Below are 112558 nucleotides of genomic sequence, written 5' to 3' on the forward strand. Positions count from 1 at the left end.
TCTTTAAAAACAGAAGTAATATAAAGATTGATATTGCTCCACCAATTAAGATATTATCTACAACCGAATCGATCGACATTTGAATAAACTCAGATGTATCAATAACAACTTCCAAATTAACATCTTCCGGCAGATCCCTTTTAATTTCATCCATTCCCTCGATTACATTGGAAGCAACCTCAACCGTATTGCTATCAGTCTTTTTCAAAATAGATAAAACAAGTGACGGTTTTCCATTTACCAATGTCATCGAGGATGATTCTTTGAAAGTATCTTTTACTTCAGCAACATCTTCAACTTGAATAGTTGCACCTGTTTGCGTTTGAACAAGCGTTTGTTTGATATCTTCAACAGATTCAAATTCCCCTGTTACACGTAATTGGAGATCTTTATTTCCTTTTTCAACATTACCGACAGATGCGGACTGATTTGCACTTCGCAGTGACTGCATGATCGTTTGTGCATCCGCTCCGTATTGCTGTAATTTCGCCTGATCCAGAATGAGCTGGATTTCCCGCTCTTTTCCACCTTCAACTGTTACAGAACCTACGCCGCCCTGACGTTCGAAAAATGGAACCACCTGTTCATCTGCAATTTCAGTTAATGCAGGTGCATCTTTTCCAGTTAAGCCAACCCAGATAACCGGCAGCTGATCGGGATTAAATCGCATAATATTCGGATCACCGGCGCGGTCCGGCAAAAATCCTTTTACTTGATCGACACTTTCCCTTACGTCGAGCAATGCCTGATCCAAGTCTGTCCCATTGGCAAACATCATCAGTACAAGTGATGAACCTGATTGGGACTGAGACTGAACGGTTTCTATTCCTTCAACTGTACTTACTGCAGATTCAATTGGTCTGCTGATTAAATTCTCAACTTCCTGTGGTGCTGCGTCCTGATACGATGTTGCAACAACTGCAACCGGCAGCTCAATTTTCGGAAAAAGATCGATTGTTAAGTTGCGGAGTGATACGACCCCAAGTGCAATAATTGCGAGCACAATCATAATGACGCCAACAGGACGTTTTACGGATGTATTTACAAGCTTCAAAATTTATTCCCCTTTCTGAACGTCAACCTCGATACCATCTGTAAGTGTCAGCTGTCCTGTTACTACTACCTGATCACCTGATTGCACATCACCTTCAATTGCGGTTTTATCTGATTGTGTTTCCTGAATTGTAATAGCTAGTTTTACTGCTTTGTTATCTTTCACAATATATACAAAGGATTCATCATTTTCCTGAACGATTGCTTCTGTTGGAACAATGATTGCTTTTTCAATTCTTTTTTCCGGAACAAACATATGTACAACCATTCCTGGTAATATATCTCCATCTTCATTTTCAACAGTTGCCTCAATTGCATACAATCCTGTATCATTCGGCATTTTGCCAATGGATGTGATTTCCGCTTCATACTCCTGATCATTTATTCTGGTTTCCATTACTGTTTCTTCTTCAAAAAGCTCACGAACATTAGCTGTAACAGAAAAATCAAGTTTTACTGTATCCATGTCTGCGATTAAAGCAAATGGTTCTTCGTTTGAAACTAAATCCCCTTCTGCTCCATTTAAATTAACTACCTCACCATCTCTTGATGCACGGATGTTTTGTTTTCCTGCTGGTGTTGAAATTGTTGCAATGAGATCGTCTTCTTCAACCTGGTCTCCATTTTCAACTTCCAATGTATCGATTTCACCAGGATTTTGCAGCATAATTGGTGCTGTTGATGAAGGTGCTGTACGTCCATAAACTGACTTTTCAATAACGAGATCCCCTTCTGCCGCTTCTGCAGTTTCCACTGGTACAACTCTTGCTTCCTCTTCCTCATTTGTATCTTCATCCTCATTGCATGCAGCAAGCAGTGTGATCAATAATAGTGCTGTCATACTGAATAAAAATTTCTTCATTTATACGTTCTCCTCCCGCATGTTTGCATATTAGTTTAAAAGTTCAATTCCCAGCAGCTCGGAAATTTGTTCGCATTCTATTTTTAATTCGGGAATCTGCTTGAAGTGTGCGAGCAATCCCTGAATCATTATTGGACGATGCTCTGTTTTGCTAATTTCTTTTTCCAGCTCCTTTACCACTTCCTGAAGCTGGGATATTTTTGTATAATCCATGTTCAGTTTTGTGATTTTCGTTTGCAATTTAAGCAGTGTTTCCGAGAGCTCATCTGAATCCTTGCCCATCATTGCTTCATAGCTATCGGGAATATTTTTAATTGTTATCAATGCTTCCTCATTTCGCGTAAGCATTCCATTTACCACATCATCAAGCCGTCTGACAATAAATGCTCCTACTTTCTCCTTTTCCATATGTATATCGTCAATTACAATCCATTTAAAATAACCATTGATCAGGCCTTCCAGCTGGATGATTGTATCTACAAGCAAATCATTTATCTTATTTCCATAAATAGCCTCGATATTTTCTCTCATCCAATGGTAGTTTTCCATTTTCATTTGGTGAACCAGCTTATCAATATTTTGCCCAATAGAAATATTTTCACGTAAGGACATAATAAGAAATTCCTTGTATGTGTATAGGTAATTGATAAAAGCAGTAATCTGTCTTGCGAGACTCTCTCTTGGTGGGAGTTTCTCCTGCTTTGCCTTGTCAATTCTTTCGGAAATTTGTGTGTAAAAGTATTGAAGGGCTGTTGCAATAAAATCTTCTTTGGAATCGAAATAAAGATAAAAAGCACCTTTGGATATCCCTGCTTCTGTTGCAATCTCCTGAATCGAGGTTGAATGATATCCTTTTACAGCAAATAATTTCATCCCTGCCTCTATAAGCTTCATCTTTTTCTCATTCATTCTTATCACCTGCTTCTTTATACGGTCCAGCTTACTGGATAGTTTCATTTTTCTCCATGACTAACCGGTCAGTCATTTACAAATATAATTCTGCACTTCTCTATGATACATTGCTTAATGCTCTGTCACAAGTGAGTAAAATGGCGAATTTCCTTTGAAAGGCTTTTTTAATAGATATTATTTTAGCAAGGGGAATACGGTTAACAGTTGATGTAAACTGTGAACTACTTGAAATGGCGGTTGGGCGACCGCTGCGGAAATACACTACGCTTTCCGTGGGCGGCTGATGAGCCTCCTCGAGCTGTCGCTCTGCGGGGTCTCATCTAGGCCTCTGGGTCTGCGCATAAATGCTCGCCCCATCGAAAACATTTGCTCCCACAGGAGTCTCCGTATATTTCCTTCGCTGATGGTCCGGTTACTGCTGACGAATTGCATTAGTAATAATATACAAAGCATCTAACCACCTCACCAGTTCGGGTGAGCGGAGGGCGGTGACTCCTGCGGGAATAGCACGAGTCCGAAGACCCCGCAGAGTGGTTTTCTCGAGGAGGCTGAGGCCGTGCCCGCGGAAAGCATCCGCCCGCAGCGATCCCGAACGGCGATTTTAGCAGATGCTAAGTAGTTCGCAGTCTATAGAAATTGCGACACAAAAGCAGCGCCAAAATCAGCCTCTACATAGATATAACTAGTCAAACTCACCAAAATGGATGCCAGTGTTTTCCAAATAAAGTACTTCCGTTCATATGGACAATTACCTGGCTTGTCCGTTTAAATTGCTGGTCAAAAGCATTTTCTGACGTATTTATATAGATTCCTGTACCATCATGAAAGGTTATGTATGTCTTATCATCGCGCTGTTCATATGTATGTATATGCTGATAGGACAGCCAGACACAATCCTTGTTTTTCGTTGATGCTGTCGGCATCATGTAAATTCCTTCATTCACATTTACTGGAATTGGAAGTTTACTTGCAGAATTTAAAATCTGCTTAACAGAAGTTTTCCTTCCTTCCAATGAAGCACCATAAACCAGACAGCTGTTATCAATTATTTGCAGTGGTTTATGGATTGAAAACTTTTCTGTATCCCCTTCCAGAATCTTTGCCCGATAATAACCGGACTCTTCCTCGGCCATAATTGCCTTCGTCTTTTGTGAAATGATAAAAACCGGTCTCATATTCCCCATCTAAAGATTACCCCCAGTAACTTTATAAGCCTATTTTACTATTTGATCCAGAATAAAGATAATTTTTTAATATTAATGTTAACTTTGTCATATTTTTTGTTGAAATTGCTGATTCCCGCCAACTAGGGAATCATTTTTTGTAACACTTCAGGGGTTTTTTTCCAAACAGGACAAATTCCCCTGTTTTCAATTAAAGAAAGTGGGTAACTAAATGATAAGGGTCCAAAACTGCCGGCATAAATAAAGGAGGACACGAATGGACGCACCTGAAAAAGTGAAAGAAAGTCCAAAAGCAGCAGCAATAGCCAGTGGCATTACGCTCCTGGCAACAACATTGCTTTTCCCTAAAGTCCGAAAAGGAATCAAGCATAGTGCGCCCGCTGCCTTAAATATTGTCAAACGAGCTGATGACCCCAGTGAGTTAAAAGACGCAGCGAAAAATGAAGTGAAGGAACAAGCCGCTGAGGAAATGAAAGAAAAATTTAAGGAAAGCATCCAAAGTAAGGTAAAGGATGCGTCAGCGAAATTGAAGAAAAAGAAAGATGAAAATGCTGAAAAAGTACATTCCAATGCAGAAAAGGTCGAGAGAAAGGCTCAGAATGTTTTATTAAATGTTCGTGATAAAGTATCAAATGCCAAAGATGCCGGTGAAGAATTTCAAGACAAGATGAAGCAAAAAACAAGGTCAGATTCAAAAATTCCTGGAGCAAATGATATTAAAGGAGTCAATCAGATAAAAAGCTCCTCTAATATAAAAAGTTCTACCAATATCAAGGGCCCTCAGGATATAAAGCACCATTCTGATCTGAACAGCTTATAGCAAATGTATAAAAGCTTTAGACAGCTTTTTATATAGACATTTCAACGAGAGGAGCATGATTCAAATGGCAATACAAAAGTCAACAGACAGTTCAAGCTTAGCAGAGGTAATCGACCGCATACTGGACAAAGGTATTGTAATTGATGCATTTGCCCGTGTATCTGTAGTTGGAATTGAATTGATTACAGTCGAGGCAAGGGTCGTCGTAGCAAGTGTGGATACATGGCTGAGATATGCAGAGGCTGTCGGCTTATTGCGTGACGAAATTGAAGAGGATGGTCTGTCAGACCGTTTATCCTCACGCTCTGACAGTGTGGAATATGATGAAGAAGTCAGCTAACTCTGGCTAGCTGAAATGAAATGGTTGTCCCATTCTGGGTGGCTAATCTCCTCCCTCGGGGCAACCTGCTCATTTCCATCCCGTTAAAAAGGAAGTGAAGGCAATGATGGTAATGGATGAGATTACAGATTTTTTTAATGAACATATTGCACCGCCACATAAAATTATTTCTGTGAAAAAGCAGACGGAAAATGAAGAGGAAGTCTGGCGTGGTCTAGTTGAAGTTATTGAGGAAAAGGAATATATGAAAAAATATGCGAATGACCAGATGGTCGGATTATATGAGGTTTTCCTTGATGAAGAAGGTGATGTCACTGGTTTTGCCCGGATAAGTCTCAGGTATCGAAGTGACCTTGAAGAACAAGCGTAGATTTTACAGGAGGATCAAACATGGCACAATCCAGTGCAAAAATGCAAATAGACAATACATTATATGAAAAATCCCCTTATTATAAAGGATTAATCAGTCGTTCATTAAAATACCTTGAAACAGGCTTTCCCATTCACTTTACCGGCCCCTCCGGCATCGGGAAAACAACACTTGCATTGCATATTGCGAAGCAGCGAAAAAAGCCAGTTATTCTTATCCACGGAAATAAAGAACTTTCCAATCAAGAATTAATCGGTGCTTTTTCAGGCTATAAGCGCAGCAAATTAAAGGACAATTATGTTCGTACGGTTTATAAGCTGGAAGAAAATGTAACAGAATCATGGTCAGATGGCCGTTTGCTTGAGGCTGTTAAAACCGGATGCACCCTGGTCTATGATGAATTTACCCGTTCCAGGCCAGAAACCAACAACATATTCTTATCAATTTTAGAGGAACGGATTTTGCCGCTTTATGGAACAAAGCAAAAGAAACCCTTTGAAAAAGTTCATCCGGATTTCGCAGTAATTTTCACTAGTAATCCACTGGAATATGCCGGTGTCTATGAGTCTCAGGATGCGCTGATGGACAGGATGGTAACCCTCCCGCTTGAGCATATGGATAAAAATTCGGAAGTTGCTGCAGTAATTAGTAAAACCGGTATCCAAAAGGAACAAGCTGAAGCCATCGTTGATTTGATTACTAACTTACGTAGTCTCTGTACAGGGAAACAGACAGTAAATGGTTTAGGGCTCCGCTCCTCCATCATGATTGCCGAAATGGCAAAACGCTATGAGATTCCAATTGATGGGACGAATGAAGTCTTTGTTCAGCTTTGTTTCGATATAGCCTGGTTTCCACTTAAGGCATGCATGGATAAAAGTGATGACCGATTAAAGAAGCAATTAAAAATGGAATGCAAAAAAGTGAAAGCAGGGTGAATTCGATGGAAAATGAAAATGGAATATATGTATTTTGTGGAATTCAGACGGAAACACCAAGCACCTTTAACAGCATTTTAATGGATGGTGAAGAAAGGGAAATCTATACGATTCATTATAAGGATGCAGCAATGGTCGTTGCAGAAATGCCAATGAAAATTTATCATCCTGACAAAGACAATCTGATGATGCATCAGCAGGTCATCTCCACCGTAATGAATAAGAAGGATACAGTTATCCCCATCAGTTTCGGCAATATCTTTCATACCGAAGAAGATGTCATCGCGTTACTGAAAAGTCTTTACCCGCAGCTCGAGACTCTTTTTCCAAAAATTAAAGGAAAAATTGAAGTTGGCTTGAAAGCAGTTGGAAAAAAGGAATGGCTGCAGAAGAATATTAATCAGAATGATAAAGTGATGAAAAAAAAGGATGTCGTCAAATCAAAGTCAGAGGCTGCTGGATATTTTGATCGGATTCAGCTTGGAGAAATGGCAAAAAACTTTGTTAAGTCAATGAGGGACGATATACAGACAAACATACATGATGAATTAACACCAATTGCAGAAGCGGATAAACTGAATGAACCAATCGGTGAAAAAATGCTGTTGAATGCTGCATATCTCGTCGACCGCGAGAAAGAAGCTGCTTTTGATAAAAAAGTCAATAAACTCCATGACATATGGAAGGACAGGGTTGATTTCAAATATACCGGTCCATGGCCGGCGTATAATTTTATCAATATTAAATTAAAGGTGGAGGAAACCTCATGATTCATAAACTATTCACTTCCCCAATCAATTTAGTCGTAAAAGTTGGCGAAAAGGTTAAGGAAGAAGTGGATAAAGAATTTTATGATCTGGAGCATATTCAGCAAAAGCTGATACACCTGCAAATGATGTATGAGCTTGATGAAATTGAAGAGGAAGCCTATAAGCAGTCAGAAAAAGAGTTGCTGACCCGCTATGAAATCGCCAAAAAGAGGGAAATGGAACAATGGAATGAATTAACCAAGGGAGAAAAGTGAGGAAGCAGATATGGCTAAATTAGTTTATTTATATGGAATTATTCCTAAAAACGATTCTTACAAAGAAAAACTCTCCACAATGAAAGGACTCGATGATTTTCATGAAATCCATACCATCCCCTTTCAGGAAACAGAAGCTGTCATCTGTCATCTCGATGAGGTGCAATATGGAGAAAAAGAGCTTGAAAAAAAAACAAATGACGTAAAATGGGTTCATGAAAAGGCCTTTCACCACCACGAAATACTCATGAAGCTTTATGAGGAATTCCCAATAATTCCGATGAAGTTCTGCACCATTTATTCTGGAGAGGAAAGTCTTGCAAAGAAGCTGGACGCTCATCAGGAGAACATGATCGAACTTCTTGAGTTTATTAAAGATAAAGAAGAATGGATTATGAAAATATATTGCGATCCAAGTAAAGTCAGAGAAAATGTATCTGAACAAAATACAACGATTGATCAAAAAAGAAAAGAAATTGGCGAGATGTCCCCAGGCCGTCAATATTTGGAAAAGAGAAAGCTTGATCAATTAATCGACCAAGAGGCAGACAGGGAAAAGGATTCTTTCGCCTCAAACATACATGAAGCACTCGCATCAATCAGTTTACAAAATGAAGTTAAGAAAAATTGGAATAAGGATGTCACCGGAAGAACAGAGGAAATGTGCTGGAACAGTGTATATATGCTGAAAAATACCGCAGTCGATGATTTTCTAAACCATGTGAAAGAACTTCAGGACAAGTGGGAACCATCTGGGTGGCAAATTGAGGTCACCGGGCCATGGCCATCCTATCACTACGCAAAAATTGGCTAAAATTGGAGGTTACACATGTCACATCGAAGGGAATTTGAAAATAAAGAGGTTGGCCTGATCGATATTTTGGATGTAGTTTTGGATAAAGGTGTTGCAATCAAGGGCGATCTTATTCTCTCCATTGCCGGAATTGATCTGGTATATCTCGATTTAAGGGTACTGATATCATCTGTGGAGACACTGATTGAATCAAATCAGGAAGCGGCTGAACAGCTCTCCTCGAAACGATTTGACCAAGAGAAGGAGGAACTGAATCATGTCATTAACGGAGCTTGATCATCGTCCTGAAAAAAGTGGCAGAATCGAACTGGACCCAGAAGGTGCTGAAAAAGGACTTGCACAGCTCGTCTTAACCGTTATAGAGCTACTAAGGGAGTTAGTAGAGCGACAGGCATTGCGGCGGGTTGATGGTGGAAATTTAACCGAAGAAGAAATTGAAAAGCTTGGAGTCGCCTTAATGAATTTAGATGTAAAAATGGATGAATTAAAAGACGTTTTTGACCTGGTTGATGAAGATTTGAATATTGACCTTGGCCCATTAGGCAACTTACTTTAGAGGAGGGTGACAATTGGCTATTGAACAATCAACCGGTTCCAGCAATCTCGTGGATGTGCTTGAAACCGTCTTAGATAAAGGTGTTGTTATTGCCGGTGACATCCGGGTTGGAATCGCTGATGTGGAATTGCTTTCAATCAAAATCAGATTAATCGTAGCATCTGTAGATAAAGCCAAAGAAATCGGTATGGACTGGTGGGAAACAGACCCATATCTCAATTCCCAGGCAGCCTTACAGGAACAGGATAAACTCAAGGAAGAGAATGAACAATTACAGAAACGGCTTGAAAAACTGGAAGGAAAACTATCTGAGGACAGTCGTTTACCATAATATTTTAAGCTTATAGGAGGAGAAAATAATGGCAGAACAAAATGAAAAGAAAAAAAGACAGATAACTAGAAGAGATGTAGTTACAGGTACCGTTATAGGTGCAGTCACGGGTGCAGCAACAACACTTCTGCTTGCGCCAAAATCCGGAAAAGAGCTTCGTGGTGATATTACTGAACAGGTAGGTACTGCAAAAGATAAAGCAGTGGACAAAACAAGAGAATTTGGTGATTCAACAAAAACAAAATTCACAGAGATTAAAACAGGAGCTTCCAATAAATCGAAGCAATTAACAAGCAAGTTAAAACGAAAGGAAAAAGATTCTGACGAAGAGGTAAACGAAGAAGAAGGCAGCGAACAGGGTGCACAGCTGCAATCTAATCATATGGAAGAAGCACAGGGAAATGAAACAGAGGACGAAGCGGATGAAAATGATAAGGAGCAGGAGAGAAAACAATCCAGTAGAAAGAGTGAGAAAATAGCTCCTAAAAAGGACAGTGGCACGCAAAAAAGTAATAGCAGCAAAATAGCCTCAACTGCTAAGAAATCAACCGATACTGCCAAGAAGAAGCCACAGTCGAAAAGCGCTGGCAGTACTGCTAAAAAATCAACAGCTTCATCTAAGAAAGGTACTGCAAAATCCGGCAGTAAGAAAAGTACAACTGAAAAACAGGCTGCAAAAACTGAATAAATACTAAACCAATTCCTTCCAGCATATGTTATACTGGTTTTAAAGAACTTATGACATCGGAGGATTAGAATGGATATTGCAGCATTATCAGTCGTAATGGCTAATCATCAGGTACGTTCCAATGCTGGGCTTGCCGTTATGAAAAATGCAAAGGACATGATGGAGCAGCAAGGAGCACAGACAATCGAAATGCTGAAGCAGCCCCAGCAGCCTGTTCCACACCCAACAATAGGGAATCAAATTGATGTAAAAGCGTAAGCAAATGAAAAGCAGAACAGCCTAGAGGAGTGTTCTGCTTTTTGATTGCATAGTAAATTATATAAAATTTTCGGCCTGTGGATAAGTAAACAACCGAATCAGCCACGTCCGGCTCCAGCGCCCAGCGACTAGCGGACTTCCCTCACCTCCGTACGATAAAGAAGACTTGCCGATTGGTGGAACCAGAGGCTTAGTCGCACTTATACCCTTGTGGTGAAAGTCAACATCGGCTCCCTACAGTCGCCGTGTTTCCTTTATCTCCTGCGGCTCAGTCCAGTCCGTACGTCGCTAAACGGGCGCTTACGCCTTTGTTCTGTACCATCATATAGACTTACCTATTATTCGTCTTCATTCAGATTATCATCCGGCATGTCATTATTATTACCATTGTTGCCGTTGTTGTCATTGTTGCCGTTGGTGCCATCATCATTCGTGCCGCCATTTTCCTCAGCAGGATTCATGTTGTTGTTGTCATCCTCCTGATTCAGTGGTGCCTCTTCTTCCACGGGATCCTGATTATCATCAGTTCCGCATGCTGCGATCAGTGATAACGCTAAAACCGGCGCACCGAATTTGAATAATAATTTTCTTTTCATAAAAAGTTCCCTCCTTTGTGTTCGCTATCGCAATTAGCTTAACCATATTTAGGGAAGTGATACTTATTTTTTTGTTTTTTTTAGGAAAAAAGCAAGGTTTTATTTGTCGCGTATGATTCACCACCGTTTGTGATAAATTATATGTATATCTCCTGCGGCGAAGAGAAAAATAAAATCCGCGGGAAAAATCGTCCCGCGGATTGAAGTTTTACTTTATTGCAAATGTAATTTCTGCTTCGCAAGCAACTTCGCCATCAACTGTCGCTATTCCTTTTCCTTTTCCAATTGGTCCTTTAACTCGAGTAATTTCCACTTCCAGCTTGAGCTGATCTCCTGGTCTGACCTGACGTTTAAAACGGCACTTATCGATACCTGCCAAAAAGCCAAGCTTTCCTTTATTTGCTTCCATGCCAAGGACAGCGATTGCTCCAACCTGTGCCAATGCTTCAACAATTAATACTCCAGGCATTACTGCATATTCCGGAAAATGTCCTTGAAAAAAAGGTTCATTAGCAGATACATTTTTTAATCCAGCAACACGCTTTCCTTCTTCCATCTCTGTTACTTTGTCTACTAAAAGAAATGGGTAACGATGTGGTATGATTTCTTTAATTTGTTCAATATCCATATAGAGTCTCCTTTTCAAATGGTTATGTATAGTATAAATCCTCACTTCATTATAGCAAAGAAATGTTTGGTTTCTATCTGGAAGTGGTAATGTTTGATAGCAACAGGTACTGGTTTATCAATTCCAATTGGAGATATGCTTCATGGAAAGGAGGCTACTTTCATGCTTTGGACCATTTTGCTTATATTATTAATTCTTTGGGCTATAGGTTTTGCCTTTGATGTTGCGGGCGGCCTTGTCCATGTATTGCTAGTAATCGCATTAATTGTTTTGATTTACCGGTTAGTCACTGGACGAAAAGTTCCTTAAGCGGGAATCGAGATTTTTTCAGCAAAACCACAATAAATCGGTTATTCAGCTGGTGATCTGACCGGGTATCAGCGGTGCTACCCAATTTATCAGCGGGTATCGATCGGGTTTCAGCGCTGTTGATACTTTTTTCACCGGGAGTCGAACAATTATCAGTGATCCCACAATACTTCGATTATTTTAGCTGGTGATCTGACCGTTTATCAGCGGTGCTACCCAATTTATCAGCGGGTATCGATCGGGTTTCAGCGCTGTTGATGCTTTTTTCAGCGGGAGTCGAACTCTTATCAGTGATCCCACAATACTTCGATTATTTAGCTGGTGATCTGACCGGGTATCAGCGGTGCTACCTTTTTTATCAGCGGTAATCAATCCGGATTCAGCGCAGTTGACGCTTTTTTCAGCGAGAATCGAACAATTATCAGCGAACCCGCAATAATGCGGTTATTTAGCTGGTGATCTGACCGGGTATCAGCGGTGCTACCCAATTTATCAGCGGGTATCGATCGGGTTTCAGCGCAGTTGACGCTTTTTTCAGCGGAGCTAGTTATCACTAGAGCCCAACCCATTTATGCATCGCAAAAAAAGCATATCCTGCCTGCACCCGGTAGGACATGCCTTTTATTAGTCTGTTTTGATCACGATATCAATTATATGCTGCCATGTTTCTTTTTTAAGTGCATCAGAAGGAACTCCATCACCGATGACACCATACCCAATCATTAAACCAGCTACAAGTGCACCCGCGCAAATAAGAAGAACAACTATGATTCGAAGCCATATTGGAAAAATTCTCCGTCTTGGCTTTTTGTTTTTCCGTTTTTCTTCTTTCTGCTTTTTCTTCTGCTCTTTTCGTGTTAGTTTTTCTGATGCTGCTTGTCCGTTTCCAACAGGCTTTTGTTTTTTTTCCTGTCGGCGAGCCTTTCTTGACTCTTTTTCGGCAGCTGTTTTTTCTGATTGTTTTGTTGGCATGTTATACTTTCTCCTTTTATCCTGCAAAATGCATGGAAGAGGATATTAAAAGGGCCGGAAAAATCATATCGAACTTTACCAGGCTGTGACCTTTTTCTCCATTGATAAATTCATAAACTAATTTGTATTATATCAGATGTATAAAATCCTAGTAAACTATCTTAACTGATTAATTAGACCCATCATCTGATCGCCCATCGAAATTGTCCTTGCATTATATTGGTACGAGCGCTGTGTCATAAGCATGTCCGTCATTTGTTTAGCAATATCCACATTGGAATTCTCCAGCGCACTGCTTTGCACAATTGTCTGATCTGGTGCTATTCCCTGGATAATTTCCTCCATTTGAAAGCCGAGCTCTGCTAAATCAGGCAGCCGGAAGGAATTCGCACCAGCAGCTTCCAGAAGACGTGGTCGTACTGCTTCTACTACGGATATTCTTCCTGCAAGTTCTGTCTGATTTCCGCGCTGAACCATAATTTCACCATTTTCACGAATGGAAATGGCATCAAAACCTTCTGGGATTACGATTGGACCGTTTTCCCCAAGAATAGGGTTTCCTTTATCATCCGTTAGCATCAAGTTCTGATTAATATTTACAGGGCTTAAATAAAATGCACCATTGCGGGTAAAACGAGTTTCCTCAACACCATTTTCGGTTACCTGTATTTGAAATAAATGATTTTCTTCTAAAAGTGCTGTATCCAAAACACGGTCAGTCTCCTGAATTGTCCCAGGTGTCAGGTCAATATTAATGGAACCAATTCTCGCACCTGATCCAATCCGCACGCCATCCGGTGTTACGCGCCCTTCAGCATTGGCAGGATCTGTCAGATTGTTTATTTGCTGAAATAATAAAGAAGAAAAATCAGCCTGGCGATTTTTGTAGCCAGTTGTTTGGCTGTTGGCCATGTTATTTCCAATTAAATCAAGCTTATTTTGCAGCTGATTCATGGTAACTGCTGCCTGTATCGTCATTCGTGACATAAGATCCCTCCTAACCTAACCGGGCAATTTCACTAACTGCTTTACCCATACTTTCATCATACGCCTTTAATACTTTTTGATTGGTTTCAAACATTCGATATGCTTCCATCATCTGTGTCATGGATTGCAATGAATCAACATTTGACTGTTCAAGAAAACCCTGCTGTATCTGATAAGTCGTTCCTGCAGGTACTGCATCAGCTTCCCCGCTGAAAAGTCCATTTCCCTCTTTCACCAATTCATTAGCATTTTCTGTATAGACAATTCCGAGCTGGATATTCTGCGTTTCTGTTTGAAGGAAACCGTCACGAGTCACCGTAAATTCCATTCCATTCGTTTGAATGGGATTTCCAGCCTGATCCAGCACATAATAGCCATGATTTGTTACTAGAAACCCTTGTCCATCAACCGTTAAGTTTCCGTTTCTGGTGTAGCGGACTTCTCCTGCTTCATTCTGCACGGAGAAAAATAAATTTCCAGTTTCATCAGGCAATGCACCATTTACCAAAGCCAAATCTGTGGTTACAGCTGTTTCACGAATATCACCCTGGCCAAAGTTTGGAATAGCTTCCTGAACATATACACCAGTATTCAACGTTCCGATTGGCTGCTGGACAGGTAAATTTAAACCACGCGTTGTTGGTATTTTATGATTTCCCATTTGCTGGAGCAGCATTTCCGGAAATGCACGTAATGCTGTCTGGTCCGCTTTATAACCTGGTGTATTCGCATTGGCAATATTATTTGATAATGCTTCCTGATGACGCTGCTGTGCAACCATTCCACTGGCGGCAGTATAAAAACCTCTTAACAAGACGATCCCTCCTTGCCTTTTGAAAAAATGCGGTTTTAGATATTAGTAATTCGGGTACATATAAATTAAATCCAAACTCCCTTCCACTTCAGCTCCAAAATAAGCTGAGGTGGTTCCCTTTTACTTTAGCTGACCTGACAGAATAAGGTCGGGTCAGTTAATTTTACATAAAAATCACAGGACTAATTACACAACTTTACGGCGTTCAATTTTATCGATATTTTCAAGCATAATGCCGGTTCCCTTTGCCACACAGTTCATTGGCTCTTCTGCAATGAAAACTGGAACCTTCAGTTCTTCTGCCAGCAACTGATCAATTCCATGAATTAATGCTCCACCACCAGTTAAGATAACACCCCGGTCAATAATATCCGCAGATAATTCAGGTGGTGTCCTCTCAAGTACCGATTTTGCTGCCTGCACGATTAAGGATACGGATTCTCTAAGCGCTTCTTCAATCTCATCAGAGTAAACTTTAATGGTCCGCGGAAGCCCGCTTACCATATCACGGCCCCGGATTTCCATTTCCTCTTTTCGTGAGTCTTTAAATACGGTAGCCACATTTATTTTGATATCTTCAGCCGTCCGTTCTCCAATTAAAAGTTTATATCTCTTTTTTATGTATTGAAGAATATCTATATCAAATTTATCTCCGGCCATTTTGATGGATTCGGATGTTACAATATCACCCATGGAAAGCACTGCAACATCTGTTGTACCTCCACCAATATCTACAACCATATTCCCGCTTGGCTGGAAAATTTCCATTCCGGCACCGATTGCCGCAACTTTTGGTTCTTCTTCAAGGTAAACCTTTTTACCGCCTGATTTCTCAGCCGCTTCTTTTATTGCTTTTTGCTCCACCTTTGTAATATTGGTCGGACAGCATATAAGCATCCGTGGCTTCGAAAGAAAACCACGTACATTAATTTTATTTATAAAATGCTTTAGCATTGCTTCTGTTACATCAAAGTCTGCAATTACGCCATCTTTCAATGGGCGGGTTGCTTCAATATTTCCTGGTGTCCTGCCGACCATGCGGCGAGCTGCTTCACCAACTTCAAGTACTCTGCCTGTTGTACGATCCATTGCTACAACTGATGGTTCATTTAAAACTATTCCTTTTCCTTTTACATGAATTAAAACATTGGCGGTTCCAAGGTCAATTCCAATATCCCTAGAAAACATGAATCTTTATCCTCCTACTTAAAAAAGCTATCTCGCATTTGTCAGAGAACATAATGCTACTAATATTATATTTTACCACAAAACTCAATATTTAACTGCAAAATTCGGGAAAAATTGACAAGAAAATTTGCTTATGCATTAGTTAAAATGGACTAGGCTGACTTAACTGAAAAACCCAGCCATTTCGGCTGGGCTGCTGCTTGTGTATTTTCGAATAACCAGTTTATCCTACAGGCTTAACTTCACCCTCCTTTTTAGGTTCTATTTTATATTTTTTTCTGGTTGCTTCACCTCCTCGGAGATGACGGATTGCTTTGTGGTATTCCAGAATTTCTTTTACTTGATTTGCTAATTCAGGATTTATTTCTGGCAAGCGTTCTGTTAAATCTTTGTGGACTGTGCTTTTGGAAACACCAAATTCTTTCGCTATCATTCGGACAGTCTTTCTTGTCTCCACGACATATTTACCTATCCTGATAGTCCTTTCTTTGATGTAATCGTGCACACCATTCGCCTCCCTAAGTTGGATATTTCCGAGGTGTGGTATGAGACAAGGTGTTTATTTTGCTGTGGCCATCCTCTATTCTTATTCCAAGGAGCAGTTATCCTGGTTATGTATCTACCCGAGACATTATAAGCATTCAGCTAATGATCCATTATTTACAAAATTTTCCGATTTTTATCTTTATACAACAATTCCTAATTTGTGCAGATTTCTCAGCCACACAAGCTCTCACCTCAGACAATTCTGATTGCTTGGTTTGTAACATTTTATTACCATAACGGTCTGTTTATGATTAAAATTGCATCTTTCGGAAAAATGGACAAGAAGTATTTTTTTGGAGCTGGACGTGGTTGTTTATTTCCGGGGGTTACCTGCCTGCATGATAAACGTAATAAATAAAAAAATAACGGCATTAATACCGTTATTTTCATCGAAGGAAGTCTTCTTACTTATTTTTATTTATATTATGAAAAAGGCTCTGCTATGCTGGGTGCAGGGTATTATTTATTGTTTTAGGCATTCGTACCAGCTGAAAGGATTAATCAATTTCTCCCAGTTCAGGGTCCATAAATAGAAAGTTCATATCTGCTGTTTCCGGATGTAAAAAAAATGTAAACAATACAAAAGAAATACATAAGAATTTTTTCATAAGTTTCATTTTGTTTGCTCCTCTCCATTTTTACATTTTAGAAAACTTGGCTTACCGCCAAGCCTTAATGGCGATAGCCGTACTTCTGATGTTCTTTTAAAATTAAATTTACCTTTCAGTGGAACAACAAGCAGAGCCTTGGTTCATCAATCTGGATTTAACAGATACTATGGTGACATTTTTTGTAATTCAGTGAGTGGCAGACGGCTGAAAAAGTAATCGCTCCGTTTTTCGATAAATTCATTATAAGATCTTAGAAGTAAGTATTTATCCTGTTTTGCTTTTCCCATGTAATAAAGTTTAAATGGACTATCCAGTTTAATCGATTCCAATATTTCAATTGCCTTCAAATTATTCCCTTTTGAAATTTCGATATGAGCCTGTTCACTCTTATCTGTTGTTAAAATTTTCTCTGCGTTATTAAAGTGAGCAGCCAGAAAAGGAATATTATGCTGTTCAATTATCCGAACGGAATTTGGAAGATTATGACTCCTTGCAAGCTGCAATGCTTTATTAAGATGGTAGATTCCTTGAGGAAACGTATCGAATGTGTAAGATAGCCCAAGACTAATATGTGTACTTATCTGTGATCTAACATTATTTGTCTGATTTAAAACACGGTAAGCATATTTTCTTGCAATAATTAACTCATTTCTGGTCAAATGGTATGACATCAAAATCTGATTTAGTCTGATGGTAAAATAGATTTTTAATAAGTTATCCCCAATCAATTCAAAAAGATGTTGCTGAATCTCCAGGAAGTTGCCAATTCTGTTGTATTGTTTTAAGTCATAATGTGCGGTTACTTTTACAAACTCAATCAGGCATTTAAGCTCAGGCTCCTCAGTTATTAAATTATTCAAATTCTCAATTAGCTGTGGTGGTTTAATCCGGTGCAGCCTGCGATCGATAATTGTTTGATAAACAACAGCCCATTTTCTGTTAGAAGGATATTTTGATTCATTGTTTTTCTGAATCAATTGATTTAAATCATCATAAAATCCATACATGTATAAAAATTCCATGCCTTTTTTCTGGATATCACTGGAAGAAGACTGCATACAATATTTCCGCATCAAATCTATTACTGTCTCTTCATCATACTTTTGAGATAATAATTCCATTAATTGCTCCAGTGTAAGATTATCCGTACCAGACAAAAAGATGGTTGGTTGCTGCATTTCTACGGCTCTCCTTCCCTGCACGATAAGAAATAACTCAGTCTATATTCTCTGTATCGTGCTATTCGGCATGAAGCTACAAAAATCTTATTAATTTCTATATTATCATATTTTTCGATAAATAATAGTAAAAATTTTCGACATTTTTCGTGAAAAGTTATATGTAATTAGGTATATTTCATCAGTTAGAGTTTAGCTTTTTCTCATTTATAAAATTTTATGAGCGTATATGGTTTTTTACGGCGCTGGAGCCGGACGTGGCTAAACCTTAATAAGTTATCCACAGCCCAAATTTTTTATAATTTCCTGGCACAAAAAAATTCCCCGGCACTGCAGCCAGGGAAGCTATTGATTATTTTACCTGTTAAATTCAGGCACTTTCCGATGCATCGGATGAATTGGTTGTTTCTTCGTTGGTATTTTCATCTTCTTCATCTGTGTTTTCATCTGAATTTTCTTCTGGGCTTTCTTCTGAATTTTCTTCTGAACTTTCTTCTGAACTTTCATCTTCGGTTACTGACTCATCCGTTTCCTCCGTTGCTTCGGGGTCTTCGACTGACTCAGTCTCCTCACTTGATTCAGAACCTTCTTCCATCACACCTTCTGCAGCACTATCTAACTTGCTTACAGGCTGATTGAAGTATTCCTCAGGATTTACTTCTTTACCGCTTTTATCCAGTTGGAAATAAACATGGGTTCCACTTTCTTTGCCAAAAATGTTATTTCCTGCAGTACCAATCTGTTCACCCTGCTTCACCTCTGCACCAGCTTCAACAACAACTTCGCCAAGGCTTGCGTAATATGTCTCCACTTCATTTTCATGTGACATTACTACCACGTTACCTAAAAGCGGGTCTTCTTTTACCTCTAGAACTGTGCCGCTTAATGCTGCAACTACATCAAATGTTTCTCCATTAGCTGCTGCAATATCAACACCGGTACTTTGGTAAAAACGGTTGTTGTGATGAACCAATGCATTTTCTTTATCCTGCTGCTCTGCGTCGTAATCATAAAATTTAGTTACGATTTCTGCTTGTTCCTGATCTGTCACAGGCATCAGAATTACCTCTTGCTGTTCCATTACTGTTTCTGCATCGTCATCATTTGGTGTCGGGATGTAGTCCCCTGTAATATCCTGCTGATCAATCTGATCATTTTCCACCTCTGGAATTTGATTATCCAGATTCTGATACCACACCACTACCGCTAATAGGAGTGCTGCAATTGTCAGATAAACCGCAGGGAAAAACCACTTCTTCCGGAAAATGCGACTCCACTTGTTTTTTGAACCGCCTTTGTTTTCCTCATTCATATCTCATCACCTCAACAACCATTCTGAGCAGAAATCTGAGAATCTATACATTATTAACGGAAAAATTTATTATTTTATACATTTTTTCCGAATAATGGGGTAAATTAAGAGATTTTGAGAAGATTTTCTGGAATGTTACTAAGGATCTTATATTTTCAGTGGGATTATTGGATAGTCCTGCCCTCGAACGGATAAGCGCTGGTTGTACGGATATTCACAGTCTCAGACGGATGTTACCCTCGTTGGACGGATGTTCCATCACATAAACGGATACGCCCTCCTCCAAGTTAACCACACCAAAAACCCCCGTCTATTTCGCGACGAGGGTTGGTGCTGTGTCGGTCACTGTACTGACCTCAACATCTTTATAGTAGTATTTCACAATATCCTTATATGTTTTTCCTTCTTTCGCCATTCCATTTGCACCATATTGGCTCATGCCGATACCATGCCCGAATCCTTTTGTAGTAAAAATTAAATGATCATTTTTTTGCTTAATGGTGAAATCACTTGATCGTAATTCGAGCTTTTCCCTGACATCTCTTCCAGAAAATATCTTTCCAGCGATTGATAACTCATCTACTCTTTTGCTTTCTGTTCGTGTGACCTCAATATCCAGTGCTGAATTCTCAGGAAGATCAATATTTAATACTTTTTCCACTTCATTAACCGCAAATATTTTCTGGTCAAGGAATTTCGGGGAAGCTTCATCCCATTTGCTTTCCACACTTCGCAAATATGGAACCTCATTTTCCCAGTAATCCTCGGAGTTTTCTGTGAAGCCATTGCTTGTGGAAAAAAATGCCGGTGTGATCAGCGCATTTTCATATGTCAGGATTTCCCCTTTGGTTGACTCCACTGCCTGCTTAATTTTATTCATTTTTTCCGTATAATTGTCTTCGAATATTTTTTTAAGTTCCAGTTCATCTTTATATACTTGATGCTGAACTGTGTCTGTTACATCATATTCTGTTTTATCGTCCTGATAAAGAATATGATTTACAACATACGTCCTTGCAGCAAGCGCTTGTGCTTTTAATGCTTCCATTTCAAACTCTGCGGGCATTTCGGAGGCGACCACCCTGGATACATAGGTTTCGAGTGGAACATCTTCTGTTTTCTCAGATTTAGACCGCATGACTGTAACTGCAAATGGAGAAGTATCCTGCTCTATTTCTGGATCGGCTGCTTTTTCAATGGTACCCGCTTCATTTTCCGCATCCTTTACAAATGGAATGACAATCAACGTCGGGATGACTAAAATAATTGCAACCAAACTTGCTACAAGCAATACTGCAGGGAGTCTCCATGATGGCGACTGTCCGGTTAAAAATTGCCTCTTTCTTTTTAATGGAAGCCGTTTCTTCCGATAGTCTGGTTGATGACCCGTATTATTAGTTTTTTGGCTGATCACTTGCTGCTGCTTTGCTTTGATCTGCTTCGCCAATCTGGACTTTTTCTTTTTCCATGCTTTTGGAAGCTTATTGCTGTTATAGTTACTTTTTTTCATGGCCTTCCCCCTTTTACAAAACGGAATTGTACTCTAGCATCCCTACTATTAAACTTATACAGAAATCAGAAATAATAGAACCAGATTATGAAAAAGCTTATGGAGGAAGGTGCCAATACAAAACATCCAATAACTCAAAACGAAAAAACCTATGGAGCGCTTTATCTGAGGCGCTTCATAGGTTCTTTTTTAAATTCTTCTCGTTTCATTTTCGCCCAGTGTTTCATCATATAAATGACATGCTACATAATGATTCTGTTCCACTTCCTGCCAATCTGGCTGTTTCACTGAACAAACCTCCATTGCCATTGGACACCGAGTTCGGAATACACATCCGCTTGGTGGGTTTATCGGGCTTGGAAGCTCACCTTCAAGGATAATCCTTTCCCTTGTTTCCTCAATATCAGGATCAGGAATTGGAATGGCTGACAGCAAAGCTCTCGTATATGGATGCAATGGATTATCGTATAAACTGCTGCTCTCAGTTAGTTCAACCATATGGCCTAAATACATAACACCAATCCGGTCAGAGATCTGCTTCACCATCGACAAATCATGTGCAATGAACAGAAAGGTCAGTCCTTTTTCCGTCTGCAATTCCTTTAACAGATTAACGACCTGTGCCTGGACAGAAACATCCAGTGCCGAAATTGGCTCATCCGCTATAATAAAATCAGGATTTAACGCCAAAGCACGAGCAATGCCAATTCGCTGACGCTGGCCGCCACTGAATTCATGCGGGTAACGGTTGGCATGGTCACGATTCAGACCAACTTCCTCCAGCAGCTGGTAAACCCGGTCCATTTGTTCCTTTTTATTTTTATATAAGCTATGGACTTCCATAGGTTCAGAAATAACTTCACTGACAGTGGAACGCGGATTTAATGAGGCATAAGGATCCTGGAAAATCATTTGCATTTTACGGTAAAATTTAAATTTTTCTTTATCAGTCAGGCTGTGTACATTGTCCCCATCATAGACCACATCGCCATCCGTTTTATTATAAAGGCCCATAATTGTACGTCCAATGGTTGATTTTCCACAGCCTGATTCACCAACAAGCCCAAAGGTTTCCCCTTTATTCACATAAAAACTGACATCGTCAACCGCCTGAAGCATCTTTCCTTTTCCCATAACAAAATGCTTTTTCAAGTTAGTAACCTGCAAAATTTTATCATCCATAGTTATTTCTCCTTTACCAGTAACGTCTCGCAGCACAGAGTTCTTTTTCATATTTAGTCCCTGATAATTCAATTATTTCAATTCCTTTTCCGGTTTGCGGGGAGTGAAGCATTTTTCCTTCCCCATAGTAAATTCCCACATGATGGAGGGTACCCTTTCCTTCCTCATACGCGAAAAATAGTAAGTCACCTGGCAGGAGTTTATCATAGTCCACAGATTCTCCAGAAGCTGCCTGATCACCAGCATCGCGGGCTATTTTATAGCCATTTGCTTTATGCATTGCATAAGCAAGCCCTGAGCAATCATAACCAAAAGCACTCATTCCACCCCAGAAATAATCCAGGCCAGCATACGGTTCACCAGATTTAACGATGCTTTCACCACTTCCTGGATCCCTCCCGCAAGTATTGGAAAAAATCTGTACTTCTTCCTTTTGAAAATATCTATTTCCATGAGGTGTTTTCACCTCTACACGTTCTTCATGCAATTTATACAATGGCAAAACTGTCATATAGCTAATTTCTATTAATCTTTCTCCCTCTTTAGATTCCAGCCAGGCCTTATCTTTAATGACAGCTGCAGATTTTTCACTTTCCCAGTCGCTGTTTTTTAGCTTAGTTAATTGGTTTAAAGGTACCCATCCCGGATAACCTCGTTCATCCTTTTTTGATGGCTGTGAAGGAATGACCACATGTGCCCAGCCATTAGCTGTATCTGTTACAAGCACAGGCTCTCCATACAACAGCTGTGTTTGCACCCTGTTTTCATTACACAGTGCAAGATTATCTTCATAACTCAAACCAGTAATCCACTTGTTCATATCGGTAGGGTTCTCTGTGCCAGATCTATCAATCTCCCTGGCTGAATCAGGATTTGTCCAGACAGTAGCTACCTGTACTGCGGTTACCCACATTTCTTCAGGAAATTGATCAAACGTTTGTTTAAACATCTTAGTTTCCCCTTTCTGATTGAATTTTTATTGATCAAACGTTTGTTTAAAGTTTAGTGGGTGGGTGGAGTTGAGAGATAACTGCTGGAAGTTGAGAGAAAATTGCTGATAGTTGAGAGGTAGACCCACAAAGTAGAGAGAAAACCCTACATATTTATCTTTTCTCTCAACTTTCTATTGCTGTCTCTCAAGTTTGTCAGCAAATCTCTCGACTTTTTAACGTTGTCTCTCATGTTCGGTAGTATATCTCTCAACTTCGCGAACTCCCCAGCCAAACCTCTACTCCACTAAAAACTCCCCATTCACTCCAACGATCCCAAGTCCTGACCTGTTCCCTAATTCAATAACATTTCTCTGATAAGAAATTCCGCCATCAATTAAATCTCCCGCCAGCATTAAAGGGGCGTCGAAATCGAACCTTGTAACATTCGGCTGGCTTGCTGCAAAGTGGGCAGCTGCGGTTATGCCGATCCTCGTTTCTATCATACTGCCAACCATGCAATCTACTCCATAGACTCCAGCTAGTGCAGCAATTTTTAATGCTTCATGAATGCCTCCCGCTTTCATTAATTTAATATTAATCAAATCAGCTGCGCCTTCTTCAAGCACTCTTCTCGCATCATCGGATGAAAACACACTTTCATCCGCCATAATAGGTGTTTCCGTATTTTCAGTAATAAATTTTAGGCCCTTTATATCGTGGGCTTTCACTGGCTGTTCAATTAATTCAATATTCAGTCCAATGTCTTCCATTTTTCGGATTGCTTTCACAGCTTCCTTTGCTTCCCAGCCCTGATTTGCATCAAGTCGTATGACAATAGATTCTCCAACCTGCTTTCGTATTGCCTGAATTCTTTTAATATCTGCAGCTATCTGGTCTTTACCCACCTTTACCTTTAAGACAGAAAAACTATTATCTACATACACCTGGGCATCCTGCGCCATTTCTGACGAGCTGTTCACACTAACCGTGTAGTCTGTTTCTATTCTTACACGATATCCTCCGAGAAAAGCTGCTAGCGGCATATTCGCATACTGGCTGATACAATCATAGATTGCCATATCGATAGCAGCTTTAGCACTTGGATTCCCTACTATTCCCTGCTGGATTATTTCAAAAATGCGCTCTCGATAGAGCAGGGATTCTCCTTCAAGCAAAGGTTTAAAAATTCCTGTAATCACATAATTGATGCCAGCTAAACTATCCCCTGTAATTACATGGGTTGGCGGTGCCTCACCCCACCCTGTTATCCCATTGTCACAGGTTATTTTAACGACGGCGGTTTCAGCTACGGTAACCGTTCGCAGTGCTGTTTTGAATGGTTTTTTCAATGGTATAGCTGCGCGGAAGGTTTCGATATTTTGTATTTTCATAGACTTGTCTCCTTGACACCTGGTTCGATCTGCAATGTTTTCGTATAGGTTGAAAGGTTTGCTCTTACACCCAGCGGTACTGCAAAATGTGGAAAGCAATGCCCAATTTTGAATCCTGCAAGCACTGGACAATTCAACCCTGAAAAATAATCAAAAAATACCTGCTCCATTGTTAATGTTGGATCAAGTTCAGATTCTGCCTCTGCAAAATCACCTACCATAATCCCTGCCACTTCATCTAGCATCCCGGCAAGCTTTAGCTGATTCAGCATCCCATCCACCTGGTAAGGCTCTTCTCCAATATCCTCCAGCAAAAGAAGTTTCCCCTTTGTTTCAATTTCATACGGTGTTCCCAGTGTGCTTGCCAGCAAACTCAGATTTCCACCCACAAGTTCTCCCTTCGCAGCTCCTGGCACCATTGTCTGAAGTGAAGAGACTTTTTCGTTATACACTAGAGTCATTGGTTTAAAAAGCTGATTAAACATAATTGCAGAAAGCTCGTCAAAGTCATCCTTTCCAATGTCAGATACTGGCATGGGGCCATGAAAGGTTACAAGACCGGTTTTCTGGTGAATTGCCGTATGTAAATAAGTAATATCACTATACCCCCAATATATCTTCGGATTTCTCTTTATCAGATCATAATCAATATCATCCGCAATTCGTCCAGTACCATAGCCTCCCCTGGCAAAGATAATTGCTTTAACGGCCGGATCCGCTATCATCTCATGAAGATCCTCAAGCCGCTGTTCGTCCGTACCAGCCAAATAGCCATGAACCTTTTCAATATGTTTTCCCAGTTTAACGTGCAGTCCCATTTTCTCAAAAAAAGGAATTGCTTTTTTGAGGTTTTCTATTTTAATTGGCCCTGCTGGTGCAACAATACCGATAAAGTCCCCTCTGATTAACCGTTCAGGTGCTATCATTTGGAAGTCTCCTCTCCGGATGTTACCTTTTAAGATTATAGGATGTAAATTTCACAGCATTTATTTTCTGGACATAAACAGCCACGTCCAGCTCCAGCTCCCAGTGACTAGCAGATCTTTTGGTGGGACGAGCCCTTGGCACAGTCCCAAACTTCACACTCTTCCACTACGATAAGTCAACATCGATTCACTTACGTTCATCGTGTTTCCTTTATCTCATTGCAAGTCTTTTTGGTGGGGCGAACGGAGTGCAGTCCCAGAGTGCTCCAGTTTGTACGTCACTAAACGGTCGCTTCCGGTTTTGTGCATATATGTATGGAAAAAGGAGCAGCCCACAGACTTGTGGGCCGTCCTCTTTTTCCATTAAAAATTCAATTATTATTCTACATCTGCATATTTCAAATCAAAGTAACCAACAGGGTGGCGGAGGATTCCTGATACGCCATCTGCTTCCAGTACTACTGTATTATAGTAGCGAATCGGAATTGCAATCATTTCTTCTGCAAGCAGTTTTTCTGCTTCGAGCAGATATTCCCAGCGCTTTTCTTCATCTGTTTCCGATTTACCCTTTGCAATCAGCTCATCATATTCGGCATTTGACCAGCCAGTTCGGTTCATATAGGAATCAGTGATAAAGCTTTCCAGGAAGTTTACCGGGTCATTGTAATCATTAATGAATGAACTCCGTGAGAATTGAAGTTCCAGGTTTTGCTGTGCTTCAGCAAACACACCCCACTCCTGATTTTCAAGTGAAACCTCTACACCAAGATTCTCAATGAACATATTTTGGATCGCCTCAGCTACCGCCTTATTTGAATCACTAGTGTTATAGGATAAAACAATTGGAGGCAGCTCATCATATCCTTCCTCTTCCATTCCTTCCTCCAGCAATTGTTTTGCCTTTTCTGCATCAAATGTAGTGAGATCACCATTTACATCACGGAAATCTTCTCCAGAAGGAGTGATAAATCCAGGTGAAACAAAGCCATATGCCGGTTCCACACCATTTTTCACAACAAATTCTGCAATATCTGCCCTGTTAATCGCATGGGAGAAAGCCTGCCTGATCTTTTTATTTTGAAAAGGCTCTTCAGTCAAATTAAAACGGTAAAATTCAAGACCGCCATAGTTTCCAATGAAAACATTGTCCCCATCAATCAGCTGATCGGATAATTCTGGTGGAATGCTTGCAGTATCAAGCTCGCCACTCTCAAACATCTGATATTGTGTGTTGGTGTCATTTACCATTTCAAAATGTACTTTATCTAATTTAACGGCATCTGCATCCCAATACTCTTCATTTTTTGCAAACATCATTTCACTATCATGTTCCCATGATTCCAGCTTAAATGGACCATTGGCAACAAAAGATTCTGCTTCAGCATGCCAGTCCGGATTTTCTTCTGCTACCTTATGGTTAACCGGGAAGAATGCCGGGTTTGTTAAAAGATCCAGGAAAAATCCAGTTGGCGCTTCCAATACTACTTCAAGTGTCTTTTCATCAACTGCTGTGACCGCAACATCGTCTGCTGAGCCTTCACCACTGTTAAATGCTTCTGCCCCTTTAATAAAATATGCGAGAAATGCTGCCTGAGAGCCTGTTTCAGGATCCAGCATCAACTTCCAGGCATAGACAAAGTCTTCAGCTGTTACAGGGTCGCCATTTGACCAGTTAGCATCTTCACGAAGGTTGAAAGTATATGTCAGTCCATCCTCCGAGATTTCCCAATCTGCCGCAGCGCCAGGCCCTGCTTTGGATTCCTTATCCAATCTTGTCAACCCTTCCATCAGGTTGTTTAATGGGTCCCAGGAAACCTGGTCAAAACCAATGGATGGATTGAACGATGTTGGCTCCACACCGTTATTCAGCCTAAGGATTTTTTCTCCGCTGGCTTCATCTGATTCACCTGTTTCACCATTTTCTTCAGCAGCTTCTGCATCATCTGCAGGTTCCTCTTCCCCTGCATTCTCATTCGCAGTGCAAGCCGCGAGTACTGCAACCAGAAATACCGTAAATAACAATACAAGAAACTTTTTCATGCTTTTTGCCCCCTTGGTTTAGTTTACTGGTAAAGAAAATAAAGCCTGGCCGCTAGTAAGTTCATCTACAGGAACGGACGCTTACGCCTTTGATCCCGCTGTTTCAGCCAAAAGCTTTTTAGCCCGCGAATCCTGCAGCCAGCAATTCACTTTATGTGATTCACTGAGAATTGAATTTGCGGGATAAACTTTATCACACACCTCCATCGCAAATGGACATCTGGCAGTAAATGGACATCCCTTTGGAGGTGAGAATAAATCTGGTGGAGTTCCGTCGATCGGGGTTAGTTTCTCCCCTTGCAGGTCCAGTCGCGGAACAGATTTCAGCAGCCCCTGAGTATATGGATGCTCCGGGTTATAAAAGATATCCCGTTTTGTTCCAGTTTCGATAATTTTGCCTGCATACATCACTGCGATTCGATCTGCTATTTTGGCAACAACCCCTAAATCATGTGTAATTAGAATGATCGAAACACCCGTGGCCCTCTGAATTCTTTCAAAAAGCTCAAGAATTTGTGCCTGTATAGTCACATCCAAAGCAGTTGTTGGTTCATCTGCAATGAGGAGTTCAGGTTCACAGATTAATGCAATGGCAATAACGATTCGCTGCCGCATTCCACCACTGAATTGATGCGGGTATTGCTTCATTCTTTCCTTAGGGTTTGGAATACCGACAAGGTCCATCATTTCCAGTGCTTTTTTTCGTGCAGCTTCACCTGTTACTTTATGGTGCTGCCTTAATCCTTCCATCAGCTGGGTGCCAATCGTCAATGTAGGGTTTAATGCCGTCATAGGATCTTGAAAAATCATTGAAATATCCACACCACGGATTGAACGCATTCTTTTTTCGCTGGCTTTTGTCAGGTCACTTCCCTTAAACTTGATGGTGCCCGCTGAAATTTTCCCAGGCGGATCAGGTATCAAGCGCATAATCGCATTTGATGTCACACTTTTCCCACAGCCTGATTCCCCAACAATTGCCAATGTTTCTCCCTTATTTAAATGGAAATCAACTCCCCTCACTGCTTTTACAGTACCTCCATACGTTGTAAAGGTTACATGAAGATTATTTACCTCGAGTATTTTTTCCATTGGTTCACCTACTTCCTGAGTTTCGGATCAAGTGCATCCTGCAGCCCGTCACCTAATACGTTAAATGCAAACATCGTAAATGAAATAAAGAATGCCGGGAAAAATAATGTCCACCAGTGCCCGGAAAGAATTGCACCTAATGAGTCATTTGCCATGACTCCCCAACTCGCAACAGGGGCCTGAATCCCGAGTCCAATAAAGCTTAAAAAGGCTTCCGCAAAAATAGCTGATGGAACAGTCAGTGTCATTTGTACAATAATTGGCCCCATTGTATTTGGCAGCAGATTCTTCCGGATAATACGGGATGATTTCGTTCCAAACGACTTGGATGCGAGGACAAATTCATAGTTCTTAATCTGCAGGACCTGTCCCCGCACGATCCTGGCCATCCCGACCCATCCCGTAACGGTCAGTGCAATAATAATTGTCGTTAGACTTGGCCCCAGTACAACAAGCAATAAGATAACTACCAATAAATACGGCAGACCATATAAAATTTCCACAATACGCATCATAATGTTATCTGTACGGCCGCCTTTATAGCCGGAGATGCCACCATAGATGATCCCTACGCTTACATCGATTATTGCAGCCATCAGCCCAACAAATAAGGAGATCCGTGCACCATACCATGTACGTGTAAATACATCACGTCCGGCACTGTCAGTTCCAAACCAATGGGCAGCGGATGGCGGCTGATACTGATCCTGCAGTACTTGTGTATTCACTTGGTATGGTGAAAGAATTGGACCTATAATCGCCATTATCGTTAATAAAATCAGGAATACCATTCCTGACATAGCCAGTTTATTTTTGACGAGCCGTTTCCATGCATCCTTCCAGTAGGATAGGGAAGGCCTTGCGACTGCTTCTGCTGCATCCTTATCTTTTTCCTTCAATTTAAACCATTCATCCGGAACCTCTGAAGGAGAATAGCCTGCATGAATTTCTTGCCTGGATTTCATATTATTCTCCTCCTTGCTTATTTACTTTTATACGAGGGTCAAGTATTCCATATGCGATATCCACTAGGAAGAGCATGATAATCAGGAACGCACTGTAAAATACCGTTGTACCCATAATAACCGGGTAGTCCCTCTGGTTAATGCTTTCAACGAAATATTTCCCCATGCCTGGTATCGCAAAAATCTGCTCGATTACAAAGGTTCCTGTTAAAATACCTGCAAGCAATGTCCCCATAATCGTCACCACAGGCATCAACGCATTCCTAAGAGCATGTTTTATAATGATTTTCCATGGAGAGAGTCCCTTTGCCCGGGCCATTTTGATATAATCCTGTGTTAATACCTCAAGCATTGTTGATCTTGTAAGCCTTGCTATAATGGCCATTGGTCCTGTAGCAAGAGCAAGTGTGGGAAGGACCATATGTGCCGGGCTTTTCCATGTAGCAACAGGAAATATATCGAAATTTACCGCTAGCTGCTGAATCAGCAATGTTGCTAAAATAAAGTTAGGAATGGATATACCAAGCACCGCAATTCCCATTGCCATATAATCGATGAAGCCATTATGACGCAGTGCAGCAATAATCCCTAAAATAATTCCTGAAATTACAGCAACAATAATTGTTACAATTCCCAGTTCAAACGAAATCGGAAAACCCCGTCCAAGTAATTCATTTACAGATTGATCCGGTTTCTTTATAGATGGGCCAAAATCAAAGGTAACAATTGATTTCAAATAGAGCAGATATTGGATGTGGTATGGCTCATCCAGATTATAGTGAGACTCCAAATTTGCTTGAATCGTCTCATTGGATGACCTTTCACTATTAAATGGAGAGCCTGGAATGCTGACCATCAATATAAAGGTTAACGTGATGATAATCCATAAGGTAATAACCATAATAAGCAAGCGTTTTAATATGTAGCGAAGCATGAACTTTCACCCCCGGATGAAACTTGACAGTCTATTGATCTTGTATTTTCTAGTTTTGTCATTATCTGAGGCTGTTTTTCGTATAATTACAGACTAGTATTATGAAAAAGCTGTCCGCATTGCGAGCTCTGTCATGACAAGCATTGCCTGGAAGCCTTCGATCATATTTCTTGCCTGATATTTTACTATAGTTGTCCCTGGTACAATTTCTGTTCCTGGCATAAGATTTGCCCATTCTGCCTGGCCATAATTATTAAATTCAATTTTTAATACCGGATTTTCTGGTGGCACCAAGGGTTTTACAAGATGTCGGTTCTCCAGTGCCAATCCCACTTTTTCCTTCAATAGCTCTCCTGCTTTTTTAGGTGTTAAACTCTTCACAGCAGATCTGGAAATTGTCTCCTTGACTGCAACAGCTGTTACATTGGGAATTAATTCTTCAGCTTCGTTTGCTGCCTGGTCATCACCGGCAACCAATAAAACTGGTACACCAAAATGACCAGCCACCAGCGCATTTAATCCCATTTCTCCCACCGGTTTGTCATTTACAAAGAAATTTCTTACCGCATGAATCATCGCATGTGACATAACCCCAAACTGTCCTGCCCTGGCATGGTAGCCAATAAACATTGCACCACCGTATGTATTGTCGATGCCCTGCATCATAGATAGCGCTTTCACATCACCGGTAATTAATTTTGCTTCTGGATGAAGCTGATCGATTAGTATGTTATTCATTTTCGAATGGCTGTCATTTACGAGCACTTCATTACAGCCGTATTTAAATGCAGACTCAATTACATAATTGGTTTCATCTGTCATAATTTTTCGCGCGCGTTCATAATTATGTTTACTTGAATCAACAAACGTATAATCAGGAAGACCGGTAATCCCTTCCATATCAACAGAGATATAAAGTTTCATAGATGCAAGCTCCTTTTTATGATTTTACTATTTTTCAAACACAAATTATTATCAATTTTCATTCAATTCTATCACATCATTATTGAAATGAAAAGATAATATTTTCCTCAAAATTTGTATTATTATTTTATTAAAAGTAAAATTATGTGATTAAAGTGTGAATTGTTTCGAGAATATAAAAAGACAGATGAAATGTGTACATTCCATCTGCCTTTTCTGACATACAATATTTATTATTACGATTTTAGGATAATTCTGCCATAACATCTTCTGATTTAAGATCGATTTGTATGAACGGCTCCACTATATTACCATTTTCATCAACCCGTTCAATATCAGCACCAAGGGCTGCCAGTTTGCCGGTTATATTAACATAACCGCGGTCCAGGTGATTTAATTTAGTAACACGTGTATGACCTTCTGCACGAAGTCCTGCTAAAATAAGTGCTGCGGCTGCACGAAGATCTGTTGCAGCAACTTCCGCTCCCTGCATATCAGAAGGCCCTTCAATGATGACACTGCGTCCTTCGATTTTCATTTTCGCATTCATCCTGCGAAATTCCTCGACATGCATAAAACGATTTTCAAATACTGTTTCGGTAATAACACTTGTACCTGTTGCACATAGCATTAATGACATCATCTGTGATTGCATATCTGTTGGAAAACCGGGATGCGGCAATGTTTTAATATCTGTTGCCTTTAGGTTTTCAGGTCCTATAACACGAAGTCCTTCATCTCCATCAATTACTGTTACATTCATTTCTTCCAGTTTGGAAATAACAGAACGCAAATGCTCGCTAACCGCATTTTCTATCAGAATATTTCCTCCAGTAATTGCAGCTGCCACCATGAACGTGCCTGCTTCCACACGGTCAGGAATTATCATATGTTCTGTTCCATGCAGTTTATCTACGCCTTCGATACGAATTGTTTCTGTTCCAGCACCAACAATTTTTGCACCCATTTTATTTAAATAATTTGCCAGATCAACGATTTCAGGTTCTTTTGCACAGTTTTCAATGATTGTCTTTCCGTCCGCCAAAGCTGCTGCCATCATAATATTTTCAGTAGCTCCAACGCTTGGCATATCTAAATAAATCTTTGCACCTTTTAAACGCCCATTCACATGTGCTTCAACAAATCCATTTCCAACGTGTACTTCAGCACCCATTGCTTCAAAGCCTTTCAAATGTAAATCAATTGGACGTGAACCGATCGCACAGCCACCAGGCATTGCCACTTTGGCATGGCCATAACGTGCTAATAATGGCCCTAAAACCAAAACAGATGCACGCATTTTACGAACATACTCAAATGGTGCTTCAGTCTTCAGTTCCTTAGAAGCATCTACAACTATTGTATTGTTTAATGCATCGAAATCAACATCTGCATTCATATTTCGTATTACTTCATTGATTGTATATACATCTGCCAGGACTGGAACCTCAGTAATTGTACTTTTCCCTTCACTCGCGATGATACTCGCAGCAATTACAGGAAGTACTGCATTTTTGGCACCTTCGACTTTAACAGTGCCGTTTAACTGGTTTCCACCTCTTACGATGATTTTTTCCATGTTTTCAAATCTCCTTCAAATCCATTTCATAATATTAATATTCATTTATTAGGATAGGTGTTCCTATGGTATAAATCGGATCTCCTGTTTCGCTCTCTATCACCGCAATTTGCAAATTCACTGGTTTATCCACTATAGTGATTTTATTATTCCATAGTGGTATGTACCCGTAAATTAACTTTTTATGCATCGAATTTTTTACTGTGTCGAATTGTGTATCAATTTGTTGTACATTGAAGCTTTTCACGAAATCTCTAATAAAATAATCACTTCCCATTATACCATCTTCTCCAGTTGTCAGACAAGCAAATTTGTTCGCAGATTTTGTGAACAATTTCTCTATCATTTTTTCAAGTCTTAATTGGTATGAATCTTTTACTGAGCTATCCCAGCTTCCACCTTTTAAAACACCAACTAGTTCGCTATTCTGCCTTTCATTTTTAGGAATAATGACGTTATAATATTCGACAATACTCTCACGTTTATGAGTGTTGTGAAATGAATATTTTAAACTATTTTCATCTTCACTGACCGTGAGTGAATATTCTTGTTCAAGATCTTTTATTACACGTTCCAGTTTTTTTCTGTCCACCTGTTCTTTGACAGTAACCTGCCAGCTGTCAACCGTCATTTTCTTACTCGTTATGTAACCAGCTATATCTGACAATTCACTTACTTCCATATCCATTGATGGTGTATCTGTATTAATTGCTAGCAGCATCAGACTTATAAGCAGAAACTTTTTCATAATAAAATCCCCCTGAACGTACTGTAATTACTTACAGTATGAACTGGGAGATCTATGAACATACTAAACAAATTCCGACATATTGCTAGATTGCCAGTTTAGAAGAGATACAATAGATCCCGAGACCATTGGAGTATCTCCAGGAAAAAGCGGCTCACTCCCGAACCAATTACAATCGTAATAAACAACAATAAAATCTTAGCTTCTGTTGTTCGTCCTTTTCTGATTAAAGGGTCAAAATTTATAGTCAGTACGACTCTCCATGTGATGTAAATAAATATTAAATGGGAAAGCATACTTATTATTGCCAGCTCGCCTATTCCAATCATAAAAACCACCCTTATTAAATTTCACTAATAGTAACTGTGCCATTTCTTGCTGTAAATGTCAACGGTAAGAACTGTCTTTTATTAAGCTGTGCAGAATATGTAGAAAGTATTCTCATTTCCCGGGAAATATCGACATAAATTGTAAGGGTTAATTTCATAAATAATATGGAGTTTTTTTATGTGGTTAAATTATGATATTTTTAATAACTACTTGAAGTCAGTTGCGAAGTAAAATTAGCGATGATAATTCCATCGCCATCTCAGGAAATATAACCACACTTTCATCACCATATCAGCCACCTACCGAAATATCCTCTATGTGACTGGTAGCTAATTATTTCTGGCTATTTGGGATTAGAGAGGCGCTCTATGTGACTCGGTTAGCTACCTGTTTCTGGTTGTTGGGCTCTGAGAGGCGCCCTATGTGACCGATAGCTACTTGTTTCTGACTATTTAGGCTCAGAGAGGTGCCCTCTGTGACCGGTAGCTACTTATTTCTGGTTGTTTGGGCTTAGAGAGAAGTTCTATGTGACCGGTGGACAATTATTTCTGGCTATTTGGGCTTAGAGAGGTGCTCTATTTGACCGGTAGCTACTTGTTTCTGACTATTCGGGCTCAGAGAGGCGCCCTATGTGTCCGATAGCTACTTGTTTCTGACTATTTAGGCTCAGAGAGGTGCCCTCTGTGACCGGTAGCTACTTATTTCTGGTTGTTTGGGCTTAGAGGCACGCTCTATGTGTGACCGGTAGCTAATTATTTCTGCTATTTGGGCTTAGAGAAGCGCTCAATGTAACCGGTGGCAAATTATTTCTCGTTGTTTGAGCTCAGAGAAGTACCCCAAATCCTGATAATTCATTCAACCCGCGAAACATCCGTCCCAAGTTGAAATCAACTGAGCAGTTACGTCGCAATCTATAGAATTACCGTTGTTATAAGCGCAATACTCTTACACAAAAAAACCTCTTACAACATTTGTCATAAGAGATTCTTTATTATTGACCAACATTTATTCGGTTCATTGCTCGTTTGAGTGCTAATTCTGCCCGTTGGAAGTCGATGCTGTCTTGTTTGGACTGCAGCCGGCGTTCAGCGCGTTCTTTTGCTTCTTTCGCACGCTGGACATTGATATCAGAAGGCTTTTCTGCAGATTGAGCAAGAATAGTTACTTTATCTGGTCTTACCTCCATAAATCCACCGTTTACAGCTAGTTTCTCCGTACCATTTTCGCGCTTTAGCCGAACAACGCTGATTGACAGTGGAGCAACTAGTGGGATATGGCCTGGCAGAATACCAAGTTCGCCACTTTCTGCTTTACAGCTAACCATTTCAAAGCTATCTTCCAGTACCGGACCATCAGGAGTAACAACACTCACAGTTAGTGTTTTCAATGTAACCCCTCCTAAAACTGGCACGAAGCCGGTCAATACGGATGTACTGACCTCTTGTTAGAAAAGCATTTCTGCTCTGCTATGTACTTCTAGCCAATTGTCTATTATTCCATACCTTTTGCTTTTTCAACTACGTCTTCAATACGTCCAACCAGACGGAATGCATCTTCCGGAAGGTCATCGTATTTTCCATCTAAAATTTCCTTGAAGCCCTGCACTGTTTCTTTTACGGGAACGTAAGAACCTTTTTGACCTGTAAATTGTTCAGCAACGTGGAAATTTTGTGATAGGAAGAACTGAATGCGACGTGCTCGTCCAACGACAAGTTTGTCATCGTCACCTAATTCATCCATACCAAGGATTGCAATAATATCCTGAAGCTCTTTGTAGCGCTGAAGTGTTTGTTGAACTCCAAGTGCTACTTCATAGTGTTCATCCCCAACGATTTCCGGGTCCAATGCACGAGATGTGGACGCTAATGGATCAACCGCTGGATAAATACCTTGCTCGGATAATTTACGATCCAGGTTTGTTGTTGCATCAAGATGCGCAAACGTTGTTGCTGGTGCCGGGTCAGTATAGTCATCGGCAGGTACATAAATAGCCTGAATGGATGTAACTGAACCTTTATTTGTTGAAGTAATTCGCTCTTGTAATTGTCCCATTTCAGTAGCAAGTGTCGGCTGATAACCAACCGCGGATGGCATACGTCCAAGAAGTGCGGAAACTTCAGAACCTGCTTGTGTGAAACGGTAAATATTATCGATGAAGAGCAACACATCCTGCCCTTGTTCATCACGGAAATATTCAGCCATTGTCAAACCTGTTAATGCTACACGCATACGCGCTCCAGGTGGTTCGTTCATCTGACCGAATACCATGGCTGTTTTCGTGATAACACCAGAGTCTTTCATTTCATAGTAAAGGTCATTACCTTCACGTGTACGTTCACCAACACCTGCGAACACAGAAAGACCACCGTGCTCTAATGCGATGTTGTTAATTAATTCCTGAATCAATACTGTTTTACCAACACCCGCACCACCAAATAAACCGATTTTACCACCTTTAATGTATGGTGCTAATAGGTCTACTACTTTGATACCTGTTTCCAAAATTTCAGTTTCGGTTGAAAGGTCTTCAAATTTAGGTGATGGACGATGAATTGGGTCTAAACGGGTTTCTGCCAGTGGTTCATCAAGGTCAATTTTTTCGCCTAATACGTTAAAAACCCGACCAAGTGTAACATCACCAACAGGTACAGAAATAGGTCTATTTTTATTTTCCACTTCCATACCACGCTTAACACCCTCTGTAGATGACATAGCAATTGTGCGTACACTATGGTCACCTAAGTGAAGTGCAACTTCTACTGTCAGGTCAATACCTACCTGACCTTCATCTGTTGCTTCAGCATTGATGGTCAAAGCGGTATAAATATCCGGAAGCTGTCCGTCTTCGAACTTTACGTCTACGACAGGTCCCGTAACTTGAGTAACATATCCTTTGCTCATCGATTTCCCTCCTAACTATCTTATCCATGGTGAGGAGCTATTCCAGTGCAGCTACTCCACCAATAATTTCTGTGATTTCCTGTGTAATAGCTGCTTGGCGTTGTCGGTTATATGACAATTCCAATTCGCCGATAAGATCTTCAGCATTATCTGTTGCACTTCTCATCGCCGTCATTGACGCCGCATGCTCACTCGCTTTACCATCTAGTAATGCGCCAAAGATTAAACTTTCAGCATACTGTGGTAAAAGTACTTCTAATATTTGCTGCTGATCAGGCTCATATTCGTACTGGCTGCCTGATCCGTTTGTTTCGATATCTGTAATTGGTAATAAATTCTTAGTTGTTACCTGCTGTGAAATGGCACTCACATAATGGTTGTAGAAAATGATCAATTCGTCAATTTCTTCATCAATAAACATTTGAACCGTTTCTGATGCAAGTTCTTTAATATCTGCAAATTTCGGTTGATCTGCAAGTCCAATCATACTTTTAGATACTGGTATATCACGTTTTTGACAGAAATCATAGCCTTTACGGCCAACTGCAATAACTGTATATTCATCAGAAGATTGATGTTTCTCTTGAATCGTCCGCTGCAAATGTCTCAGGATGCTGCTATTATACGCACCTACAAGACCTTTATCTGCAGTGACGATAAGATAACCAGTCTTTTTCACTTCACGCTTACTAAGCATTGGATGTGAAACATCTGTATTATTGGCAGCAATACTTGCCACAACTTCCTGTATCTTTTCACTGTATGGCACATATGACTTTGCATTTTGTTCTGCTTTACTCATCTTGGAGGCAGATACCATTTCCATTGCTGCAGTAATTTGTTTTGTTTTTTTAGTCGAATCCATACGACCTTTAATATCTCTTAGTGATGCCAAGCTTTTCACCACACTTTCCAACTAGGTCAGAAAAAGGAATCTGAATGGCCAGGCTGCAGGAATGCCCGCCCTTGTTTCATCCTCCAATCTCTGTAAACACTATTTTAAAATTATCTATTCATTACTCTGTTGGTAAGAATGTTTTCTTAAATGACTCAACCGCATCATTCATGTCTTCAGTTTCAGGAAGTTTACCTGTTTCGCGGATTGACGCAAGCAATTCTGCACGGTTACTGTCTAACCATACATGGAATTCTGCTTCAAAACGTGTAACATCTCCAACTGGAATATCATCTATGAATCCTTTAGTCAATGCATAAAGAATCATAACCTGTTTTTCAACAACTAATGGTTTATGCAATCCTTGTTTTAGAACCTCAACCGTACGTTCCCCACGATCAAGTTTTGCTTTCGTTGCTTTATCCAAGTCTGAACCGAACTGTGAGAATGCTTCCAGTTCACGGAAAGATGCTAAATCCAGACGTAGTGTACCGGCAACCTTTTTCATTGCTTTTATTTGCGCAGAACCACCAACACGTGATACCGAAAGTCCTGGGTTTATTGCTGGACGTACACCAGAGAAGAATAGATCTGATTGCAAGAAGATCTGTCCATCGGTAATCGAGATTACGTTTGTTGGAATATATGCAGAAATATCACCTGCTTGTGTTTCAACAAATGGAAGTGCAGTTAATGAACCGCCACCTAATGCGTCACTTAATTTTGCAGCACGTTCCAATAAACGTGAGTGAATGTAGAATACATCCCCTGGGAATGCTTCACGACCTGGAGGACGACGTAGTAACAGGGAAAGTTCACGGTATGCTGACGCCTGTTTTGATAAATCATCATAAACAACAAGTACGTGTTTTCCGTTATACATAAATTCCTCACCCATTGCTACACCTGCATAAGGAGCTAGGTATAATAATGGAGCTGGATCTGATGCACCTGCAGTTACAACAATGGTATAATCCAATGCACCATAACGGCGGAATGTTTCTACTGTATTTCTTACTGTTGATTCTTTTTGTCCAATTGCCACATAGATACAAATCATATCCTGATCTGCCTGGTTTAGAATCGTATCAACCGCAACAGTTGTTTTACCTGTTTGACGGTCCCCGATAATAAGCTCACGCTGACCACGACCGATCGGTACAAGTGCGTCAATTGCTTTAATCCCTGTTTGCAATGGTTCATCAACTGATTTACGATCCATTACACCAGGAGCAGGCGTTTCGATAGGACGCGTTTTTGTAGTGTTTGCCGGGCCTTTGCCATCAATCGGCTGTCCAAGCGGGTTAACTACACGACCTATCAATTCCTCACCTACAGGTACTTGCATGATACGTCCTGTCCGACGAACTTCATCGCCTTCTTTAATATCTGTATATGGGCCCAAAATAACGATACCTACGTTACTTTCTTCCAGGTTTTGCGCTAATCCCATGACACCATTCGGGAACTCTACAAGCTCCTGTGCCATAACATTGTCAAGACCGTGAGCACGTGCGATACCGTCACCAACTTCAATAATTGTCCCGACATCATTTACTTCAATTTCAGCATCGAAATTTTCGATTTGCGTTTTTATCAGTGTACTGATTTCCTCAGCTTTAATGCTCATACCATTTCACCCCTATCATCATTTGTTTGCAGTTACAATATCCCGTTCGATCCGTTGTAGTTTTCTGCTGATAGAACCATCAATAATCGTGTTACCTACACGGATTTTCACACCGCCGATCAATGTTGGATCAATAACATTATTAATCTCAAACGTGCTTTTATTAAAGCGTTTGACAAACGATGCTACAAGCTGCGATCTTTCAGGATTTGATAACTTTCGAACAGAGTATACTGTTACTTCTGCAATTCCTTTTGCATCATTAACGAATTGATTGAAATGGTCAACCATGGATGGAACGATGTCCGTACGATGACGATCTACTAGTAATTTTAATGTAGTTATAACATCTGGATCTAGACCTTGAAACACTTCATCAAGAAACTGTTTCTTTTTCGTATTATTAATACGTGGATGCTTCAGGAATGTATTTAATTTGTTATTTGCTTGAAAAACTTCTTTCACTACTTGAAAATCATCAACCATTTGATCCAATGTAGCTTTTTCATTTCCGAGTTGGAAAAGAGCTTCTGCATAACGTTTAGCAACTACCGCTTCACTCATAGCTCTTCTCCTACCTCTTTAATATAGTCATTGATCAATTTCTCTTGATCCTGTGCACTAATTTCTTTCTCAATTACTTTACTTGCAATAAGTACAGATAATGATGCAACTTTATCCTGCAATGCCTGTAATGCTTTTTCTTTTTCGTTTTGAATATCTGCCTGAGCAGCTTCTTGAATGCGTGCAGCTTCGGAACGGGCAGCTTCAATAATATCCTGTTCTTGTCTGACACCTGCATTTTTTGCATCTTCAATAATTTTTTGTGCTTCCTGTTTTGTTTGCTTCAATTGTTCAAGTGCTTCTTTTGAAGCTTTCTCTGCTTCAGCGCGGCTGTTTTCTGCGGCTTCGATTTCGCCGGCAACATATTCCTCACGCTTTTGCATCATGTTCATGACAGGGCCCCATGCGAACTTTTTCACTAGGAGAAGCAGTACAATAAAGAAGAACAGTTGTACAGCCATATCTATAACATGAAGACCGCCAAGCGCCGCATAAACCATTGAATAATTAGCGAATATATGCACAGAATTCACTCCTTTCACCTTCTGTAGTGAATATTACATGTATAGTAGTTTGTCACTTATTAAGCATAGAAAAATCGAGTAATTAACTTACAAACAACGGCGAAGGTTCTTCTGGAAGATTATCTTCGCCATTATTGTTTGACATATTTAATTACATTACCATTAATGCGATTACCACACCGATAATCGGAACAGCCTCTACCAGACCAACACCAATGAACATTGTAGTTTGCAATTGACCTTTTAATTCCGGCTGACGAGCGATTCCCTCAACTGTTTTACTTACGATAAGACCGTTACCAACACCAGCGCCTAATGCGCCTAATCCTACTGCGATTGCAGCTGCTAAAGCTCCCATAATATAAATCCTCCTCAAGATTATTGTATAAGTTTTTAATAATTCCGGTTCTAGCAGGTTTCTGCTGCTAAAACTGGTTCATTAACAATTTTAATGTTCTTCACTGACTTTATGTGACATGTAAACCATCGCAAGCATTGTGAAGATAAATGCCTGGATTCCCCCAATAAACACACTGAACCCTTGCCATGCAAGGAATGGAATTGCTCCACCTATAAATCCTAGTACACCTGAGGCTGTCAGTCCCACTAATAATGCAAGCAGAACCTCACCTGCAAACAAGTTACCAAACAAACGTAAGCCGAGTGTCAAGGTGTTTGCAAATTCCTCAATCAGTTTGATTGGCGCTAAAAATGGTACTGGTCGGAAATAGTCTTTGACATATTCTTTTCCGCCACGCAATTTAATTCCATAGAAATGTGTCAATATAATTACCATTGCAGATAATGTAAGTGTGACACTTGCATCTGCAGTTGGTGATTTCCACCATATTTCACCGTGAAATACACCATTTGTAATGACCCCTAACAAATTACCAACTAAAATATATGTAAATAATGTTAGTGCCAATGGCAGAAAAATTTTCCCTGTTTTCCAGTCCATCGTGTCATTAATAATTCCTTTGATAAAATCAAGGATCCATTCCATTACATTTTGTACACCGGTTGGCTTCATTTGCAAATGCCTTGCACCTAATACACAAAGTACAAATACGATGATGGAAGTTACAGCAATCATAAGGACATTTGATAAATTAACACTCAACCAGGATATTCCAAATACATTTTCTATTATCGGTGCGCCGTGATCCACTTTATTCACCCCTCTTTCAAGCACTAATCCTTATTTTTGAACATAGCAAAATCTATCATAATGACTGGATATGATGTCATTAATCCGATGATCACAGCAATAATGTTTACGTCCTCTTCAAATCTGAGGGCAATCACTATTGCCAACGCAGCCGCTGCAAATCTCGAAAAGGTTCCCAGTCCCCTGGCCTTTTCTTCCTTTGCTACAGCTTCTGTAAAATCAACTATCTTCTTTTGTAATAGATATAAATTATAAAAACTGACAACACTACCCAAAAGAAGCCCGAGAAAGATACTGGTATATGGCGTAAATCCTGCTCCCAGAACCAGTATTGCGAGAAGGTAAAACATCCACTTACGCTGACGTTTTATCATATTTTCATATTGCGACATAGTTACCTCTTCTCCCGACTTTTCTGAACAAACATTGATGCAAATCATGCTATTCCATGTAAACCTTCATTTATAGTATTTAATTACAATGGCTTCTTTGATTAGGAAACTCTGTTTATCACCATGCTTTACCGGTGAAAATATTGGTTATCCTTATACTGTTCCCCTGAAAAAGTTATACTTTCCCATCATTGTAAATAAGGATTTCGCCTAGGTAATTGAAGGCTCTAATCGTGGAATTCGACAAATTATGCACTGGATGCCGTTCTCTCCAAGCAAATTGCAAAAATGGAGAAAATGTGAGATAAATCACTTCACTTGCAGAACGATTTGCTATAATTATGTATAAATTGAAAGTTGCACATAATTATTGCAGTTTATTGTAAACCTTATCATTCCACACTAAGTTAGTGTACAATAGCCCTACCTTGTTGTCAATTGGTTAAGCAGATGTTTTACTATTATTTATACTTCCATTTTCTTCATTGATTTCTTGTCGATTTTCAGCGATTAAAAGGGATTTAGAAACCCTGTTTTCTATTATATCGGAAAGTAATTCGAGTGAACGTGACATTTTTGTGAACGAATGCTTTTTTTAACCCGATAATCTGCAGCTTCAATGTGAGTTCAAAAAGGCGCCGCTTATAATTTGGTGACTTTTTGAACATCCCACTTATTCAATATAAAAACCCGTTTCATAATGTTCATAGCTGCCATCTTCCAGATAAATGGTGATTAGTGCATTATAATGTCCCGGAGGACCAAGCTCAGCTTTCTTTATTTCACCCTCGTTCATGCCAATCTTCACATCATTCATTGTTAGTAAAGTTCTTTTGTACATTAGTGTGTCAGGATCGTATAGATCAACTTCTACACGTTCTGCGGGATCTGTTACATATAATTGGTATAAATAGGTTTCCTTGGAGAATGGCTTCAGGGAAAATTCAAAGCCCATCGCTTTTGGATTATCTGCAGTCTTATTCACAAATAAATATGGCAGGTGATATTCATTGTTATCCTGGTGTAAGGTAAGCCAGCCTTGATGTATTCCTTCCTTTAATTGTGCTGCAGTTATATTTAATTCAATTGGCAAGGTGATTTTTTCCTGTTTTTCAACTTTAAACATTTTTGGAAGCTTCCATGTGATTCCTGTTTCTTTATCCGGTATGTCAAAGCTATAGAATTGCGTTTTATTTGTTTTATTTTCTACTATTACTTCAATTGTCTTTGTCTCCATATAAGAATCTATCTTCCCAAAAGAGAGCAGCGGATCATGAATAATTGTTTTGGCTTCAATAGCCTTTTCAGGACGGATCTTGCCCATGCCCTGAATGATCGGTTCCAATGGATCCCCATTCTCTGCCTCCATACGAAGTGAAGTTGTTTTTAATGCACCAAATATCTGCTGAGTATCCCAATCCGGATGTGCTTCTTTTACTAGGGCAATGGCTCCCGCCACATGTGGTGCAGCCATACTGGTCCCTTGTAATTTTTGATACCCGTCTGGAACCGTGCTCAATATATTTGTACCTGGAGCCAATACATCCGGCTTGATATCCCAATTTACGGTGACAGGTCCGCGTGAACTGAATTCAGCAATTGTACTTGGCTTTTCTTTATAAATTGTTTTCATTTGAAATGAATTATTTTTTTGCTGTTTCCTTAGCCACTCCCCATCCAGCTTTGAAATAGAGGCTACAGGTATTGTAACTGGTCTTTCATTTTCAATCATCCCCTGAAACTTTCCATCTTCATTATTAGAAATTAATACAGCTATTGCTCCCCTCTCCTCAGCAAGTTTTGCTTTTTCATAAAAAGGGACAGTATCCCGTCTGAAAAGAGCTATTTTTCCATGCAGATTTCTGTTCTCTTCGGCAGAGAGAATCGGATAAGTTTTATCCAATTTCCATGGAACCGAGCCAACCATTGGATGGATGGCAATTTCCCTATCCATCAATGACTCATATAAATATGGAATTAATTCTGGTGGACTGGATGCTCCAATTGAAAGTGCCTTGGAAGCTGTCGCTGGCGATCCAACTGTCCAATGGCCAGGTCCATTATTTCCATTGGCAATTACTACTGCTATTCCGAGATCAATTGCTTTATTTACAGCCATACTTGTTGGGTAATCCGGTCCATTGACGGCATTTCCAAGTGACAGATTCATAATATCCACACCATCCTCCACAGCCTTTTCCATTGCAGCAATTACTTGAACGGAAGTGCCTGAGCCCCCCGGACCAAGTGCACGATATGCATAAATGTCAGCATCCGGGGCTACACCGTTAAGCTCTCCATTCCCAGCAATAATCCCGGCAACATGAGTACCGTGAAGTGTTGGCATCCCCTGGGCCGGGAGTGTTTCCATAGGATCCTCATCAAGGTCCACGAGGTCATATCCGGCAACGTAGCTTGATGTTAAATCAGGATGATTGTAATCAATCCCAGTATCTATCACCGCAACTTTAACTCCCTTTCCAGTGTATTCCGTTGTATTCAGCTCACTGGGAATAACTGCATCCGCCTGTTTAGGAAAGTCGGATATTGCAGTTTCAAGAGCTGTTGTTTCATAGGTTTGAACAGAATGTATCGATTTAATAAATTCCAGTGCTTCCATTTTCGCCAGTTTTTCCGGAGTGCCCTGCAGTGCCAATCCATTGAGCAACGTCTCATAGGTCCCTATTACATTTATAAAGGGATGATATGCCTCGATATATTCCTTATGTTCTTTCGGATCGCCTTCAACTTCGATGATAATGGATTGCAGGTCTTTTTCCTTTTCAGCTGAATGGGTGGCTGATGGCAGAACGATAAGAATTATGATGATCGCAGTTATGTATTTGAGGCAATGCATGGGCAAGCTCCTTTTTTTAGTATTAGTTTTTGGGTAAGCAGGTAAAAATATACATCACCTGATTGCAGTTGGCTGATGGAATAAGCTGTATTAAAAAACTGCTATCCCGAAAAGATAACAGTTTTTTGTATTAGACTATTTACTATTTTTGAAAATACTTCACAATTGCATCAGCAATTCTGCGGGATACTTCACCGTCCCCATATCCGCGTTTACTCATTATTTATCGTCACTCTAATAATTATAATGCCTCCAGTAAAGCGGGGAAAATTATTTTGTACCAAACAGGCGGTCACCGGCATCACCAAGTCCTGGAACTATGTAGCCTTTTTCATCCAGTTTTTCATCAAGTGCTGCCAGGTAAATATCAACGTCTGGATGTGCTTCTTTAATTACTTCGACACCCTCAGGTGCAGCAACTAGACACATCAGACGAATATCTTTTGCGCCACGGTTTTTCAGTGATTGGATGGCATCATTTGCTGAGCCACCTGTTGCAAGCATTGGATCAATGACAATCAATTTGCGTTCAGAGATATCGGATGGCAATTTTATATAATATTCAACTGGCTTCAATGTTTCCGGGTCACGGTATAAACCAACATGTCCAACCTTTGCTGCAGGTATCAGCTTCAACATACCATCAACCATCCCAAGTCCTGCTCGTAAAATAGGTATCAGTCCAATTTTTTTACCTGCAAGTACTTTCGTTTCTGATTCTTTTATTGGTGTTTCAATCGTTTCATCCTGCAGTGGAAGATTTCTCGTAATTTCAAAAGCCATTAGCATTGCGACTTCATCAACAAGTTCACGAAATTCCTTTGTTCCTGTATTCTTATCCCGTATGTACGTTAACTTATGTTGAATTAACGGATGATCCAGAACGAAAACATTTCCCATATTACCGATCACTCCTCAGAATTTGTTATCTCTAAAATTGTACTGAAAAAACGGCAAGCTTTCAAGCAATGACTGGAATAATTCTATGAAGACAGTGTTATACAGGCAGATAATCTCGGTGTCTGGAAATTAATTTGAAAATATATACTGTCCTTCAGAATGAATGGAATTGAAGTGGATATGAGATGTTTTGCAAGTGCACGATAGCTTTTTGGCTCATAGAATGAGTCTATGCGACGTCTCGCTGGTGCTAGATTGTCTATTGGGCTCATAGAACTTGTTTATGTGACATTTCGCTCGGGCTCGTTTACTATTTTGGCTCATAGAACCTGTCTATGGGACGTTTCGCTCGAGCTCGATTAAATTTTGGCTCATAGAACCTGTCTATACGACGTTTATGCAGTAGTCAAATAGAGTTTCGTCCAGTAGAATCCAATTATTTACAATTTGTCTTCCAACAGTTCATTTTTAATTATAGTAAAGTTGCGTGCTTCAATTCTTATAAATAATAAAAACGCTTGGGTTAATGCGTTAAAGCATTACACCCAAGCGTATCACTTAAATATTTTTTCTAGTTAAAGCAAAGTATGCTCTATTCTCTTATGCATATAATGGAAATTTATCTGTTAATGCTTTGACGCGCTCTGCAGCTTCCTGCAATTTTGCCTGATCTTCGTGATTCTTTAATGTAAGCGAAATAATTGCTGCTATTTCCTTCATCTCTGCTTCACCAAAACCGCGCGTTGTCACAGCAGCTGTTCCAATACGAATACCACTAGTTACAAATGGACTTTCTGTGTCAAAAGGAATGGTATTTTTATTTGTTGTTATTCCAATGTCATCCAGTACCTTTTCCGCAACCTTTCCAGTCAGCTCTAGTGGAGTCACATCCAATAGCAGCAAGTGATTATCTGTTCCGCCCGATACGATACGTACTCCTTCACTTGTAAGTGCTTCGGCCAGCAGATGTGCATTTTCGATAATTTGTTTAGCATATGCTTTAAAATCATCGGACAATGCTTCTTTAAATGACATTGCCTTACCTGCAATCACGTGCATTAAAGGTCCACCCTGCATGCCTGGGAAAACTGATTTATCAATCTTCTTCGCATATTCTTCTTTACATAAAATCATGCCGCCACGAGGTCCGCGCAATGTTTTATGTGTTGTTGTAGTTACAAAATCTGAGTACGGCACAGGATTCTCATGCAGGCCTGCAGCTACCAGTCCTGCAATATGTGCCATATCAACCATTAAGTATGCACCAACTGCATCTGCTATTTCACGGAACTTAGCAAAATCAAGCTGGCGGGAATATGCACTCGCACCTGCAACGATCAATTTGGGTTTCACTTCTTTTGCCTTTTCCAAAACAGCATCATAATCCAGCTGCTCTGATCCTTTCTCTACACCATAATCCACAAAGTTATAAAGCTTACCGCTGAAATTCACCGGACTTCCATGTGTCAAGTGGCCACCATGGTTCAGGTTCATCCCAAGTACCGTATCACCAGGTTCCAGAACCGTAAAGTAGACTGCCATATTTGCCTGTGCACCTGAGTGGGTTTGCACATTAGCATGATCTGCACCGAAGAGTTCTTTTGCACGGTCACGCGCTAAATTTTCCACGACATCCACATGCTCACAGCCACCATAATATCTTTTCCCTGGATATCCCTCTGCATATTTATTTGTTAACACGGAGCCCATTGCTTCCATGACCGCTTCTGAAACAAAGTTTTCGGACGCAATTAATTCAATTTTCTCCTGCTGCCGTTTTTTCTCTGCCTGTATTGCATCGAATAATTCTTGATCTCCTTGCTTTACATGTTCCAAAAAAATACCTCCCCAAATTTTTAGCCCATAAGCTTGATTATCATGCTATGGCATTTTATCTACAGCTAATATTAGCTTGTATACTTCAGTAGTTTGCGCGGTGTCCGCCAATTAGTTTCGGGCGGGTTCTGGCAGCCGTAACCCTGGCACTTCCTATAGAGCACTGTTTGAAACGTAATGGTACTGCAACATGCTTTAAATGCATTCCTATCATTGTTTCACCAATATCCATTCCTGCCTGCACCTGGATTTTTTCAACAACAACAGGATTCTTCAAATGTTTATAAGCAAAGGATGCCATAGAACCACCTGCCGATGGCACTGGGACAACTGAAACTTCCTCAAGATTATATGCCTGCATAATTTCTTTTTCAGTAACCAATGCCCGGTTCAGGTGTTCGCAGCATTGAAAAGCAAGATGAATGCCTGTCCTTTGTACAAGCTTGTTTAATTCTTCAAAAATAACCGCAGCAATTTCCTCACTGCCAGAAGTTCCAATATGTTCTCCAGCGACCTCACTCGTGGAGCACCCAACAACAAACAGATCACCATTTTGCAAATGACTGCTTTCGACCCATTCATTGATAATCATTTCGGCATCTTGCTGTATCTTTTTCATTTCATCTGTCATAAAATCTCACCTGCCACTATCCATTTACTTATAAAATTTATTTTTATCCCTCGTACTCGGAAACTTTTCCAATTCGGTTTGCATGCCGGCCGCCGTCAAATTCTGTTTCAAGCCAGATTTTTGCTACTTCTCTAGCTAGCCCAGGGCCAACAACACGCTCACCCATTGCAAGCACGTTTGAATCATTATGCTGGCGAGTTAATTTCGCACTATATACGTCATGGGTTAATGCACAACGTATCCCTTTTACCTTGTTCGCAGCAATGGACATTCCTATACCAGTACCACAGATGAATATTCCTCGGTCAAATTCGCCTTTTGTAATACGTTCAGCTGCAGGTAAGGCATAATCTGGATAATCTACAGATGTTTCACAGCTGCAGCCTGTATCTTCATATTCAATACCCATTTCTTCCAATAAATTTTTCACTTCATTGCGGATAGTCATTCCTGCATGATCTCCTGTAATGATAACCTTCATCTACTGTGCACTCCTTTTTCTTGATGTATTAATCTATCAAACTTTAAATTGATTGATTTGCTTATTCAGACTCTGGGCTTGTTTTTCCAGTTCGTATGCAAGAGAATCCACTTTTTCAATCGTAGCAGCCTGCTCTTGTATAGAAGCATTCATTTCTTCTGCGCCTGCTGAAGTTTCTTCAGCAATTGCAGCAACTTCCTGTGACTGTCTTACTGTATCCTGTATAGACTCCAGCTGCCTGTTTACAAGGCTTGAAATTGTCTCAACCTCAGCAGCCACCTCATTTACTGAATCTGACATCTCTTCAATCGCAGCATTCGTTTTTTCACCATTCTGCGCCTCTTCCTTTGCATATAAAACATTCTCATTTATTTTATTTACTACTATATTCACGTCATCCTGAATGGCTGTTATCAAGTTTGAAATCTGCTGGACAGCCCCGGCACTTTCATCTGCCAGCTTTCGAATTTCCTCTGCCACTACCGCAAAGCCTCTGCCATGCTCCCCTGCACGTGCTGCTTCAATCGATGCATTCAGTGCAAGCAAATTCGTCTGCTGCGCAATTTCTCCTACCATTGTAATGACCGATTCCACTTGAAGTGCATTTTGTTTTAAATGATCAACATCCTTTAATGAAAGCTCCTGATCATCTGCCAGCTTCTGAATACCTCTTACTAATTGATTTACCACATCTTTGCCGATATTTATCGTATCAAGCATTGCAATGGATTTCTCTTTTGACCGTACTGCCTTATGCTGTACCTCTTCAGCAAGTAATGTTGCAGCTTCAACAGCTTCTGAAGTATATTGAATTGCCTCGGATGAGCTTTCTGCACCTCTGGAAATATCATCAATCGATGCACTGATCAGGGAGGAGTGCTGTGAAACCTGTTTCGATACCGCTTTCATGTCAATTATCGATGTATTTGTGTTTTCAAAGTGCCTGTCTATATTATGCACCATATTGGTTAAATTTTTAAGCATTGTATCAAAGGCAATTGCAAGAGCTCTTATCTCGTCATCTGATTTAGAAATTTCAACCGTCTGATTCAGATTGCCTTGTGCAGCCTCTGATGCCGCAATTTCCAGTTTTTCCAGCGGTTTTGTAATCATTCGCGCAGCAAAAAATGCCAGTACACCCGACCAGATGATCCCAAGAATTAATGTAATAATGGTAAACAGCTGCATAGAAATTTGCCAGAATTCCTGAATATAATCAAAAACAAAATACAAAAACAAAGCACTGGCTGTGTATGTAATAAGGGCCAAAATTGTTGCAAAAAGCACGAGTTTCAGCCTTAGACTAAACCGGTATTTTTTCTCCATTTCCGTTTCCCCCGACTGCTTATTTAATTTTTTTCTGCAGCAAATCGATATATTTATCCAGTTCTGCCAGCGTTTCCTGATAGATTCTTAGCTCTCCGCCAAATGGATCTGAAATATCATAATTGATGAGATTGGCTTCTAGACGCTTTATATGCTCTATATCATCTTTCATATGCTCTGCAAGCTTCTGATCGAGCAGAACATTATCCAGATTGTGCTGGTTTTCCTGAATAAACAATGATCTTTTTTCTTCATAATCTGCATAGGCTTTTTTAAGTTCATTCCATACTTCTTTATCGGCTTCGGAAACGAATTCTTTAAGGGTGAAATATTTATTCTGGAAATTAGGGTATTCCAAGATAAGTGACTGTTTGTGCTGCGTTGTCATTGTTAAAACTTTATCTGCCCAGTGGAGCAATTTATCTGTTACTGGTTGGGATAGATGGTCCATTGTTATATTATATTCTTTTAGTGCCTCTAGTGCATTTTGATTGGCCCGCTGATTTTTCCCAGCAAAAATTCCTGCTGACTGAACTTCTGCATCTGGCATTCTTTCCTTCAGCAAAGCTTCAGCCATTGGACTGCGGCATGTATTTCCTGTACAGACAAACAATATTTTCATAAATGAACCTCCAACTTATAACTATATATATAATATATCATATATTGCGTTAAACGTGTTAGGAGAACTGGTAATGATATTGCAGAAGAATAATCGGTTTTGTGGAGGATTTCAGAAGCCTTGATTGATTAAAAAACACAGCAAAAAAGCTGAAATTTTAAAATGCAAAATACCAGCTTTATTTAGCCAAATAGTATATTCAAGCCAAATCCACATAGGATGCTCCCACCCAGAATCTCGCTATAAGCACCTATTAAACCATGAACCTTTCTCCCTATCAGCATACCGCCCCAGGCTAGAATCATACTTGCGAGACCAAACATGAAAAGGGCGAGTGCCGTTTTCACACCAGATATCCCAAGGCTTAATCCGACGGAAAAGCTGTCAATGCTGACACTGAATGCGAGAATAAACAACCCAATTCCTATAGGTTGAATCAGTCTTTTCTTTTGATTGTTAAATACAGAGAAGAACATTTGTGCACCAATACCAAATAACAAAAGTCCGCCGACCAGGGTTGCGTAGTTGCCAATCTGTCCGGAAATCACATGTCCCAGGACAATTCCAATAAATGGCATAAGTATATGAAATAATCCAATTACAATACCAATTAATGCGATATGCTTCAGTCTAAACCGCTGCATCCCCATGCCAAGACTAATGGAAAATGCGTCTAACCCCAATGCGAATGCTAAAAATAATAATGAGATAAATTCGCCAATATACACAGACATCCATCAACCTCCTCAGGGGACATGCCTTATACACTATATGTAAGTCCAAAAGGAAATATGATGTGTCTGAGTCTGGAATTTTGCTGCTGCCTGCTGGAAAATTACGATTACTTTTGCAGGCACATTAACCACACAAAAAAATGCCCCATCATCTGATGAGACAAATTCCTTATTAACAAGACTTTTTCACTTGATTTCACTTGCTGCTTTTCTCAGACGGTTCATAACGGCCTGACCTATTCCTTCTTCCGGAAAAGACTCACATAAAATAATATCTACATCCCCCTGTTTAAATCGCCGCAATGCATCGTAAAGGTTGGCGGTAACCTCATTCATATTTTCCCCCAGGGAGATAATTTCGTCAGCATTTAGAAGAGCAGATGTGTCTGCAGCTGCAATCACACCAACCTTATGATTTTTTATATGTTCCTGATCAATGTGCGACTGAATTCTAACAGCATCTCCTTCTATTAACCAGAGTGGAACTTCAGGTGAATAATGTGTATACTTCATTCCCGGAGATTTCGGTTTTTCATCCTTATTTGCCAGGGCGGGATCCACCATTGTCGTTCCAATGACTTCTTCCAATTGCTCTTTCGTTATTCCACCAGGTCTGAGGATAATCGGGATATCCTGTGTACAATCAATCACTGTTGATTCCACTCCAACCCCAGTAGGCCCTGCATCAAGCAATCCGGCAATTTTACCATTTAAATCTGTCCACACATGTTCTCCTGTGGTCGGACTCGGTTTTCCGGAAATATTGGCACTTGGTGCTGCTAATGGAATATTACAGTATTTCAGTAATGCTTGAGCTACTGGATGATCCGGTATTCGTATTCCAATTGTGGACAAACCTGCTGTAACATTTTCTGCACAGGCTCCATTACTTGGCAGAACAAAGGTTAAAGGGCCAGGTGTGAAAATATCGATTAGTTTGTCCACATAAACAGGCAAATTATCCACAAGCTGAAGCAATTGCTGTTTTGTGGCTACATGGGCTATCAATGGGTTATCCTGGGGCCTGCCCTTTGCTTTGAAAATTTTCGCGACAGCTTCCTTATTGGTTGCATCCGCTCCCAAACCATATACCGTTTCTGTTGGAAATGCAACGGTTGATCCGTTTAACAGCAACTCTGCAGCCTCTTCCAGTGCCAGTTTATTGTAAGATGTATCATTCGTTAACTTCCATCGTTTCGTAGTCATGATTGCCGTTACCTCTTTTCTATCTTACATTTTAGAGGATATTTTTCTTTTACGCAAAGACTCTTGCCGTAAATTTAGTTAGCTGCGTGCCAACGTAGTTTGACATATTGGGAGATAACTTGGCGTGATCGTTGATTCGCTGCTCCATGAATCTATGAAGATCTTGCTACTATGTTTCCTTTTTAGGATATTTCATCCTGTTTCGTCACATAGAACATCTCTGTGGTTTAGCCCTCTACATGTACGATTATGTGGCTTTTCCCAAAATCCCCAACTTTTCTACTGTAGATTTTTACTGTTAATGTGGTCGTTATTTACGTCAACTGCGACTTAATATTTTATCATGTTAATAACATTTTTATAAAATGACCTTTTAAAAAGTAAACAAGGAACTCCCCTGCGTCGTACTGCCATTTTAAACGGCAATTAGACAGAAGAAGTTCCCCCATAATAAATTTACCAACAATATTATTCACAGATATGCTTGTTTATTAACAGTTTTCCAACAAGTTATGCACAGGGCGTTGTGGATAATGTGCATATCTTTTATGAAACGTGGTATGCCCACCAGCTTCCTTTATCAACATTATACTTATCCACGAATACATTCTCTTTTTGTGGATGAAATTGCAATGCTTCCAATAATATATTCACAACGGGCTGATGGCTGTGCACATATACCCGTTTTGCCTGCTGTTGTTTCGCCAATGTCAATATAGATTCGAGAAGTACCGGGAGTTTGCCTGCTTCAGACTGTGTGATGTACAGCTGTTTTAACCAATAAATCCCTTCCTCCATTGCTTCTAAAATAAAGCATCCCTCAATTTGTTCATTGATTTCCACAACATAACCAGTCTGCAAGAGGCTGTCTTTAACAACACTCGAATTCTTTTCCAAGAATAGATTGATTTTAACTTCGGAAACACCAGATGCCGGAATCAGTTTCATATTTTTCCACCTCTATTATTGTTTTGATAGTTTCGCTTTTCTATCATCCTATGCAGAAACTACTGGAACTATAACCAATCAAACCATTCAAATAGAAAGAATTTCACTTCAGCTTCCTCAGCCTCTTCTTCTTCCACTTCAACCTGCTCATCTGTTTCTGCAGCAGCAACTGTCGTTCCATTTGAAAAGTCCAAAAAGCATAATGGAGGAAATAATACACACCACCAATTGGCACCTTTTCCTTCCCCAATCGTTATTAATACAGCTTCATACTCACCCGCTGGATACAAATACGAACCATAGAGCTTAGTTGGAAACGTTACATTTTTCCCATACTCCACTTCAAAGTCATTATCTTTATTTTCTTCCTGCAATGTGGCTGCTACAATCATTTCAATTTCTGGAATCCTTGTCTCTATCAGCTTTCTTGCTTCATTAATGTCTGTAATGTCAGCGACCCATTCTGTTATTTCTTCATTAACCTGGTCACGCACCAGACGTTTAAGCTGCTGATCAGCTTCATTGTCACTGTTTGCCAGAATCCGAAGTCTGATCGCATCATCTGGAATAACCTGATATTCTTCTCCAGCATCAAGATTTTGACTTACACCCTGTTTAGGCAAAATAATAAAAAATAATAGAAATATAAATGCAAAAAATACTAGTTTCTTCATCATCACGTTCCCCTTCCCTCTGATTTATGATCAGTATGGACAGGGCATGATAAATTTAAACTAGTATTCTATAATAATATTATTTTGCTGTGGATAAGTGATGATTTATTTTAATTTGGCAAAAACAATTCGATCTTTTTGATTAATATCCTGAATGATCTGTACTGCAGTTTCAGGATAGGCTCTTTTTATAAGTTCACTAACAGACTCTCCCTGCAGGTACCCTATTTCAAATGCAAGAGCTGACTCTGGTTTTGTAATTTTCGTTGACTGTGTGATTATCTTTTTATACGCAGCCAATCCCTCTTCTTCCGCAAACAATGCCAGCTCAGGATCAAAATTTATTACTGTATCAGACATGGCTGCTTTTTCTGAACTTGCAATATAGGGAGGATTTGAAACAATTATATCTGTCTCTATATGTTTATTTATTAATGGTCCCAGAAAATCACCCCGTAAAAAAGTTACATCTGCCTGCAGCTGCTCAGCATTTTTTTTTGCTGTTTTCAATGCATCCTCAGAGATATCCGTGGCATATACCTTCGCATTTGGCAGTTCCTGCGCAAGTGTTATCGCAATTATCCCGCTGCCTGCTCCTATATCGGCAATAACTGGCTGTTTTACCTTTGAATTCTTAGCCACTTTTATCACTTGCTGGACGAGCTCTTCTGTTTCGGGTCTTGGAATCAGGACATGTTTGTTTACAGAAAATGCTCGCCCGTAAAACACTTCATATCCCATCAAATGCTGTACAGGAATCCCTGTTATTGCATGGTTTTCGATATCTGCCTGATATTTCTTCGTAATGGCCTCAGGGATAGCCTCCTGCATATTCATATAAAACTCGGAGCGTGTTGCCTGTAAATGATGCTGAAGCAGAATTTCAGCAACACGGGATTCACGATTATATTTTTCTAAAAAAAGAGAAGCCCACTTCAGGACTTCATATTGTTTTTTCATATTATTCACCGATCTGTTCGAGTTTCTTTGTTTGTTCTTCTACAAGTAATGCATCAATAAATTCATCCAATTTACCCTGCAAAATCTGATCAAGCTTTTGAATAGTCAAACCGATACGATGATCTGTCACACGGTTTTGCGGGAAATTATAAGTACGAATCCGCTCTGAGCGATCTCCGGTCCCTACCGCGGATTTTCTGGTTTCATCATATTCTGCCTGTGCTTCCTGCTGGTATTTATCATAAATACGCGCGCGAAGCACCTTCATTGCTTTCTCTTTATTTTTTATTTGTGATTTTTCATCCTGAATGGAAACAACAATCCCAGTTGGTTCATGAGTCAGGCGAACAGCTGACATCGTAGTATTAACACTTTGGCCACCAGGACCACTTGAAGCAAATGTGTCCACACGGATATCCTTTTCATGGATATCAATCTCAACTTCTTCGGCTTCCGGAAGTACAGCAACTGTTGCCGTTGATGTATGAATACGGCCGCCAGATTCTGTTTCAGGAACACGCTGCACGCGGTGTGCGCCATTTTCATATTTCAATTTGGAGTATGCGCCATTTCCATTAATCATAAAAATAATCTCTTTATAGCCACCAACTCCTGTTGAATGTGCCTCCATTATATCTGTCTTCCATCCCTGGTTTTCCGCATATCGGCTGTACATCCGGTATAAATCACCCGCAAATAATGCAGCTTCATCACCGCCTGCTGCACCGCGAATTTCCATAAATACGTTTTTATCATCATTTGGATCCTTTGGCAGAAGCAGTATTTTCATTTTAGCTTCCAGGTCTTCCTTGCTTTGGGAAAGCTCAGATATCTCTGCTTTTACCATCTCATACATATCATCATCCAAATTATCCTCAAGCATTTCCTTCGCATCTTTTAATTGTGCATTTACATCCTTATATTCGCGGTATTCCTGCACGACATCCTCCAGGCCTGACTGTTCCTTTGAATACTCACGAAGTTTATTTGTATCACTAATTATTTCAGGATCACTTAGCATCTCATTTAATTTATTGTAACGATCTTCCAATGTTTGTAAACGATCTAACATCACGACCACCTCTTTCTCGATTAACAGTATAATTATAGTATACTCAGGTAGGCAGGTCAAAATTATTTCTGTTGTGGGGTGATGCAGGTGAGGTTGTTTGCAGGATAGAAGCCGGTCAGTCTAGTTGGTTTTTCATTCGGTCTAAATCGCTAATTGAATGATCTAATCTCTGGTCGTCGAGTCAAATACCCACAATCCACTCCCATATATTCCACTTCATACACAACAAAAAAAGTGCCCTGCTGGCACTTTATTTTGTCACTTTTGCAAACCCTGCTGCTGCTTTTTCACTGGGTTTGTTTGGAACTTCATGGTGATGACGGCATCTTGGCTCATAGGATTCAGATGCTCCAACAAGGATTACCGGATCATCATAGGAAGCCGGGCTGCCATTGATTAAACGCTGGGTTCTACTGGCTGGAGATCCGCATACCGGACAAATTGCGTTAAGTTTTGTTACTGCTTCACTAAGTGCCATTAATTTTGGCATTGGCCCAAATGGTTCGCCACGGAAGTCGGTATCCAGTCCTGCTGCAACTACACGGATGCCCTTATCGGCTAATTTTTCAGCAGCCTCCACAATGTTCTCATCAAAAAACTGGACTTCGTCAATTCCAACAATATCGACATTCTCAACAATCTGCTTGAAAATATCATCAGAGCTATCTACTGGAATTGCAACAGTTGAGGTGCCATTATGTGATACAACGGATGCATCATCATATCTGTCATCAATTGCCGGTTTAAATACCTGCACTCTTAAATTTGCATAGGTTGCCCGGCGAACACGGCGAATCAATTCCTCTGATTTTCCCGAAAACATACTGCCGCAAATTACTTCCACCCAACCACTTTGTTTCATCACGTACATGACCAGGGATCTCCCTTCAACGTTGTTTTATCCTAAGTATATAGCTTAGTTTACCACTAATCTCGTGAAAACTAACTTAAAATTTTATGTTTTATCCAGTAAAAAAACAGGCAACGTTTAGACATTTTGCCTGTTTTTACTGATTGTTTTAATCTGGCCGGGCTTCTTAAGCAGTCGCCTCAGCACTTTATCAATCCGACTTCGGCTCCTAGAAGCTGCCGTCATAAGCAATTGACACTCTAAGAGCGGAAAACCACGCTCTTTCCGGCCCCTTGCTTATGCGTCCGCATCTAAGCAGTCGCCTCAGCACTTTATTTCATATTATATTTTTTCTTGAATCGGTCTACACGGCCGCCGACTCTGTCTGCTTTTTGTTTACCAGTGTAGAATGGGTGTGAATCTGAGCTGATTTCAACTTTAATTAATGGGTATGTGTTTCCATCTTCCCATTCAATTGTTTCATCAGAATTTTTTGTTGATCCACTCAAGAATTTGAAATCTGAGCTTGTATCAAGAAAAACTACTTTTCTGTATTCCGGATGCATATCCTTTTGCATGTCTTTCCACTCCTTTTTGCCCTGAGTCCCTTGGAAACAGAGTTATTGTAAGAGCCGTCATAGGTGCTATACCTTATCTAAACTCACATAAAGAGATTATAACAGTCTGCTGTTTTGATTGCAATAGCATGGAGCTAAAAAATATTTCCAATCCTATGATGCTCTTTGGCTTCCGCAATGGGAATATACTTCGCCTTTTGCGGGCGGCTGGTGAAACTTTTATTGAATAAATAAAATTCTTTAAGAAAAGTTATCAAAAAAACTTACCTTTTAATCCCTTTTCGCTTCATCTCTTCATCCATTAACTGGAAGAACTCCTCATTCGTTTCGGAAGATTTTAACCGCCTTAGGAAACGATCGAGGAAATCGTGGGAATCCTGCATTGTTTTGCGGATGGCCCAAATTTTATCAAGATGTGATTTCGGAACGAGTAATTCTTCTTTCCGTGTACCGGAACGCAAAATATCGATTGCAGGGAAGATTCTTCGTTCTGCCAGACTGCGGTCAAGATGCAGTTCCATATTTCCTGTCCCCTTAAATTCTTCATAAATAACATCATCCATACGGGATCCTGTATCAACTAACGCAGTAGCCAGGATGGTAAAGCTTCCGCCTTCTTCGATGTTTCTCGCAGCACCGAAGAATCGCTTCGGGCGGTGGAATGCTGCAGGGTCAATACCACCTGAAAGTGTTCGGCCGCTAGGCGGGATTACAAGGTTATATGCCCGAGCCAGCCGTGTAATACTGTCCATCAGAACAATAACATCACGTTTATGCTCCACTAGCCGCATTGCTCTTTCTAATACAAGTTCGGAAACCTTTATATGACTTTCCGGAACTTCGTCAAAGGTTGAACTGACTACATCCACATCCGGATGAACAGACCGTTCAATATCTGTTACTTCTTCTGGTCTTTCATCAACTAAAAGAATTATCAGCTTTGCTTCCGGATGGTTTTTGGAAATGCTGTTGGCAATTTCCTTCAGCAGCATCGTTTTACCCGCTTTTGGCGGTGCAACAATTAGTCCACGCTGACCGAATCCAACTGGTGTCATTAAGTCAATAATTCTTGTTGATAGCTTTTTTTGTTCATTTTCCAAACGCATTAATCGATCTGGATATAAAGCTGTCAACGCCGGAAAGTGAACACGCTCTTTGGAGGTTTCAGGATCTTCGCCATTTACTGCATCCACGTGAAGCAATCCATAGTAGCGTTCATTTTCTTTAGGAGGACGGACTTTCCCGGAAACTTTGTCCCCATTTCGGAGATCAAACCGGCGAATTTGCGAAGCGGATATATAAATATCCTCAGCACTCGGAGAATAATTTATCGGTCTTAGAAAACCAAAACCTTCAGAAGGAATAATTTCCAAAACACCATCCATGAATAAAAATCCATCTTTTTCTGCCTGTGCTTTTAAAATAGCAAATATAAGTTCCTTTTTGGTTAACTTTGCATAATAGGATACTTTGTATTCTTTCGCCAGTGTATAGATATCCTTTAATGTTAATGTTTCTAAATGAGAGATTGTTAATGCTGCCATAAAATCACCACGCCTATTCATTTTTACATCTTTATCGTTATAGGTATTAATTTATGCCGAGTCTCATCTGTTTTTTTATAAAAAATTATTATCATGATGAGTGTTCCACTTCTTATTTTGCACTGATAGGAATGTATAACTTGTTTGGAAATCAGTATAAGTGCATAAGAAACGCTTCGAAGCATTGGCATCGCAGACGAAAAGTATTTTTCGTCGAACTAAGGCTTTCGCCATTAGGGCTCGGCGATAAGCCAAGTTTTCTAAAAAGGTCTTTCATTGAAGAAATGAAGGTTATTAGAAGCTAGATTAGAAGTTACGCGCTTGTATAAATCGTATAACCTAGAGTAGCCAATTTATACCTGTATTAAACATATTCCATCTTACCTTTTTCAGTTTGATTATTCAACTCTATTTTAAAATTTAAATGTTTAATAGAAAAGGAAGCCAAGCAAATTTCTGGCTTCCTTTTCTATTTTTTAGGAAGTTGTCAAGTTTACTCCCACAGTTAAAGAAGTTCCTCGCTGAATAAAGGATTACTTTATGACAAGATTTGGTTTTTTCACGAGACTGTGTTCTCCATCAATAAATCTGACAGTACCGCTTTTTGCTCGCATGACGACTGTCTGCGTTGTGGCTTTGGAACCCTTGAACTGGACCCCTTTGAGCAACTCACCATCAGTAACTCCTGTTGCAGCAAAAATCGCATCATCACCACTGCAGAAATCATCCATGTACAATACTTTATTTATATCAGATATCCCCATCTTCAAGCAGCGATCAGCTTCCTCATCATTGGACGGACTCAGTTTTCCCTGAATTTCACCGCCAAGACATTTTAAAGCTACGGCTGCCAGAACTCCTTCAGGTGCACCGCCACGGCCTAAAAGTAAATCTACACCAGTGTCGTCAAAAGCTGTATTAATCGCTGCTGCTACATCTCCATCCGGGATCAATTTAATTCTGGCTCCGGTTTCACGGATTTCAGCAATTAATTGCTTATGACGTGGACGATCCAATACACTGACAACAACATCTTCTATGTCTTTATTTTTAGCTTTTGCCACCGCCTTTAAATTCTCCAAAGTGGAAGCATTTATATCTACCTTGCCTACTGCTTCTGGGCCAACTGCAATTTTATCCATATACATATCGGGTGCATGCAATAGCGTGTTTTCATCTGCAATAGCAATTACGGCCAGCGCATTCCATGTCCCTTGAGCTACAATGTTTGTACCTTCCAATGGATCAACTGCCACATCTACACCTGGACCAGAACCAGTACCAAGTTTTTCTCCGATGTAAAGCATAGGAGCTTCATCCATTTCACCTTCACCGATAACTACAGTTCCCTGCATCGGGATGGTATCAAATACATAGCGCATTGCTGATGTTGCAGCATCATCGGCTTCTTCTTTTTTTCCTCTGCCCATCCATCTAGCAGATTTTAATGCTGCTGCCTCCGTTACGCGTACTAATTCCATTGATAAACTTCTTTCCATGGTCTCCCTCTCCTTTTTAGAGGATGTTCAAAAAGCCACCAAATTATAAGCGGCGAATCTCGCACGAATGCTTGTTTTTCCGCTACTCACGTATCAATTGCATACGTTCCGTTCCTTGGAAAAGAAAAGCACTTTTCCTGCGTGAGATGCTTATTCGAAGAAGCTTGGTCTAGTGCTCAAAACTTCGCCGCCTCGATCTTCTTGCGACGCACAGGACGTGCTAGTGTCGACTATGCCACAGGACGTGGCGTTTTTGTCGACCTTCTAATTCGGCAACTTTTTGAACACACACTCTTATATAAAATATCCTCATCCCAAAAGGAATCATTTTATAGTTGCAGATTGAGTCGTTTATTTACTGCCTCAATCATGAAAGGCTGAGCGGAAAAATAATTTTCCGCCCATCCACGGACTATGAGTTTTGAAATTGAAGTATCTCTTGTTCTGTCATTTCTTCCCGCCAGACATTTGCACCAAGATTGGTTAATTTCTCTGTGATTTTTTCATAACCTCTATCAATGTGCTCAAGGCCGGTTATTTCTGTTATTCCATTTGCCATGAGTCCGGCGATAATAAGTGATGCTCCGGCACGCAGATCCGTTGCTTTTACTTTAGCACCCTGCAGCTGAACAGGGCCGGATATTATAGCTGAACCGCCTTCAACCTTTATTATAGCATTCATACGCCTTAGTTCGTCAATATGCTTCAGGCGGGCAGAATAAATTGTATCTGTAATTACCCCTGTATTCACAGCCTTTGTCAATAGCGACGTGAATGGCTGCTGCAGATCGGTTGGAAATCCTGGGTAGACCAATGTTTTTACATCTACACTTTTGAGTGGATTCTTAGGCATAATCAACAGCTGTTCGTCACTTTCCTCCACTGTTACACCCATTTCACGCAATTTCGCCAGTACCGATTCCAAATGCTGTGGAATAACATTGTCAACAATAACTTCTTTTCCCTGGGCCGCCGCAGTAATCGCATACGTCCCTGCTTCAATCCGGTCCGGAATAATGGTATGTCTGCAGCCATGTAATTGGGCTACCCCTTCAATTCGGATGACATCTGTACCTACACCTTTAATTTTTGCGCCCATATTCGTTAACAGTGTGGCTACATCAATAATTTCAGGTTCTTTTGCAGCATTTTCAATAATGGTTTTTCCCTTTGCTTTAACTGCTGCAAGCATGATATTAATTGTTGCGCCTACACTGACAACATCCAGGTAGATTCTGGCACCTCTGAGTTCCTTTGCTCTAAGGTAAATCGCACCTTGCTCATTCGTCACTTCAGCACCCAGTGCTTCAAAGCCTTTAATGTGCTGGTCAATTGGACGGGGACCTAAGTAGCAGCCTCCAGGCAAACCAATTACAGCTTTATTAAATTTGCCAAGCATCGCACCCATGAAGTAGTAGGAGGCACGGAGCTGTTTTACCTTTCCATTGGGAAGTGGCATGGATACCATGTTTTCTGGATTTATATGAACTGTTTGTCCATCCCAGGCAACAGAACCGCCAATTTCCTCCAGCAAATCTCCAAGTGTATAAACATCTGAAATTTCCGGCAGTCCTTCAATTGTTACATCGGAATCAGCTAATATAGCGGCAGGCAATAATGCAACAGCACTGTTTTTAGCGCCGCTGATTCGAACTTTGCCATTTAATAATTCTCCGCCTTCAACTAACATTTTCTGCATTTAAAAACCCCACTTTTTCGTGGTTATTCAAAATTAATTTGAATACACGCATCTTTGAAGTCTAAGGACTGAATAATAGGGCAGCCCTTTAGAACCTTTAAATTATTTTGTGTATCTTTTCCATTTTTATACAATTAATTTTGTTTATTCCAGTCAGCAAGAAATTTTTCAATTCCCTGATCTGTCAATGGATGTTTCACAAGCTGTTCGAGTACCTTGAATGGAATTGTTGCAATATGCGCACCATTTAAAGCAGCATCGATTACGTGCAATGGATGTCTGATGGATGCAGCAATGATTTCAGAATGAATGTCATGCTTCTCAAATATTTCGGAAATCGTTGAAACAAGGGTCATTCCATCCTGTCCAATGTCATCAAGTCTTCCCAAAAACGGCGAAACATAAGACGCGCCTGCACGAGCTGCCAGCAGGGCCTGATTTGCATTAAATATCAAGGTAACATTTGTTTTGATATTAAGGTCACTTAAAGCTTTTACAGCTTTTAAACCTTCCAGTGTCATTGGTACTTTAACAGTGATATTTGGCGCAATTGCAGCCAATTCTTTTCCTTCGCTGATCATACCTTCTGCATCTTCAGCGATAACCTCAGCACTGACAGATTCAGAAACAACATCTGTGATTTCACGCAAACGATCATGAAATGACACACCTTCTTTGGCAACCAGGCTCGGATTCGTTGTTACCCCGGATAATATGCCAAGTTCATTTGCAGTTTTGATTTCCTCAATATTTGCTGTATCGATGAAAAATTTCATTCTAGCAAGCCCCCCACTTCTGAATTTTAATTATATTACTGTTTGTAAGACTTGTCCCATTCAGTCCATCCAGTTCATGCATGATATAGCCATCCTCGGTCCGCTCCGTTGTATAAATATTTTCTGCCGGTTTTAGTCGGTCTTCCTTTTAAACAGGCACTTCCACTTTTGTTTTATGCCTGTTGGGATGAACCGAATTCACGCATTTTCCCGATAACTGTTTGTTTAATTGCTTTTGAACCAGGTCCCAAATATTTACGTGGATCATACACGTCTGCATTCTCATTTAAGAATTCACGAACTGCACGTGTTTGTGAAATTTGGTTTTCCGTATTCACATTAATTTTTGCTGTACCAAGTGAAATAGAACGTTGGATATCTTTTGTTGGGATACCAGTTCCGCCATGCAGTACTAATGGAAGATCAATTGTTTGTGAAATTTCTTCCATTTCAGCAAAGCCCAGATTAGGTTCTCCTTTGTATGGACCATGAACGGATCCTAAAGCTGGTGCAAGGCAATCAATTCCTGTGCGGTTAACAAGTTCCAGACATTCTTTCGGATCTGCATAGATGACACCTTCTGCTATGACATCATCTTCCTGTCCACCAACTGTACCAAGCTCCGCTTCTACTGAAACTCCGTGAATATGCGCTAGTTCTACTACTTTGCTTGTAGTTGCAATATTTTCTTCAAGCGGATCATGGGAGGCATCAATCATTACAGATGTAAAGCCGGCATGAATAGCTTCTGCACATTTTTCAAAGCTCGATCCATGGTCTAGGTGAATTGCCACCGGAACCGTAGTGCCATATGCTTCCATTAGTGCTTCCACCATAGAAACCACTACCTTAAATCCGCCCATATATCTTCCTGCACCTTCAGAGACACCCAGTATAACTGGTGACTTTTCTTCTTCAGCTGCTTGAAGGATCGCCTGTATATACTCCAGGTTATTTATATTGAACTGCCCAACAGCATAGCCATTTGCTTTTCCTTTTTCCAGCATGTCTTTCATAGATACTAATGGCATTAAATATCCTCCTCTTAGATGATTACGTTCATCTTTTTTGAATTAATTATTCTCAAGTATAAGAATACCAACTACAGCTGCAAGAGGCAAGAATGATTATATTTTATCCAGGCGCCTCTAATATAGACTTTACTGTTTTGCTGATGTCTTCTACATTAAAAGGCTTTGCCAGCACATTTTTTACAAAACTGTAGTTTTCTGCTTCCTTTGTTATATCCTCTGCCAATCCACTTATAAGTATTGCCGGGAGAACAATCCCTCCTGTTTCTATTTCCTTTAAAACCTGTGAGCCATCAATAACCGGAAGTTTATAATCCAATATAACCAAATCATATGACCTGCTGTTTATTTCTTCCAACCCCTGCTTTCCAGTGTTTGCAGTAGATACGGAGTAGCCTTCATTTTCAAGGATATCGGTTAATAACATACGAATACCTGGTTGATCATCAACCACCAGTATCTTTTTTGCCAAATAATTTTCCTCCTTTTAAACGTTCTGCCCCAGTATTATAAATTTCGATACCCAATACCAATTTACCTGCTGAAATTAGGAATCTTTTAGGAAATTATAGTGAAAACGCGATTATTATTTCAGATAAATTGATTGTTCATCCACTTAAAATTCTGATGCCAGTAACTGATATAAAGAAAGCCCGGAGAAAATGTTATCTTGAACATTCCCCCCGGGCTTTCTCGATTTATTATTAAAAGTTGTATTATTTATCTTGCTGCTCAACAGCGGCACCGATAAATCCTTTAAACAGACTTTGTGCTCTGGTTGGCCTTGAGGTAAACTCTGGATGAAATTGACATGCAACAAACCACGGATGGTCCTCAATCTCAATGGTTTCCACTAATCTGCCATCAGGGCTTGTGCCTGAGAAAATAAAACCATTGGCAGCCATTTGTTCACGGTAGTCATTATTAAATTCATAGCGATGGCGATGGCGTTCTTCAATTATATCCGCGTTATTGTATGCTGCTTTCGTTTTTGTTCCATCAACTAATTTACATGGATATTTACCAAGTCTTAACGTACCGCCCAAATCAGAAATTCCCTTTTGCTCAGGCAGTAAATCAATAATCGGATGCGGTGTATTTGGATCTATTTCTGCAGAATGCGCTCCTTCCAATCCTAGGATATTTCGTGCATATTCAACTGTTGCAAGCTGCATGCCTAGACAGATGCCAAAGAAAGGAATTTTATTCTCACGTGCATAGCGGATTGCCTCAATTTTCCCTTCAATTCCTCTGTCACCAAAGCCTCCTGGCACAATAATTCCATCAACATGTGCCAATTCCTCCTGAATGCTTTCTTTTTCCAGTCGTTCTGAATTAATCCAGTGAATCGATACATCCGTATCATAAGAAAACCCTGCATGCTTCAATGCTTCCACTACAGAAATGTATGCATCCGGAAGCTCCACATATTTTCCAACCAGACCGATATTGGTTTTTCCGGAAAGATTTCTCACCTTTCCAACAAGTTCTTTCCATTCATCCATCTCAGCTGGATTACAATCAAGTCCAAAATGATCACATGTTAATTGGTCCAAATTTTGCTCCTGCAATGAAATAGGAACCTGATAGAGTGTGTCAGCATCACGCATTTCAATAACAGCTTTCTCATTTATGTCACAGAACAAGCCGATCTTTTCTTTCATTTCTTTACTGATGGAATGTTCTGTTCTTAGTACAATTACGTCAGGCTGAATACCTAATGAGCGCAATTCCTTTACACTATGCTGAGTTGGCTTTGTCTTCATTTCCCCGGCAGCTCTGATATATGGAACAAGTGTGCAGTGTATGTACATAACACTGTCTCTGCCAACATCCTTTTTAATCTGGCGGATTGCTTCAAGGAATGGCAATGATTCAATATCACCGACCGTTCCGCCAATCTCAGTAATGACGACATCGGCATTTGTTGCTTCACCTGCGCGAAATACCTGATCTTTTATTTCATTTGTGATGTGGGGAATAACTTGAACAGTACCACCTAAATAATCGCCACGGCGCTCTTTTCGAATAACCGTTGAATACACTTTCCCTGTTGTAATATTGCTGTATTTGTTCAGATTAATATCAATAAATCGTTCATAATGTCCCAAATCAAGATCTGTTTCTGCTCCGTCCTCTGTTACAAACACTTCCCCATGCTGATATGGGCTCATTGTGCCCGGGTCTACGTTTATATAAGGATCAAATTTTTGGATTGTCACTTTTAATCCACGATTTTTTAATAAACGCCCTAATGATGCAGCTGTAATCCCTTTTCCCAAAGATGAAACAACCCCACCTGTTACAAAAATATATTTAGTCACTGTTTTTCCCTCTTTCTTCGATATAATCACATTGATTTGTTTTTTTATTGTGTACTAAATTGTAAATAAAATAATAAAAAGCGCCTCCCCCAGTAAGTAGGGGAAACGCTTTGGAAGTTAATTTTAAAGAGCCCAATAAAAATTGTACTCATTGGCATAGAAAAAGTCAAGCTTGCCTTTAGACTTTTTTATTTACCATCTTCCTCTTCTTCCTCATCATCCACTTCTTCTTCATCTTCCTCAAAGTCTTCATCATCAAATTCTTCATCTAGATCATCGAACTCATCTTCATCATCCAGATCATCAACTATTTCCTCAATGTCTTCATCTGCAATATCAAGTTCTTCTTCTTTTTCTTCTTTTTTCTTCTTTTTCTTCGTTTTTTTCTTTTTCTTTGGAGCATTTGTTACTTCTTCATCCATTTGTTCAACAGGGTACCAGCGTTTCAGTCCCCATTTATTATCACCGATTGTTATAAAACTGCCTTCCACATTCAAATCTGTATAGAATTGAGCAATATAATCTTCTTTTGTCTTATTGGATAAATCTTTCATTTCTGCAATTCTTTCAAAAATATCCTTAAAATTAATTGCCTTTTTTTCATCCAACAGCACTAAATTAGCCAACTCGATCATTGACAGATTCTTCAATTCCTCGTGGCTGTAATCCTTCAAGCTCACGGTAACGCACTCCCTTTACTTATATAATAAGGCTTTATCAGCCCGGTTAATCCAATTTGATCTGATTTATTTGTGATGGTCTAATTTTAAATTATATTATACTATATATTTCTTGAATTGAAATAAACCATACCATACATTATAAACAAATCTTTGGTGTTTATGCTAGGGATAAAGCAGAAAAAAGCTGGGAAGATCCATTTATTTCCTCAGCTCTTTTCGTAAAACTGCTGTTTTCTGCTTTTATTCTTTCGCTGCTGGGCAGTCGCCTGCGCCTTTCCACCTACATATTCCTTCTATACTGTCCACCTACTTCATAAAGGGCGTTTGTGATTTGGCCGAGGCTTGCTGCTTTGACGGTTTCGATAAGTTCTGCGAAAATATTTCCACCGGATGCTGCTACTTCTTTTAATTGTTTCAGGGCTGCTTCTGTATGTTCTTTGTTCGCGTTCTGAAACTTATGCAGTTCACTGATCTGATGTTCTTTTTCTTCTTTCGTAGCCCTTGCAAGCTCCATGGAATCAATTTCATCCTCTGATGGCGGATTTGGATTCACATATGTGTTTACCCCAACGATTGGCAGGTCTCCGGAATGTTTTTTCCCTTCATAATAGAGGGATTCTTCCTGAATTTTACCGCGTTGATATTGGCGTTCCATAGCACCCAGTACGCCACCCCGATCATTCATTTTTTCAAATTCCTGCAGAACTGCTTCCTCTACCAGGTCTGTCAACTCCTCAATGATGAATGAGCCTTGCAGAGAGTTTTCATTTTTGGTTAATCCAAATTCCTTATTAATAATCATTTGAATTGCCATAGCCCTGCGCACAGATTCTTCTGTTGGAGTAGTGATTGCTTCATCATAAGCATTTGTATGAAGCGAGTTCGTATTATCCTGAATTGCCAGCAATGCTTGCAACGTTGTGCGAATATCATTAAAGTCTATTTCCTGTGCGTGCAGCGATCGTCCGGATGTCTGCACATGATATTTCAGTTTCTGGCTCCGTTCGTTTGCCCCGTATTTATCACGCATCGTAATCGCCCAAATCCTTCGTGCTACCCGACCGATCACAGAATACTCCGGATCTAGTCCATTCGAGAAGAAAAATGACAGATTTGGTGCAAATTCATTCACATCCATTCCTCTGCTTAAATAGTACTCTACGTAAGTGAACCCATTTGCCAGGGTAAACGCTAGCTGGGTAATCGGATTAGCTCCTGCTTCCGCAATATGGTACCCGGAAATGGAAACAGAGTAGTAATTACGAACTTTTTTGTCGATGAAATACTGCTGAATATCTCCCATCATTCTCAGGGCAAATTCAGTTGAGAAGATGCATGTGTTTTGTCCCTGATCTTCTTTTAAAATATCAGCCTGAACTGTTCCCCTTACAATGGCCAGTGTTTCTTCTTTAACTTTTTCATATTCTTCCGCTGTTGGTTCGCGGTCATTTTCATCTTTAAATTTGGTAATCTGCTGGTCAATCGCTGTATTGAAAAACATTGCCAGAATAATTGGCGCAGGGCCATTTATCGTCATTGACACCGACGTCAGGGGATTTGTTAAATCGAAACCAGCATAGAGTTTTTTCATATCCTCCAATGTACAGATATTTACTCCACTTTCACCGACTTTTCCATAAATATCAGGGCGTGGTGCCGGGTCTTCTCCATATAATGTTACTGAATCAAATGCAGTTGACAGTCGCTTTGCATCATCATTCTTTGAAAGGTAATGAAAGCGGCGGTTTGTCCGCTCTGGTGTACCTTCTCCGGCAAACTGGCGGGTAGGGTCCTCTCCTTTTCGTTTAAACGGAAACACACCTGCTGTAAACGGAAATACGCCTGGTACATTTTCCTTGCGAAGCCAGGTTAAACGTTCGCCCCAATCGTGGAACTTTGGAAATGCTACCTTTGGAATCTTCAGTCCTGATAATGATTCGGTAACAATGTCCATTTCAATTTCCTTATCACGTACCGAAAAAGTCATCTTTTCCTGTGCATATCTTTCCTTCGTCTCATCCCATGCCTGCAAAAGCTTATTTGCCGCCGGATCAATCTGTTCCTGATATTGATCAAACGTTTGATCAATTGTTTTTGCTACATTTTCATCTTCAATTGCTTCTTTTGCTCCTTGAAGCTGATAAAGCTTTCTTGCTATACTGCTTTGTTTGTCGGTATTCTGATGATAGTTGCGGATATGTGTGGCGATCTCTCGTAAATAATGACGCCGTTCATTTGTAATGATCATGTTTTGCTTCTCCGCAATAATGTTCCTGTCGAAGTTTATGTCGCTGTCCCAGTCATATTTCTCATTTAATGTATCTATCAGAGAAGCAAATAAGGCATTCGTTCCTGCATCGTTAAACTGGCTTGCGATCGTGCCGAACACAGGGAACTTCTCCTTATCCTGATGGAAGAGCATATGACTTCGTTCATATTGTTTCCGCACCTGATTAAGCGCATCCTCTGATCCCTTTTGCTCAAATTTATTAATTACAATAAAATCTGCATAATCAATCATGTCTATTTTCTCAAGCTGTGTTGGTGCACCGAATTCAGCTGTCATCACATACATGGAAAGATCAGTTATTTCAGTAATCGCTGCATCCCCTTGTCCGATCCCGCTAGTTTCAACAATAATAAAATCATAGCCTGACGCACGTACAACATCAATCACGTCCTGTATGGCTTTGGAAAGTTCACTTCTTGAATCACGGGTCGCAAGTGACCGCATATACACCCGATCTGTAAAAATGGCATTCATTCGAATCCGGTCACCAAGCAGTGCTCCACCTGTTTTCTTTTTAGTTGGGTCAATAGAGATAATTGCAACTTTCTTATCAGGAACTTCATTCATAAAACGGCGAATCATTTCATCTGTCAGTGAACTTTTTCCGGCGCCGCCAGTTCCTGTAATTCCCAAAACTGGTATGTTTTCATTTCCTTTAGCCCTTAATGAATCAATCACTTGCTGCTTTTCCTCAGGGTCCACTTCGCTGTTTTCCACATAGGTAATAAATCTGGCAATCGCCTGACGTTCCCCTTTGGTTAACTCGTCCTGATCTTTTTTTACATCAAGCGGGGGGATAAAGTCACATTGTTCCAGCATCCGGTTAATCATTCCCTGGAGCCCCATTTTCCGTCCATCTTCCGGAGAAAATATCCATGTGACACCGTAGTCATGGAGTTCTTTAATTTCTCGTGGTATGATTACTCCGCCGCCACCGCCGTAAATCTTAATATGATCTGCACCATGCTCTTTCAGCAGGTCAACCATGTATTTAAAATAATCGACATGTCCGCCTTGATAAGAAGAGATGGCAATCCCCTGAACATCCTCCTGGATTGCAGCATGAACCACTTCTTCAACGGATCGGTTATGGCCCAGGTGAATAACTTCTGCACCACTTGCCTGGAGGATTCTTCTCATAATATTTATCGAAGCATCATGTCCATCGAACAGACTTGACGCTGTAACAAAACGAACAGGATTTACCGGTTTATAAATCTTTACTTGTTCCATCATTAACCTCTCCTTTCAAGTTACTAATAAGCCTCATTTGAAGCTGAGTCTTCAATTGCCAATGCCTGTAAAATAAATTTAGTTTGTCTTTCAATATATTCATCCAGTGTGAATTGTTTTTGCAATGCCCAGCGTCTGAATCCCCACATTTGACCTTGAATAAAAATATTATTGGCAAGAAGCTCCGCATCCTTTTTTGTAACCTTTTCCGGAATACAGGTGATTATCACATGTTCCAGCATATTAACCATTTCCCGCTCTTTCTTGAGAACATATTCCCTTGAATCCTTTTTTAATGATTTCGCTTCCTGATACATAATTACAATTTCTTCCTGCATATCATCCATTAATTTGAAGTATGATTTGATAACAGAAATCAAATAACTGACGGAAGGGTTCTCTATGCTCATTGCAGATTCCAGTCTTTCACGCACCTGCCCATGAATCGAATCGCATACAAGAAACAGTACATCTTCCTTTGTACGGATATACTCATATAGGGTCCCGATGCTGAAACCAGATTCCTTGGCTATTTCTCTTGTAGTTGTCCGGTGAAATCCCTTCTCTTTAAAAAGGGTAATTGCACCCTTAATCATCTGATTGCGTCTTTTCTCAACTAATTGTTTATTTTTTACAGTTGCAAGGACTTGATCCTGCTTCATTTAAGCCTGGCCCCCTTCCTTTTTCCATTTCTCAAACAGATTGCTTGCCAGTTTATAAGGATCACTATTTGCTTCAATCTTTGACGTATAATCATTTGATTCGATGAACTGCTTTACATCACGCCATATTTCTTCGCGGATCAGCTCATATACCTCTAATTCCTGACTGGCTGCACGCCGCTTTTCTCCTTCTTCAGTGCTGTAGAGGTATTCATGATGTTCTTTAATCTTTTTCCAGAGCTTGTCGATCCCTTTATTTTCAGTTGTAATTGTTTTAACAATCGCTGTTTCATGGTTCTCAGATGATGTCATCATTACAAGCTCTTTCAGCAATGCTTTTAATTTTCCAAAACCATGAAGATCTGCTTTATTAATGACGAATAAATCTGCTATCTCCATGATGCCAGCCTTAAATATCTGCAATACATCACCACTATTTGGGGTCAAAACCACTGCTGTTGTATCAACTATCTTCATAATGTCCAGTTCCGATTGACCAACCCCGACTGTTTCAACAATCACCACATCAAATCCGTATGCATCGCAAATTCTGATTGCATCCTTGGTCGCCCGAGCCAACCCTCCCAGACTCCCACGTGTGGCCATACTGCGGATGTAGACACCATCATCTGTGAAATGCTGATTCATGCGAACCCTGTCTCCCAGCAGAGCACCACCGCTAAACGGACTGGTAGGATCAACTGCAATCACGGCAACCGTCTTGCCTTCTTCACGAATATGTGTGATCAGCCGATTTACGAGTGAGCTTTTCCCTGCACCAGGTGAACCGGTAAACCCAACATATACCGCTTTTTTTTGCAAGGAGACTACATCACTTAATAATTGGAGTTTATCAGGATGATCATTCTCCACCATCGTGATTGCCCTGGCCAAAGCGCGTATATCCTTATTTTTCATCCGTTCAACGATTTCGTGCATGAAAGTACTTCCTTTCTGGCATTGTTGTGAGAGTTGTTGTATGACTTTTATTTCGTTAGCATTCTTCCAATAACAAGCCTTTGAATTTCATTTGTTCCTTCATAAATTTGGGTGATTTTCGCATCACGCATATACCGTTCTACTGGGTAATCCTTTGTATAGCCATATCCGCCGAATACCTGAACTGCTTCTACCGTTATTCGCATTGCTGCGTCGCCAGCAAAAAGTTTGGACATTGCAGACGCTTTTCCATATGGCTTTCCTTCTGATTCAAGCCATGCTGCCTGATAGGTTAATAGACGGGAGGCTTCCACTTCTGTTGCCATATCTGCCAGCTTGAAGGAAATACCTTGGTTATTGGCAATAGGTTTTCCAAACTGCTCTCGTTCTTTTGCATAATCAACTGCTGCATCCAGTGCACCCTGGGCAATACCGAGGGCCTGTGCGGCTATTCCATTGCGCCCGCCATCAAGCGTAGTCATCGCAATTTTAAATCCTTCACCTTCAGTTCCAAGCATATTCTCTTTCGGCACCCGGCAATTTTCAAAAATCAGCTCTGTTGTCGGGGAGGAACGAATACCCAGCTTCTTTTCTTTTTTACCAAAAGTAAATCCTTCTGTTCCTTTTTCAACAATAAATGCACTGATTCCTTTATGTTTGGCATCTGCATCTGTTTTTGCAAATACGAGATAAATATCAGCAACGCCGCCATTTGTTATCCATACTTTACTGCCATTTAGTATATAGTGATCTCCGTCTTCTTTAGCCGTTGTTTTCATTGATACTACATCACTTCCAGCTCCTGGTTCTGATAATGCATATGCACCTAATGCCTCACCTGTTGCCAGACGATATAGAAAAGTTTTCTTTTGTTCTTCATTTCCATATGTGTAAATCGGCCAGCTTGCCAGCGATAAATGTGCAGAGAGTGTCACACCGGTTGACGCACATACACGGGAAAGCTCTTCTACTGCAATACAATAGCTTACATAATCTGCACCAATTCCGCCATATTCCTCTGGCCACGGAATACCAGTAAGACCAAGTTCTGCCATCTTATCGAAAATTTCCCGATCAAACCTTTCTTCTTCATCACGCTCTGCTGCTGTTGGTTCTACGTCTTTTTTCGCGAAATCACGTACCATTTTCCGCAGCATTTCCTGTTCATCTGTTAGTTGAAAATTCATTTTCCAAGTCCTCCTCAATCTTTCAGCAGATTTTTTGCAATCACTATATGCTGAATTTCATTTGTTCCTTCGTATATTTCAGTTACTTTGGCGTCACGGAAAAAGCGTTCTGCCGGATAATCCTCGGTATAACCATAGCCACCGTATATTTGAACAGCTTCAATAGCCGCTCTCATCGCCGTTTTGGAAGCATACATTTTTGCCATGGATGCTTCTTTGCTGCATGGGACACCTCGTTCAACAAGAGAAGCGGCCTGATAGACTAATAGCTTTGCAGCCTCCACTTCTGTAGCCATATCTGCAATTTTAAAAGAAATTCCCTGATTATTTGCGATTGGCTTTCCAAATTGCTCCCGTTCCTTTGCATAGCCAACTGCATGTTCAAGAGCCGCTTCTCCAATACCGAGTGCTTGCGCAGCAATCCCAATTCTCCCGACATTTAAGTTTGCCATAGCAATTTTAAATCCATCGCCTTCACTGCCGAGAAGCTGCTCTTTCGGTACAACACACTGGTCAAAGCTTAATTGAACAGTGCTTGAGCCATGCAGTCCCATTTTTTTTTCCTTTTTACCGACGACGAGCCCTGGCGAATCTTTTTCAACGATAAATGCACTGAGGCCTTTATTGCCTTCACCCGTTCGTGCAAAGGTGATGTATGTATCAGCAGCAGCCCCATTGGTAATAAAAACTTTTGATCCATTTAAAATATAATTATCGCCATCTTTTTTCGCCATTGTCTTCATACTTGCAACGTCAGACCCTGCACCTGGTTCTGTTACCGCAAAAGCACCTAAATACTCTCCTGAAGCAAGCTTGGGTAAATAGTGTTTCTTTTGCTCTTCGGTTCCGAAATATAAAATCGGGTTCGTACCAACGGATGTGTGAACAGATAAGATCACACCAACTGTTGCACTCACTTTCGACAATTCATGAATAGCTATAATATACGAAGGATAGTCCATTCCGCTTCCGCCATACTCTTCGGGTATTGGGATCCCCATTAATCCAAGTTCTCCCATTTTTTGAATAAGCTCTTTTGGGAACCGGTCTTCCGTTTCCATTCGTTCTATTTCTTTCGTTATTTCTTTCTGGGCAAAGTCCCGAACCATTTTCCTCATCATTTTCTGTTCCTCTGAAAAATTCATGTTCATGCTTATGCCCCCTTTCTGATAGTTTCATGTTGGTTTTTCATGTAAAGCATTTATCTAAATCTTGATTGAAATTTAATTTACAATTTCTATAGACTGCGACGTAACTGCTCTGTTAATTTCAACCTCGGATGGATGTTTCGCTGGTTGAACGGGATTATCAGGATTTGGGGTGCTTCTCTGAGCCCAACAGCTAGAAAACAAGTAGCTACCGGTCACATAGAGCGCTTCTCTAAGCCCAAACAGCCAGAAACAAGTAGCTACCGGTCACATAGAGCGCTTCTCTAAGCCCAAACAGTCAGAAACAAGTAGCCACCGGTCACGCTTCTCTGAGCCCGACAGCTAGAAAACAAGTAGCTACCGGTCACATAGAGCGCCTCTCTAAGCACAAACAGCCAGAAACAAGTAGCTACCGGTCACATAGAGCGCTTCTCTGAGCCCAAACAGCCAGAAACAAGTAGCTACCGGTCACATAGAGCGCTTCTCTGAGCCCAAAAGCTAGAAATAATTAGCCACCGGTCACATATAGGATATTTCGGTGGATGGCTGATATGATGATAGAAGTGTGGTTATAATTCCTGAGCGGCCGGTGGAATTATCATCGCTGATTTTAGTTAGCAGTTTTCATCAACTGCTCATAGCAACTAACAGTATTATTAGCTATACTGGTAAAAGCCTCTGCCAGTTTTTTTGCCTAGCCAGCCAGCTTTAACATATTGGCGAAGCAATGGGCATGGACGATATTTGCTGTCGCCAAATCCTTCATGCAGTACTTCCATGATATAAAGGCATGTATCCAGTCCGATAAAATCAGCCAATGTCAATGGCCCCATCGGATGATTTGTCCCAAGCTTCATCACAGTATCTATGTCTTCTGGTGATGCTACTCCTTCATACACTGTATAGATTGCTTCGTTAATCATCGGCATGAGGACGCGGTTTGAAACGAAGCCGGGGAAGTCTTTTACTTCAACAGGCGTTTTGCTTAATTCATTTGTCATTGTTTGAATGGCATTAAATGTTTCATCACTTGTTTGCAAACCACGGATAATTTCTACTAGCTTCATGACTGGAACCGGATTCATAAAATGCATGCCGATTACCTGATCTGGCCGATTTGTTGCAGCAGCAATTTCCGTAATAGGAAGGGATGATGTATTCGATGCTAGTATCGCATGCTTTGGTGCAAAACCATCGAGTTCACTGAACACCTTCGTTTTTACATCCATATTTTCAACAACCGCTTCAATAACCAGATCACAATCCCGTGCATCCTTCAGCTGAGTAGAAGATGTTAGTCTGTTTAATGTATCTGTTTTATCTGTATTGGTTATCCGCTCTTTTTCGACTGCACGGGTCAGCAGCTTTTCTATATTTTTCATCCCTTTTTGAAGGGCTTCCTCGTTCATATCATTTAATACAACATTAAAACCGGACTGTGCACAGACCTGTGCAATTCCTGCTCCCATCTGTCCGGCACCGATTACCATTACTTTTTTAATTGCCATAAAGGGAATTCCTCCTTTGGGTAGTTGCTTGTGCTTTAAATTATTATTTTTATCATTACTTTGCCTTATAAAGTCGTGCGACATCCGGAGAAAGTCGCGCGGCGTCACTGCTTTATTGGATTGTCGCACGAGTTATTGCCTCAATCGCGCGAGTTCCGACCTGAGTCGCACGACTTTCTCATTGCATCGCGCGGGTTTTATGCTTTATTGCGCGAATTCAGCTAAGTGTCGCGCGAGCTGCAGTCTTATCACGCAACTTCGGCTGAGAGCAGTGTGCTTAGCAGCTAGTTCTTCGGCACTTCAATTAAGACAGCATCACCCTGGCCGCCGCCGCTGCAGATTGCTGCAATTCCGATTCCCCCGCCACGGCGTTTTAGTTCATGTATTAATGTCAGGATAATTCGCGCTCCACTTGCGCCAATCGGGTGACCAAGTGCAACCGCCCCGCCGTTCACATTCACTTTTTCATTATCGATACCGGCAATTTTTCCACTTGCCAATGAGACTGCTGCGAAGGCTTCATTAATTTCATATAAATCAATATCATCTTTTGTATAACCTGTTTTCTCAAGCAGTTTATTAATAACAAGGCCTGGGGTCTGAGGAAAGTTTTCCGCTTCAACAGCAACTTCTGCATGGCCCAGCACTGTTGCCATTGGAGTTTTCCCTAATTCTTCAGCTTTTTCATCTGACATAACAACAAAGGCACATGCACCGTCATTTACTCCAGGTGCATTTCCAGCAGTAATGGTACCATCTTTGCTGAATGCTGAACGTAACTTCGCAAGCTTCTCCAGACTCGTATCCTTTCGAGGCGCTTCATCTGTATCTACTACAATTGGATTCCCTTTACGCTGCGGTACTTCTACAGGGATAATTTCCTCTGCCAGTTTACCAGATTCAATTGCTTCAACTGCGCGCTGATGACTGCGGTAGGACCATTCATCCTGTGCTTCTCTCGTTAACTCAAATTCTTCCGCTGTTGAATTTCCGTAATTCCCCATGTGGACACCATTAAACGAACATGTCAATCCATCATGGACCATCATATCCTTAACTGTTTTATCTCCCATTCGATTTCCCCAGCGTGCATCTGGAAGAAAGTAAGGGGCATTGCTCATGCTCTCCATTCCACCAGCAACTATCACTTCTTCATCTCCCAGGCGAATGAGCTGATCAGCTAGCGTTACACTTCTTAACCCAGAAGCGCAAACTTTATTAATTGTTTCGGTTTTTACATCCCATGGTATTCCTGCTTCACGCGCTGCCTGTCTGGAAGGAATTTGCCCCTGTCCACCCTGAAGTACATTACCGATTATTACCTCATCGATTTGCGAGCCGTCCATTTCAGCACGGTTCAGTGCTTCTTTGATTGCAATACCGCCTAACTGTGATGCAGTAAATGGCCTTAAAGCTCCACCAAATTTGCCAAATGGGGTTCTTGCTCCTGAAACGATTACAGTTTTTCTCATGTAAAAATTCCTCCTTTAAAAGTTTGATTGAACGCTCGCTCGACTAATATTCTTTAAGAAAGAGGGGACGAATTCTTTCCCCTCTTCATGATTAAGCTGTCTTCGATTCCTCTTCTACCAGAACGGAAAGTGCCAGGATTTCAGCAACATCCATTGTACTGATATCTTCTTCCACTTCTTTTGCTTTTGTTCCATCACTTAACATGGTCAGACAGTATGGACATGCACTGGAAATCATAGTTGGCTCCACAGCCATTGCCTGTTCTGTACGGGCAACATTTATGCGATTACCAGTAGTTTCTTCTGTCCACATTAGACCACCACCAGCACCACAGCACATTCCATTTTCCTTATTACGATCCATTTCCACCAGTTCAAGACCTGGAATCGATCTTAGGATTTCCCTTGGCGGATCATACACACCATTATATCTTCCCAAATAACAGGAATCATGGTAGGTCAATCTTTCATTGATCGCAAGGTTCGGCTTCAATTTTCCATTCATGACCAGATCGTAAAGCATTTGCGTATGGTGCAACACTTCTGCCTCAAACCCAAAATCAGGGTATTCATTTTTAAATATATTATAGGCATGTGGATCAATCGTAACAATTTTCTTCACATCATGTTTATTAAATTCTTTAATATTCTTTTCGGCAATTTCCTGGAATAAAAATTCATTCCCGATACGGCGTGCTGTATCCCCGGAATTTGCTTCTTTATTTCCAAGAATTGCAAAACTGATGTCAGCCTGATTCATAAGCTTAGCAAAAGCAAGTGCGATTTTTTGACTGCGGCTGTCATAAGAGCCCATTGAGCTTACCCAAAAAAGATATTCAAACTCTTTATCTTCTTTCTTCAATTCTTTCACTGTTGGGATATAAGCAGATTCATCCTGCTCACGCCATTTAATACGGTCTTTTTTCGATAGTCCCCAAGGGTTACCCTGACGCTCGATGTTCATTACCGCACGCTGTACATCCTGATCCATCTTACCCTCAGTCATAACAAGATAGCGGCGCATATCAATAATTGTTCCAACATGCTCATTGTTTACCGGGCAGGCATCTTCACAGTTTCGGCATGTTGTACAGCCTGAAAGTTCCTCTGCTGTAATGACATCCCCGATAAGGCTTGCACTTTGTACAGTAGCTGCTGCTTCATTTCCTGCACTCGCAAGATTTCCGTTCGTATTTGAAAAAGCATAGGAAGGAACCCATGGTGTTTTACCGGTAATTGCAGCGCCCTTTTCGGTTAAATGATCACGAACTTTGACCATAATATCCATTGGTGACAGCATCTTACCTGTTCCAGAGGCTGGACAAACATCGGTACAGCGCCCACATTCCACACAGGCATAAAAGTCGATCATTTGATGCTGTTCAAAATCTTCTACTTTTCCGACACCAAACGAAATTTCTTCTTCACTTTCTTCCGTCTCTTCATCAATATCAAAATCAATTTTTTTCAATTTCCCTGGTACTCGTTTACTTAAGAACACATTAATTGGTGCTGCAATTAAGTGTGCGTGTTTCGATTGCGGTACATAGACAAGGAAGGAGAGAATCGTAATGGTGTGAACCCACCATGCTATGTAGAATACAACCATTGCTGCTGATCCTGACATCCAGCCAAAAGCTAAAGCTATTAAACTGGCAACAGGCTCTGTCCATGCCGCCTCATGTCCATGCCAGATTTGTGCCATACCATTACCAACCAAAACTGAAACCATTAAAGTACCAATGAAAACCAGAACCAGCCCAGCTTTAAATCCCCTTTTTAAGCGAACCAGTTTTTCCATATACCTGCGATAAAATGCCCAGGCCACTGCTACCAGGATCATTAATGTAACCAGCTCCTGGAAGAAAACAAATCCCGGATAAAAGATCCCAAAAGGCAGGTGATTGCCTGGAGAAAGACCTTTAACAAACATATCAATCGCACCAAATTGTACGAGAAGAAACCCGTAAAACATCATGACATGAATTGTACCGGACTTCTTATCTTTTAACAGTTTCGACTGACCAAAAACGATCTTGCCTATCCGGCGAAACCGTTCTTTAAAATCACGGTCAAATTCTGATTTCCGCCCTAGTTTTATATATGCTATTCTCGTTGCTACAACTTTGGCAAACAAGTATATACCATATATAGTAACTGCAATAAATGCTAATAGATTTATCAGCAAAAATGTATTCATTGCCCTGTTCCCCCTCTATATCTAGTATATTATCAGATTTGCCTATAATGATGACAGCGATTTCATTTTTCAGATAAATAAATCATCAAAAATAGGCCTAACCAAGATAATTTTCCTTATCTATACTCTAATAGTGAATGAGCATTCAGTCAAGAGGTTTTTTTATTAAATGATAATTGTCATATTTTTAAAAAAGGCTGTCTCCCCAGCTCTTGGGAAACAACCTATTGAAATAGTTACATCTTTTCCGGTGCAGTTACACCAATAAGACGAAGTGCATTAGCCAATGTAATACGTACTGCCTTCATTAATGCAATACGGGCAAATGTCTGCTCTTTATTTTCCGGATCAATCACTTTTTCTGCATTATAAAAGCTGTGCAGCAGGGATGCTAAATCAAATACATACTGGGTAACTTTATGTGGTGTATGCTTTTGGGCTGCTTCAGTCACTGTTTGTGGAAATTCACCTAATTTTTTAAGGAGATCCACTTCCTTTTCAGCTGTAAGCAATCCTGCATCAAAGTCCTTATTAACTGAAAATCCTTTTTCCTCAGCCTGCTTCAGCATCGTACATATACGTGCATGAGCGTACTGCACATAATACACTGGATTTTCATTGGACTCTGACCGTGCCAGATCCATATCAAAATCAAGCTGCGAGTCATTGGAACGGGCTACAAAGAAGTAGCGTACTGCATCAATTCCAACCTCTTCCATTAATTCTCTTAAAGCAACCGCTTTTCCTGTACGTTTACTCATCCGGACTTTTTCTCCGCCTTCAAACAGGTTTACCATTTGAATAATTTTTACGTCAAATTGCTCTGCCGAATAGCCGAGTGCTTGAATAGCTGCACGCATTCTTGGAATATATCCATGATGATCTGCGCCCCATACATTAATAATTTTATCAAATCCGCGTTCTAATTTATTTTTATGATAGGCGATATCAGGAGTCAGATACGTATAGCTGCCATCCTGTTTAATTAATACGCGATCCTTATCATCATCGAATTCGGTTGTCTTAAACCAAGTAGCTCCGTCCTTTTCAAAGATAAAGCCTTTTTCGTCCAAGGTCTTCAGCGCATTCGTAATTTTATTTTCCTTGTATAACGATCTTTCAGAAAACCAATTATCAAATTGCACGCCAAAGTCAGCAAGGTCCTTTTCAATTTTTCCAAGTTCATAGTTCAGACCATATTCTTTAAAAAATGCCAGGCGCTCTTCTCTGTCAGTATTAACCCATTTGTCCCCAAATTCAGCAGCTAATGTTTTTCCAATTTCCATAATATCCTGTCCATGGTAGCCATCTTCAGGCATTTCAGCATTATTTCCAAGCGCCTGCAGGTAACGTGCCTCAACGGATAAAGCTAAATTATCAATCTGATTTCCTGCATCATTTATATAATATTCACGTTCCACCTGGTAGCCGGAAGCATCCAGAATGTTACATAAAACATCTCCAAATGCAGCACCACGGGCATGTCCCAGATGCAAATCACCGGTAGGATTGACCGAAACAAATTCAACCTGGACTTTTTCCTGTTGTCCAGCATCTGTTTTTCCGTAATTTTCACGAGCGTTAAGAATCGCAGGAACTACCTCTCCCAAAAAGTCTGTTTTCATGAAGAAATTAATAAAACCCGGGCCGGCTATTTCCACCTTCTCAATGGATGCTTTTGTCTGATCCAAATTCTCCACAATTTCTGCTGCAATTTGACGCGGTGCTTTTTTTGCAATTCGTGCAAGCTGCATCGCTATATTTGCGGCAAAATCTCCATGTGATTTATCTTTTGGCTTTTCGAGTATAATTTCAGGCAATTCTTCTTCGCTTGTAAGATTCGCCTTGATAATGGAAGCAGCAATTTCCTGTTTTAATGTATCCTCTGTCTGTGTCAGAACGTTCATTGGGGATCCTCCTTGTAGGTTAATACCAGTTCATGCTTTCTTTCTTCCTGGCCATTTAACTTTACTGTATAAAAAATGTTCAGTTCGCCTTCAACATTGTGATCAGCAATTTTATATCTTATTGAGTTTGTAAAAGTTTCCATATGTATGTTTCCATGCGGGTGCTGAAAGACATTCTCCGTCGTATGGTTAGAGCGGAACTTTTGATTCATGGTTACATTACCGGAACGTTTTATACTTACTCGATCCGGCTGGATAGTAATAAGGTTTTTAATGGCTCCCTGCCCATCCACTTTTTCTTCGTATGTAAGCACATCAAGTTCATTTCTCTTATAAAAATTCCCTTGTTGCTTTATCGTGTTATATTCCATCTGGCCATTGTCATCAATGGTTGTTCGCAATTCAATAGTAACTGATTTATTTAACGGATTCATTCGATCGCCTCTATTTTGAAAAAATCGTATATTTTCCTATTATAGCGATAAAACAGGGAGTTAATCAACCTGAATTTATAAAAATAGCTGCTGAACCTTTATTTGAGCTGTTTCCATATACTTTGCTGCTCTCATTGGCATCGCAGTTGATGAAAACTGTGACGTAAAATCAGCGATGATAATTCCATCGTCCGCACAGGAAATATAACCACACTTTAACCATCATATCAGCCATCCAACGAAATATCCTCTATGTGACTGGTGGCTACTTGTTTCTCGCTGTATGGGCTCAGATAGGCGCGCTATGTGACCCGTGGCTACTTGTTTCTGGCTGTTGGGGCTTAGAGAGGCGCTCTACGTGACCGGTAGCTACTGTTTTCTAGCTGTTGGGCTCATAGAAGTACCCCAAATCCTGATAATCCGTTCAACCCGCGAAACATCCGTCCGAAGTTGAAATCAACAGAGCAGTTACGTCGCAGTCTATAGAAACTATGAAATAAAACTATACATGCTAAAGACAACAAATCTTTTTGGTGGGACGAGTCCATCGTTCAGCCCCATTCTCTTTGAATACAACCTTCCAATATTATTATAAATTTCCCTATAAAAGTTTATTTCTATCTATCTTTTCCCATAATGGGATTAATGCACACTATTTTAAACTTTGGGGCTAATCATATGGGAATTCGATTGAAAAAATATAAAATTATTTTCAAATTATTACTGGGCATTTTTCTGTTTGCTTTAGTAAGTCTTGGTGGAGTTTATTTTACCAGCTTCATTTTAGGACCTCCAAGCTTAACGACTGAGCAAAATACAATTTATTACAGCACGAACGGTGAGATTATTGGTGAAGAGAAGGGATCTGAAAATAGGTATTGGGTTGAACTTGATCAAATTGCACCCGCAGTAATTGATGCTACCCTTATGGTTGAAGACCAAAGTTTTTATGATCACCATGGCTTTGACCTTAAGCGGATTGCCGGTGCTATTTTAAAGGACATTAAAAGTTTATCATTAAAAGAAGGTGCTAGCACACTGACCCAGCAGTATGCCCGCAACCTATATTTAACCCATGAAAAAACCTGGACCAGGAAATTAAAAGAGGCCTTCTATACAATTCGGCTGGAAATGTATTATACAAAAGAGGAAATACTGGAAGGCTATTTAAACACAATTTACTACGGACATGGTGCATATGGAATTGAGGCTGCAAGTAATTACTTTTTTGCTAAATCTGCAGAAGATTTAACATTAGCGGAAGCGGCCATGCTTTCCGGAATTCCTAAAGGGCCATCCTATTACTCCCCATTACATGATGAGGAAAGAGCGAAGCAACGGCAGCTGCAGATTTTGGGTATTATGCTGTCGGAAGAAGTAATTTCAGAAGAGGAGCGGACTCTGGCTGCTGCAGAGAATTTTCAATACGTTGCTGAAAACAAGCAAAAAGAGAAAAACATTGGCGACTATTTTCAGGACTCTGTTTTACAGGAAGCTGCCGAGCTGCTGGACCTGGAACCGGAATTGGTACGTTCCGGAGGATTCCAGATTCATACAAGTCTGAACAGTGATTTTCAAAAGCAGCTTGAACATACTATCAAAAATGTAATCAATCCAGAAAGTGAAATTCAGACAGGCGTTATCTCCATGGATCCGGAAACTGGTGCAATTCGGGCAATGGCTGGTGGAAGGAATTATGATAAGAGTCCTTTTAACCGTGCTACGATGGCCAAACGAATGCCTGGCTCTGCTTTTAAACCATTTTTATATTATACTGCACTGCAAAACGGCTACACACCAAACACCATGCTGATGAGTAAGCCAACAACGTTTACGCTTGAGGATAATGCTGTTTATCAGCCCGGCAATTATAATGGATATTATGCCTACGAACCAATTACATTAGCTCAAGCCTTGGCTTTATCCGATAATGTTTATGCCGTGAAAACTATTATGTACCTTGGAGCAGATAGAGTGGTTAAAGCTGCTGAAAAATTTGGCATAGAAAGTGAACTGCCGGCAGTACCTTCTCTGGCACTAGGCACTGCTGCCGTTTCAGTTGAGGAGATGGCAACTGGATATGGAGTTCTTGCCAATGGAGGAAAGGAAATTAATGGTTATACGATTGAAAAGATTATGGACCGGGATGGGAATATTCTCTTTGAACGGGAGATACCTTCAGAGAAACAGATACTGAATTCAAAAACAGCATTTGTCTTAACCCATTTGATGACAGGCATGTTTGACAGGGAGCTGGACGGTTATATGGCTGTTACGGGCTCCTCAATGGTAAATGACCTTACCAGAATTTATGCTGGTAAGTCTGGCACAACAATTTCTGACAGCTGGATGGTCGGTTTCAGTCCATCTCTTGTAACAGGTGTGTGGACAGGCTATGACGATAATCGTCCAATGGAGCTTGTCGCGGAAAGCTCCTATGCGAAAAATATATGGAAAAATTTTATGGAAGCAGCCCACCAAGGTATGGATCAGGAAAACTTTACAGCACCACCAGGGGTGACAGGTATTCCGATCGACCCGGCTACAGGAATGCGTGCTACCCCTTACTGTGATGTGAGCCGTGTGATGTATTTTGAAACAGGTACAGAGCCGCAGGGTTACTGTACAGAGCATTTCCACGGAACGGAAGATGAAGACAATAAAGGTATTTTCGAAAAATGGTTTGATGTGTTTAGGTAAGGGGGGGTTGAGTTTTGCTTGGAGATTCAGGCTGGATGAACGGATAGTTCCGATCTCAGACGGATATTCAGCTCGGTGAACGGATAGTACTATTCTCAGACGGATATTCAGTTACAATTAACTGATGTTTTCATTCTCAGATGGTTATTCAGCTGCCTGAACAGATACTTCCGAACAATGGCCTAATAAATCCACCAGAACAGGCTGCTGCCCCTTCCTTCAGGCGCCAAAAAAGAAGCCGACATCAAGGCAGGTTCGTCCTGCCCGATTGTCGGCATCTTTTTTGTCCTAGCAATACATGAGTAAGCCCATGTATACATATTTTACAAATTTCTGTAAGAAAGTACAAGATTTTAGCTATTCATTTCTAATTCGTCACAAAATGTTCACTTTTGAAAACGTTTTTTACTCCGGAAGAGCATTTTTTAATTCATCTGTTGAATTGTTCCACATATCTAGATTAAAATCGACGAGGAAATCCTTCAGCAGTTTCTTAGAATGGTCATCCATATGTTCAACAATAATCTTTCCTTTAAGTGATTTTTCCATATGCGTTACATGTTCCGCCATAGATTTGTACGCACGTTTGATAGAGCGGTCAACACGCAATTCACTTCCGGCTACCCCCGCATAGTATGGACCGTTTTCACCACGTTCCACATTTACCCAAACAATCCAATAAAGCTTGCCATTTGGAACTTCATCTTTATTAGGCAAATATTTCACTCGGCGTTCGATATCACTTCGCGCATGCATTGCACCCATATCTACATATGCTGTATTTTCATCTGGGTCAACAATGACAGGAGACATATTTTCCAGGCTGACCGTACCGGCCCCATACCCGCCATGTCCGTCGGTTGAGTCGTCTTTAATTATTGTAAAAGCATTGCTTTTCTTTTTGTTTGAAGATTGATCTGAATTCATATCAGAAAAACATCCTCCTTTAAATTCAATGTTGGTGTCATTGTAGCACAGACAGTCCACTGTTTTCATTTATCCCGCACGAAACTTGCAGGATTAATGATCCAATACACTTAATTATCTATTACAAGTCTATCAATAAATGCCCATGCCTCTGAAATTTCTTCAACAGTATATTTTTGTTTTGGTTTTGTTAGGTGGATTTTTTCTTCAACTTCATCTTTGGGTAAATTATCAAAATAAAGCATTGTAGAAACGAGCTCCAGGAACCTCGAGCTTTTACCCTTCAGGAGAGCTAATTTTTCTGTGAAATCCGGCATATCCAGTGAGAATTGCTTTAAAAAGGATTCCCCAGCATCAGTTACTGAATAATGGTATTGATAATAATTGCTTTTATTTTCCTTTACTTCATCCACGAATCCCAGGTTGCAAAGCTCTTCCACCCGCAATGTCAATTCTTCTGAATAAGGACCGTAAAAATGAAATTGATATTTTTCTTCAAAAGGAACCTTGCATTTTTGCAGGATATATATCATTTTTTGCAGCTTCTTACGGCCAACAACTTCATTGGCTTCTGAAAAAAATTGCATCAGCTTTGCGTGGTTATTCAACATTCTCTATCTCTCCTTGACCATGTAGTATTTCTTTTATTTTCGCCTTAACCGTTTCATCTTTAATTGCATCCAGCATATCCATTGGAAAATACAGCTTATGGTCTGTTCGTTTTTTTCCGGAAATGGATTCCACAATATCCGAATGTCTGGAAAGCTCCTTTAGCCCCTTATTCGGCATAAGCAAATGAATGGGCAGACGTTCTTCCTCTTCCCCTGGCCGGTAAAAATCATACGGCAGGTCAGAGGAAGAATCCACAACAAGATAGTACTCCGGATCAATTCCGGCACTCTGAAACAACCTATAAAGCTCCATCCACTCGTTCATCTGCAGATTCGGATTAAACTCAATATATTTAAACAAGCGCCTGTTCATAAACCGCTCACACAGATCACTCAGAATTTCATCATCCTCTTGCTGCCATAATTGGAAATAATAGTGAACAATTGATTCATCCAGCTTCAAATATTCCTCCAAGGAAACATTCCCTGTAAAAAAAGACATAAAGTGAGTCGGCTCAAGCTTAAATTTAAAATCCTTTGTTTCAAATAGATACTTGGCACGGTGCAGAATCTTGGACAAAATCACTTCCGCGCTTCTCGTCACGGGATGAAAATAAACCTGCCAATACATCTGGTAACGACTCATGATATAATCCTCCACCGCATGCATGCCTGTGGATTTTATAACAACCTGATCCTCGATTGGGCGCATAACACGCAAAATTCTTTCCATATCAAAATGACCATAGCTTACCCCTGTAAAATAAGCGTCACGCTGTAAATAATCCATGCGATCAGCATCTATCTGGCTCGAAATTAAGCTGACCACAAGTTGATCCTCATATGTTTTTGCAATCACATCAGCCACTTTTCGCGCAAAGCCCGGACTCACTTTTTCCAGAATTTTATTTATCTGTGTATCACCAACAATAATCTCTTTCGTAAAATGCTCATGATCCAGTTTAAATACCTTTTCAAATGAATGCGAAAACGGGCCATGTCCCAAATCATGCAGTAATGCTGCACACAAACACAGCAAGCGCTCATCATTATTCCAGTGGGGTCTGTCCTGAAAGTTGTATATAATGCGCCGGACAATTTCGTATACCCCCAGTGAATGGTTGAAACGGCTGTGTTCTGCCCCATGAAAGGTATAATTTGTTGTGCCGAGCTGTTTGATTCTGCGAAGCCGCTGAAATTCAGGTGCGGCTATCAAATCCCAGATTACCTGGTCTTTCACATGAACATATCTATGTACAGGATCCTTAAAGACCTTCTCCTCATTTAATTGTTCATCTTTATATGCCATCTATTTTTTCAACCCGTTTCTTTTCGGTGATTTTAGTTTATTATATAATAGATACCAAAAGGAAAAAAGAGCTGCTAAGGAGTTTACCTATGAAAAACTGGAAAGACGTTATTAGTCATAAGACATTTCGATATATCGATCATTCAAATCAGGAGCTTGTTTATAATGTACCCAATACTGCCCTGACATCATTTGCAATCGATGATGCTCTTGCGTTATCTGTTGGCAATAACCATACACCGCCAGTAATGCGGCTTTGGGTGCATCCGGATACGATTGTACTGGGAATACCTGATGCGAGGCTTCCCCATATTGATAAAGGAGTTAAATTACTCGCGGATCGAGGATACCATGCCGTTGTGCGAAACTCCGGCGGCCTTGCTGTTGCACTCGATGATGGCGTACTAAATATATCCCTCATTATCCCGGGAGTAAAACATATTTCAATTCATGATTGCTATGAGGCAATGGTCAGCTTTATTCAATTTATGCTGCATGACCTAACGGATAGCATTGAAGCATTTGAAATTGTTGGCTCATACTGCCCCGGAGATTATGATTTAAGTATTAATGGAAGGAAATTTGCCGGCATTTCACAGCGGCGTGTAAAAGATGGTGCAGCCATTCAAATTTACCTGGATGTTGAAGGTAATAGTAAGGAACGGGCAGCTTTAATCCGGAAATTTTATGATATAAGCAAAAAAGGTGAACCAACTAAATTTGATTATCCCACGGTCAACCCTGATGTAATGGGATCACTTTCAGAGCTTCTTCATGTACATTTGACAGTTGACTACATGAAAAAACGCGCATACCAGGCATTAGATGCATTTAATGATCAGCTAGTGGTGGAAACGGAGTTTTCGGATAAAGAACTGGCTGACTTCCAAAAACGATTGAAGCAAATGAAAAAGCGGAATGAGCAGATTGCGGAGATGCAATGAAGATTTATATTTTATTGAAAAATGCATGCAGCAGGTCGTGTGACACTATTGCATGCATTTTTCATATGAATAAACTGACTAAATAAACTGTTTTAGTGATGTTCCGCTAGATTGCCTTGTTACGTAGGACCTTTATGTGACCTGTGCGAAGCGCTTCCGGCTCATTTCAGCACGTAGAACCGCTCTATGTGACCTGTACAGAAGGACTCCGGCTCAATTCGGCACGTAGAACCGCTCTATGTGACCTTTTCGGCAATCTGCTGGTTCACTTTGTCAAATAGAACTGCTTTATGCGGTTTTAGACCGTTTTCAAACGTCCATCATGCCATGAAGAGGTCGGCTGCTCACACTAACATTACTTTCTATTCCGCCTGTGCTGCTGTAATTAATGCCAATTTAAATACATCGTCTGCACTGCAGCCGCGAGATAAGTCATTCACCGGTTTATTGAGTCCCTGCAATACTGGCCCTACAGCTTCAAATCTGCCTAGGCGCTGGGCAATTTTATAGCCGATATTTCCCGCTTCAAGACTTGGAAAGATAAATACATTTGCATCCCCTTTGATTTCAGAATCAGGGGCTTTTTTCGCTGCAACACTTGGAACAAACGCAGCGTCAAATTGAAATTCCCCATCGATAACAAGGGATGGATTTTTCTCTTTGGCAATCGCTAATGCTTCCACTACTCTTTCCGTTTCTTCGGATTTTGCAGATCCTTTGGTTGAAAAACTCAGCATGGCTACACGCGGATCTACATCAAACAGTCTTCCTGTTTCTGCACTTTCTACAGCTATTTCAGCAAGATCCTGGGCATCTGGATTAATATTGATTGCACAATCTGCAAACACATACTTTTCATCATCGCGAACCATGACGAATACTCCAGATGTTTTTTTAATGCCTTCTTTGGTTTTGATTATTTGCAGTGCCGGACGTACGGTATCAGCTGTTGAATGTGCAGCGCCACTTACCAGACCATCAGCCTGGTTCATATATACAAGCATGGTGCCAAAATAGTTTTCATCAAGGAGAATTTTTTCAGCATCCTCTTTCGTTACTTTTCCTTTCCGTCTTTCTACAAAGGTTTCAACCATCAGATTAAATTCAGGGAAATTTCTTGGGTCCATTATATTGCAGGATGAGACGTCCACCCCGGTTTCTTCTGCTTTCTGTTTAATACTTGCTTTATCTCCTATTAATATAGGAGTTAATATACCTGCAGCTCCTAATTGACTCGCAGCACTTAAGATGCGTTCATCCAATCCTTCGGGAAAAACAATGGATTTATTTTTATTAACTACTTTTTCCTTTAAGTCATCAAATAAATTACTCATTTTCATCTGCCTCCTTGTTTCTCTACCTTATAATAAATGATTCCAGACTGTTATCAAAGTAATCACATGCCTCATTGACTTTAATTTTGACAGGAATTTGACAACTTCCTTCATGAAGTGTTCATATGTGATTATCATTCCCTAACTATGGTAGACTAAAAACATATAGTGAAAACTTTTCTGATTAGAAGGAGAGATAATTATGGTTGAAGCAGTAGAAACCATGGATGGCTGGTATTCATTGCATGATTTACGCACGATAGACTGGACCGCCTGGAAATTAGCATCAAATGAGGAACGCAATGAGGCGATTGCAGGTTTTGAAAAATTACTTGCAAAGTGGGATGCCGTTGAAGCTGAAAAGAATGGCAGCCATGTTCTATATAAAGTTGTTGGACAAAAGGCAGATCTGATTTTCATGTTTCTGCGACCTACAATGGAGGAACTAAACGACATTGAAACAGAATTGAATAAATCAAAATTAGGCGAGTTCTTAATACCCGCACATTCCTATGTTTCTGTAGTGGAACTTTCCAAATACCGTCCTGCAAAAGATGGCGTTGACCCGGAAACCCTGCCGGAAACTCAAGAGCGGCTGAAACCAATTCTTCCAAAATGGGAGCATATTTGTTTTTATCCAATGGACAGACGCCGGGAAGGTGAAGAAAACTGGTATACACTTGAAAAAGATGTACGCGGTAAGCTTCTCTATGAACACAGTAAAACCGGGCGCAAATATGCTGGTAAAGTAAAACAAATAATTACTGGTTCCATCGGGCTTGATGACTGGGAATGGGGCGTTACACTTTTTGCCCATGAACCGCTTCAGTTCAAAAAAATTGTATATGAAATGCGCTTTGACGAAGTAAGCTCACGTTATGGAGAGTTTGGTGAATTTTTCGTCGGAAATCATTTACCAAATGAAAATGTAGCAGCTTATCTTGAAGTTTAACTAAGTGTACAAAGACCTTCTGTTTTTAAAACGGAAGGTCTTTTTTTATTGGCTATTTTCTAAAAAGTTTCATACTGCACAATCCTGAGTCACCCAATTTTCTTCTCAATAATAAATGTTCTTTTACTTTGATTTCCGGGAACAAGCCCAATTCTATAATTTACTGTCATTCTTTCCGGGCTAATATCATACATATAATTAGTGAGCTTAGCATCAAGATTTTCAGCAGAAACGAGGAATGTTTATGGCCGTTGTAGCACACACAGATAAAGATATTGCATTATTGGGGAGATTAATGCGGGCTGAGGCCGAGGGGGATGGACAATTAGGCATGCTGATGGTTGGCAACACCGGTGTAAACCGAGTCATCGCAGATTGCCTGGATTTCACCGACATTCGAAATATTAATGATATGGTATTTCAAAGTCCAGGTGGTTTTGAAGCAACTCAGAAAGGATATTTCTATCAGCGTGCTCGGGAAGCTGACAAACGGCTGGCACGCAGAACAATCCAAGGTGAACGTCAACACCCTGCTACAAATTCTCTATGGTTCTTTATGCCGGCAGGAAACTGTCCAGCCCAATGGTTTGATCAATGGAATGTCGGCAGATATAAATCACATTGCTTTTATGCCCCTACACAATCAGATTGCCCACGAGTGTTTAGATGACCAAGTGTTAACGCTGTTCACGAAATAACACCTCGTGAACGCCGTACTTATGAAAACAGACTTGAAATACCGGGTCTGTCAAAAAAGAATGTATCAGGAGGTTATTGAATGAGTGAAAAGCAAGAAGGTGCACCTAATCAGTTTCAACAACCATACCCATCGTATCCCTATTACTATTATCCGCCATCATCTCCAGCATATTATCCGATGTATCAGACTAGACAGCAATTTCCGCCGACACAGCAAACCCAACAGCCCCAAGCAACACCACAGACAGCAGCAGCCGGGGATCAAGGTATGCTCCCAATCCAGGAATCGTATATTGAAAATATTTTACGGTTGAATAGAGGAAAGCAAGCTACTGTTTACATGACCTTTGAAAACAACGACGAGTGGAATGCACAAATTTTTAAAGGAATTATCGAAGCTGCTGGAAGAGATCATATTATATTAAGTGATCCACAGACAGGAAAAAGGTACTTATTATTAATGATTTACCTTGATTACGTCACATTTGATGAAGAAATAAACTATTCCTACCCGTTCGGATCCAATAATCAAATGTCGAATTATTCTCCACGTTAAGAAACAAAAGGATGACACATAATTTGTAATGGTGTCATCCTTTTTTACACTATTTTGCTGACAGCTAAAAGGGGCGATTCGATGAGACATCCATATGGAAAATTCATAAGAGTTGAAGTTATCTCCCTTGTCTGCCTTATTTTCATTGGACTCATCGCACTTATTCAGGGTTACCTGCTATTGATTTACTTTTCCCTCTATTTACTGGCAATTGGTCTTATCACAGATGCCATGATTGAGTGGTATTCCCATCAGACAGCCAAAGCCGGAAAACAGGTTATCCGGGCTGTTATGCTATTTCTGTTTACAACCTATTTAATTTTTATATTATAGGGGATATTCACAATTACAGATATTTAACTGCAGCAGTTCCGAGTAAAATCCAGCCAATTAAAAAAGCAACACCGCCGATTGGGGTAATCATAGCAAACGTCTTAACCGCCGTTATTGAATAGATATACAGACTTCCCGAAAAAAGTATAATTCCAATTAAGAACATCCAGCCTGCCCAAGTCACACTGCCGCCAGTCATTTTTGCCATTAACAAGCCTGTTACAAGCAGTGCCATTGTATGAAACATTTGGTAATTAACCGCTTTTTCCCAAATACCAAGCATTTTCTCCGAGAGCTTTCCTTCCAGACCATGTGCACCAAATGCACCTAAGGCCACCGCCAGAAATCCGTTTATAACACCTAATAGTATAAGTAACTTCATTATTCCACCTCATCCATTAAAAATCAAAAAGAGAAACACCATTTGCATTGTCATCTTCCAATGGTCTCTTTTGAAAACTGCTTTGTTTTTCTGTGTTTCCCTTTTCCCCGATCATTGCTTTCATTTCTTCTGGAGTTATATTATTAAGATCGCCACCCGCAGATGGTTCTTCATCTAAAAATAAATCACATAATAATCGTACACTGGCAATATGCTTCACCATTTTAGCATGATTATTTTGATTTGTTTTTGCCTGGTTCAACTCATCGATCATTTTACGTATAATCGTATCATTTGCCACCGCCATTATAATCGCTCCCCACTCATATTTAGCAAGTACAAGTATAACATGAGAGTGAATTTATCAAAATCAAAAAAGCCCTGATTATCTCCAGGACTTCTTAAAAGGGGATGTTCAAAAACTCACACTTTACCCGCTATTTTGCTGTTTATGTTCTTATATTTGCCCTTCTTCCCAAAAGACCAATAATTAAAATAACTACAAAAGAACCAATCACTGCAGGCAGTATGTGTTCGCCTCCTATAGTCGGACCAAGCTCCCTTATGAGAACATCACCAATCCACGCCCCCAGTAAACCAGCTATTATAGCCCCTGGCCAGCCACCTGCTATTTTAAAACCAAAGATTGCTGCCATGATCAGCCCAATCACAACTGCTACAATTATATACAGTAATAACTGCATCATGAGTAGCTTCCTCCCTTATAACTTGGAATACTCGTAACTTACCCCGGATTTTTCCCTTAAATACTGGCCGTACACCCATTGCAAAAATTCCAGTTCATTTTGCTGCAGCTGTCTGCCCAGTTTCTCTCTAAATTCTTCACATACCCTCATATAGCAATCCATAACTGCAAGATTCCCCCTAATATGAAGCTGTTTACTAATAATTGTTTCTATTGTACCGCGGTTTGCCAAGGGAATCAACATCAAAGTAAAAAGTAAGCAGAATTTACAGATAACTGTTTTCTTTGACATAATATTTTGCTAAGCTTCGACATGGAATTGCATGAGGTTGGAATATCTCTCAACTTTACTGTATTATCTCTCAACTCCACCCGCATATCTCTCAACTCTACCTCCGCAGTACACACAACTCTACAATATCCTATCCTACAACCTGATCTCATCTGAGTAAGAATAATCCTGCATATTCATGACAGCATTAAATCTATCTTTAAATACAATATGATCTCTTGTAAATTTGGTAGGAGAGTCAATTCCAGCAACTGCGGCCATTTCAACAACACCCTCCCTAAGAGATAGCAGGTAATTGCATACTCTGTATTTCTTTTCTTCAATACTCAATGCCTTTTGCAGCTTCGGATCGGTTGTTGCCACGCCGACAGGGCAATTATTCGTATGGCAAACCTCTGCCATGATACAGCCGACACTCAGCATAAATCCCCTTGCAATGTTGATCATATCCGCACCTAATGCTAAGGCAAGGGCTATTTTGTCAGGAGTGATTAATTTTCCTGATGCAACAATATGTGTGCGATCACGCAGTTTGTATTTTCTTAAAAGCTCATCTACCAGCGGCAATGCTGCAAATGTGGGGAGCCCAACTGACTCTGCCAGTTCATAAAACGAAGCACCTGTCCCTCCATTTCCTCCGTCTACAGTTATAAAATCCGGTACGATGTCTGTTTCTTTCATTGTCTTGATATAATCTTCTACGTGTTTTTCATTTCCGACAACAATCTTTGTTCCAACTGGTTTTCCGCCAGCATCACGTAATTTATCCAAAAATGTCAGCAGGCCATGCAAATCGGAAAATTCATGGAACCGGTTTGGACTATTAATTTCCGTCCAAGGTTCCAGGTTTCGTATTTCCGCAATTTCCTCCGTTACTTTACTTGCATCGACATGGCCGCCCCTCGTCTTTGCACCTTGGGCAATCTTTAATTCAAATGCTTTAATTTGCTCTTTTTCACTCTGCTTCTTAAATTCCTCCCAAGAAAATTCTCCATTCTTTGTCCTCACACCATAAAGCCCAGGACTGATTTGCATAATGATATCCACATTTCCTTCCAGATGATATGGCGAAATACTTCCTTCCCCCGTATTCATCCAGGTTCCGCCGGCCATTCCTAAACCCTTGGATAGTGCAGTAATCGCATGGTCACCGAGCGAACCGAAACTCATCGCAGATTGGCCAATCAGTCCTTTTATTTTGAATGGATTTCTCACCGTATTTTTCCCGAGAATAATTGCCTCATCATCTGTTAAATAAAATGGCTTATTGGAAGCATCTTTATGATGTTCCTTGCGATTGAAGAGTTTCTCATTATCTATTTTATACAATTTTGTTTTAACTTCGGGCTTTTGGTCAATCTTCATTTCTTCGCGCTGTTTTGGAAACATATGATTTGCAATGTAAAATCCATCCTCTTCAAAGTTTCGCTCAGATCCATATCCCATCATCCGGTCATTGTATTTCCCAGCTTTATAAACAAATTCAAATTCCCGCCGATGAAAGGGTCTGCCTTCATTATCATTATTAAACAGGTATTGTCTCAATTCAGGCCCAGCCTTCTCGATAATATAGCGGGCTTTTCCCAAAAGTGGATAATTGTGTAAAATAGAATGTTCCTGCTGTTTTTCATCATGCAAATAGACCCGCAAAAATAACAGCAATGGCACTACAATCGCTATTAAAACAATTGAAAGTAATATTATCAGCAACCATAATTCCAATGTGCTCACCTCTCAGTTAAACTAGATATGGAAGATAAACCAGAATAATAATAAATACCCAAATGACATCAACAAAGTGCCAGTAATAGGAGAATATCGTATGTTTCTCGCTGAATAAGGATGCGGGTATTTTCCTCCTGTATTGTATAAGCAGCACAATCATCCAGCCGATTCCAAAGGCAACATGAGCCGCATGAAGCCCGACTAGTACATAGAAGGATGACATAAAGACATTTACACTAATGTCATAACCTTCACTGACAAACGTATGGAATTCTCTGATTTCCAGACCAAGAAATATAAAAGCAAACAGAAGTGTTATCCCAAACCAGACCAGAAACTTGAATTTATTATTTTTCTTCAGACCTTTTTCTGCAGCAAGCAATGTTCCACTGCTTGATAACAGGAAAAAGGAAGAGAGAATCACACTCATTGCCTCAAATACTTCCGAGGGATGCGGGCCTTGTCTTGCGGGAGTGAAAATCAGATAGGTGGCAAACAGCACAGAGAACATAATTGCCTCCACACCCAAGTAAATTAAAAAGCCAATTTGCTTATCTTTAAAGAGGGCTGATTCATGATTATTCATGTGAATCCTCCTTCCCATAGTGGTTTTCCCGTTCATCTGTAAAGGAACGAAGAATAAATAAACCTAGCGCAGCTGCTCCACCTGCAATCGCAAGCCAATACCAGGAAAATGTTATTCCAAGGCTGAGCAAAAATAGAGAAAGTGCAAATGCTAATGGAAGGAAAGATTCTGTTTCTATTGGAGCTGGACGTGTATTTGCCGTTGTACGCAATTCTCTGTTTTCCACTTTTGCATACCACACAGGATCCATTTCTTTCACAATTGGCATTGGATCAAAAGTTTTCTCAGGTGCCGGTGAACCTACACACCATTCTAATGTGCGCCCATCCCAAGGGTCATTTCCAGCCTTCTCCCCTTTCCTATGTGTTTTATATACATTCCAGATAAAGAACAGCATACTGATTCCCATCAGGAATGCTCCAATGGTACTTAAGAAGTTCAGAAGGAAAACTCCATCACTTACCTCATACGTATATACACGGCGTGGCATTCCTTCAAGTCCCGTAATATGCATTGGAAAAAAGGTTAAGTGAAACCCGATAAGAAATAGCCAGAAATGCCATTTTCCTAATTTTCCATCCAACACAAATCCTGTAATCTTTGGATACCAATAATAAAGCCCTGCAAATATCCCAAAAATCGTTGAAGCAATAATTACATAATGAAAATGAGCAACAACAAAATGAGTATCATGAAATTGGAAATTTGCAGCCGAAACAGAAAGCATCACACCAGTTACTCCACCCATCACAAAGGAAGGAATAAATCCCAGTGCAAACAGCATCGGTATTGTAAACCGGATCACACCACCCCGGATCGTAAACAGCCAATTAAATACTTTTATTCCGGTAGGTACTGCAATCGCCATCGTCGTTATCGCAAAGAAGGTATTTGCCATCGGGCCAAGTCCGACAGTGAACATATGATGTGCCCACACCATAAATCCTAAGAAACCAATTAAAGCAATTGAAATAACCATTACAGGATAACCAAATATGACCTTTTTGGAAAAAGTTGAAATGATATCGGAAAACATACCAAAGGCAGGCAGTGCCAGAATATAAACCTCCGGATGTCCAAAAATCCAGAATAAATGCTGCCAGAAAACTGGATCTCCTTCTGTTCCTGAGAAAAATCCTGTACCAAATTGCCGGTCAAACATAAGCAGATACAGCGCAATTGCCAGCACTGTAAATGCGATTATAATAAGGACAGAGGTAATCAGGGTCGCCCAGGCAAAAAGTGGCATCCTCGTCATCTTCATACCAGGTGCACGATGTCTGATAATCGTTACAATCAGATTTAATGCTGTAAAAATTGTTCCCAGTCCGGATATCTGCAGGCCAAAAACATAAAAGTCTGTATCCAGTCCCGGTGTAAACATCTCGGTCGACAACGGAGCATATCCTGTCCAGCCAATCTCTGGTGTCATATTGATGAAAAACGATATGTTAAAAAAGACGGATCCAGAAAAGAAAAGCCAAAACCCAACTGCGTTTAAAAATGGGAACGCCAAATCTCTTGCACCGATTTGCAGTGGTACTGCCACATTCATCAGCCCAAGCAATAATGGCATTGCTACAAAAAATATCATTAACGTGCCATGTGTTGTAAAAACCTCATTATATTTTTCTCCCTGGAAAACCCAAAAATCGTTATTAGGAACTGCCAGCTGGGTCCTGATGAATAAAGCATCTATTCCTGCTCTGAAAAAATAGAGGACTCCGAATAAAATATATAATGTACCTATTTTCCGGTGATTGGTTGTTCTCATATAATCAATAATGAGTCCAAATTTTTGTTTTTTAAGCACAAAAAAGCCGATAGGTATCGCCATAAGGATGGTAAATACCCAGGCGGCGAGAACATCTGATGGGAGAAAAACAGTTATTCCGAATAAAGACAAATCCATTACCTTCACCTCTAATTACAATACGGTCTAATTTTCGTTTACGTAAGTTTCATATTCTGCAGCAGATATTACATTTGCTTCAAAGGTCATTTTTGCATGCTGCAATCCGCAATACTCGGCACATTTTCCCTTATACGTGCCTTTTTCGGGATTTCTAATTTCATAAACCAGTTCTTCTCCTGGCAGCACATCCACTTTTCCGCCTAAATGCGGCACCCAGAACGAATGAATGACATCCTTCGAAGTTAGATGAAGGATAATTGATTCCCCTTCAGGAATAACTAAATTATTTCGTTCTTCTTTTCCACTTTCATGTTCAAAGTTCCAAGCAAACTGCTCGGCTGTGACATATACATGTGTGCCATCTTTTTCATCTGAATCTCCACCGGTTACCGGTGATTGCTCATATGTAATCGCAATAGTTGGCACAGCAAGAACAATTAATAATAAAACCGGCAGAATAATCCAGGTTGCTTCCAATTTCTTATTGCCTTTTACATCTTTAGGCATGAAATTCTTTTTCTTATCTGTATAGCGATATTTAAATACAAAACGGATAAACAAAATAAATACTGTGCCTACAACGATCATCATCAGCCAAAAGCTAAAGATTATTAAAAAAGCCTGGTCACCGGCAGTATCACTTTTTGGTTCCAATACTGCAATATTGCAGCCTGATAACAGGAATAGAAATGGTATTATTAGTACTGCTCTTTTCATCAATACCCGCAACCTTTTTCAAAAATTATATGTTGATAGCTAAATTCCCTTACCGAGCGGTTGGTAAACATAAACTGGTGCTTCCGCTATTGGAGACTCTCATAATTTGCGCGACTTTCGTACTGAATCGCGTCATCTCGCACCGAAGTCGCGCGATACCACTACTTTAAGTCAAGCCGCACGACTTTGCGTGGTTGTCGCGCGACTTTTCCCCGCCCCTTCGACCAACTCCCCCACAAACTTTCCCATAAAAAAAGAGTGAACCACTTACGGATTCACTCTTCATCTGCTTATTCTTTTTCTTCAAGCTTTGTTTCAAGCTCTGTTATACGGGCTCTTAATTCATTAATATCTTCTTTTGTTGCAAGGCCATAGTCTTTTGCCATTTTCTGGGTCTGTTCAAATTGCTTTGTATTCCATTCGTCTTTTTTCATTTCACCTTTATCAACAAAGTTTTTCATTACAGTCCTGGCTTGATCCTGTGTCAGTTCATTTTTATCAACGAGTTCCTGCAGCTTCTGGTCAAATTTCTCTTTGCTGCTTACTGCAGCTCCAAGTCCAAGCAAAAAGCCTTTTTTAAGAATTTCATTCATTGCCAACACCCCCTCATTAGAAAACTTGGCATTCGCCATGACCTTGGGCGATGCCTTAGTTCGACGAAAAATACTTTTCGTCTGCGATGCCAATGCTTCGAAGCGTTTCTTATGCACTTATACTGATTTCCGAAAACTCCATGCATTGTATCAGTGCAATCTTGTCCTTATCATTCGATAATGCTTAAATAGAATTATACATATTGTAACGATAAAAATTATTGTCAATACAAGAGCAATGACGGTTATGGCAGCTATGCCGTGAATACTTCCGTATACACTAGTACCAGCACCTATTAGTATCATGATAAAGGAAAATGCCTCAAGCAGTAAATAAAAATGATGCTTTAATTGCTTCTCTTGTTTATTTTTCTGCCACCTTCTATCCTTTTCCCCACTTTCCAGCCAATTTAACATAGCCTTTGGAAAAGAAAAAAACGGTTCAATCGTATCCTTTGCATATTGCTTATAAAATATTTCTGCTAAATTTTTGCTCCCGAACCATTTTTTGATTTTTGGCTTCGACCACTGAACTATGTCTATATCAGGATAGACAACGAATAATATACCTATAACGATAGATATTGCCCGTCCAAGATATGCGTAATCTGCCGGTATTTGAATCGGCTGATCTTTTATTATTTCTATGATTTCCTCTTTAATTTGATCCAATGTTTGTGCATCCATATTTTTGAAAGAACCGTTCTGGTACATTTCAAGTGTTTGCTTGATTGTTTTTTTCAGTTTCCTTTTATTCGCATATGGAAGGAGGAAATTCATCTCGTCCAATGCTTCTAATACCATGTCATAATTGTCAACAATCATTCCCTGAATCAAAAGCTTAAAATAATGTGTATCCTCTTTGCTAACTTCCCCAATCATTCCAAAATCGATAATTACAATCCTGCCATCCTTTTGAATTAAAACATTCCCGGCATGCGGGTCTGCGTGAAATTTACCTACATTTAGAAACTGATCGATATAAAAGTCAAATAAATTTTTTGCCGTTTGCTGTTTGTTTATCCGATGATTTTCCATAAAGGCATGATCCGTAATTTTTGCACCACTAATCCATTCCATTACTAGCACCTTTTTCGTACACAGAGAATTATAATAGGCTGGAATATAGATGGACTCATTGTCCTGATAACGATCCTTGAAATATTCAGCATAGGAAAGTTCCTTTTCAAAGTTCAGTTCCCTGTCCATTACATAAATAAGCTCCCGATAAAGCTCCTTCAAATCAGCTCTTTTCCCAAATGATGTAAAAACAGATAATATCCAGAAAACAATTTTCAATGCAACAAAATCCTTATGAAAGATCTCCTGAATACGATACCGCTGTACTTTTATTGCCACTTTGGAGCCATCATTTAACATCGCAAGATAAACCTCTCCAATTGATGCAGAAGCAATGGAAGTTTCTTTGATTTCCTTTATATGTTCATCAAGCGGAACGCCCCACTCCTCCTCCAAGAGAGATTTTGCATAGTCGTAGGGCATTGGCGGCACCCTGTCCACCAGCCCTGTCAGTTCCCTGATAAAAACATCCGGCATAAAGTCAGCTCTTGTGCTGAGGAATTGACCGACCTTTATTAGTACTCCTCCCAATTTCACGGCCTTTACCCGATATTCCTTCGCAAGCTTCACTAATAGCCTGTCCCACTTATTTTTTGTGCTTTCATCCCAGATACTATGGCGAAAATGAAAGAAGGTTATTTGGAAAATAAATTTAACAGCAATCCAAACGATTACTGTACATCGATAAATCAAGCTGTATTTCAACACGAACACCTCATCATACTTTACCCTGGATAAATTTATATAACACACTTTTTTTCAAATCGTATACTTATATTTACTCTTCCCTTATAATAAAAAGATAGTTAATACTTAGGATGGTGGCTTATGGAAAATCAGTTTAAAGTAACAGATCATTTAAAATTTATTATCCCATCTTTAATAGGTGTCTTTTTATTCATGATGCCTGTAAAGACAGACGATGGATATACGATACCAATTGGATTATTGTCCAATTGGCTCCAGGATGTGCTTGCAAATCAGTTATCAGCAATTATGACCTTTATTATTGTTATTACAGCAATTTTCACCGTGATTGCTAAAGCAATTGGACCAGATGCATTTAGCAGAACACCATTTTTCCAAAAGCTTTTTTATATGAATGGGTTCTGGACAATAACCAGGGTTGTTGCAGCCGTCTTTGTGATAATGGTTTATTTTAAGTTAGGACCTGAAGCAATACATAGTGAAGTTACTGGTGAGACATTGATGGGGCTTCTTCATGTATTATTTGCAGTCTTTTTATTTGCCGGAATGTTCCTTCCGCTATTGATGAATTTTGGATTGCTGGAGCTTTTTGGTACATTGATGACCAAAATAATGCGGCCATTGTTCAAACTTCCGGGTCGATCATCCATTGATGCATTGGCATCCTGGATTGGTGATGGAACAATCGGCGTACTTCTGACAAGTAAGCAATATGAGGATGGCTATTATACGAAACGCGAGGCTGCTGTTATTGGAACAACATTCTCGGTGGTTTCCATCACATTTACACTCGTAGTTATTTCCGAAGTTGACCTTGGTCATATGTTTGTTCCATTCTACCTGACAGTACTGGCAGCAGGATTCGTTGCCGCATTAATCATGCCGCGGATTCCACCGCTTTCAAGAAAAGCAGATACTTATGTAACCAAAGATACTGTCAAGATGACTGAGGAAATCCCAGAGGGTTATAATGCATTTACATTCGGTTATAAAAGCGCCCTCAAGCGAAGTAAACAGGAAACAAGTGTTTATAAATTCTTAAAAGATGGCGGCCAGAACATACTTGATATGTGGATGGGTGTAGCACCAATCGTCATGGCATTTGGATTGGTTGCATTAATGATTGCTGAATTCACACCTGTATTTCAGTGGCTCGGAATGCCATTTATTCCACTGCTTGAATTGATGCAAATTCCATTTGCACAAGAAGCATCAGAAACAATCCTGATTGGCTTTGCAGATATGTTTCTGCCAGCAATTATCGGTTCATCCATTGAAGCTGAAATAACACGCTTCATTATTGCTGCATTATCTGTTACCCAATTAATCTACATGTCCGAAGTGGGAGGCCTGTTACTGGGTTCGAAGGTTCCCGTATCTTTTATTGAATTATTCATTATCTTCCTGCTTCGCACACTTATTACACTGCCGGTTATTACACTGATCGCGCATATGATCTTTTAAAAATATTCTTCTTTGAAATAACGACAAAAGCAGGCAGCTTCAAATTCAGCTGCCTGCTTTCTTTATTTAAAAAAAGGGGGGTTATTTAGTTATACGTTTCATCTGAAACTTTGTTTCGTTATTTCTTTAATTTTTTCAGTAATTAATCCAGTATTTTTCGGAATTTCATGATCTGCTGCTTCGGATTCAGATTCTTTTTCAACAAGATTTTGATTAAAACCTAACTGTTCAGCAATACCTTGCATAAAGTCGTAAAAACTATGCATCTCGGATGGACCTGTGTTATAAACACCTGTTACTTCATTTTGAACCATTTCAACAATAACATTCGCCAAATCATCTACATGGACAAAGGTTCTGATTAGGTCATCACGGAAGGAAATAGGTTTTTCCGAACGTAAATGATAGGATAATTTGTCTGTCCGATCATCAAGCCTTCCTATCTGGTTTTCTCCATAAATTGGGCCTGCTCTTAGAATAAGATAATTTGACAGCTCTTTGCTGATTAATCGTTCTGCCTTCACTTTCGCATTCGTATAGTTACTAAACAAGTGATCGTCAGGCAATGTTGATAAAGGTTCCTCTTCACTATAAGGACCTTGACCTGCACTATAAACAAAATCTGAAGAAATATAGATAAGCTTTGTCTCAGGTGTCAAATGTGTAATCAAATGCATTAGTCCCTGATCTGTCAGTTCATGCTCATTCGGTCCACTCATTACGGACCAGACAACAACATCGGGATTTTCCTGCTTATAGTAGCTGGAAAAGGATTCCGGATCATTAATATTAAGTTTATAAAGATTATCAAACATCGGCGGTTCATCCAAGTATGTTCCACTAATCTCGATACCAGGAATACCCTGTAATAGTTTATAAATCGATGCACCTGCATAGCCGTTTGCTCCAAAGACACAAACTTTCATGCTTAACACCTTTCCTTTCCCACGTCAGAGGATGTTCAAAAAGTCACCAAATTATAAGCGGCGAATCTCTTCGTTGGCTTGTTTCTCCGCTACTCACGTATCAATTGCATACGTTCCGTTGCTCAAAACTTCGCCGCCTCGACCTTCTTGCTTCTAATTCGGCGTCTTTTTGAACTCACACTGTCAGATATAATTTTATCCTGTCTGCGTCGATTTTTTGCTGTCTTTACCATTAATTATATTTTTAATAATCGAAGCTTTTCCTTCAATCATTGGCTGCCACATGCCAAGCACTGGCTTACTTGATAATAGAAGTACGATTACGGCCGAGATTGCCCCTAAACCAACTAAATCAAACAAATTATTAACTTCAAACAAATCAGCCTGGCGGAAAAATTGAATGAAAAATCCGTGCAGCAGGTAGACATATAATGTTCTCGTGCCAAGTACAGTTAGTTTGCTATGCGCCATTGGTACCCATGCTAGAATACTTGCTGTCATAACTGCCGCTGTACCATAGACTAGAAAACGTGCAATACCGCCAAATTCCTCCATTCCAAGAGCACTGTACGATTTGGATGCCAGAAGCCAGCCTGTATTGAAATCTGGTGCAAAATATATAGCCGCTCCTATTACCCCCATGACTGCCAATGATGCTATCTTTACACTTTTTCTTTTCACCCACATAATTTGTTTTTCTGTCAGCCAATATCCAATAAGGAAAAATGGGAAAAAGACAAATGTTCTTGATAAACTGAATGCATGGCCAATCTCTCCAAAATAGCCAACGAGAAGGCCTAACACAATGGCAGCTGAAATACTTAATGCAGCTGGTATTTTTTTAAACCAAGTTAACAGAATATGCCAGCTGAATAAACTGAACAGAAACCATAATGACCAGTGTGGATAGAACATCCCGGTCTGCCAGCCTTCTTTTCCAATAAAGAAATAATATCCTGTATAAATGATTTGAAAAATTAAATAGGGCAATAGAAGCTTCTTTGCCAAATTCATGATATATTTCTTATTCCCTGAACCTTTAGCGAAAAAACCTGCCAGTAAAATAAATGCAGGCATATGAAATGTGTAGATCCACATATAAAGTGTATTAATTTCTCTGGAGCCGTCGGTGAAAGGCTGAATCATATGTCCAAATACCACTAAAAAAATCAATAATACTTTCGCATTATCAAAAAAAGCATTTCTTTCCATTGTTTCTCATCCCTTTAATGTTAAAATAACTGTATATTATCCACTTTACCCCTTTTTAAAAGTAAATACGTCAAAGTAAACAGGATTTCATTGAGTTGTTATGTTTTTGTAAGAGGAATGAAAAAATGATATCTTTCGGTAAAAAGAGTGGAGAATAATGGATTTTAATTTAGTAGTGGTGCCAGGGAAGACTGCCTAGGATAGCTGCCAGAGCTGCCAGCAGACAAATCACATGAACTTACGGAACGCCTCACGGAAGTTTGTTATAAGACTTTTCCTAAATCAAATACCCGAGGAAACTGCGGCTTATTGGCAGGTTCTATATGACTTTTAAAGCCCATCAACTTCAATAACGTCATATAGACGGGGCCTATGTTACTTTTCGAGGATCATCAACATCTGATTTATAAATTCCACAGTCATACCATCATTCAACCAAAAAAATGCCTCCCATTAAGGAGACATTCTTTCCTATGTTGCTGTTTTTTTCTTTTTCGCAGTAGTTGTCTTTGTTTTTCGCTTTGCAGGCTGCTTCGGTTTTGGTTTTTCCTTCTTCGCCCGGTCGAGTGAGGCCTGGAGAGCATCCATCAAATTGGTTGCGGCATCTGGTGCTGGCTTATCTTTAGCAGTTGTCGTCTGATCTTGGTTTTTCTTTTCTTCAATTAACTCCAACAGTGCCGTACGGTATTCATCTTTATATTTTTCAGGATCAAATTCAGTTGTCAGCTGATCAATCAGCATTTTTGCAGTATCCAATTCCTTTTTAACAGTCTCTACTTTTTCAGGAACATTAGGCACATCCTGAACACTTCGTACTTCATCCGGGTAGTGAATCGTCTCAACCACTAATGTGTTTTGATATACACGAATAACGGCAAGCTGCTCCTTTGAACGGATAATCATTTTGGCAATACCGATTTTCCCGGTATCCTCCAGAGCACTTCGCAGTAATCCATATGCTTTGCTGCCACCTTCATTTGGAGATAGAAAATAGCTCCGTTCAAAATAAATCGGATCGATTTCTTCCAGCTTTACAAAATCTACAATTTCCACAGCCTTGTCTTCCTGTTCCTTTTGCAGAGCCTTTAAATCATCTTCATCCAAAACAACAAATTTATTTTTTGCATATTCATATGCCTTTACTATTTCCTCATTTTTTATTTCACGGTCACAAACTGGGCACATTTTTTCATACTTAACCGGAGACTGGCATTCCTTGTGGAGCTGTCTCAGCTTCACATCTTTATTTTCCGTTGCCGCATGCATTTTCACCGGAATATTTACAAGTCCAAAACTTATCGTGCCCTTCCACATGGTATGCATAGAATTCCTCCCATCCAGTTTCATTTAGTTTTAGTCTGTCTTTATCAGCTTTATTTATCCAAGCCTGTTTATTTTCTTATAAATAAGCCATTTTAAGTGGAGGAGGAGATTGGAAAATGGACATTATGAAGCCAATTGCCAGCACAGAGATACCCACAGGAAATGAATGGATGTATGAAATAAAATATGACGGCTTTCGCTGTTTATTGGAATGGGGCCATGACAGCATTCGATTAATAAGCAGAAATAATAAAGAACTGACCGGTAATTTTCCTGAGATTATTGAATTCTGTAAGAAAACCCAGCCGGAAATTGCCCCTATGCTGCCATTAATGCTTGACGGTGAGCTTGTTGTACTCAACAACCCCTTTCAGGCTAATTTCCCCTGGATTCAAAAACGGGGCAGGTTAAAAAACAAAGATACTATTAACAAAGCGGCCGCTTCCCGCCCTGTAAGTTTTCTTGCATTTGATATATTGATGAATAAAGGCGGCAGCTGCATGAAGAAACCATATCAAGACCGTAAAGCAGTTCTTGAAAAAATCTTTTCCTATATCGCCAAAAATGAACGAATCCGGATGATTGAAGCATATGCAAATCCGGATGATTTATGGGGAATAATCTTTCAGCATAAGTCGGAGGGAATGATTGCCAAAAGGAAAAAGAGCTTCTATCAGCATGGAAAGAATCATCATGACTGGTTTAAAATAAAGAACTGGCGTACCATACAGGGATTTCTAACCTTTTATGATCCAAATAATCATTATTTTTCTGTCAATGTTTATAAGGATAAACAAGTAAAAGAAATTGGAAAATGCAAGCACGGTCTGGATACTGAGACTTTTCAAACACTGCAGCAAGTGTTTCTTAAAAATGGGGAAAAAGAGGTCAAAGGGTATAACCTGCCTCCTGCCATTTGTGCTTCCCTTTATACATTAGATTTGCATCAAAACGAATTGCGTGAGCCCGAATTTGCAGCAATTCTGCCTGAGAGCACACCAGAAGAGTGTACCTTATCCAAATTGCAGCTGGCTATGGCGATGCTTCCGGAGAATGTGGAGCTTACAAATATGGAAAAAGTATTCTGGCCTGCGAAGAATCTGACGAAAGGAGACCTGCTTATTTACATGCGGGAGATTGCTCCATATATGCTTCCATTCTTAAAAAATAGAGCTCTAACCATTATCCGCTCCCCGGATGGTGTGGAAGCAGAATTCTTTTTCCAGAAGCATCTTCCTGCATATGCGCCTGAATTTATAGACAGCATACAGGCTGAGGATGAAAAGCTGATTTTATGTAATGATCTGGATTCATTAATCTGGTTTGCGAATCATGGCGCTGTAGAGTACCATACCCCTTTTCAAACTGCAGATCATACTTCCCCGGATGAGATTGTTTTTGATTTGGATCCGCCAGACCGGAAAAGCTTTGATCTTGCCATCCAAGCTGCAAATTTGATAAAACCGCTGCTTGATGATTTGGAGCTCGTCTCTTTTGTAAAAACATCCGGGAAAAAAGGGCTACAGATTCATCTTCCAATACCAGCAGGCAGCATGTCCTATGATGAAACTGCTGTCATTACCGAAGCCATTGCCCGAACAATTGAAACGGCATATCCGGACCTTTTTACAACGGAACGGATGAAAAAGAACAGAAATAATCGGTTGTATATTGATTATGTTCAGCATGGAAAAGATAAAACATTAATCGCTGCCTATTCTCCTAGGAAGACAACGGACGCAACAGTAGCGACACCGCTTTTTTGGGAAGAAGTTACAGAAGGTTTACGGCCTGAGCAATTTACAATAACAAATACTGTCGAACGGGTGCAGCATCTCGGATGTCCTTTTAAAACTTATTTTGATGCAGGGGAAAAGCAAAACCTGAGCAGGGTAATGAAGCTGGTAAAGTAAAAAGCCGTCCCCATCAAGGAACGGCTGTTTTTATTATAGTGATACATTTTCCTCAATTGCATTTTTATCGTTAAAGGTTTTTAAATTAAACTTCTTCAGGATACGTGATGTTAATGTTCCAGAGACCATTGCACCATTCACATTAAGTGCTGTACGGCCCATATCAATTAATGCTTCGATTGAAATCAGCAGACCAGCCAATGCTACAGGCATACCCATAGAAGATAATACAATGATTGCAGCAAATGTGGCTCCACCGCCAACACCTGCAACACCAAAGGAACTAACTCCAACAATAAGCACCAATTGGATAATAAATCCTGGTGATAATGGATCAATACCCATTGTCGGGGCGATCATAATCGCCAGCATCGCAGGGTAAATTCCTGCACATCCATTTTGCCCCATTGTTGCACCAAATGATGCGGACATATTTGCGATCCCCTGGTCAACACCGAGCGAATTTTTTTGTGCCTGAATATTTAATGGAATTGTTCCGGCACTGGAGCGTGAAGTGAAAGCAAAACCTAATACAGGAATAACTTTTCTTAAATAAGTCATCGGGTTCAGACCGAATACGCCAACTAAAACTAAGTGAATGATAAACATAATGAACAATGCTACATAGGAAGCAATAACAAATTTACCTAGCTCAATAATTCCTGCAAAATCTGTACCTGCTACTGTGTTTGCCATTAATGCCAAAATACCAAATGGCGTTAAACGTAACACCAATGTTACGATACGCATAACCACTGCGTAAAGTGAATTAATAATTTTCGTGAACATTTCTGCTTGCTCCGGATTTTTCCTCCGAACTCCAAGAACAGCTACACCAACAAAGATAGAAAATATAACAACAGCAATAACTGATGTAGATCTTTGCCCAGTCATATCCAAAAAGATATTGGATGGAATGAAGTTAAGAATTTTCTGTGGTGTTGACAAATCCTCTGCCGCACGTGTTTCCAGCATTGTTCCACGTTCTGTTTCTGCCGAGCCAGCTTCTATTTGTCCTGCATCCAGATCAAATGCAACCGCTGTTCCAATTCCGACCAATGCGGCGATCATCGTAGTTCCGATAAGTATTCCGATAATCCATACAGACATTTTTCCAAGTTCTGCAGTTTTTTCCAAATTAATAATTGACTGAATGATAGATACCATAACAATTGGTACAACAATCATCATTAGAAAATTAATATAGCCTCTTCCCACGATATTGTACCATTCAGTTGTTTCTGCTAAAACGTCAGACCCTGCCCCATAAATAACCTGCAATAAAGCACCTAAAACAATACCTGCTCCCAGGCCAGTGAATACGCGTTTTGTAAATGAAAAATGCTTCTTTTGCATCCAGATTAGTAGACCGATAATTGCTAATAAAACCGCGATATTCAACAATAGATAAACCATATCCATAATAATTCCTCCCTCTGTTTGTTTGTATTCCCTTATTGTTTGCTTATTATGTTGAACTTATCATATGCAAACAATTATTTTATCGTTCTTGTTTATATAATATAATTCCGATAAAATTAGTATGACTTTAATAAGATACAATGGTTTTGAAGAAGTGTCAAGGAAATGATTTGATTAAGTTTTCGCATTAGATATAAATTGCGAAGTAAAATCAGTGATGATAATTTCATCTGCTTCTCAGGAAATATAACCACACTTCCATCAACATATCTGCTATCCACCGAAATATACTCTATGTGACCGGTAGCTACCAGTTTCTATCTAAATGGGCTTAGAGAGAAGTTCTATGTGCCCTGTAGCTGCCTGTTTCTGTCTAATTGGGCTCAGAGAGGCGCTCTATGTGACCGGTGGCTATTTGGGCTCAGAGAAGTACTCCAAATCCTGATAATCCGTTCAATCCGCGAAACATCCGTCCAAAGTTGAAATCAACAGAGCAGTTACGTCACATTCTATAGATTTAGTATCAAAAACAACACATTTCGATGGGTTGAACGAAGTGGAGTCACGAACTTTTCGGTGGGGACTAACCCAAGATGTGCAATCCCCAACCTTTTGGAACCCCCCCATAAAATAAAAAGATACTCCCTAAATAAAGAAGTATCTTTTCATTTTAGCGTAGATCTGGCTGGAGTTCTATTTCGACATTTCCTTGAATGGCTCGGGAAATCATGCAGCTTTTTTCTGCTTTTTCGACTAACTTCTTTAACATGGTGTGTTCCTTGTCTGATGCGCTGTTTTTTAAAGTAACTGAAGGTTTGTGAATAATTTTTTTATAGGTAAATACACCTTTTGTAACATCGACAATGCCCTCCGATTCAAGCGACATTTCAGCAAGTGGAAGTTCTGCACGTTCAATCATGGCGGCCAGTGTTATTAGATAACAAGTTGCTGCTGCACCAAGCAGCATCTCATCAGGATTTGTTCCGATCCCTGGTCCGTCCATTTCAGGCGGAATGGAAATTTTTGTTTTTAAATTGCCTGCTTCGATATAGCCCTCACTGTTTCTCTCACCAGGCCAATCTGCTTTTAAATGAAAATGATGTTCTGCCATTTATAATCACCTCAACATTTATTGTAGATTCTAAGCAAACAGATAAGCAACTGCTTCGCCCAAGACTACACCAATAATAACGATTAACCATGCTGGAGTTTTCCAAAAGTGCAATAATGCAAAGAGAATTACCGCAAGCCCAAAATGTCCGCCATTGGCAATCGAACTTGTGAAAACAGGGTCGTAAAATGCTGCTAAAAGAATTCCAACAACGCTCGCATTCACCCCTGTCAGTATTCCTTGAAAACTGGAACGTTTACGCAGTTCATTTAAAAATGGCAACGCTCCGACAATTAATAAAAATGACGGTAAAAACATCGCTGCAGTAGCAATTATTCCACCTGTAATACCGCTGATCATCGTCCCTAAATAACTTGCAAAGGTAAACAAAGGACCTGGAACAGCCTGGGCCATCCCATAGCCGGCTAAAAATTCCCCGCTTGTCAATAGACCGTTCGGAACAACCTCTTGTTCAAGCAATGGCAAAACAACATGTCCACCGCCAAAAACAATGGAACCGACCCGGAAGAAGGTATCAAAAATACTCAAATAAGAATTAGAGATGGTTTGCGAAAGAATTGGTAAACCTACTAATAAAATTGCTAAAACTGAAAGTGAAATAACGCCTTGTTTTTTCGTAATGGATACAGAAAAAGGCTGTACTTTAGTCTCGACTTGTTTGGAAAACATAAAAAACCCAAGAATAGCTGCTGCAATGATAATTGAAATTTGTACAATAGCCGATGGGAAAAGCAGCATGATCAGAGCTGCAGCAATCGCTATTGCTATTCGCGGCCGATCTGGAGTTAGCTTTTTACCCAAGCCTAAAACTGCATGTGCCACTACCGCAACAGCAACCACTTTAAGGCTGGCAATCCAAGTTGCATCTCCCAGTGCAAATGATTGATAGAAAAGAGCGAATAGAATAAGGACAGCAACTGATGGAATCGTAAAACCAAACCAGGAAATGACACCACCTAAAAATCCGCCGCGCAGCATTCCAATTGCAATTCCAACCTGACTGCTCGCAGGCCCTGGCAGGAATTGACATATTGCAATAATATCTGCATAGGTTTTATCATCCAGCCATTTTCGCTTATCTATATATTCATTTTTAAAATAACCCAAGTGAGCAACAGGGCCTCCGAATGAAGTCAACCCCAGTTTTAAGGATGTACCTAATATTTCCAGTAATGAATTATTTTTCGCCATATTTACCCCCATTGTTTGATTTTCCCTCTAATGTACCATAAGTTGTGCTATTTTATGATAAAATTTACAGAAATTTAATATTTAAGGAAGGAAGTGACCCATGTTGCCAAATGTTAAAATTCAGCACTATACTGACACATTTGAAGAACTTAAAAGCGGATTGAAGTGGAAGGTATCTGATAAAAAAATACTGATGGCCATTGCCTCGACCTATGTAATGAACAACAAAAAGCTTAATCCCGAAAAGTTACTCCAGCTGGCTGATGAGATTAAAAGCCGTGCAGGTCTGTTTTCTTCTATGAAATCCTATTCCAGATTTACTACTGCTGCAGTACTTGATGTACATTTTGAAAATCCTTTGGAACAGATTCCAACTTTATTCCAGTTATACGACGAATTTAAAAAGGCAAAATTCAAGAGCGGGGTTTTCACCTATATCGCTGCATCAATACTATTAACAAATAATGATAACAAAACTAAGAGTGGCAAACTGATTGAAAATACTAAGGAGATTTACGAGGGAATGAAATCTGAGCACATGTTTTTGACAGGAGCCAGCGATTACAGAATTAGATTCCAGAAAGCTCACTCTTTCAAGGGTGGGATGAATGGAATACTTTTTGTGATTGACGAACACGCGTTCCTTCTGCTATAGTGAATTTATACATGTTTCTACGGAAGGAATGGTGTTTCTTGGCGAAAGAAAAGAATCCTACTTTTATCTTAGAACTCAAATTATCTACTGAATTGTGGCAAACGCATATTCTGAATACT

Annotated in this window: 110 protein-coding genes (1 of these 110 only partly in view); 22 read left to right on the top strand and 88 right to left on the bottom strand. The window is 40.1% G+C overall.

What is annotated here, in order from left to right:
• The 4 genes from CIL03_RS12195 to CIL03_RS12210 form a co-directional block, all read right to left on the bottom strand.
• On the bottom strand, positions 1-1054 hold the 5' end (the start) of the coding sequence (locus tag CIL03_RS12195; protein ID WP_094886137.1) for an efflux RND transporter permease subunit. The gene continues 2012 nt to the left of window position 1, outside the view; 1054 of the gene's 3066 nt are visible here — the first part of the coding sequence; the start codon lies at positions 1052-1054; its stop codon lies beyond the left edge, outside the window.
• A 3-nt stretch (positions 1055-1057) separates the two neighbouring features.
• Complete coding sequence (locus tag CIL03_RS12200) at positions 1058-1915, bottom strand: efflux RND transporter periplasmic adaptor subunit (protein WP_094886138.1); 858 nt, start codon at positions 1913-1915, stop codon at positions 1058-1060.
• A gap of 30 nt (positions 1916-1945) precedes the next feature.
• Positions 1946-2824, bottom strand: a complete 879-nt coding sequence (locus CIL03_RS12205; RefSeq protein ID WP_165767951.1) for a TetR/AcrR family transcriptional regulator — start codon at positions 2822-2824, stop codon at positions 1946-1948.
• Between the two features lie 695 nt (positions 2825-3519).
• Complete coding sequence (locus CIL03_RS12210) at positions 3520-4011, bottom strand: competence protein ComK (RefSeq protein ID WP_094886140.1); 492 nt, start codon at positions 4009-4011, stop codon at positions 3520-3522.
• A 256-nt stretch (positions 4012-4267) separates the two neighbouring features.
• Between CIL03_RS12210 and gvpQ the strand changes: the two genes are divergently transcribed.
• The 12 genes from gvpQ (at position 4268) to CIL03_RS12270 (ending at position 10150) form a co-directional block, all read left to right on the top strand.
• Entirely contained in the window at positions 4268-4831 is a 564-nt protein-coding gene (gene gvpQ, locus CIL03_RS12215) for a gas vesicle protein GvpQ (RefSeq protein ID WP_094886141.1), read from the top strand.
• A gap of 64 nt (positions 4832-4895) precedes the next feature.
• On the top strand, positions 4896-5171 hold the full coding sequence (gvpJ, locus tag CIL03_RS12220; RefSeq protein WP_094886142.1) for a gas vesicle protein GvpJ: 276 nt from the start codon (positions 4896-4898) through the stop codon (positions 5169-5171).
• A gap of 103 nt (positions 5172-5274) precedes the next feature.
• A complete protein-coding gene (gvpO, locus tag CIL03_RS12225) occupies positions 5275-5541 on the top strand; it encodes a gas vesicle protein GvpO (RefSeq protein WP_240508064.1) in 267 nt (88 codons plus the stop codon).
• A gap of 20 nt (positions 5542-5561) precedes the next feature.
• Complete coding sequence (gvpN, locus tag CIL03_RS12230) at positions 5562-6479, top strand: gas vesicle protein GvpN (protein WP_094886144.1); 918 nt, start codon at positions 5562-5564, stop codon at positions 6477-6479.
• A gap of 5 nt (positions 6480-6484) precedes the next feature.
• Complete coding sequence (locus tag CIL03_RS12235; protein ID WP_094886145.1) at positions 6485-7249, top strand: GvpL/GvpF family gas vesicle protein; 765 nt, start codon at positions 6485-6487, stop codon at positions 7247-7249.
• Entirely contained in the window at positions 7246-7503 is a 258-nt protein-coding gene (locus tag CIL03_RS12240) for a gas vesicle protein GvpG (protein ID WP_094886146.1), read from the top strand. Before CIL03_RS12235 ends, CIL03_RS12240 begins: the two co-directional genes overlap by 4 nt.
• Positions 7504-7513: 10 nt before the next feature.
• On the top strand, positions 7514-8317 hold the full coding sequence (locus CIL03_RS12245) for a GvpL/GvpF family gas vesicle protein (protein ID WP_094886147.1): 804 nt from the start codon (positions 7514-7516) through the stop codon (positions 8315-8317).
• Between the two features lie 15 nt (positions 8318-8332).
• A complete protein-coding gene (locus CIL03_RS12250) occupies positions 8333-8593 on the top strand; it encodes a gas vesicle protein (RefSeq protein ID WP_094886148.1) in 261 nt (86 codons plus the stop codon).
• A complete protein-coding gene (locus tag CIL03_RS12255; protein WP_094886149.1) occupies positions 8574-8873 on the top strand; it encodes a gas vesicle protein K in 300 nt (99 codons plus the stop codon). Before CIL03_RS12250 ends, CIL03_RS12255 begins: the two co-directional genes overlap by 20 nt.
• Positions 8874-8886: 13 nt before the next feature.
• A complete protein-coding gene (locus CIL03_RS12260) occupies positions 8887-9204 on the top strand; it encodes a gas vesicle protein (RefSeq protein ID WP_094886150.1) in 318 nt (105 codons plus the stop codon).
• Between the two features lie 28 nt (positions 9205-9232).
• The gene (locus CIL03_RS12265) at positions 9233-9892 is read left to right on the top strand and encodes a YtxH domain-containing protein (protein ID WP_094886151.1); all 660 of its coding nucleotides are present in this window, start codon (positions 9233-9235) and stop codon (positions 9890-9892) included.
• A gap of 69 nt (positions 9893-9961) precedes the next feature.
• Entirely contained in the window at positions 9962-10150 is a 189-nt protein-coding gene (locus tag CIL03_RS12270; protein ID WP_094886152.1) for a YjfB family protein, read from the top strand.
• A 338-nt stretch (positions 10151-10488) separates the two neighbouring features.
• Here the strand turns inward: CIL03_RS12270 and CIL03_RS12275 are convergent, their stop codons facing one another.
• Together CIL03_RS12275 and fabZ are read right to left on the bottom strand one after the other, a co-directional pair.
• Complete coding sequence (locus CIL03_RS12275) at positions 10489-10746, bottom strand: hypothetical protein (protein ID WP_094886153.1); 258 nt, start codon at positions 10744-10746, stop codon at positions 10489-10491.
• A gap of 208 nt (positions 10747-10954) precedes the next feature.
• Complete coding sequence (fabZ, locus tag CIL03_RS12280; protein WP_094886154.1) at positions 10955-11374, bottom strand: 3-hydroxyacyl-ACP dehydratase FabZ; 420 nt, start codon at positions 11372-11374, stop codon at positions 10955-10957.
• A 162-nt stretch (positions 11375-11536) separates the two neighbouring features.
• Between fabZ and CIL03_RS12285 the strand changes: the two genes are divergently transcribed.
• Positions 11537-11683: a lmo0937 family membrane protein gene (locus tag CIL03_RS12285; protein WP_108721251.1), complete on the top strand. Its 147-nt coding sequence runs from the start codon at positions 11537-11539 to the stop codon at positions 11681-11683.
• Positions 11684-12307: 624 nt separating this feature from the next.
• Here the strand turns inward: CIL03_RS12285 and CIL03_RS12290 are convergent.
• The 62 genes from CIL03_RS12290 to CIL03_RS12595 all read right to left on the bottom strand — a co-directional run bounded on the left by CIL03_RS12290 (position 12308) and on the right by CIL03_RS12595 (position 82132).
• Positions 12308-12655 (bottom strand): DNA-directed RNA polymerase subunit beta, encoded by a 348-nt coding sequence (locus tag CIL03_RS12290; RefSeq protein WP_094886156.1) that lies wholly within the window; start codon positions 12653-12655, stop codon positions 12308-12310.
• A gap of 156 nt (positions 12656-12811) precedes the next feature.
• Positions 12812-13642 carry a flagellar hook-basal body protein gene (locus CIL03_RS12295; RefSeq protein ID WP_094886157.1) on the bottom strand — a complete coding sequence of 277 codons (831 nt, stop codon included), beginning with the start codon at positions 13640-13642 and terminating at the stop codon, positions 12812-12814.
• Between the two features lie 10 nt (positions 13643-13652).
• Positions 13653-14456, bottom strand: coding sequence for a flagellar hook-basal body protein (locus tag CIL03_RS12300; protein ID WP_094886158.1), 804 nt, complete (start codon positions 14454-14456; stop codon positions 13653-13655).
• A 186-nt stretch (positions 14457-14642) separates the two neighbouring features.
• A complete protein-coding gene (gene mreB, locus CIL03_RS12305; protein WP_094886159.1) occupies positions 14643-15644 on the bottom strand; it encodes a rod shape-determining protein in 1002 nt (333 codons plus the stop codon).
• Positions 15645-15867: 223 nt separating this feature from the next.
• Positions 15868-16149: a sporulation transcriptional regulator SpoIIID gene (spoIIID, locus tag CIL03_RS12310; RefSeq protein ID WP_133087833.1), complete on the bottom strand. Its 282-nt coding sequence runs from the start codon at positions 16147-16149 to the stop codon at positions 15868-15870.
• A gap of 816 nt (positions 16150-16965) precedes the next feature.
• A complete protein-coding gene (locus CIL03_RS12315) occupies positions 16966-17979 on the bottom strand; it encodes an AimR family lysis-lysogeny pheromone receptor (protein WP_094886161.1) in 1014 nt (337 codons plus the stop codon).
• A gap of 370 nt (positions 17980-18349) precedes the next feature.
• A complete protein-coding gene (locus CIL03_RS12320) occupies positions 18350-19291 on the bottom strand; it encodes a stage II sporulation protein SpoIIQ (RefSeq protein WP_094886162.1) in 942 nt (313 codons plus the stop codon).
• Positions 19292-19601: 310 nt separating this feature from the next.
• On the bottom strand, positions 19602-20801 hold the full coding sequence (gene spoIID / locus CIL03_RS12325) for a stage II sporulation protein D (protein WP_094886163.1): 1200 nt from the start codon (positions 20799-20801) through the stop codon (positions 19602-19604).
• A gap of 189 nt (positions 20802-20990) precedes the next feature.
• Positions 20991-21983, bottom strand: a complete 993-nt coding sequence (locus CIL03_RS12330; RefSeq protein ID WP_094886164.1) for an ABC transporter ATP-binding protein — start codon at positions 21981-21983, stop codon at positions 20991-20993.
• Between the two features lie 13 nt (positions 21984-21996).
• The gene (locus CIL03_RS12335; RefSeq protein WP_094886165.1) at positions 21997-22932 is read right to left on the bottom strand and encodes a C40 family peptidase; all 936 of its coding nucleotides are present in this window, start codon (positions 22930-22932) and stop codon (positions 21997-21999) included.
• Positions 22933-23211: 279 nt separating this feature from the next.
• The gene (locus CIL03_RS12340; RefSeq protein WP_094886166.1) at positions 23212-24306 is read right to left on the bottom strand and encodes a dipeptide epimerase; all 1095 of its coding nucleotides are present in this window, start codon (positions 24304-24306) and stop codon (positions 23212-23214) included.
• Positions 24303-25232, bottom strand: a complete 930-nt coding sequence (locus CIL03_RS12345; protein WP_094886167.1) for a S66 peptidase family protein — start codon at positions 25230-25232, stop codon at positions 24303-24305. Before CIL03_RS12345 ends, CIL03_RS12340 begins: the two co-directional genes overlap by 4 nt.
• Before the next feature lie 378 nt (positions 25233-25610).
• On the bottom strand, positions 25611-27272 hold the full coding sequence (locus CIL03_RS12350; RefSeq protein WP_094886168.1) for a peptide ABC transporter substrate-binding protein: 1662 nt from the start codon (positions 27270-27272) through the stop codon (positions 25611-25613).
• 81 nt (positions 27273-27353) lie between these two features.
• Positions 27354-28364 (bottom strand): ABC transporter ATP-binding protein, encoded by a 1011-nt coding sequence (locus CIL03_RS12355; protein WP_094886169.1) that lies wholly within the window; start codon positions 28362-28364, stop codon positions 27354-27356.
• An 8-nt stretch (positions 28365-28372) separates the two neighbouring features.
• Positions 28373-29329, bottom strand: a complete 957-nt coding sequence (locus CIL03_RS12360) for an ABC transporter permease (RefSeq protein WP_094886170.1) — start codon at positions 29327-29329, stop codon at positions 28373-28375.
• Position 29330: 1 nt separating this feature from the next.
• Entirely contained in the window at positions 29331-30263 is a 933-nt protein-coding gene (locus CIL03_RS12365) for an ABC transporter permease (protein ID WP_094886171.1), read from the bottom strand.
• 99 nt (positions 30264-30362) lie between these two features.
• A complete protein-coding gene (locus CIL03_RS12370; RefSeq protein ID WP_094886172.1) occupies positions 30363-31187 on the bottom strand; it encodes a M55 family metallopeptidase in 825 nt (274 codons plus the stop codon).
• A gap of 244 nt (positions 31188-31431) precedes the next feature.
• The gene (gene murA / locus CIL03_RS12375) at positions 31432-32766 is read right to left on the bottom strand and encodes a UDP-N-acetylglucosamine 1-carboxyvinyltransferase (protein WP_094886173.1); all 1335 of its coding nucleotides are present in this window, start codon (positions 32764-32766) and stop codon (positions 31432-31434) included.
• A 34-nt stretch (positions 32767-32800) separates the two neighbouring features.
• Complete coding sequence (locus CIL03_RS12380) at positions 32801-33514, bottom strand: YwmB family TATA-box binding protein (protein ID WP_094886174.1); 714 nt, start codon at positions 33512-33514, stop codon at positions 32801-32803.
• A 98-nt stretch (positions 33515-33612) separates the two neighbouring features.
• Positions 33613-33843 (bottom strand): DUF1146 family protein, encoded by a 231-nt coding sequence (locus CIL03_RS12385; RefSeq protein WP_094886175.1) that lies wholly within the window; start codon positions 33841-33843, stop codon positions 33613-33615.
• Between the two features lie 992 nt (positions 33844-34835).
• Positions 34836-35231, bottom strand: coding sequence for a F0F1 ATP synthase subunit epsilon (locus CIL03_RS12390; RefSeq protein ID WP_094886176.1), 396 nt, complete (start codon positions 35229-35231; stop codon positions 34836-34838).
• 104 nt (positions 35232-35335) lie between these two features.
• Entirely contained in the window at positions 35336-36745 is a 1410-nt protein-coding gene (gene atpD, locus CIL03_RS12395; protein ID WP_094886177.1) for a F0F1 ATP synthase subunit beta, read from the bottom strand.
• A 37-nt stretch (positions 36746-36782) separates the two neighbouring features.
• A complete protein-coding gene (gene atpG / locus CIL03_RS12400) occupies positions 36783-37640 on the bottom strand; it encodes an ATP synthase F1 subunit gamma (RefSeq protein WP_094886178.1) in 858 nt (285 codons plus the stop codon).
• Positions 37641-37761: 121 nt separating this feature from the next.
• Positions 37762-39270, bottom strand: a complete 1509-nt coding sequence (atpA, locus tag CIL03_RS12405) for a F0F1 ATP synthase subunit alpha (RefSeq protein WP_094886179.1) — start codon at positions 39268-39270, stop codon at positions 37762-37764.
• Positions 39271-39288: 18 nt separating this feature from the next.
• Entirely contained in the window at positions 39289-39834 is a 546-nt protein-coding gene (locus CIL03_RS12410) for a F0F1 ATP synthase subunit delta (RefSeq protein ID WP_094886180.1), read from the bottom strand.
• Positions 39831-40334, bottom strand: coding sequence for a F0F1 ATP synthase subunit B (atpF, locus tag CIL03_RS12415; RefSeq protein ID WP_094886253.1), 504 nt, complete (start codon positions 40332-40334; stop codon positions 39831-39833). The genes CIL03_RS12410 and atpF overlap by 4 nt, the downstream gene beginning before the upstream one ends.
• 175 nt (positions 40335-40509) lie before the next feature.
• On the bottom strand, positions 40510-40716 hold the full coding sequence (atpE, locus tag CIL03_RS12420; protein WP_094886181.1) for a F0F1 ATP synthase subunit C: 207 nt from the start codon (positions 40714-40716) through the stop codon (positions 40510-40512).
• A 90-nt stretch (positions 40717-40806) separates the two neighbouring features.
• The gene (gene atpB / locus CIL03_RS12425; RefSeq protein ID WP_094886182.1) at positions 40807-41529 is read right to left on the bottom strand and encodes a F0F1 ATP synthase subunit A; all 723 of its coding nucleotides are present in this window, start codon (positions 41527-41529) and stop codon (positions 40807-40809) included.
• Positions 41530-41552: 23 nt separating this feature from the next.
• The gene (locus CIL03_RS12430; RefSeq protein ID WP_094886183.1) at positions 41553-41921 is read right to left on the bottom strand and encodes an ATP synthase subunit I; all 369 of its coding nucleotides are present in this window, start codon (positions 41919-41921) and stop codon (positions 41553-41555) included.
• A gap of 673 nt (positions 41922-42594) precedes the next feature.
• Positions 42595-44778, bottom strand: coding sequence for a S8 family serine peptidase (locus CIL03_RS12435; RefSeq protein WP_094886184.1), 2184 nt, complete (start codon positions 44776-44778; stop codon positions 42595-42597).
• 270 nt (positions 44779-45048) lie between these two features.
• Positions 45049-45678, bottom strand: coding sequence for a uracil phosphoribosyltransferase (gene upp, locus CIL03_RS12440; RefSeq protein ID WP_094886185.1), 630 nt, complete (start codon positions 45676-45678; stop codon positions 45049-45051).
• A gap of 600 nt (positions 45679-46278) precedes the next feature.
• On the bottom strand, positions 46279-47514 hold the full coding sequence (locus tag CIL03_RS12445) for a serine hydroxymethyltransferase (RefSeq protein WP_094886186.1): 1236 nt from the start codon (positions 47512-47514) through the stop codon (positions 46279-46281).
• An 85-nt stretch (positions 47515-47599) separates the two neighbouring features.
• Positions 47600-48133, bottom strand: coding sequence for a TIGR01440 family protein (locus tag CIL03_RS12450; RefSeq protein ID WP_094886254.1), 534 nt, complete (start codon positions 48131-48133; stop codon positions 47600-47602).
• A gap of 55 nt (positions 48134-48188) precedes the next feature.
• Complete coding sequence (rpiB, locus tag CIL03_RS12455; protein ID WP_094886187.1) at positions 48189-48626, bottom strand: ribose 5-phosphate isomerase B; 438 nt, start codon at positions 48624-48626, stop codon at positions 48189-48191.
• Positions 48627-48662: 36 nt separating this feature from the next.
• Positions 48663-49952: a methyl-accepting chemotaxis protein gene (locus CIL03_RS12460; RefSeq protein WP_094886188.1), complete on the bottom strand. Its 1290-nt coding sequence runs from the start codon at positions 49950-49952 to the stop codon at positions 48663-48665.
• 19 nt (positions 49953-49971) lie between these two features.
• Positions 49972-50574, bottom strand: a complete 603-nt coding sequence (locus CIL03_RS12465; RefSeq protein ID WP_094886189.1) for a low molecular weight protein arginine phosphatase — start codon at positions 50572-50574, stop codon at positions 49972-49974.
• A gap of 182 nt (positions 50575-50756) precedes the next feature.
• Complete coding sequence (locus CIL03_RS12470) at positions 50757-51308, bottom strand: manganese efflux pump MntP (protein WP_094886190.1); 552 nt, start codon at positions 51306-51308, stop codon at positions 50757-50759.
• A 186-nt stretch (positions 51309-51494) separates the two neighbouring features.
• Positions 51495-52514, bottom strand: a complete 1020-nt coding sequence (locus CIL03_RS12475) for an L-threonylcarbamoyladenylate synthase (protein ID WP_094886191.1) — start codon at positions 52512-52514, stop codon at positions 51495-51497.
• 546 nt (positions 52515-53060) lie between these two features.
• Entirely contained in the window at positions 53061-53462 is a 402-nt protein-coding gene (locus CIL03_RS12480; protein WP_094886192.1) for a GNAT family N-acetyltransferase, read from the bottom strand.
• 68 nt (positions 53463-53530) lie between these two features.
• Complete coding sequence (gene spoIIR / locus CIL03_RS12485) at positions 53531-54136, bottom strand: stage II sporulation protein R (RefSeq protein ID WP_094886193.1); 606 nt, start codon at positions 54134-54136, stop codon at positions 53531-53533.
• A gap of 105 nt (positions 54137-54241) precedes the next feature.
• Positions 54242-55096, bottom strand: coding sequence for a peptide chain release factor N(5)-glutamine methyltransferase (gene prmC, locus CIL03_RS12490; protein WP_094886194.1), 855 nt, complete (start codon positions 55094-55096; stop codon positions 54242-54244).
• A 1-nt stretch (position 55097) separates the two neighbouring features.
• Positions 55098-56168: a peptide chain release factor 1 gene (gene prfA / locus CIL03_RS12495; protein ID WP_094886195.1), complete on the bottom strand. Its 1071-nt coding sequence runs from the start codon at positions 56166-56168 to the stop codon at positions 55098-55100.
• Between the two features lie 250 nt (positions 56169-56418).
• Positions 56419-57039: a thymidine kinase gene (locus CIL03_RS12500; protein WP_094886196.1), complete on the bottom strand. Its 621-nt coding sequence runs from the start codon at positions 57037-57039 to the stop codon at positions 56419-56421.
• 311 nt (positions 57040-57350) lie between these two features.
• Positions 57351-57596 carry a type B 50S ribosomal protein L31 gene (locus tag CIL03_RS12505; RefSeq protein WP_094886197.1) on the bottom strand — a complete coding sequence of 82 codons (246 nt, stop codon included), beginning with the start codon at positions 57594-57596 and terminating at the stop codon, positions 57351-57353.
• Between the two features lie 263 nt (positions 57597-57859).
• Entirely contained in the window at positions 57860-59140 is a 1281-nt protein-coding gene (rho, locus tag CIL03_RS12510; protein WP_094886198.1) for a transcription termination factor Rho, read from the bottom strand.
• A gap of 533 nt (positions 59141-59673) precedes the next feature.
• Entirely contained in the window at positions 59674-60639 is a 966-nt protein-coding gene (gene glpX, locus CIL03_RS12515; protein ID WP_094886199.1) for a class II fructose-bisphosphatase, read from the bottom strand.
• Positions 60640-61051: 412 nt separating this feature from the next.
• A complete protein-coding gene (locus tag CIL03_RS12520) occupies positions 61052-62338 on the bottom strand; it encodes a UDP-N-acetylglucosamine 1-carboxyvinyltransferase (RefSeq protein ID WP_094886200.1) in 1287 nt (428 codons plus the stop codon).
• Positions 62339-62472: 134 nt separating this feature from the next.
• Positions 62473-63114, bottom strand: a complete 642-nt coding sequence (fsa, locus tag CIL03_RS12525; protein WP_094886201.1) for a fructose-6-phosphate aldolase — start codon at positions 63112-63114, stop codon at positions 62473-62475.
• A gap of 173 nt (positions 63115-63287) precedes the next feature.
• Positions 63288-64145 carry a class II fructose-bisphosphate aldolase gene (locus CIL03_RS12530; RefSeq protein ID WP_094886202.1) on the bottom strand — a complete coding sequence of 286 codons (858 nt, stop codon included), beginning with the start codon at positions 64143-64145 and terminating at the stop codon, positions 63288-63290.
• A 103-nt stretch (positions 64146-64248) separates the two neighbouring features.
• A complete protein-coding gene (locus tag CIL03_RS12535) occupies positions 64249-64617 on the bottom strand; it encodes a response regulator (protein WP_094886203.1) in 369 nt (122 codons plus the stop codon).
• 244 nt (positions 64618-64861) lie between these two features.
• Complete coding sequence (locus CIL03_RS12540) at positions 64862-66469, bottom strand: CTP synthase (protein WP_094886204.1); 1608 nt, start codon at positions 66467-66469, stop codon at positions 64862-64864.
• A gap of 188 nt (positions 66470-66657) precedes the next feature.
• Positions 66658-67149, bottom strand: coding sequence for a DNA-directed RNA polymerase subunit delta (gene rpoE / locus CIL03_RS12545; RefSeq protein ID WP_094886205.1), 492 nt, complete (start codon positions 67147-67149; stop codon positions 66658-66660).
• A gap of 283 nt (positions 67150-67432) precedes the next feature.
• A complete protein-coding gene (gene icmF, locus CIL03_RS12550) occupies positions 67433-70675 on the bottom strand; it encodes a fused isobutyryl-CoA mutase/GTPase IcmF (protein WP_094886206.1) in 3243 nt (1080 codons plus the stop codon).
• Positions 70676-70698: 23 nt separating this feature from the next.
• Complete coding sequence (locus CIL03_RS12555) at positions 70699-71337, bottom strand: TetR/AcrR family transcriptional regulator (RefSeq protein ID WP_094886207.1); 639 nt, start codon at positions 71335-71337, stop codon at positions 70699-70701.
• Positions 71338-72276 carry a methylmalonyl Co-A mutase-associated GTPase MeaB gene (gene meaB / locus CIL03_RS12560; protein WP_094886208.1) on the bottom strand — a complete coding sequence of 313 codons (939 nt, stop codon included), beginning with the start codon at positions 72274-72276 and terminating at the stop codon, positions 71338-71340.
• Positions 72277-72323: 47 nt separating this feature from the next.
• Complete coding sequence (locus tag CIL03_RS12565) at positions 72324-73463, bottom strand: acyl-CoA dehydrogenase (RefSeq protein WP_094886209.1); 1140 nt, start codon at positions 73461-73463, stop codon at positions 72324-72326.
• A gap of 14 nt (positions 73464-73477) precedes the next feature.
• Positions 73478-74614 carry an acyl-CoA dehydrogenase gene (locus tag CIL03_RS12570; protein ID WP_094886210.1) on the bottom strand — a complete coding sequence of 379 codons (1137 nt, stop codon included), beginning with the start codon at positions 74612-74614 and terminating at the stop codon, positions 73478-73480.
• Between the two features lie 653 nt (positions 74615-75267).
• Positions 75268-76203 carry a 3-hydroxybutyryl-CoA dehydrogenase gene (locus tag CIL03_RS12575; RefSeq protein ID WP_108721252.1) on the bottom strand — a complete coding sequence of 312 codons (936 nt, stop codon included), beginning with the start codon at positions 76201-76203 and terminating at the stop codon, positions 75268-75270.
• Positions 76204-76403: 200 nt separating this feature from the next.
• Positions 76404-77591 (bottom strand): acetyl-CoA C-acetyltransferase, encoded by a 1188-nt coding sequence (locus tag CIL03_RS12580; RefSeq protein ID WP_094886212.1) that lies wholly within the window; start codon positions 77589-77591, stop codon positions 76404-76406.
• A 91-nt stretch (positions 77592-77682) separates the two neighbouring features.
• On the bottom strand, positions 77683-79791 hold the full coding sequence (locus CIL03_RS12585; protein WP_094886213.1) for a (Fe-S)-binding protein: 2109 nt from the start codon (positions 79789-79791) through the stop codon (positions 77683-77685).
• Positions 79792-80027: 236 nt separating this feature from the next.
• Positions 80028-81698, bottom strand: coding sequence for an arginine--tRNA ligase (gene argS / locus CIL03_RS12590; protein WP_094886214.1), 1671 nt, complete (start codon positions 81696-81698; stop codon positions 80028-80030).
• Positions 81695-82132 carry a YwiB family protein gene (locus CIL03_RS12595; RefSeq protein ID WP_094886215.1) on the bottom strand — a complete coding sequence of 146 codons (438 nt, stop codon included), beginning with the start codon at positions 82130-82132 and terminating at the stop codon, positions 81695-81697. Before CIL03_RS12595 ends, argS begins: the two co-directional genes overlap by 4 nt.
• A gap of 678 nt (positions 82133-82810) precedes the next feature.
• On the opposite strand from CIL03_RS12595, the gene CIL03_RS12600 reads away from it, so the two are divergent.
• Positions 82811-84832, top strand: coding sequence for a transglycosylase domain-containing protein (locus CIL03_RS12600; protein WP_094886216.1), 2022 nt, complete (start codon positions 82811-82813; stop codon positions 84830-84832).
• A 405-nt stretch (positions 84833-85237) separates the two neighbouring features.
• On the opposite strand, the gene CIL03_RS12605 is transcribed toward CIL03_RS12600, so the two are convergent.
• From CIL03_RS12605 to CIL03_RS12615, 3 genes are all read right to left on the bottom strand, one after another.
• A complete protein-coding gene (locus CIL03_RS12605; RefSeq protein ID WP_094886217.1) occupies positions 85238-85759 on the bottom strand; it encodes a YwhD family protein in 522 nt (173 codons plus the stop codon).
• Positions 85760-85869: 110 nt separating this feature from the next.
• On the bottom strand, positions 85870-86370 hold the full coding sequence (locus CIL03_RS12610; protein ID WP_094886218.1) for a YwgA family protein: 501 nt from the start codon (positions 86368-86370) through the stop codon (positions 85870-85872).
• Positions 86360-87679, bottom strand: coding sequence for an HD domain-containing protein (locus tag CIL03_RS12615; protein ID WP_094886219.1), 1320 nt, complete (start codon positions 87677-87679; stop codon positions 86360-86362). Before CIL03_RS12615 ends, CIL03_RS12610 begins: the two co-directional genes overlap by 11 nt.
• Positions 87680-87768: 89 nt before the next feature.
• On the opposite strand from CIL03_RS12615, the gene CIL03_RS12620 reads away from it, so the two are divergent.
• Complete coding sequence (locus tag CIL03_RS12620) at positions 87769-88623, top strand: lipoate--protein ligase family protein (protein WP_094886220.1); 855 nt, start codon at positions 87769-87771, stop codon at positions 88621-88623.
• 362 nt (positions 88624-88985) lie between these two features.
• Here CIL03_RS12620 and pta read toward each other — a convergent pair whose 3' ends face one another.
• On the bottom strand, positions 88986-89957 hold the full coding sequence (gene pta / locus CIL03_RS12625) for a phosphate acetyltransferase (protein WP_094886221.1): 972 nt from the start codon (positions 89955-89957) through the stop codon (positions 88986-88988).
• Between the two features lie 202 nt (positions 89958-90159).
• Between pta and hemQ the strand changes: the two genes are divergently transcribed.
• From hemQ to CIL03_RS12645, 4 genes are all read left to right on the top strand, one after another.
• Positions 90160-90909 (top strand): hydrogen peroxide-dependent heme synthase, encoded by a 750-nt coding sequence (gene hemQ, locus CIL03_RS12630; protein WP_094886222.1) that lies wholly within the window; start codon positions 90160-90162, stop codon positions 90907-90909.
• Between the two features lie 244 nt (positions 90910-91153).
• Positions 91154-91579 (top strand): cell wall hydrolase, encoded by a 426-nt coding sequence (locus tag CIL03_RS12635; RefSeq protein WP_094886223.1) that lies wholly within the window; start codon positions 91154-91156, stop codon positions 91577-91579.
• Positions 91580-91687: 108 nt separating this feature from the next.
• Entirely contained in the window at positions 91688-92164 is a 477-nt protein-coding gene (gerQ, locus tag CIL03_RS12640) for a spore coat protein GerQ (protein ID WP_240508065.1), read from the top strand.
• Positions 92165-92245: 81 nt separating this feature from the next.
• Positions 92246-92497 (top strand): hypothetical protein, encoded by a 252-nt coding sequence (locus CIL03_RS12645; RefSeq protein ID WP_094886224.1) that lies wholly within the window; start codon positions 92246-92248, stop codon positions 92495-92497.
• Positions 92498-92510: 13 nt separating this feature from the next.
• Here CIL03_RS12645 and CIL03_RS12650 read toward each other — a convergent pair whose 3' ends face one another.
• The 10 genes from CIL03_RS12650 to CIL03_RS12690 form a co-directional block, all read right to left on the bottom strand.
• On the bottom strand, positions 92511-92879 hold the full coding sequence (locus CIL03_RS12650) for a DUF423 domain-containing protein (RefSeq protein ID WP_094886225.1): 369 nt from the start codon (positions 92877-92879) through the stop codon (positions 92511-92513).
• 16 nt (positions 92880-92895) lie between these two features.
• Positions 92896-93186: a YwdI family protein gene (locus CIL03_RS12655; protein ID WP_094886226.1), complete on the bottom strand. Its 291-nt coding sequence runs from the start codon at positions 93184-93186 to the stop codon at positions 92896-92898.
• Between the two features lie 142 nt (positions 93187-93328).
• On the bottom strand, positions 93329-93586 hold the full coding sequence (locus CIL03_RS12660) for a GlsB/YeaQ/YmgE family stress response membrane protein (protein ID WP_094886227.1): 258 nt from the start codon (positions 93584-93586) through the stop codon (positions 93329-93331).
• A gap of 15 nt (positions 93587-93601) precedes the next feature.
• Entirely contained in the window at positions 93602-93748 is a 147-nt protein-coding gene (locus CIL03_RS19855; RefSeq protein WP_165767952.1) for a hypothetical protein, read from the bottom strand.
• Between the two features lie 264 nt (positions 93749-94012).
• Complete coding sequence (locus CIL03_RS12665) at positions 94013-95599, bottom strand: FMN-binding glutamate synthase family protein (protein WP_420855413.1); 1587 nt, start codon at positions 95597-95599, stop codon at positions 94013-94015.
• 16 nt (positions 95600-95615) lie between these two features.
• A complete protein-coding gene (locus CIL03_RS12670; protein WP_094886229.1) occupies positions 95616-96188 on the bottom strand; it encodes a cytochrome c oxidase subunit 3 in 573 nt (190 codons plus the stop codon).
• A complete protein-coding gene (locus CIL03_RS12675; protein WP_420855417.1) occupies positions 96181-98025 on the bottom strand; it encodes a cytochrome c oxidase subunit I in 1845 nt (614 codons plus the stop codon). The genes CIL03_RS12670 and CIL03_RS12675 overlap by 8 nt, the downstream gene beginning before the upstream one ends.
• Before the next feature lie 102 nt (positions 98026-98127).
• Positions 98128-98820 carry a cytochrome c oxidase subunit II gene (coxB, locus tag CIL03_RS12680; RefSeq protein WP_094886231.1) on the bottom strand — a complete coding sequence of 231 codons (693 nt, stop codon included), beginning with the start codon at positions 98818-98820 and terminating at the stop codon, positions 98128-98130.
• A 290-nt stretch (positions 98821-99110) separates the two neighbouring features.
• A complete protein-coding gene (locus CIL03_RS12685) occupies positions 99111-99413 on the bottom strand; it encodes a phasin family protein (RefSeq protein WP_094886232.1) in 303 nt (100 codons plus the stop codon).
• A 150-nt stretch (positions 99414-99563) separates the two neighbouring features.
• Positions 99564-101201, bottom strand: a complete 1638-nt coding sequence (locus CIL03_RS12690; RefSeq protein ID WP_240508066.1) for an ABC1 kinase family protein — start codon at positions 101199-101201, stop codon at positions 99564-99566.
• Between the two features lie 120 nt (positions 101202-101321).
• On the opposite strand from CIL03_RS12690, the gene CIL03_RS12695 reads away from it, so the two are divergent.
• Complete coding sequence (locus CIL03_RS12695) at positions 101322-102665, top strand: YjiH family protein (RefSeq protein ID WP_094886234.1); 1344 nt, start codon at positions 101322-101324, stop codon at positions 102663-102665.
• A 98-nt stretch (positions 102666-102763) separates the two neighbouring features.
• Here the strand turns inward: CIL03_RS12695 and CIL03_RS12700 are convergent, their stop codons facing one another.
• The 3 genes from CIL03_RS12700 to ku all read right to left on the bottom strand — a co-directional run bounded on the left by CIL03_RS12700 (position 102764) and on the right by ku (position 106126).
• A complete protein-coding gene (locus CIL03_RS12700) occupies positions 102764-103591 on the bottom strand; it encodes a sugar nucleotide-binding protein (RefSeq protein WP_094886235.1) in 828 nt (275 codons plus the stop codon).
• 195 nt (positions 103592-103786) lie between these two features.
• Complete coding sequence (locus tag CIL03_RS12705; protein WP_094886236.1) at positions 103787-104803, bottom strand: acyltransferase family protein; 1017 nt, start codon at positions 104801-104803, stop codon at positions 103787-103789.
• Between the two features lie 471 nt (positions 104804-105274).
• A complete protein-coding gene (gene ku / locus CIL03_RS12710) occupies positions 105275-106126 on the bottom strand; it encodes a non-homologous end joining protein Ku (protein WP_094886237.1) in 852 nt (283 codons plus the stop codon).
• Positions 106127-106242: 116 nt separating this feature from the next.
• Between ku and CIL03_RS12715 the strand changes: the two genes are divergently transcribed.
• Positions 106243-108039 (top strand): DNA ligase D, encoded by a 1797-nt coding sequence (locus CIL03_RS12715; RefSeq protein ID WP_094886238.1) that lies wholly within the window; start codon positions 106243-106245, stop codon positions 108037-108039.
• A gap of 33 nt (positions 108040-108072) precedes the next feature.
• Here the strand turns inward: CIL03_RS12715 and CIL03_RS12720 are convergent, their stop codons facing one another.
• From CIL03_RS12720 to chrA, 3 genes are all read right to left on the bottom strand, one after another.
• On the bottom strand, positions 108073-109461 hold the full coding sequence (locus CIL03_RS12720) for an L-cystine transporter (protein ID WP_094886239.1): 1389 nt from the start codon (positions 109459-109461) through the stop codon (positions 108073-108075).
• 670 nt (positions 109462-110131) lie between these two features.
• Complete coding sequence (locus tag CIL03_RS12725; RefSeq protein ID WP_094886240.1) at positions 110132-110572, bottom strand: OsmC family protein; 441 nt, start codon at positions 110570-110572, stop codon at positions 110132-110134.
• Between the two features lie 30 nt (positions 110573-110602).
• The gene (gene chrA / locus CIL03_RS12730; protein WP_094886241.1) at positions 110603-111784 is read right to left on the bottom strand and encodes a chromate efflux transporter; all 1182 of its coding nucleotides are present in this window, start codon (positions 111782-111784) and stop codon (positions 110603-110605) included.
• A gap of 103 nt (positions 111785-111887) precedes the next feature.
• Between chrA and CIL03_RS12735 the strand changes: the two genes are divergently transcribed.
• On the top strand, positions 111888-112439 hold the full coding sequence (locus tag CIL03_RS12735; protein WP_165767953.1) for a DUF4003 family protein: 552 nt from the start codon (positions 111888-111890) through the stop codon (positions 112437-112439).
• The last annotated feature ends 119 nt before the right edge of the window (positions 112440-112558 follow it).

It is taken from the genome of Virgibacillus indicus (assembly GCF_002266285.1).
In the GTDB taxonomy this organism is placed as follows: Bacteria; Bacillota; Bacilli; order Bacillales; family Amphibacillaceae; genus Virgibacillus_K; species Virgibacillus_K indicus.

Excerpts from the sequence above, each read along its gene's own strand:
- CIL03_RS12705 (WP_094886236.1), bottom strand. The coding sequence starts at position 104,803 with ATGGAAAGAAATGCTTTTTTTGATAATGCGAAAGTATTATTGATTTTT.
- CIL03_RS12250 (WP_094886148.1), top strand. The coding sequence starts at position 8,333 with ATGTCACATCGAAGGGAATTTGAAAATAAAGAGGTTGGCCTGATCGAT.
- CIL03_RS12635 (WP_094886223.1), top strand. The coding sequence starts at position 91,154 with ATGGCCGTTGTAGCACACACAGATAAAGATATTGCATTATTGGGGAGA.
- CIL03_RS12585 (WP_094886213.1), bottom strand. The coding sequence starts at position 79,791 with ATGAATACATTTTTGCTGATAAATCTATTAGCATTTATTGCAGTTACT.
- CIL03_RS12285 (WP_108721251.1), top strand. The coding sequence starts at position 11,537 with ATGCTTTGGACCATTTTGCTTATATTATTAATTCTTTGGGCTATAGGT.
- CIL03_RS12210 (WP_094886140.1), bottom strand. The coding sequence starts at position 4,011 with ATGGGGAATATGAGACCGGTTTTTATCATTTCACAAAAGACGAAGGCA.
- CIL03_RS12240 (WP_094886146.1), top strand. The coding sequence starts at position 7,246 with ATGATTCATAAACTATTCACTTCCCCAATCAATTTAGTCGTAAAAGTT.
- CIL03_RS12235 (WP_094886145.1), top strand. The coding sequence starts at position 6,485 with ATGGAAAATGAAAATGGAATATATGTATTTTGTGGAATTCAGACGGAA.
- CIL03_RS12200 (WP_094886138.1), bottom strand. The coding sequence starts at position 1,915 with ATGAAGAAATTTTTATTCAGTATGACAGCACTATTATTGATCACACTG.
- CIL03_RS12450 (WP_094886254.1), bottom strand. The coding sequence starts at position 48,133 with ATGAAAAAGATACAGCAAGATGCCGAAATGATTATCAATGAATGGGTC.
- spoIID (WP_094886163.1), bottom strand. The coding sequence starts at position 20,801 with ATGAAAAAAAGTAACTATAACAGCAATAAGCTTCCAAAAGCATGGAAA.
- CIL03_RS12320 (WP_094886162.1), bottom strand. The coding sequence starts at position 19,291 with ATGAATGAGGAAAACAAAGGCGGTTCAAAAAACAAGTGGAGTCGCATT.
- CIL03_RS12650 (WP_094886225.1), bottom strand. The coding sequence starts at position 92,879 with ATGAAGTTACTTATACTATTAGGTGTTATAAACGGATTTCTGGCGGTG.
- CIL03_RS12570 (WP_094886210.1), bottom strand. The coding sequence starts at position 74,614 with ATGAACATGAATTTTTCAGAGGAACAGAAAATGATGAGGAAAATGGTT.
- CIL03_RS12530 (WP_094886202.1), bottom strand. The coding sequence starts at position 64,145 with ATGCCATTAGTATCTATGAAAGACATGCTGGAAAAAGGAAAAGCAAAT.
- CIL03_RS12330 (WP_094886164.1), bottom strand. The coding sequence starts at position 21,983 with ATGGATGATAAAATTTTGCAGGTTACTAACTTGAAAAAGCATTTTGTT.
- CIL03_RS12350 (WP_094886168.1), bottom strand. The coding sequence starts at position 27,272 with ATGAAAAAGTTTCTTGTATTGTTATTTACGGTATTTCTGGTTGCAGTA.
- CIL03_RS12670 (WP_094886229.1), bottom strand. The coding sequence starts at position 96,188 with ATGAATAATCATGAATCAGCCCTCTTTAAAGATAAGCAAATTGGCTTT.
- CIL03_RS12610 (WP_094886218.1), bottom strand. The coding sequence starts at position 86,370 with ATGTTGAATAACCACGCAAAGCTGATGCAATTTTTTTCAGAAGCCAAT.
- argS (WP_094886214.1), bottom strand. The coding sequence starts at position 81,698 with ATGAACGTTCTGACACAGACAGAGGATACATTAAAACAGGAAATTGCT.
- CIL03_RS12205 (WP_165767951.1), bottom strand. The coding sequence starts at position 2,824 with ATGAATGAGAAAAAGATGAAGCTTATAGAGGCAGGGATGAAATTATTT.
- CIL03_RS12265 (WP_094886151.1), top strand. The coding sequence starts at position 9,233 with ATGGCAGAACAAAATGAAAAGAAAAAAAGACAGATAACTAGAAGAGAT.
- CIL03_RS12700 (WP_094886235.1), bottom strand. The coding sequence starts at position 103,591 with ATGAAAGTTTGTGTCTTTGGAGCAAACGGCTATGCAGGTGCATCGATT.
- CIL03_RS12725 (WP_094886240.1), bottom strand. The coding sequence starts at position 110,572 with ATGGCAGAACATCATTTTCATTTAAAAGCAGATTGGCCTGGTGAGAGA.
- prmC (WP_094886194.1), bottom strand. The coding sequence starts at position 55,096 with ATGAAAAAACAATATGAAGTCCTGAAGTGGGCTTCTCTTTTTTTAGAA.
- rpiB (WP_094886187.1), bottom strand. The coding sequence starts at position 48,626 with ATGAAGGTTATCATTACAGGAGATCATGCAGGAATGACTATCCGCAAT.
- CIL03_RS12275 (WP_094886153.1), bottom strand. The coding sequence starts at position 10,746 with ATGAAAAGAAAATTATTATTCAAATTCGGTGCGCCGGTTTTAGCGTTA.
- CIL03_RS19855 (WP_165767952.1), bottom strand. The coding sequence starts at position 93,748 with ATGGATTGCTATATGAGGGTATGTGAAGAATTTAGAGAGAAACTGGGC.
- CIL03_RS12695 (WP_094886234.1), top strand. The coding sequence starts at position 101,322 with ATGGAAAATCAGTTTAAAGTAACAGATCATTTAAAATTTATTATCCCA.
- CIL03_RS12255 (WP_094886149.1), top strand. The coding sequence starts at position 8,574 with ATGTCATTAACGGAGCTTGATCATCGTCCTGAAAAAAGTGGCAGAATC.
- gerQ (WP_240508065.1), top strand. The coding sequence starts at position 91,688 with ATGAGTGAAAAGCAAGAAGGTGCACCTAATCAGTTTCAACAACCATAC.
- CIL03_RS12580 (WP_094886212.1), bottom strand. The coding sequence starts at position 77,591 with ATGAGAAAAACTGTAATCGTTTCAGGAGCAAGAACCCCATTTGGCAAA.
- meaB (WP_094886208.1), bottom strand. The coding sequence starts at position 72,276 with ATGCACGAAATCGTTGAACGGATGAAAAATAAGGATATACGCGCTTTG.
- ku (WP_094886237.1), bottom strand. The coding sequence starts at position 106,126 with ATGCATACCATGTGGAAGGGCACGATAAGTTTTGGACTTGTAAATATT.
- CIL03_RS12655 (WP_094886226.1), bottom strand. The coding sequence starts at position 93,186 with ATGGCGGTGGCAAATGATACGATTATACGTAAAATGATCGATGAGTTG.
- icmF (WP_094886206.1), bottom strand. The coding sequence starts at position 70,675 with ATGGAACAAGTAAAGATTTATAAACCGGTAAATCCTGTTCGTTTTGTT.
- CIL03_RS12270 (WP_094886152.1), top strand. The coding sequence starts at position 9,962 with ATGGATATTGCAGCATTATCAGTCGTAATGGCTAATCATCAGGTACGT.
- CIL03_RS12520 (WP_094886200.1), bottom strand. The coding sequence starts at position 62,338 with ATGCAGAAAATGTTAGTTGAAGGCGGAGAATTATTAAATGGCAAAGTT.
- CIL03_RS12410 (WP_094886180.1), bottom strand. The coding sequence starts at position 39,834 with ATGAGTGAAGCGGTAGTTGCTAAACGTTATGCAGAAGCTCTTTTCCAA.
- CIL03_RS12340 (WP_094886166.1), bottom strand. The coding sequence starts at position 24,306 with ATGAAAATACAAAATATCGAAACCTTCCGCGCAGCTATACCATTGAAA.
- hemQ (WP_094886222.1), top strand. The coding sequence starts at position 90,160 with ATGGTTGAAGCAGTAGAAACCATGGATGGCTGGTATTCATTGCATGAT.
- gvpJ (WP_094886142.1), top strand. The coding sequence starts at position 4,896 with ATGGCAATACAAAAGTCAACAGACAGTTCAAGCTTAGCAGAGGTAATC.
- gvpN (WP_094886144.1), top strand. The coding sequence starts at position 5,562 with ATGGCACAATCCAGTGCAAAAATGCAAATAGACAATACATTATATGAA.
- CIL03_RS12345 (WP_094886167.1), bottom strand. The coding sequence starts at position 25,232 with ATGATAGCACCTGAACGGTTAATCAGAGGGGACTTTATCGGTATTGTT.
- CIL03_RS12290 (WP_094886156.1), bottom strand. The coding sequence starts at position 12,655 with ATGCCAACAAAACAATCAGAAAAAACAGCTGCCGAAAAAGAGTCAAGA.
- CIL03_RS12575 (WP_108721252.1), bottom strand. The coding sequence starts at position 76,203 with ATGTCGCACGACTTTATAAGGCAAAGTAATGATAAAAATAATAATTTA.
- CIL03_RS12715 (WP_094886238.1), top strand. The coding sequence starts at position 106,243 with ATGGACATTATGAAGCCAATTGCCAGCACAGAGATACCCACAGGAAAT.
- prfA (WP_094886195.1), bottom strand. The coding sequence starts at position 56,168 with ATGTTAGATCGTTTACAAACATTGGAAGATCGTTACAATAAATTAAAT.
- CIL03_RS12355 (WP_094886169.1), bottom strand. The coding sequence starts at position 28,364 with ATGGAAAAAATACTCGAGGTAAATAATCTTCATGTAACCTTTACAACG.
- CIL03_RS12565 (WP_094886209.1), bottom strand. The coding sequence starts at position 73,463 with ATGAATTTTCAACTAACAGATGAACAGGAAATGCTGCGGAAAATGGTA.
- CIL03_RS12435 (WP_094886184.1), bottom strand. The coding sequence starts at position 44,778 with ATGCATTGCCTCAAATACATAACTGCGATCATCATAATTCTTATCGTT.
- CIL03_RS12480 (WP_094886192.1), bottom strand. The coding sequence starts at position 53,462 with ATGAAACTGATTCCGGCATCTGGTGTTTCCGAAGTTAAAATCAATCTA.
- CIL03_RS12675 (WP_420855417.1), bottom strand. The coding sequence starts at position 98,025 with ATGGCGATACCTATCGGCTTTTTTGTGCTTAAAAAACAAAAATTTGGA.
- CIL03_RS12470 (WP_094886190.1), bottom strand. The coding sequence starts at position 51,308 with ATGTCTGTGTATATTGGCGAATTTATCTCATTATTATTTTTAGCATTC.
- CIL03_RS12365 (WP_094886171.1), bottom strand. The coding sequence starts at position 30,263 with ATGCTTCGCTACATATTAAAACGCTTGCTTATTATGGTTATTACCTTA.
- CIL03_RS12605 (WP_094886217.1), bottom strand. The coding sequence starts at position 85,759 with ATGAATTCAGATCAATCTTCAAACAAAAAGAAAAGCAATGCTTTTACA.
- spoIIR (WP_094886193.1), bottom strand. The coding sequence starts at position 54,136 with ATGAAGAAACTAGTATTTTTTGCATTTATATTTCTATTATTTTTTATT.
- CIL03_RS12685 (WP_094886232.1), bottom strand. The coding sequence starts at position 99,413 with ATGAATGAAATTCTTAAAAAAGGCTTTTTGCTTGGACTTGGAGCTGCA.
- CIL03_RS12645 (WP_094886224.1), top strand. The coding sequence starts at position 92,246 with ATGAGACATCCATATGGAAAATTCATAAGAGTTGAAGTTATCTCCCTT.
- murA (WP_094886173.1), bottom strand. The coding sequence starts at position 32,766 with ATGGAAAAAATCATCGTAAGAGGTGGAAACCAGTTAAACGGCACTGTT.
- CIL03_RS12315 (WP_094886161.1), bottom strand. The coding sequence starts at position 17,979 with ATGCAGCAACCAACCATCTTTTTGTCTGGTACGGATAATCTTACACTG.
- CIL03_RS12500 (WP_094886196.1), bottom strand. The coding sequence starts at position 57,039 with ATGTACGTGATGAAACAAAGTGGTTGGGTGGAAGTAATTTGCGGCAGT.
- CIL03_RS12600 (WP_094886216.1), top strand. The coding sequence starts at position 82,811 with ATGGGAATTCGATTGAAAAAATATAAAATTATTTTCAAATTATTACTG.
- CIL03_RS12430 (WP_094886183.1), bottom strand. The coding sequence starts at position 41,921 with ATGTCGCAATATGAAAATATGATAAAACGTCAGCGTAAGTGGATGTTT.
- CIL03_RS12460 (WP_094886188.1), bottom strand. The coding sequence starts at position 49,952 with ATGGAGAAAAAATACCGGTTTAGTCTAAGGCTGAAACTCGTGCTTTTT.
- CIL03_RS12295 (WP_094886157.1), bottom strand. The coding sequence starts at position 13,642 with ATGTCACGAATGACGATACAGGCAGCAGTTACCATGAATCAGCTGCAA.
- rho (WP_094886198.1), bottom strand. The coding sequence starts at position 59,140 with ATGGCAGCATTAACAATCTCTCATTTAGAAACATTAACATTAAAGGAT.
- CIL03_RS12465 (WP_094886189.1), bottom strand. The coding sequence starts at position 50,574 with ATGAAAATATTGTTTGTCTGTACAGGAAATACATGCCGCAGTCCAATG.
- CIL03_RS12620 (WP_094886220.1), top strand. The coding sequence starts at position 87,769 with ATGAAAAACTGGAAAGACGTTATTAGTCATAAGACATTTCGATATATC.
- atpF (WP_094886253.1), bottom strand. The coding sequence starts at position 40,334 with ATGGTTTATGCGGCGCTTGGCGGTCTTCATGTTATAGATATGGCTGTA.
- fabZ (WP_094886154.1), bottom strand. The coding sequence starts at position 11,374 with ATGGATATTGAACAAATTAAAGAAATCATACCACATCGTTACCCATTT.
- upp (WP_094886185.1), bottom strand. The coding sequence starts at position 45,678 with ATGGGAAATGTTTTCGTTCTGGATCATCCGTTAATTCAACATAAGTTA.
- CIL03_RS12475 (WP_094886191.1), bottom strand. The coding sequence starts at position 52,514 with ATGACTACGAAACGATGGAAGTTAACGAATGATACATCTTACAATAAA.
- coxB (WP_094886231.1), bottom strand. The coding sequence starts at position 98,820 with ATGAAAAGAGCAGTACTAATAATACCATTTCTATTCCTGTTATCAGGC.
- CIL03_RS12360 (WP_094886170.1), bottom strand. The coding sequence starts at position 29,329 with ATGAAATCCAGGCAAGAAATTCATGCAGGCTATTCTCCTTCAGAGGTT.
- CIL03_RS12385 (WP_094886175.1), bottom strand. The coding sequence starts at position 33,843 with ATGATTGGAATAGGCGAGCTGGCAATAATAAGTATGCTTTCCCATTTA.
- CIL03_RS12245 (WP_094886147.1), top strand. The coding sequence starts at position 7,514 with ATGGCTAAATTAGTTTATTTATATGGAATTATTCCTAAAAACGATTCT.
- CIL03_RS12595 (WP_094886215.1), bottom strand. The coding sequence starts at position 82,132 with ATGAATCCGTTAAATAAATCAGTTACTATTGAATTGCGAACAACCATT.
- CIL03_RS12720 (WP_094886239.1), bottom strand. The coding sequence starts at position 109,461 with ATGGATATGGTTTATCTATTGTTGAATATCGCGGTTTTATTAGCAATT.
- gvpO (WP_240508064.1), top strand. The coding sequence starts at position 5,275 with ATGATGGTAATGGATGAGATTACAGATTTTTTTAATGAACATATTGCA.
- atpA (WP_094886179.1), bottom strand. The coding sequence starts at position 39,270 with ATGAGCATTAAAGCTGAGGAAATCAGTACACTGATAAAAACGCAAATC.
- chrA (WP_094886241.1), bottom strand. The coding sequence starts at position 111,784 with ATGGCGAAAAATAATTCATTACTGGAAATATTAGGTACATCCTTAAAA.
- atpE (WP_094886181.1), bottom strand. The coding sequence starts at position 40,716 with ATGGGAGCTTTAGCAGCTGCAATCGCAGTAGGATTAGGCGCATTAGGC.
- glpX (WP_094886199.1), bottom strand. The coding sequence starts at position 60,639 with ATGGAAAGAAGTTTATCAATGGAATTAGTACGCGTAACGGAGGCAGCA.
- CIL03_RS12380 (WP_094886174.1), bottom strand. The coding sequence starts at position 33,514 with ATGAAAAAGTTTCTGCTTATAAGTCTGATGCTGCTAGCAATTAATACA.
- CIL03_RS12335 (WP_094886165.1), bottom strand. The coding sequence starts at position 22,932 with ATGTTTAAACAAACGTTTGATCAATTTCCTGAAGAAATGTGGGTAACC.
- pta (WP_094886221.1), bottom strand. The coding sequence starts at position 89,957 with ATGAGTAATTTATTTGATGACTTAAAGGAAAAAGTAGTTAATAAAAAT.
- atpD (WP_094886177.1), bottom strand. The coding sequence starts at position 36,745 with ATGAGCAAAGGATATGTTACTCAAGTTACGGGACCTGTCGTAGACGTA.
- CIL03_RS12370 (WP_094886172.1), bottom strand. The coding sequence starts at position 31,187 with ATGAAACTTTATATCTCTGTTGATATGGAAGGGATTACCGGTCTTCCT.
- mreB (WP_094886159.1), bottom strand. The coding sequence starts at position 15,644 with ATGTTTTCTAGGGATATTGGAATTGACCTTGGAACCGCCAATGTTTTA.
- CIL03_RS12505 (WP_094886197.1), bottom strand. The coding sequence starts at position 57,596 with ATGCAAAAGGATATGCATCCGGAATACAGAAAAGTAGTTTTTCTTGAT.
- CIL03_RS12660 (WP_094886227.1), bottom strand. The coding sequence starts at position 93,586 with ATGATGCAGTTATTACTGTATATAATTGTAGCAGTTGTGATTGGGCTG.
- CIL03_RS12555 (WP_094886207.1), bottom strand. The coding sequence starts at position 71,337 with ATGAAGCAGGATCAAGTCCTTGCAACTGTAAAAAATAAACAATTAGTT.
- CIL03_RS12615 (WP_094886219.1), bottom strand. The coding sequence starts at position 87,679 with ATGGCATATAAAGATGAACAATTAAATGAGGAGAAGGTCTTTAAGGAT.
- fsa (WP_094886201.1), bottom strand. The coding sequence starts at position 63,114 with ATGAAATTTTTCATCGATACAGCAAATATTGAGGAAATCAAAACTGCA.
- gvpQ (WP_094886141.1), top strand. The coding sequence starts at position 4,268 with ATGGACGCACCTGAAAAAGTGAAAGAAAGTCCAAAAGCAGCAGCAATA.